At 71.9% G+C, this 115343-nt stretch carries 87 protein-coding genes (1 of these 87 running past the window's edge); 53 read left to right on the top strand and 34 right to left on the bottom strand.

All coding sequences use genetic code 11. The features are described from left to right. Positions 1-265, bottom strand: partial view of a TetR/AcrR family transcriptional regulator gene (locus WMF12_RS31400; protein WP_437851289.1) — the start only. It extends 350 nt beyond the left edge of the window; 265 of the gene's 615 nt are visible here — the first part of the coding sequence; it begins with the start codon at positions 263-265; the stop codon falls past the left edge of the window. Positions 266-338: 73 nt separating this feature from the next. Beyond that, positions 339-1073, bottom strand: coding sequence for a tyrosine-protein phosphatase (locus tag WMF12_RS31395; protein WP_437851287.1), 735 nt, complete (start codon positions 1071-1073; stop codon positions 339-341). A 71-nt stretch (positions 1074-1144) separates the two neighbouring features. Between WMF12_RS31395 and WMF12_RS31390 the strand changes: the two genes are divergently transcribed. Both WMF12_RS31390 and WMF12_RS31385 read left to right on the top strand, forming a co-directional pair. Beyond that, positions 1145-1684 (top strand): hypothetical protein, encoded by a 540-nt coding sequence (locus tag WMF12_RS31390; RefSeq protein WP_437851285.1) that lies wholly within the window; start codon positions 1145-1147, stop codon positions 1682-1684. A 294-nt stretch (positions 1685-1978) separates the two neighbouring features. Then, positions 1979-3103 carry an ArsA family ATPase gene (locus WMF12_RS31385; protein WP_437851283.1) on the top strand — a complete coding sequence of 375 codons (1125 nt, stop codon included), beginning with the start codon at positions 1979-1981 and terminating at the stop codon, positions 3101-3103. Between the two features lie 84 nt (positions 3104-3187). Here the strand turns inward: WMF12_RS31385 and der are convergent, their stop codons facing one another. Continuing rightward, the gene (gene der, locus WMF12_RS31380) at positions 3188-4921 is read right to left on the bottom strand and encodes a ribosome biogenesis GTPase Der (RefSeq protein ID WP_437851281.1); all 1734 of its coding nucleotides are present in this window, start codon (positions 4919-4921) and stop codon (positions 3188-3190) included. Continuing rightward, positions 4918-5850: a GTPase Era gene (gene era / locus WMF12_RS31375; RefSeq protein ID WP_437543025.1), complete on the bottom strand. Its 933-nt coding sequence runs from the start codon at positions 5848-5850 to the stop codon at positions 4918-4920. Before era ends, der begins: the two co-directional genes overlap by 4 nt. An 819-nt stretch (positions 5851-6669) precedes the next feature. Here era and WMF12_RS31370 point away from each other — a divergent pair. Continuing rightward, a complete protein-coding gene (locus WMF12_RS31370) occupies positions 6670-9249 on the top strand; it encodes a glycosyltransferase family 39 protein (RefSeq protein WP_437851278.1) in 2580 nt (859 codons plus the stop codon). A gap of 129 nt (positions 9250-9378) precedes the next feature. After that, positions 9379-9879, top strand: a complete 501-nt coding sequence (locus WMF12_RS31365) for a PilZ domain-containing protein (RefSeq protein ID WP_437851276.1) — start codon at positions 9379-9381, stop codon at positions 9877-9879. Between the two features lie 88 nt (positions 9880-9967). Here the strand turns inward: WMF12_RS31365 and WMF12_RS31360 are convergent, their stop codons facing one another. Both WMF12_RS31360 and WMF12_RS31355 read right to left on the bottom strand, forming a co-directional pair. After that, positions 9968-10960 carry a zf-HC2 domain-containing protein gene (locus tag WMF12_RS31360; protein WP_437851274.1) on the bottom strand — a complete coding sequence of 331 codons (993 nt, stop codon included), beginning with the start codon at positions 10958-10960 and terminating at the stop codon, positions 9968-9970. 19 nt (positions 10961-10979) lie between these two features. Next, on the bottom strand, positions 10980-11600 hold the full coding sequence (locus tag WMF12_RS31355) for an RNA polymerase sigma factor (RefSeq protein ID WP_012238576.1): 621 nt from the start codon (positions 11598-11600) through the stop codon (positions 10980-10982). A gap of 543 nt (positions 11601-12143) precedes the next feature. Here WMF12_RS31355 and WMF12_RS31350 point away from each other — a divergent pair. The 10 genes from WMF12_RS31350 (at position 12144) to WMF12_RS31305 (ending at position 26549) form a co-directional block, all read left to right on the top strand. Further along, complete coding sequence (locus WMF12_RS31350; RefSeq protein WP_437851272.1) at positions 12144-13049, top strand: hypothetical protein; 906 nt, start codon at positions 12144-12146, stop codon at positions 13047-13049. Positions 13050-13075: 26 nt separating this feature from the next. Beyond that, complete coding sequence (locus WMF12_RS31345; protein ID WP_437851270.1) at positions 13076-15484, top strand: tetratricopeptide repeat protein; 2409 nt, start codon at positions 13076-13078, stop codon at positions 15482-15484. A 362-nt stretch (positions 15485-15846) separates the two neighbouring features. Next, positions 15847-19878 carry a tetratricopeptide repeat protein gene (locus WMF12_RS31340; RefSeq protein ID WP_437851268.1) on the top strand — a complete coding sequence of 1344 codons (4032 nt, stop codon included), beginning with the start codon at positions 15847-15849 and terminating at the stop codon, positions 19876-19878. Next, the gene (locus WMF12_RS31335) at positions 19875-21224 is read left to right on the top strand and encodes a tetratricopeptide repeat protein (RefSeq protein WP_437851266.1); all 1350 of its coding nucleotides are present in this window, start codon (positions 19875-19877) and stop codon (positions 21222-21224) included. The genes WMF12_RS31340 and WMF12_RS31335 overlap by 4 nt, the downstream gene beginning before the upstream one ends. A gap of 14 nt (positions 21225-21238) precedes the next feature. Beyond that, the gene (locus tag WMF12_RS31330; RefSeq protein ID WP_012238571.1) at positions 21239-21487 is read left to right on the top strand and encodes a hypothetical protein; all 249 of its coding nucleotides are present in this window, start codon (positions 21239-21241) and stop codon (positions 21485-21487) included. Positions 21488-21496: 9 nt separating this feature from the next. Next, on the top strand, positions 21497-22108 hold the full coding sequence (locus WMF12_RS31325; protein WP_437851264.1) for a hypothetical protein: 612 nt from the start codon (positions 21497-21499) through the stop codon (positions 22106-22108). 190 nt (positions 22109-22298) lie between these two features. Continuing rightward, entirely contained in the window at positions 22299-23744 is a 1446-nt protein-coding gene (locus WMF12_RS31320) for an AgmX/PglI C-terminal domain-containing protein (RefSeq protein ID WP_437851262.1), read from the top strand. 212 nt (positions 23745-23956) lie between these two features. Beyond that, positions 23957-24532, top strand: a complete 576-nt coding sequence (locus tag WMF12_RS31315; protein ID WP_437740323.1) for a hypothetical protein — start codon at positions 23957-23959, stop codon at positions 24530-24532. Between the two features lie 38 nt (positions 24533-24570). Continuing rightward, positions 24571-25956, top strand: coding sequence for a hypothetical protein (locus tag WMF12_RS31310; protein ID WP_437740322.1), 1386 nt, complete (start codon positions 24571-24573; stop codon positions 25954-25956). Then, a complete protein-coding gene (locus WMF12_RS31305) occupies positions 25956-26549 on the top strand; it encodes a polysaccharide biosynthesis/export family protein (RefSeq protein WP_437851260.1) in 594 nt (197 codons plus the stop codon). The genes WMF12_RS31310 and WMF12_RS31305 overlap by 1 nt, the downstream gene beginning before the upstream one ends. Positions 26550-26598: 49 nt before the next feature. Here the strand turns inward: WMF12_RS31305 and WMF12_RS31300 are convergent, their stop codons facing one another. Together WMF12_RS31300 and WMF12_RS31295 are read right to left on the bottom strand one after the other, a co-directional pair. After that, positions 26599-27501 (bottom strand): PPC domain-containing DNA-binding protein, encoded by a 903-nt coding sequence (locus WMF12_RS31300; protein WP_437851258.1) that lies wholly within the window; start codon positions 27499-27501, stop codon positions 26599-26601. Continuing rightward, entirely contained in the window at positions 27498-29519 is a 2022-nt protein-coding gene (locus WMF12_RS31295) for an OmpA family protein (protein ID WP_437851256.1), read from the bottom strand. The genes WMF12_RS31300 and WMF12_RS31295 overlap by 4 nt, the downstream gene beginning before the upstream one ends. Positions 29520-29705: 186 nt before the next feature. On the opposite strand from WMF12_RS31295, the gene WMF12_RS31290 reads away from it, so the two are divergent. The 3 genes from WMF12_RS31290 to WMF12_RS31280 all read left to right on the top strand — a co-directional run bounded on the left by WMF12_RS31290 (position 29706) and on the right by WMF12_RS31280 (position 32251). After that, a complete protein-coding gene (locus WMF12_RS31290; RefSeq protein ID WP_437851255.1) occupies positions 29706-30365 on the top strand; it encodes a Maf family protein in 660 nt (219 codons plus the stop codon). Next, positions 30362-31903, top strand: coding sequence for a hypothetical protein (locus WMF12_RS31285; protein WP_437851253.1), 1542 nt, complete (start codon positions 30362-30364; stop codon positions 31901-31903). The genes WMF12_RS31290 and WMF12_RS31285 overlap by 4 nt, the downstream gene beginning before the upstream one ends. Before the next feature lie 84 nt (positions 31904-31987). Continuing rightward, a complete protein-coding gene (locus WMF12_RS31280) occupies positions 31988-32251 on the top strand; it encodes a hypothetical protein (RefSeq protein ID WP_012238561.1) in 264 nt (87 codons plus the stop codon). On the opposite strand, the gene WMF12_RS31275 is transcribed toward WMF12_RS31280, so the two are convergent. Together WMF12_RS31275 and WMF12_RS31270 are read right to left on the bottom strand one after the other, a co-directional pair. Beyond that, positions 32232-33302 (bottom strand): RluA family pseudouridine synthase, encoded by a 1071-nt coding sequence (locus WMF12_RS31275; RefSeq protein ID WP_437851251.1) that lies wholly within the window; start codon positions 33300-33302, stop codon positions 32232-32234. The two genes, WMF12_RS31280 and WMF12_RS31275, sit on opposite strands and share 20 nt — an antisense overlap. 53 nt (positions 33303-33355) lie before the next feature. Then, on the bottom strand, positions 33356-33916 hold the full coding sequence (locus WMF12_RS31270; RefSeq protein ID WP_157907006.1) for an SMI1/KNR4 family protein: 561 nt from the start codon (positions 33914-33916) through the stop codon (positions 33356-33358). 804 nt (positions 33917-34720) lie between these two features. On the opposite strand from WMF12_RS31270, the gene WMF12_RS31265 reads away from it, so the two are divergent. Together WMF12_RS31265 and sixA are read left to right on the top strand one after the other, a co-directional pair. Continuing rightward, on the top strand, positions 34721-36601 hold the full coding sequence (locus WMF12_RS31265; protein ID WP_437851249.1) for a MopE-related protein: 1881 nt from the start codon (positions 34721-34723) through the stop codon (positions 36599-36601). Between the two features lie 80 nt (positions 36602-36681). Next, positions 36682-37209 carry a phosphohistidine phosphatase SixA gene (gene sixA, locus WMF12_RS31260; protein ID WP_437293838.1) on the top strand — a complete coding sequence of 176 codons (528 nt, stop codon included), beginning with the start codon at positions 36682-36684 and terminating at the stop codon, positions 37207-37209. Between the two features lie 24 nt (positions 37210-37233). Here sixA and WMF12_RS31255 read toward each other — a convergent pair whose 3' ends face one another. Beyond that, the gene (locus WMF12_RS31255) at positions 37234-38268 is read right to left on the bottom strand and encodes an AAA family ATPase (RefSeq protein WP_437851247.1); all 1035 of its coding nucleotides are present in this window, start codon (positions 38266-38268) and stop codon (positions 37234-37236) included. Positions 38269-38398: 130 nt separating this feature from the next. Between WMF12_RS31255 and WMF12_RS31250 the strand changes: the two genes are divergently transcribed. Then, on the top strand, positions 38399-39943 hold the full coding sequence (locus WMF12_RS31250; protein WP_437851245.1) for a flavohemoglobin expression-modulating QEGLA motif protein: 1545 nt from the start codon (positions 38399-38401) through the stop codon (positions 39941-39943). Between the two features lie 60 nt (positions 39944-40003). On the opposite strand, the gene WMF12_RS31245 is transcribed toward WMF12_RS31250, so the two are convergent. Both WMF12_RS31245 and WMF12_RS31240 read right to left on the bottom strand, forming a co-directional pair. After that, positions 40004-40852 carry an RNA polymerase sigma factor gene (locus tag WMF12_RS31245; RefSeq protein ID WP_437851243.1) on the bottom strand — a complete coding sequence of 283 codons (849 nt, stop codon included), beginning with the start codon at positions 40850-40852 and terminating at the stop codon, positions 40004-40006. A gap of 198 nt (positions 40853-41050) precedes the next feature. Continuing rightward, the gene (locus WMF12_RS31240; RefSeq protein WP_437709110.1) at positions 41051-41842 is read right to left on the bottom strand and encodes an enoyl-CoA hydratase/isomerase family protein; all 792 of its coding nucleotides are present in this window, start codon (positions 41840-41842) and stop codon (positions 41051-41053) included. An 84-nt stretch (positions 41843-41926) separates the two neighbouring features. Between WMF12_RS31240 and WMF12_RS31235 the strand changes: the two genes are divergently transcribed. The 5 genes from WMF12_RS31235 to WMF12_RS31215 all read left to right on the top strand — a co-directional run bounded on the left by WMF12_RS31235 (position 41927) and on the right by WMF12_RS31215 (position 47957). Then, the gene (locus WMF12_RS31235; RefSeq protein WP_044969499.1) at positions 41927-42193 is read left to right on the top strand and encodes a phosphopantetheine-binding protein; all 267 of its coding nucleotides are present in this window, start codon (positions 41927-41929) and stop codon (positions 42191-42193) included. A gap of 25 nt (positions 42194-42218) precedes the next feature. Further along, on the top strand, positions 42219-44531 hold the full coding sequence (locus WMF12_RS31230) for a beta-ketoacyl synthase N-terminal-like domain-containing protein (protein ID WP_437851241.1): 2313 nt from the start codon (positions 42219-42221) through the stop codon (positions 44529-44531). Next, entirely contained in the window at positions 44528-45442 is a 915-nt protein-coding gene (locus WMF12_RS31225; protein ID WP_437851239.1) for a hypothetical protein, read from the top strand. The genes WMF12_RS31230 and WMF12_RS31225 overlap by 4 nt, the downstream gene beginning before the upstream one ends. Next, positions 45439-47349, top strand: coding sequence for a beta-ketoacyl synthase N-terminal-like domain-containing protein (locus WMF12_RS31220; RefSeq protein WP_437851236.1), 1911 nt, complete (start codon positions 45439-45441; stop codon positions 47347-47349). Before WMF12_RS31225 ends, WMF12_RS31220 begins: the two co-directional genes overlap by 4 nt. A gap of 218 nt (positions 47350-47567) precedes the next feature. Further along, the gene (locus tag WMF12_RS31215) at positions 47568-47957 is read left to right on the top strand and encodes a hypothetical protein (RefSeq protein WP_437740307.1); all 390 of its coding nucleotides are present in this window, start codon (positions 47568-47570) and stop codon (positions 47955-47957) included. A 62-nt stretch (positions 47958-48019) separates the two neighbouring features. Here the strand turns inward: WMF12_RS31215 and WMF12_RS31210 are convergent, their stop codons facing one another. From WMF12_RS31210 to asnS, 4 genes are all read right to left on the bottom strand, one after another. Beyond that, positions 48020-48934: a patatin-like phospholipase family protein gene (locus WMF12_RS31210; RefSeq protein ID WP_437740306.1), complete on the bottom strand. Its 915-nt coding sequence runs from the start codon at positions 48932-48934 to the stop codon at positions 48020-48022. A 41-nt stretch (positions 48935-48975) separates the two neighbouring features. Beyond that, positions 48976-49602 (bottom strand): hypothetical protein, encoded by a 627-nt coding sequence (locus tag WMF12_RS31205; protein WP_231864319.1) that lies wholly within the window; start codon positions 49600-49602, stop codon positions 48976-48978. Between the two features lie 100 nt (positions 49603-49702). Continuing rightward, positions 49703-50440, bottom strand: a complete 738-nt coding sequence (locus WMF12_RS31200) for a class II glutamine amidotransferase (RefSeq protein WP_231864318.1) — start codon at positions 50438-50440, stop codon at positions 49703-49705. 563 nt (positions 50441-51003) lie between these two features. Continuing rightward, the gene (gene asnS / locus WMF12_RS31195) at positions 51004-52344 is read right to left on the bottom strand and encodes an asparagine--tRNA ligase (protein WP_437740304.1); all 1341 of its coding nucleotides are present in this window, start codon (positions 52342-52344) and stop codon (positions 51004-51006) included. Between the two features lie 64 nt (positions 52345-52408). Here asnS and WMF12_RS31190 point away from each other — a divergent pair, with 64 nt between their 5' ends. Both WMF12_RS31190 and WMF12_RS31185 read left to right on the top strand, forming a co-directional pair. Further along, positions 52409-53251: a PDZ domain-containing protein gene (locus WMF12_RS31190; RefSeq protein ID WP_437740303.1), complete on the top strand. Its 843-nt coding sequence runs from the start codon at positions 52409-52411 to the stop codon at positions 53249-53251. Between the two features lie 15 nt (positions 53252-53266). Beyond that, positions 53267-53794, top strand: a complete 528-nt coding sequence (locus WMF12_RS31185; RefSeq protein ID WP_437542947.1) for a TrmH family RNA methyltransferase — start codon at positions 53267-53269, stop codon at positions 53792-53794. Positions 53795-53834: 40 nt separating this feature from the next. Here the strand turns inward: WMF12_RS31185 and WMF12_RS31180 are convergent, their stop codons facing one another. The 3 genes from WMF12_RS31180 to groES form a co-directional block, all read right to left on the bottom strand. Beyond that, on the bottom strand, positions 53835-54368 hold the full coding sequence (locus WMF12_RS31180) for a GNAT family N-acetyltransferase (RefSeq protein ID WP_437740302.1): 534 nt from the start codon (positions 54366-54368) through the stop codon (positions 53835-53837). Between the two features lie 128 nt (positions 54369-54496). Beyond that, the gene (gene groL / locus WMF12_RS31175) at positions 54497-56125 is read right to left on the bottom strand and encodes a chaperonin GroEL (protein ID WP_437740301.1); all 1629 of its coding nucleotides are present in this window, start codon (positions 56123-56125) and stop codon (positions 54497-54499) included. Positions 56126-56158: 33 nt separating this feature from the next. After that, a complete protein-coding gene (groES, locus tag WMF12_RS31170) occupies positions 56159-56449 on the bottom strand; it encodes a co-chaperone GroES (RefSeq protein WP_012238539.1) in 291 nt (96 codons plus the stop codon). Between the two features lie 452 nt (positions 56450-56901). Here groES and WMF12_RS31165 point away from each other — a divergent pair, with 452 nt between their 5' ends. The 11 genes from WMF12_RS31165 to WMF12_RS31115 all read left to right on the top strand — a co-directional run bounded on the left by WMF12_RS31165 (position 56902) and on the right by WMF12_RS31115 (position 72133). Further along, positions 56902-57507, top strand: coding sequence for a hypothetical protein (locus WMF12_RS31165; RefSeq protein WP_437765560.1), 606 nt, complete (start codon positions 56902-56904; stop codon positions 57505-57507). Beyond that, a complete protein-coding gene (locus tag WMF12_RS31160; RefSeq protein WP_437851235.1) occupies positions 57507-58172 on the top strand; it encodes a hypothetical protein in 666 nt (221 codons plus the stop codon). Before WMF12_RS31165 ends, WMF12_RS31160 begins: the two co-directional genes overlap by 1 nt. A 119-nt stretch (positions 58173-58291) precedes the next feature. Beyond that, positions 58292-59122, top strand: coding sequence for a response regulator transcription factor (locus WMF12_RS31155; RefSeq protein ID WP_437851233.1), 831 nt, complete (start codon positions 58292-58294; stop codon positions 59120-59122). Between the two features lie 358 nt (positions 59123-59480). Continuing rightward, positions 59481-61406 (top strand): hypothetical protein, encoded by a 1926-nt coding sequence (locus WMF12_RS31150; protein ID WP_437851231.1) that lies wholly within the window; start codon positions 59481-59483, stop codon positions 61404-61406. 72 nt (positions 61407-61478) lie between these two features. After that, the gene (locus WMF12_RS31145) at positions 61479-62483 is read left to right on the top strand and encodes an AAA family ATPase (RefSeq protein WP_437740297.1); all 1005 of its coding nucleotides are present in this window, start codon (positions 61479-61481) and stop codon (positions 62481-62483) included. Between the two features lie 18 nt (positions 62484-62501). Then, entirely contained in the window at positions 62502-63455 is a 954-nt protein-coding gene (locus tag WMF12_RS31140) for a DUF58 domain-containing protein (protein WP_437542928.1), read from the top strand. A 2-nt stretch (positions 63456-63457) separates the two neighbouring features. Then, positions 63458-65365 (top strand): vWA domain-containing protein, encoded by a 1908-nt coding sequence (locus WMF12_RS31135; protein WP_437851229.1) that lies wholly within the window; start codon positions 63458-63460, stop codon positions 65363-65365. Then, a complete protein-coding gene (locus tag WMF12_RS31130; protein ID WP_437851227.1) occupies positions 65362-68184 on the top strand; it encodes a VWA domain-containing protein in 2823 nt (940 codons plus the stop codon). Before WMF12_RS31135 ends, WMF12_RS31130 begins: the two co-directional genes overlap by 4 nt. Positions 68185-68508: 324 nt before the next feature. Beyond that, on the top strand, positions 68509-69351 hold the full coding sequence (locus WMF12_RS31125; RefSeq protein ID WP_437851225.1) for a homocysteine S-methyltransferase family protein: 843 nt from the start codon (positions 68509-68511) through the stop codon (positions 69349-69351). A 73-nt stretch (positions 69352-69424) separates the two neighbouring features. Further along, positions 69425-70756, top strand: a complete 1332-nt coding sequence (locus WMF12_RS31120; RefSeq protein WP_437851223.1) for a glutamate--cysteine ligase — start codon at positions 69425-69427, stop codon at positions 70754-70756. Between the two features lie 63 nt (positions 70757-70819). Beyond that, positions 70820-72133: a hemolysin family protein gene (locus WMF12_RS31115; protein WP_437851220.1), complete on the top strand. Its 1314-nt coding sequence runs from the start codon at positions 70820-70822 to the stop codon at positions 72131-72133. Between the two features lie 1721 nt (positions 72134-73854). On the opposite strand, the gene WMF12_RS31110 is transcribed toward WMF12_RS31115, so the two are convergent. Next, the gene (locus WMF12_RS31110; protein WP_437851218.1) at positions 73855-75771 is read right to left on the bottom strand and encodes a HEAT repeat domain-containing protein; all 1917 of its coding nucleotides are present in this window, start codon (positions 75769-75771) and stop codon (positions 73855-73857) included. 189 nt (positions 75772-75960) lie between these two features. On the opposite strand from WMF12_RS31110, the gene WMF12_RS31105 reads away from it, so the two are divergent. The 5 genes from WMF12_RS31105 (at position 75961) to WMF12_RS31085 (ending at position 81382) form a co-directional block, all read left to right on the top strand. Next, positions 75961-76905 (top strand): XdhC family protein, encoded by a 945-nt coding sequence (locus WMF12_RS31105; RefSeq protein ID WP_437851216.1) that lies wholly within the window; start codon positions 75961-75963, stop codon positions 76903-76905. Beyond that, positions 76902-77540, top strand: a complete 639-nt coding sequence (locus WMF12_RS31100; protein WP_437740289.1) for a nucleotidyltransferase family protein — start codon at positions 76902-76904, stop codon at positions 77538-77540. The genes WMF12_RS31105 and WMF12_RS31100 overlap by 4 nt, the downstream gene beginning before the upstream one ends. A 103-nt stretch (positions 77541-77643) precedes the next feature. Further along, complete coding sequence (locus WMF12_RS31095; protein ID WP_437851214.1) at positions 77644-80001, top strand: xanthine dehydrogenase family protein molybdopterin-binding subunit; 2358 nt, start codon at positions 77644-77646, stop codon at positions 79999-80001. Beyond that, positions 79998-80480: a (2Fe-2S)-binding protein gene (locus WMF12_RS31090; RefSeq protein ID WP_012238522.1), complete on the top strand. Its 483-nt coding sequence runs from the start codon at positions 79998-80000 to the stop codon at positions 80478-80480. The genes WMF12_RS31095 and WMF12_RS31090 overlap by 4 nt, the downstream gene beginning before the upstream one ends. Next, on the top strand, positions 80477-81382 hold the full coding sequence (locus WMF12_RS31085; protein ID WP_437851213.1) for an FAD binding domain-containing protein: 906 nt from the start codon (positions 80477-80479) through the stop codon (positions 81380-81382). Before WMF12_RS31090 ends, WMF12_RS31085 begins: the two co-directional genes overlap by 4 nt. Here WMF12_RS31085 and WMF12_RS31080 read toward each other — a convergent pair whose 3' ends face one another. Then, positions 81383-81586: a hypothetical protein gene (locus tag WMF12_RS31080; RefSeq protein ID WP_437740285.1), complete on the bottom strand. Its 204-nt coding sequence runs from the start codon at positions 81584-81586 to the stop codon at positions 81383-81385. 809 nt (positions 81587-82395) lie between these two features. Between WMF12_RS31080 and WMF12_RS31075 the strand changes: the two genes are divergently transcribed. After that, positions 82396-84531, top strand: coding sequence for a TonB-dependent receptor family protein (locus tag WMF12_RS31075; RefSeq protein ID WP_437851211.1), 2136 nt, complete (start codon positions 82396-82398; stop codon positions 84529-84531). Between the two features lie 195 nt (positions 84532-84726). On the opposite strand, the gene WMF12_RS31070 is transcribed toward WMF12_RS31075, so the two are convergent. From WMF12_RS31070 to WMF12_RS31060, 3 genes are all read right to left on the bottom strand, one after another. After that, positions 84727-86214, bottom strand: coding sequence for an HTTM domain-containing protein (locus WMF12_RS31070; RefSeq protein WP_437851209.1), 1488 nt, complete (start codon positions 86212-86214; stop codon positions 84727-84729). Continuing rightward, on the bottom strand, positions 86201-87640 hold the full coding sequence (locus tag WMF12_RS31065) for an imelysin family protein (protein ID WP_437851207.1): 1440 nt from the start codon (positions 87638-87640) through the stop codon (positions 86201-86203). The genes WMF12_RS31070 and WMF12_RS31065 overlap by 14 nt, the downstream gene beginning before the upstream one ends. A 179-nt stretch (positions 87641-87819) precedes the next feature. Further along, positions 87820-89376: a delta-60 repeat domain-containing protein gene (locus WMF12_RS31060; protein ID WP_437851205.1), complete on the bottom strand. Its 1557-nt coding sequence runs from the start codon at positions 89374-89376 to the stop codon at positions 87820-87822. Here WMF12_RS31060 and WMF12_RS31055 point away from each other — a divergent pair. Further along, positions 89375-89617, top strand: a complete 243-nt coding sequence (locus WMF12_RS31055; protein ID WP_437851203.1) for a hypothetical protein — start codon at positions 89375-89377, stop codon at positions 89615-89617. The genes WMF12_RS31060 and WMF12_RS31055 overlap by 2 nt on opposite strands. A gap of 205 nt (positions 89618-89822) precedes the next feature. Here the strand turns inward: WMF12_RS31055 and WMF12_RS31050 are convergent, their stop codons facing one another. Genes WMF12_RS31050 through hisF form a run of 3 tightly spaced genes read right to left on the bottom strand, consistent with a single transcriptional unit; the run spans position 89823 to position 93739 of the window. Then, positions 89823-90206 carry a TerB family tellurite resistance protein gene (locus WMF12_RS31050; RefSeq protein ID WP_437740280.1) on the bottom strand — a complete coding sequence of 128 codons (384 nt, stop codon included), beginning with the start codon at positions 90204-90206 and terminating at the stop codon, positions 89823-89825. Positions 90207-90239: 33 nt separating this feature from the next. Further along, positions 90240-92930, bottom strand: a complete 2691-nt coding sequence (locus WMF12_RS31045; protein ID WP_437851201.1) for a hypothetical protein — start codon at positions 92928-92930, stop codon at positions 90240-90242. Next, positions 92927-93739 (bottom strand): imidazole glycerol phosphate synthase subunit HisF, encoded by an 813-nt coding sequence (hisF, locus tag WMF12_RS31040; protein WP_437851199.1) that lies wholly within the window; start codon positions 93737-93739, stop codon positions 92927-92929. The genes WMF12_RS31045 and hisF overlap by 4 nt, the downstream gene beginning before the upstream one ends. A 192-nt stretch (positions 93740-93931) precedes the next feature. Here hisF and WMF12_RS31035 point away from each other — a divergent pair, with 192 nt between their 5' ends. Both WMF12_RS31035 and WMF12_RS31030 read left to right on the top strand, forming a co-directional pair. Continuing rightward, positions 93932-95929 carry a zinc-ribbon domain-containing protein gene (locus WMF12_RS31035; protein WP_437851197.1) on the top strand — a complete coding sequence of 666 codons (1998 nt, stop codon included), beginning with the start codon at positions 93932-93934 and terminating at the stop codon, positions 95927-95929. Then, a complete protein-coding gene (locus WMF12_RS31030) occupies positions 95926-97194 on the top strand; it encodes a hypothetical protein (RefSeq protein ID WP_437851195.1) in 1269 nt (422 codons plus the stop codon). The genes WMF12_RS31035 and WMF12_RS31030 overlap by 4 nt, the downstream gene beginning before the upstream one ends. 91 nt (positions 97195-97285) lie before the next feature. Here the strand turns inward: WMF12_RS31030 and WMF12_RS31025 are convergent, their stop codons facing one another. Next, a complete protein-coding gene (locus WMF12_RS31025) occupies positions 97286-99541 on the bottom strand; it encodes an alkaline phosphatase D family protein (RefSeq protein WP_437851193.1) in 2256 nt (751 codons plus the stop codon). A gap of 225 nt (positions 99542-99766) precedes the next feature. Between WMF12_RS31025 and WMF12_RS31020 the strand changes: the two genes are divergently transcribed. From WMF12_RS31020 to WMF12_RS31005, 4 genes are all read left to right on the top strand, one after another. Next, positions 99767-101200: a DUF6986 family protein gene (locus WMF12_RS31020; RefSeq protein WP_437851191.1), complete on the top strand. Its 1434-nt coding sequence runs from the start codon at positions 99767-99769 to the stop codon at positions 101198-101200. Positions 101201-101256: 56 nt separating this feature from the next. Then, positions 101257-101598: a hydroxyisourate hydrolase gene (gene uraH / locus WMF12_RS31015; RefSeq protein WP_437740273.1), complete on the top strand. Its 342-nt coding sequence runs from the start codon at positions 101257-101259 to the stop codon at positions 101596-101598. Positions 101599-101839: 241 nt separating this feature from the next. Then, a complete protein-coding gene (locus WMF12_RS31010) occupies positions 101840-103063 on the top strand; it encodes a formylglycine-generating enzyme family protein (protein ID WP_437851189.1) in 1224 nt (407 codons plus the stop codon). A gap of 593 nt (positions 103064-103656) precedes the next feature. Then, positions 103657-104094, top strand: a complete 438-nt coding sequence (locus WMF12_RS31005; RefSeq protein ID WP_437740271.1) for a CHRD domain-containing protein — start codon at positions 103657-103659, stop codon at positions 104092-104094. 97 nt (positions 104095-104191) lie between these two features. Here WMF12_RS31005 and WMF12_RS31000 read toward each other — a convergent pair whose 3' ends face one another. From WMF12_RS31000 to WMF12_RS30990, 3 genes are all read right to left on the bottom strand, one after another. After that, positions 104192-105745, bottom strand: coding sequence for an allantoicase (locus WMF12_RS31000; RefSeq protein WP_437851187.1), 1554 nt, complete (start codon positions 105743-105745; stop codon positions 104192-104194). Next, on the bottom strand, positions 105724-107079 hold the full coding sequence (allB, locus tag WMF12_RS30995; protein ID WP_437851185.1) for an allantoinase AllB: 1356 nt from the start codon (positions 107077-107079) through the stop codon (positions 105724-105726). The genes WMF12_RS31000 and allB overlap by 22 nt, the downstream gene beginning before the upstream one ends. Before the next feature lie 106 nt (positions 107080-107185). After that, positions 107186-108067 carry an MBL fold metallo-hydrolase gene (locus WMF12_RS30990; protein ID WP_437851183.1) on the bottom strand — a complete coding sequence of 294 codons (882 nt, stop codon included), beginning with the start codon at positions 108065-108067 and terminating at the stop codon, positions 107186-107188. Between the two features lie 371 nt (positions 108068-108438). On the opposite strand from WMF12_RS30990, the gene WMF12_RS30985 reads away from it, so the two are divergent. Beyond that, positions 108439-109263 (top strand): DUF3025 domain-containing protein, encoded by an 825-nt coding sequence (locus WMF12_RS30985; protein ID WP_437851181.1) that lies wholly within the window; start codon positions 108439-108441, stop codon positions 109261-109263. Between the two features lie 94 nt (positions 109264-109357). Beyond that, a complete protein-coding gene (locus WMF12_RS30980) occupies positions 109358-110062 on the top strand; it encodes a glutathione S-transferase family protein (RefSeq protein WP_437851179.1) in 705 nt (234 codons plus the stop codon). 13 nt (positions 110063-110075) lie between these two features. Here the strand turns inward: WMF12_RS30980 and WMF12_RS30975 are convergent, their stop codons facing one another. Together WMF12_RS30975 and metH are read right to left on the bottom strand one after the other, a co-directional pair. Continuing rightward, positions 110076-110882 (bottom strand): class I SAM-dependent methyltransferase, encoded by an 807-nt coding sequence (locus WMF12_RS30975; protein WP_437851177.1) that lies wholly within the window; start codon positions 110880-110882, stop codon positions 110076-110078. Positions 110883-110999: 117 nt separating this feature from the next. After that, positions 111000-114767, bottom strand: coding sequence for a methionine synthase (metH, locus tag WMF12_RS30970; protein ID WP_437851175.1), 3768 nt, complete (start codon positions 114765-114767; stop codon positions 111000-111002). Positions 114768-115343 lie beyond the last annotated feature (576 nt).

Below are 115343 nucleotides of genomic sequence, written 5' to 3'. Positions count from 1 at the left end.
GGAGCGCCCGGACGTCCTCCACGCCGTCGAGCGCCTTCACGCGGCGGCGCAGCAGGATCGTGAAGGCGCGGGCGAAGCCGTCGTCGACGAGCCTGTAAAAGAGCGCGTCCTTGTTCGCGAAGTACCGGTAGATGTTGCCCGTCGAGACGCCGGCCGCCCGGGCGATCTCGGCCATGGTCGCGCTCTCGTACCCCTTCCGCGCGAAGATCGTCAGCGCGGCGGAGGTGATGCTCTCCTGGACGTCGTCTTTGAGGTACTGCGCCATGGCGAATAATGAACGCGTCGTTCGCTTATAGCGATGGACGGCGGCCCGTCAAGCGAGCGGGCGGATTGCGGCCTCAGGGGTCGACGGTGCCTTCGAGGATCGCGCGCGGGCCGTTGATGAGCATGAAGCTCGCCTCCTCCTCGCCGACCCTGGCGAAGAGGGCCTTGATGCCGTCGCGCACGTCGGCGACGTCCTTTGCGGCGTGGGCGTCGCTGCACGCGGCGTAGTAGTAGCCGGCCTCGAGCAGCTGCTCGGCGGCCCGGCGGGGAGTACGCCCGTACTTGCCGGTGAGCGCCGCGACGTCGAGGAGGAGCACCGCGCCCGCGTCGAGCAGCGGATCGAGCGAGGAGATGTCGTCGAAGACGGGCTCGTAGCGCTCCGGGTGGGCGATGACGGGGCGGAGCTTGCGGCGGCTGAGATCGAAGATCCGCTCCGCGGCCCGGGCGGGGAAGCTCCGGGTCGGGAACTCGACGAGCGCGGCGCGGCCGCCCGGGAAGGGAAGGGCGCTGCCGTCGAGGAGGCGCTGGAAGACGATGTCGTCGAAGAAGTGCTCCGACGAGAGATCGAGCGCGGGCAGGTCGCGCGCGCCGGCCGCGGCCCGCAGCGCGGCGCAGGTCGCGTCGTAGGCGGCCTGGAGGCCCTGCCGGGTGTTGTCGAACATCCCGGGGCGCATGTGCGGCGTCGCCACGACGGTGTCGAACCCGGCGCCGCGGAGCGCGGTGAGGAGGGCGAGGCTCTCCTCGACGGTGCGGGCGCCGTCGTCGACGCCCGCGACCCAGTGGGAGTGCAGATCGATGAAGCCGCGCATCGTCGCTCCGAACTTAGCAAAGTTGGCCGCCCGCGTGCGCTGCGACCATCCTTCGCGTCGAGGAGGTGTTCGTGTCGCTCTCGTTATCGAACCAGCAGCTTGTGCCTCAGCTCGCGTCGGACGGCTGCGCTGGCGGCCAGCGCGGCGGCAGGCCGGGAGGCCGCGCAGAGCGCCCGGTCGATCCCGGCGCGCCCTCGGTCGATCAGGGCACATCGGCCCTGGATGAGGGGATCCCCACCTCCGAGCGGCGGCGCCGCCGCAGCGACGATCCGGTCACCGCGCTGCACTACCAGCTCTCGACGACCCGCGCCGAGGCGAACCTGGACGTCGTGGTCCTCGTGGACGACAGCGGCTGCCTCGTCGCCGGGGCGGGCGCGTGGCCGGCGTGTGAGGAGCTCGCTGCCTACGCCCCGCTCCTCGCCAACCCGGACGCCGTGCAGAGCGCGGCGGTCGGCTCGCGCATCGCCACGCTCACCGCCGACGTCGAGGTCCAGAGCCTCTCGGTGTCAGGCGGCGAGGTGCTGCTCTGCGGCCGTGGCGGCACGGCGGAGCGTGGCGCCTCCATTGCCCGGGCCGCTGCGGGGTGCTTGCGCATCCTCCGCGCCGCCTGAGCGGCCGCGCCGCCGCAGGCTGAGCGGTCGCTGCGCCACAGGCTGAGCGGTCGCTGCGCCGCAGGCTGAGCGGTCGCTGCGCCACAGGCTGGGCGGCGTCGTGACGCAGCTGGGCGCTCGCGACGCCGCAGGCCGGGCGCTCGCGCCCCCCCGGTTCGTGCTACAAGGGGCCGCGGCCTCAGGTCGCGCGCAATGCCCGGCTCGCTCGCACCCCCTCGGAACAGCCCGCCCGCCGCCGACGCGTCCCTTCAGGCAGACCACGCCGGTCTGGCCCCGTTGCTCGCCTCCCGCAGGGTGATCCTCTGCGTCGGCTGCGGCGGCGTCGGCAAGACGACCACGACTGCAGCGCTCGGCCTGGCCGCTGCCCGCCGCGGCAAGCGCGTCCTTTGCCTGACGATCGATCCGGCGCGCCGGCTATCCCAGAGCCTCGGGCTCGAGGAGATGACGACGGAGGCGCAGACGATCGAGCCCGCCCGCTTCGCCAGGGCGGGGGTCGACGTGCCCGGCTCGATGACGGTCATGATGCTCGACACGAAGTCGACCTTCGACGGCCTCGTCGCGTCGCTCGCCCCCACGCCCGAGCAGCGCGACCGGATCCTCGGCAACGTCCTCTACAAGTACATCTCCACGTCGCTCGCGGGCACGCAGGAGTACATGGCGATGGAGAAGCTCTACGCCGTCAGGAGCGACCCGAGCTACGACCTCGTCCTGCTCGACACGCCGCCCACGGCGAACGCGCTGGATTTCCTCGACGCGCCGGAGCGCCTCGTCGGCGCCATCGACGGCGCGGCGACGCGGTGGTTCGTGCAGGCCTTCCAGAGCTCCGGCAAGCTCTCGCTCAACCTGCTGGCGCGCTCGACCGCCGCGGTGCTGCGGGGCATCGGCAAGCTGACCGGCAGCGGCTTCCTCGAGCAGATCGCGGCGTTCATCAGCGAGATGAACGCGGTCTTCGGCGGCTGGAAGCAGCGGGCGGACGCGGTTGCATCGGCGCTCCGCGGCCCCGACGTGGCCTACGTGCTCGTCACGACGCCCGATCCGCTCTGCGTGCGCGAGGTGCTGTACTTCGCCGATCGCCTGCGCGAGCAGCAGATGCATCGCGACGCGTTCGTCGTGAACCGCGTCCACCCGGTGTACGGCGCGCTCCCCGGCGTCGGCGAGATCGCCGCCGCGCTCGACGGGAGCAGCCTTGGGCTCGCCTCCGGCGCCGCGGCGCGCCTGCTTCAGGCCGCCAAGGACGAGAGCCGCATGGGCAAGCTCGATCAGCTGAACCTGATCGCCCTCGAGGCGGCGCTCGAAGACGAGCAGAGCGCCGGCAGCGTCCGCGTCGACGTCCCGGCGTTCCCGTACGACATCCACGACGTGGCCGGCCTCGCGAGGATCGCCGACGTGCTGGCGCCGCTGCCCGGGGCGGCTGGGTAGCCACAGGGGCAGCTCGTCGGTTCTTCTGGCTGCCCTGGGGTAACTCGGAACGGTCTGTGAGGAGGCAGCTGGGCTGCCCCCGGCCTACCCTCGCCGCCTGCGCTCCTTGTACTTCACACGGACCGGCACGCCCTCCAGCCCGAACGCCTGCCGGAGCTGGTTCGCCACGTAGCGTCGGTAGCTGAAGTGGAGTTTGTCGGGATCGCTCGCGACGACGACGAACAGCGGCGGCGACGTCTCGGCTTGCGTGACGAAGAACAGGCGGGGCGCGCGCCCGCCGTGCGTCGGCGGCGGGTGCGTGAGCAGGATCTGCTCGAAGAAGCGGTTGAGCTCCCCGGTGGGCACGCGCTTCCTGTAGGCGTCGGCCACCTGGGCCACGCTCTCGATGAGCTTCGCCACGCCGCGCCCGCTGCGCGCGCTCACGTGCGCGATCGGCGCCCACGGCACGAACGAGAGCTTGTCGCGGGCGTCCTGCTCCGCCTTCGCGAGCGCCTTGCGATTGAGGAGATCGATCTTGTTGAGGCCGATCACGACGCCGCACCCGCGATCGACCGCGAGGCCGAGGATCTTCGCGTCCTGCTCGGCCACGCCCTCGGCCGCGTCGCAGAGCAGGAGCACGACCTCCGCCCGCTCCATGGCGCGGATCGCGTGGATCACGCTGACCGCCTCGACGGCGCTGTCCTCCTTCGTCACCTTCGCCTTGCGCCGGATGCCGGCCGTGTCGATGAGCAAGAACCGCTTCCCGTCGCGCTCGGCCAGCGTGTCGATCGGATCGCGCGTCGTGCCCGGCTGCGCGTCGACCAGCATGCGCTCCTCGCCCGCGATGCGGTTGACGAGCGACGACTTCCCCGCGTTGGGCCGCCCGATGATGGCGATGCGGAGCGCCCCCTCGGCCGACTCCTCGGGCGCCGGGGGCTCCTCGGGGAGCGCCGCCTCGATGGCCATCTCCAGATCCGAGATGCCGCGGCCATGGAGGGCGCTGATCGGGATGAGCCGATCCATCCCGAGGCGGTACAGCTCCGCCGCCTCCGCCTCGGCCCGCGGCGAGTCCGCCTTGTTGGCGACGTAGATCACGGGCTTGCCCGCGCGGCGCAGCAGGCCGAGCTCGGCGTGCTCGGACGGCGTGACCGGCGTCACGGCGTCGAGCACGCACACGATGACGTCGGCCTCGGCGATGGCGAGGTCGATCTGCCGCTTGATCCCCTGCCGCATGGGATCATCGCTCTCGGGGTCGAACCCGCCCGTGTCGACGAGCGTGAAGCGCCGTCCCCGCGAGGTGACGTCGCCGTAGTGGCGATCGCGGGTCACCCCGGGCTCGTCGTGCACGATCGCGACGCGCTTGCCGATCAGCCGGTTGAACAGCGTGCTCTTGCCGGTGTTGGGCCGCCCGACCAGCGCCACGATTCCGGCCGACGGGGGCGGCGCAGGCGCATCGGCCGCGGCGTCCTCGGCGGCCGCGATGGCCTCTTCGGCCAGGTCCGCCGTGAGCTCCTCCCTGTCCTGCGCCGCCTCGTGGCCGATCGGCTCGGCGAGAGCACGGGCCTTGCTCGGGCCTGTTCTGCTGCCCTTCTTCGATCCGGCGGCGCTCTTGCCGGGCGCCGCCGCGCTCTTTCCGCGAGCAGCAGCGCCCTTGCCGGGGGCCGCTGCGCTCTTTCCGTGAGCGGCAGCGCCCTTCCCGGAGGCGGCAGCGCCCTTCCTGGGAGCGACGCCGCCCCTCTTCTTCTCGGGGGCGTCGCCCTTCTTCGCCGTCCGCCCGCCTCCGGCGGCTCCCTGGCTGCGTTTGTTCGATCTGGAAAGGGCTGGCTTTGCCGCACTCACGAGGTCTCTCCCTTGTTGTAACCGAGCTCGTCCAGCCGCTCCCGCGACTCACGCCACTCCGGCGTCACCCGGACCCAGAGCTTGAGGTTCACCTGCCGGCCGACGAGCTCCTCTATCCGGAGCCGAGCCTCCGTGCCGATGCGCTTCAGCTGCTCCGCGCCGGCGCCGATCAGGATCTTCTTCTGCCCGGGCCGCTCGACGTGGATGGTCGCGTCGATGTGCAGCGCACCCTCGCCTGTCGGCTCGACGTAGCGCTCGATCTGCACGGCGCTCGCGTGGGGCACCTCGGCCTTCGTCGCGCGCAGGATCTGCTCGCGCACGTACTCGGCGGCGAAGAAGCGCGTCGGCCTGTCGGTGAGCTCATCGGGCGCGAAGCCCCAGTCCCCCTCGGGACAGAGCTTCGCCACCTCGTCGAGCACGCGCTGGACGCCGTCCTCGCGCAGCGCCGAGATGGGGACGATCGCCGCGAACTCCCGGAGCTTGGCGAACGCGTCGAGGAGCGGCAAGAGCAGCGCCTTGTCCCGCATCCGGTCGACCTTGTTGAGCACGAACACCACCGGCGCCTCGCTCCCCAGGTCCGCGAGCAACGTCAGATCGCTCGGGTGCGGCGCGAGCGGCGGGCCGTCCTCCCCCTCCTTCACGCGCCGCGGCAGGCGCGCGGGATCCGGCGCTTCGGTCACGAACACGATCACGTCGGCGCCCCGCGCCGCCTCGCGCGCCGCCTGGTTCATCACGCGCCCGAGCTCCGTGCGCGGCCGGTGCAGGCCGGGCGTGTCGAGCAGCGCGATCTCCGCCGGGCCGTGGTGCACGACCCCGAGGATCGCGTCGCGTGTCGTCTGCGGCGTCGGCGAGACGATCGCGAGCGGATGGCCGAGCGCCGCGTTCAGCAGTGTCGATTTGCCCACGTTGGGGCGCCCGACCAGCGCCACCCGCCCGGATCTTTTCGGCAGCGAGGCGTCGGTCTCCTCCGTCCGCCTCGGCTCGGCCGCCTTCCTGCGCTGCTGCGCGGCGCCTCGGCTGGCGGGCCTCCCGTCCGGGAGTGGTCGACCCTCCGCGCCGCTTCCCGCGCGGGGCCCGCGCCCTGCCCGGCCGCGGGCCGCGCCGGAGGAGCGCGCCGCGGAGCCCTTCTGCTTGACCGTCTTCTCCCCCTCGCCCCGCCCGGCAGCGCGCGCCGCGCCGGCCCGCCGCTCCTTCTCCTTGCCCGGCTCGGCAGCGCGCGTCGCGCCGGCCCGCCGCTCCTTCTCCTTGCCCGGCTCGGCAGCGCGCGTCGCGCCGCCTTGCTCGCTCGCGCGTCGCGATCTGTCGTCGGCGTGCGCCTGATTTTCGCGCCGGGGAGGGCGACCTCGCGGGATCGCCGCGTCGCTCGCCCGGGGGGCTTCGCTGGATTGCGCTCCCCGGCGGCTGCCTCGGCTGTCTTTCTTGGCAGGACGGGGGCCGCGGGAGGCCGAGGCGGGCTTCGGCGCCTGCGGGCGCGCTTTCGCGCCCTGGGGCGCGCTCTGGGGACGGGCTTTCACCACGCCGCGCGCGATAGCAGACGCCCAGGGGGGCTACAAACGCTTCCCCACGATCCGTGGTCACGGGCGCGCGAAGGCGGTAAGGGGATGCCCTGCATGTCGAGCGTCCACCGAGGGGACCCACAGCGCGGAGCCCCGCCCGCCGCCCCCGACCCGCACGCGAGCGGAGCCCCACCCCGCGCCGAGGTGCCCCCTCTCGAGGCGCGCTCGGCTGAGATCGGTGACGTGCCGGCCATGGACCGCGACCGCGCGGCCGCCGGGAGCGGGCGCGCCGGCCTCGCGAGGCTCGCGGCCCTCGCGCTCGCGGCCCTCGCGCTGCTGCCGCTCGTCGGCAAGAGCGGCATCTGGGACCCCTACGAGCTCGACCGTGCCGACCTGGCGCGCCGGATCGCCATCCACGTCTTCGGCGCGCGCGGAGTGGATCTCCCCGACGCTCCCGGGCAGCTGCCGACCCTGACCGATCTCGGCATGGGCGAGCTCGGGTTCACCTCCATGGCGCTCGGCTTCCGCGTGTTCGGTCTGCACGACTGGGCCGGGCGCCTCCCGCTCGCGCTGTGGGGGCTCGCCGGCGCGCTCGTGCTCTACGAGTTCCTCGCACGCCTCGTCGATCGAAGGGCCGGCCTGTACGGCGTCGCGGTGCTCGTGACGATGCCGCTCTACGTGATGCAGGCGCGCACCCTGCTCGGCGACATCGTCACGATGGCCGCGCTCACGATGGCGTTCTGCGGGCTGACCGGCGCGCTGCTCGAGGGCGGGCGAGGGGCGCAGCGCGGCGCCCTGCTCGCGTCGGCCGCGTGGCTCGCCGTGGGGATCCTCGGCGTCGTCGCCGGATACCTCAGCCGCGGCCTGCTGATCGGGGTCGCCGTCCCCGCGCTCGGCGCCGGCCTGACCTGGCTCCTGCTCCGGACGTCCGGCGCCTGGCCCGCGCCGGAAGGCCGGGGGCCCACGCTGGGCGACCTCGTGGGCGCCGCCGCGCTGGTGCTCGGCGTCGCGGCGGCGGCGCAGGGCGCCCTCGTGCTCGCGAGCTCGAGCGCCGGCGAGCCGCTGCCTCGCGCCCTCGGCGTGGCGCTCCTCAAGAAGCCGCCGGTCGAGTCCACGTTCGATCTCACGCTGCGCCAGCTCGGCCACGCCCTCTTTCCGTGGAGCGCCTTCCTGCCGTTCGCCGTCGGCCGGCTCTTCCGAGCCCCCGCCGCGGACCGAGCGGGCGAGGTCGTCGCCCCTCTCCTCGATCGCGAGGCCGGCGTCCGGATCGCCCTGATCGTCACGTCTGCGCTCGCCTACGGCGCCTTCGCGGTCCTCGCGCCGCACGCCGGGGCGCTCCCGTTCAGCGGCCCCGCGCTCCTCGCCGCCATCGCCGCGCTCGCCATCCGCGATCTCGAGCGCGGCGCCCCCTCCTCGCGAGCGCTCGCCGTCGGCTGCGCCGTGCTCGCCTTCGTCCTCTACCGCGATCTCGTCACCTCACCGGACAGGGCGCTCAGCGTCTTCTCGGTCGACAAGCCCGTCTTCCCGAAGAGCTTCGAGGGCGAAGCGGCCTCGGCGATGCGCTTCGTCCTGCTCGCGTTCGCCGGCCTCGTCGCGCTCACCTGGTTCGAAGAGCAGCCCCGCGAGCTCGATCGCAGCTTCAGCGCGTGGGCGCGGCGCGTCCTCGACGAGGTGCACGCCGGCGCCGCGGAGCTCGCTCGCATCTGGAACGGCAACCTGCTCTTCCTGCTGATCGTCATCGAGGCGGCGCTCGTCGGCGTCGGCGCGATGCTCTTCGTCGGCAAGCGCATCGGGTGGGGCACCGTGGCGAGGATGCCGAACCACCTCGCCGCATACGGGATGAACGCCTGGTGGGCGCTGCCCATGCTGATGGCGGCGAGCCCCGTGCTGCTCCTCGTGGCGCGCGACGCGTTCCGCCACGCCATCGCGCGCGCCTCCCTCCCGCGCGCCGTCGGCACGCCGCTCGCCGGCCTCGTCGCCGGCTTCGCGCTGAGCTTCTGGTACTATCCGGCGCTCGCGGCCCAGCTCTCGCCGAAGGAGGTCTTCGCGTCCTACGAGTCCCTTCGCAAGCCCGGCGAGCCGCTCGCGACGCTCGGCGTCCGGAGCCGCACGGCGGCCTATTACCAGGGCGGCGAGGTCACCTCGTTCACCGATGTCCTGGAGGCGTTCGACTGGCTCACCGCGGGGAGCTCGGTGGACGGCGCCGCCGCTCCGGTCGATCCCGCCGCTCGCCGCTGGCTCGTCGTGAAGTCCGACGATCTGCCCCGGTTGAACAGCCTTTTTCGCAAGCGCTACCGGCGCAACCTGCCCGTCCTCGACGGCCGCTCCAGCCAGATCCTCCTTGCGTCGAACGAGCTCGGGGGCAGGCCGAACGAGAGCTGGCTCGGCCGTATCGTCCTCGACGAGCCCGCCGCTCCCGAGAACCCGCTCGACGCGATGCTCGAGGATCAGCTGGAGGTGCTCGGCTGGGAGCTCACCGACGGCGACGGCCAGAAGGTCTCGAGCGTCGTCCCTCAGAAGAGCTACCACCTGCGAACTTACTTCCGGGTCCACCGGCCGATCATCGGCAACTGGAAGATGTTCGTTCACATCGACGGGTTCCAGCGTCGATACAACGGCGACCATCCCGTGATCGAGGGGCGCTACCCGCTGAGCCTGTGGCAGCCGGGCGACGTCGTCGTGGACGACCACGAGCTCCAGCTCGAGCCCAACTTCACCCCGGGCGACTATACGCTCTACTTCGGCCTCTTCGCCGGTGAGACGCGCTTTCAGGTGACGCGCGGGCCGGAACACGAGGACCGCATCCGCGGCGGCGTCATCCGCGTGCGGTGAGCTGCCCTCGTGGGCTTCCCGACGCATGCCGCGCTGCGCGGCTCGTCTTGCGCGGCCCGGCGACGCACGCGTGCTCCTCCGCGTCGAGCGCCCTCGACGCGCGTGCGGAAAGCGGCTAGTCGCAGACTCATGACCGGGGGTCGTGGGGACTCGAACCATCCGCCCGACACGCCGGGCGGTACGCCGCCGTCCTGCGCGCAAGCCGGCGCCTACGGCGACGCGCATCGCCCCGGCGAGGACGCCGAGCACGAGGTCCCCGCCCCGGATTCGCTCGACCGACGCTCGTCCGAGCGCCTCGACGTCACCTGGCTCGTGGACTGCGAGGCCGACGACACGTTCCTCTACGCGTCCATCACCAACATCTCGGAGATGGGCATCTTCGTCCGCACGACGCAGCCTCTCTCGATCGGCACGCGGCTCACGCTCCGCTTCTCGCCGCCGGGGGCCGACGGCTCGTACGTGCTCGAGGGGACGGTGCAGTGGATCAACGAGGTGCGCCCCCTCCACGACAACCCGAACCCGGGCATGGGGATCCGCTTCGCCGATCTCACGCCGGACGATCGCGAGCGCATCGTCGGCACGATCAGGACGATCGCCTACATCCGCGATGCGCCGGTGAGATCGAATTGACGCTGGCGCCACCGCGGCGCGCGCGGTGAGGTCGAGGCGCGGCGCCGGGGACGGTCGAAGCGCGGGCCGCGCCGGCGCCCGCAATCCGTCAGCGGGACGTCGCGGCGTCGGCGGGCGCCGCCTGCGAGGGGCCCGCTGCACCTTGCTCCTCGGCGTCGCGCGGCGGCGCCGCGGGCATCGCCGCCTTGGGCGCAGCGCGCCGCGCGGCAGCGGCGGGGGCGGCGGCCGCCGGCGCCGAGTTCTGCGCCTGCGCGCCGGCGGCGTTTGCCTCGAGGTTCGCGAGCTGCTGCTCGGCGCGGTCGCCGTAGCCCTTCGCGGAGCGCAGCGCGAGCAGCAGCTCGCGCGCCTTCGCTGTGTCCCCGGAGGCCTGGTAGCACCGGGCCGCCTCCCACATCGCGGCGTGCGCGGACGGCGTGCCCGGGTACTGCGCACCGACCTCGTCGAGCTTGCCGACGGCGGCCGCGCAGCCCGACTTGCGTTGCAGCGCTTGCGCCTCGTGCAACGCGGCGCTCGCGCCGTCGTCCGGGGACGCGGACGCACGCGCGCTCTTCTCCTTCGCCGCCTCCGCCCTGGGCGCCTCGTTCGCCTTGGCTTCGGCCGAGCGCCGGCCGTCGCCTTCCTCCATCGCGACGGCCGTCGGGGTAGGCGCGGCGGCGCGGGGCGCCTCGTGCTGGTCCGACGACGCGGGCTGGCCCCACTCGGTGACCCGCACCGGCGCCACGCCCGTCTTCGGCCGCAGCAGCAGCAGGCTCGATCCGATGACGAGCACGAACAGCGCCGCCATCGCCAGCTGCGGCCGCATCGCGTGGCTGCCGGCCCAGGCCAGCGCGCGGAGCGCCTTGCGCCGGAACGGCGTCTTCTTCTGCGCGACCTCGACGGCGTCGAGGATCCGCGCCTCGAGCTCCTCGCTCGGCTCCTCGAACGGCAAGGCGCCGACGTCGCGGGCCGCGCGCAGCCCCGCGAACGCCGACGCGCACCGGGCGCAGCCGTCCATGTGCCGCTTCATGGCCGCATACGTCAGCTCGTCGAGCTCGTCGTAGAGCGCGTCCATCACGTGCTGGTCGAACTTCTCGCAGTCCATAGACAGCTCTTCCGGAGCGCTAGCGCAGCGCCCTCGCGTAATCCTCGTACTCCGAGAGGGCCTCCTGGAGCCGCTCCAGGGCGTAGCGCATCCGGCTCTTCACCGTGTTCTCGGGCACCCCCACGATGTGGGCGATGTCCTTGAAGGGCACATGCCCGATCTCCCGGAGCAGGAAGACCTCCCGCTGCTCGTGCGGGAGACCCTCGACCGCGCGGACGATGCGCTGCCCCATCTCGGTCCCGATGGCGACCCGGTCCACCGCGGCCTGGGGCGCCGGGTCCGCGGTCCGCTCGCCGAGCGTCGGGCCGTCGCCGCCCTCCCCGGAGCCCTGGTCGAGCGACGGGTGGCGCCGGAGCGACATCTTGCGCAGGTGATCGATGCAGACGTTGCGCGCGATGGCGAACGCCCAGGTGGTGAACCTGGCCTCGTGCTTGAAGTCGGAGGCGCTCTGCACGATCTTCACGAACACATCCTGCACCAGATCCTCGGCGATCGCAGGCCCGCGGACCTGTCGCAGGATGAAGTTGTAGATGGACGTTTTGTGCCGCCGGACGAGCCCGGCGAACGCCGCGCGGTCGCCGCCCTGGAAGCGCATCATCAGGGCTTCGTCCGTGACCTCCTCTCGAGAAATCGGGACCATCCTAGCTCCCGGAGCGGCCGAGCCTCTGCGGCGCTCCTTGGGCGGCCCGGGCGGCGGGGTGTTCGCGGCGGCGGCCGCGGCGTCGGATCGGACGCGCGGCGCGGCTCGAAGATCTGAGGAGCACTCCTTCCCCTGACACAAGCGCACCTTAGCGGATCCGCCCCCGAGCGAGCGAGCCCCCTTCGCCCGCCGCGCCCGCGGCCGGGGAAGGGCAGGGGGACGGGCGTGCGCTGACCTCTACGCGCGCCGCCGGTGGCGGGAGCTGGTCGCGGTCGCGTGACGTTCTCGGGGCAGCGCCCTGCGGACCGGCCGAGGACGCGGTCCGCGCCCGCCGCGGGAGGGCCCTCACACGATTTCGGCTCCGCCGTGCTGTGCTGTCTTCGCGCCGTGAGCGACGGGAGCCTGCGCCGGAGGAGGAGGCAGGTGTCCAGGTCGTTGCGCTCGGAAGCCCGCCGCCACTAGACTCCCCGGCACCGGGCGTGAGGTCGCCCCCCTCTGCCGACGAGGGTTCAACCACGAGTTCAACCACGAGGTTACCTTTCGATGCGACTTATCAGGATGCTGGCAGTGGGGGTGGGAGCCTCGTTCTTGATGTCGATGCCCGCCTTCGCGCAGGCCCCGGGCGGCGCGACGGGCAAGGCCGCTGCTCCCGCCGCCTCTGTGGCGCCGGCGGCCTCCACAGCGCCGGCTGTCCCCGCAGCGCCCGCGCCTGTCAACGGAGCGCAAGCGGCTCCTGCGCCTGCTTCCGCGACGGTCGCGCCGGCTGCGGGGGCGGCGGCGCCTGCCGCGACGGTCGCCCCCGCTGCGGGCGCGACGGCGGCGACGGCGGCGCCTGCTGCTCCGACGAGCGCCCCGGCTGCGGGCGCGGTCGCCGCTCCGGCGATGGATGGTCCGACCTATGCGGTGCGGCTGCGCGATCTGGAGCAACGCATCGACGAGCTCAAGGAGCAGATCCGCCGCAGCCACACGCGGCTCTCGCTCCTCAGCGACACGATCCTCTCCGGCGGCGGCGCCGGCTCGCGCGCCTCGATCCGGTTCAACAACGAGCTGTCGTCCGCGTTCCGCGTCACGCGCGTGCTGATCGTCCTGGATGGCGCCGTCCAGTACAACAAGACCGATCAGTCGGGCGCCCTTGCCGAGCAGGCCGAGATCCCGATCTTCAACGGCTCCGTTCCTCCGGGCGATCACACGCTCCAGGTGCTCGTGAACCTGCAGGGCAACGGCTACGGGGTGTTCTCCTACCTCCGGGGCTACCGCTTCGAGGTGCGCTCCAGCCATTCCTTCACGGCGGTCGAAGGCAAGACCATCAACCTTCAGGCGGTCGCGTTCGAGAAGGGCGGCGTCACGACCCCGCTCGAAGAGCGGCCAGCCGTCCGATTCGTCGAGAAGATCGTGAGCGGCCTCTCGGATGCTCCCGGGCAGCCGTCCGCCGCCGCGGGTGGGAAGTAGGCTCGAGCTCGTTAGGACAAGCCACCATGACCTGGGACACCGGATCGCGGGTACTCCCTGCCTTGCTTGGCGTGCTCGCGCTCGGCGCGGCGACGACCGCGGCCCCCGCCGAAGCGTGGGCCCTGGACGCTGAGCGCGCCTACACGAGCGCCTCTCAGCAGATCGGCAGCGTCACCTCCGGGCTGGGCGCCATCCAGGCGGCGATCCACAAGTCCCGCGGCGAGCAGCGCACGCCGGCCCAGCGCATCGCGGATGCCCAGCTCCTGATGGGCTCCAGGGATTACGAGCGGGCGGCGAACGTGCTGAACCAGGTGGTCGAGAAGTACCCCGACCATCCGACGGCGTTCCCGGACGCGCTCACGCTGCTCGGGGAGACGTACTTCCGCTCGAAGCAGTACCTCTCGGCCCGCCGGGTCTTCCAGCGGATCGTCGCGAGCGGCGCCGAGCCGCGCTTCGCCACCTACCAGGCGAAGGCGCTCGGCCGGCTCGTGGACATCTGCCTCCGGATCAAGGACTACGACGCGCTCGACGCCATCTTCGCGTCGATGAACAGCGTCCCGGCCTCCACGGCGGGGAGCGCCCTCGCGTACGCGCGCGGCAAGGGCCTCTACGTGAAGAAGGACTTCGGCGGCGCGAAGGCCGCGCTCGGCGCGGTCGACCCGCAGAGCGAGTACTTCCACCAGGCGAGGTACCTGCTCGGCCTGATCGCGGTGAAGGAGGCGACGCCCCTGCCCGAGCCGCTCAAGGAGGGCGAGGCGCCCCCGGCGGTGCCCAAGACCCGCTACGTCGCCGCGATCGATCTGTTCCAGAAGGTGACGCAGCTGCCGGCCGACACCTCGGAGCACCAGCGCGTCATCGACCTCGCGTGGCTCGCGATCGGACGGCTCTTCTACGAGGCCGACCAGTGGTCCCAGGCCGTGCAGGCCTACGGCCACATCGACCGCGTCTCGCCCGAGTTCGGGACGATGCTCTACGAGCTCGCGTGGGTGTATGTCCGCCTGGGCGACGTGGATCGCGCCCAGCGATCGCTCGAGATCCTCGCGATCGCCGAGCCGGACAGCCAGAACATCGCGGACGGCTCGCTGCTCCGCGGCGACCTGATGCTGCGCGCGGGCCGCTTCGAGAAGGCGCTGAAGGTGTACGAGGGGGTCCGCGCCACCTACGACCCGATGCGCGCGCGCGTGGACGCCTTCCTCGGCTCGACGAGCGATCCCGCGGTCTACTACGACAAGCTGAGCCAGGAGCAGCTCGAGGCGCTCGACACGACCACCTCGCTCCCGCCGCTGGCGGTGCAGTGGGCGCGCGAGGCCGAGGACGGCCCGGCCGCGTTCGCGGTGATCGACGACATCAACCACTGCCGCGAGCTGATCAAGCAGTCGAACGAGCTCATCGAGAAGCTGAACGCCGTTCTCAGCTCGCCCAACCGGGTGCGCGCGTTCCCGGAGCTCAAGGCCGGCGAGGAGAAGGCGCTCGCGCTGCTCAACCGGGTCGCGCTGGCGCGCCTCGCGCTCGGCCAGGGCATGGATGACGTGGAGGACGACTCGCTCTCGGGCGAGATCGGCGGCGCGCGCGCGAGGCGTAGGGCGCTGGAGAAGCGCCTCGCGCGGGTGCCTGTCACGGACGCCGACTTCCAGGATCGCGAGGCGCAGGCGCTCAAGCAGTGGAACACCCAGTCGCAGCGCCTGCAGCAGCTCACGCTGCAGATGGACTCGCTGCAGGCGACGGTCAACGGCCTCAGGCGGCTTCTCCGCGATGGCCCGCACGCCGGGGTCGTCCGGGATCCCGCGAGCATCGCCCGGTTCGAGATCGAGCTCGCTCAGAACGAGCGCGACCTCGCGCTCTACCGCCAGCAGGCCGACGTGCTCCGCAAGCAGGTCAGCGCGGGCCGGGTCCAGGTCGGCTTCGGCGATCAGCGCTTCATCGAGGACGCGCAGGTGCGCAAGGCCCACCGCGACGCGTTGACGCGCGAGGTGGAGCTGGCCGCGGCGGGCGCCGGCGGTCCGGAGCTCGCGGCGTACGCGCAGCGCATCACGCCGGTGCTCCGCGCCGGCGACGCGGCGGACGCGAGGGTCGAGGCGGCGCTCCGCGACATCGAGGGGGAGGTCGCGCAGAAGTCCTCGGGGCTCCGGCAGATCGTCGGCCGGGAGACGGCGAACGTCGTTCACTACTCGGTGCAGCTCGATGGGCTCGACCGGGAGGCGCGCCTCGTCGTCGGCGAGGTCGCGATGCGAAATTTCGGCCTCGTCCGCGACCGGCTGAAGAACATCATCCTGCGCGCCGACGTCGGCATCACCGAGGAGGCGTGGGAGGTCCGCGAGGAGCAGATGACGCGCGTTCGCAGCCTGCAGGTCGAGCGCGCCCGTGAGGATCGGGTCCTCAAGGAGGAGCTCAACGAGGTCCTCGACGACAGCGGCGATCCGGAGGACGAGAAGTGAGCAACGAGCGTGGTGGCGCGAGCGCGCCGCAGATCTCTGGCGCGCCGCGAAGAGGGGCAGGGGCGCAGATCCTCGGACCGGCGGTCGCGCGCGCGCCGCTCGGCGCTGTGCGAACGGGGCGCCGTCGCCCGCGCGGCGCGCTCGGGTTTGCCAGCCTTGCCCTGGTGCTGGCGGTCGCGCCGCTCGCGCTCTCTCAGCCGGGCGGCCAGCCAGCGCCGGCGGCGTCTGCCGTTCCCGCGGCTGCGCCGACCACGCCTGCGCCTGGTGGCGCCACGGCTGCGCCGACCACGCCTGCGCCTGGTGGCGCCACGGCTGCGCCGACCGCGGCTGTGCCTGGCGCCACGGCGCCGGCTGCGCCAGCGGTGCAACCCTTCGCGCCGCCGATGTCGGTCGGGCGCAAGCAGGCGCCGCCGCCTCCTCCTCCGACGCCGGCCCAGCTGGCGGCGCTCGCCGCGCTCGAGAAGGAGGCGGCCGCCTACGAGAAGGCGGCGCGCGACTACCGGAGCGCCATCACCCGCATCGTGCAGCACCACTACGAGGACAGGCGCCGCCGCATCCTCTCGTCGCTCGACCGCGAGATCGAGATCGAGAGGAAGGGGCTCCGCGACGCCCGGGAAGAGGCGATCCGCCGGCTCGAGGTGTTCGTCGAGCGCTACAGCGGCCCCAACGCCCACCCCGAGAACACGCCCGACGCGATGTTCCGCCTGGCCGCGCTCTACGAGGAGCGCGCGCGCACCGACACCGACGCGAGCGAGGATCTCAGCGTCGCGCTGCTCCCGGCCATCGCGCTCTACAAGCGCGTCATCCGGGAGTTCCCCCAGTACCGTGAGCTCGCCGGGATCTACTACTACCTCGGCCATGCGCTGAACGATTCGGTCCGGTTCCCCGAGGCGCAGCAGGTGTGGCGCTCGCTCGTGTGCCACACCAAGTATCCCTATCCGGTCGCGCTCGACCCGAAGGATCCGACGCGCGACACCGTCGGCAAGCTCCCGCAGGACCACGACAACGATTACTGGACCGGCTGGGAGGCGCGCCACCCGACGCCCATCGGGTCCACGCCAGGTGGCCGGGCGCTCCAGGCCACGCGCAAGGGCGCGCGGGGGCGGGCGCCCGTCACCGAGGACGAGACGGCGTACGTCGATCCGTATCCGGACGATTGCCAGCCGATCCCGCAGAAGACGGCGCTCGGCGCGGAGCCCCGCTACATCGCCGAGGTCTGGTGGCAGATCGGCGACTACCACTTCAACGAGATCGACCGCGCCGGCGGCCCGTTCAACTACAACAGGGCGGAGTCGGCGTACCGGCAGTCCATCAAGTACAAGAAGCCCCCTGTCCACGGCGTCGCGATGTACAAGCTCGCCTGGACGTACTTCAAGCAGCAGCGTTACGAGACCTCGGTACGCCAGTTCATCGAGCTGCTCCGCTACACCGACGAACAGGAGAAGCTGACGGGCGATCCTGGCGCGGATTTCCGCGCGGAGGCGTACACCTACATCGCCGGCTCGCTCACGTACCTCGACTTCGTCGGCCCCGGACCGGACGAGCCCTACGTCCCGCGGAACGACGTCCTCGACGTCGAGACCGACCCGCGCATGGCCGAGCAGAAGATGCGGATCGCCATCGAGCGCGTCCAGGATCCCAAGCTGATCCCGCAGGATCAGAAGTGGACGGTCGAGATCTACAAGGCGCTCGCGCTGGAGTTCAAGGAGCTCAATCAGTATCGGAACACGATCGAGGTGAGCGAGATCCTCCTCAAGAAGTGGCCGATGCACCGCGACGCGCCCGTGATCCAGAACCAGATCGCGGACATCTACGACACGCTCACCTCGCAGTCGCGCGAGGGGACGGCCGAGCGGGCGATGAACTCGGCGAAGGCGCTCGAGGCGCGCACCAAGCTCGCCCAGTACGTCGGGACGACCCCGTGGGTCGAGGCGAACAAGGACGATCCCGAGGCGATCCAGACCGCCGAGCGGCTCGTGCGCGGCGGGCTGCGCCGTGCTGCCGCCGATCACACCAACGCCGGAAGCGCGCTCGTGCAGCAGGCGCTGACCGTCGGCGACAAGGAGACGCGCGACCCGATCTTCGAGCGGGCGCTCGGCGAGTACCGCCTCGCCGCGCAGGGCTGGGCCGGCTACCTGGCCCAGGACGAGAACGCCCCGGACGCGTACGAGAGCCGGTACTGGCTCGCCGACGCGCACCACATGGTCGTGGTCATCACGGTGGCGATGGATCGCTCGCCCGCGACGCACGAGATCGAGCAGGCGAGGAGCTCGGCGGTCGGCGTGCGGGACTCCAACGAGGACGACAAGTACCTGCAGCCCGCGGCGTACATGGTCGTCGACACCGCCCACCAGGCGCTCCTGGATCGACACAAGCTCTTCCAGCGAACGAGCGGCGCCGAGGGCATCGAGCCGCGCGAGAAGGTCAAGATCGTCGGCGAGGGCGACCAGCAGCGCGTCGTCGCCGAGCCGCTGCCTCCCCAGGTCCAGGCGGCCGTCACCGCGCGGGACGAGTACATCCAGCGGGTCCCTCCCGCGCTCGACGCCCCGAAGAACATCGACCTCTACGCGTTCCAGGCGGCCGACTACTACTTCCTCTACGGCCAGTTCGCCGAGGCGCGCAAGCGGATGGAGCCCATCTACGAAGCGCAGTGCGGCAAGACGGAGTTCGGTTACAAGGCGTGGGAGCGGCTCACGACGATGTCGAACCTCGAGAACAACGTCGAGCAGAGCCGCAAGCTCGCCGAGGCGGCGCTCACGCGGAGCTGCGCCGTCAGCGAGGAGCAGAAGCTGAAGGAGGGCGACATCGCCCGGCCGACGATCTCTCGCGGCTATTACATCGACGCCGCCCGGGCCTTCGAGAAGGCCGAGAAGATGCCGGACGGCCCCGCGCGCGTCGCCGCCTGGCGCGAGGCCGCGGCGCTCTACAAGGTCGCGCTCGAGAAGGCGCCGGCCCGCGACGAGGCGCCGGAGGCCGCCATGAACGGCGCTTACTGCTACAAGCAGGTGGGCGACTACGACCAGGCCATCGCGATGTACTCCCTGTTCATCAAGGAGTACGGCAGCGAGGAGAACCTGTCGAAGCTCGAGAAGGGCGATCCGGGCGCGAACCCTCCGAAGAACCCCGATCCGAAGCGCTACGGCGAGCGGGTGAAGTACCTGAAGCAGGCCTACGACGCGCTCTCCGCCGCGTACGTCCTCTTCTTCAACTACCGCAGCGCGGCCGAGACCTACGACACCATCGCTCGCAACGGCCGGTTCGAGCAGGCGGCGCGCCGGGACGCCGCCAGGAACTCGGTGCTGCTCTACGCGAACATCGGGGAGCGCGACAAGATGACCGCCTCGCGCGCCACCTTCATGAGCCTGAACCCGCCCCCCGAGCAGAAGGCCGACATCGATTTCCTCGTCGCCTCGGCGGACCTGAAGGCCTGGGACGAGCGCGGGGCCGACGAGGGCCCGAACCGCGCCGCCCGGACCAAGGCCACGCAGTCGATGGAGGCCTATTACGCGGCCAACAAGAACAACCCGGCCGCGAGCGGGTATGTCGTCCAGGCGGCGTACCATGCGTCCAAGATGCGCGCCGCCGGCGGCGATCCGAAGGCGCGGGATTGGTGCAAGAACACCATGACGGCGTTCACGTCCTTCCGGAACTCGGCGACCGGCGACAAGGTGAAGGCCCTCGGCTCGGTGCAGGCCGACATGGCGGCGGAGTGCGCCTACAAGGCCATCGACGATCGCATCAAGGCCGAGTTCGACTACGACACCGGCCATCACCGCTACGAGGGGGTCATCGACCAGGTGAAGCGGGCCTTCGAGGCGGATATCGCCAAGGCCAACGACAGGTACTGGAAGGAGCTCCAGGAGGTCATCACCGCCTACGAGTCGCGCCCGTGGTCGGTGGCCGCGCGCGCGCGTCAGGGCTCGCTCTACGATTCCTGCCGCACCGGCCTCTACAACGCCCGCCCGCCGGGGCTGAGGCTGTACACGGACAAGGAAGAGAAGCTGCTCAAGCTCGCCGAGACGAGCGATCGCGAAGATCTCCAGGAGACGGCCGACGCGCTCCGGCAGAACCGGCGCGAGCAGTGGCGCGCGGCGCGCGAGCGGCTCCTCAACGATGCCGACAAGGCGATGGTCAAGTTCTACGTCGAGTCCGTCGTCTGGGCGAAGGCGTGGAAGGTCCGGAATCCAGCGGTCGACCTCGCGATCCAGCGGCTCGCGTTCTTCACGGACATCCTCGGCGACGCCAAGCTCCGCGAGTGGAGCCAGGGGGTCATCGATCCCGAGACGAAGCGCCCGTTCGAGTACAAGGATGGCCTCTTCCTCCGGACGCGGCCCGGCATGACTCCGCCGCTCGCGCCCGACGGCCTCCCCCTGCCCCTGCCGGTCGTCCCATGATGCGCCGCCTCCCTGTCACCCTCTTCGCCAGCCTGCTCGCGGTCATGTCGCCGTTCGCCCTCGCGTCCTGCGGCGAGGAGGCGACGCCGCCGCCCAAGGTGCCCACGGTTCCAGCGGGGCCCGCCGCGACCGCGCCCGCCCAGGCGCCGTACGGCATGAACGACATGCCGAGCTCGGCGCGCCCCTACGATCTGCCCGCCCAGACGGCTGCGCCGATGAACGCCCGGGCGGCGGCGTTCTACCAAAGCGGCCTGCAGGCGTTCGCGACCGGCGATCTCGCCAACGCGAGGGCCCAGTTCGGGCAGGCGACGCAGGCCGATCCGCGCGCGCACCAGGCCTTCTATTCGCTCGGCGTGGTGCAGGAGCGGCTCCGCGACGCGGGCGCCGGCGCGAGCTACCGCCAGGCCTTCACGCTCGTGCCGGATTACGAGCCCGCCATCATCGCGTACGCGATGCTCCTCGCCAGGAAGAACCAGCTCGGCGAGGCCGAGCGGCTCCTGACCGAGAAGCGCGGCCAGATGCCGAAGTCGGCGGCCGTCGCGGCGACGCTCGCGGAGGTCAAGTCGCTCCAGCGGGATACCGGCTCTGCCCAGCGGATCGCGCAGGAGGCGCTGAAGATCAACCCCGACTACCGGCCGGCGATGGTGATCATCGCCCGCGATCACTACAGGAACCGGCGCCTCGATCTCGCGCTGTACGCGCTCCAGGCGATCCTGGACGGGTTCGAGCCGGTCAGCGAGAACCCGCCGCGCGACAGGGACAACGCCGAGGCGCTGCTGCTCCGCGGCCTGATTTACCGGGAGCAGGGGCAGCGCGCCGCGGCGCTCGAGGAGTTCCGCAAGGCGGTGACTCGCCGCCCCGATCTCGTCGAGGCGCGGGTGCAGCTCGCGACCTACCTGCTCGAGGCGGGCAACGCCCAGGAGGCGCTGCCGCTCCTGGAGGGCGCCGTCCGCTTCGATTCCGAGCACGTCGCCGCGCACCTCAACCTCGGGGACGCGTACCGCCTGCTCGAGCGCTACGCCGACGCGAAGCGCGAGTTCGACTGGGTGCTCGCCCGCGACCCGAACCTGGCTCAGGTCCACTACGACCTCGGCCTGCTCTACCTGTTCGCCCCCGCCGTCCCCGGCATGACGCCGAAGCAGCAGGTGGCGGAGGCGATAAAATCGCTGACGAGGTTCCAGGAGCTGCGCAACAAGGGCCAGCGCGACGACTCGGAGGAGCTCCTGAACCGCGCCAAGCTCAAGGAAGGGGAGCTGAACGCGGCTGCTGCCGCGGCTCAGCCCGCGGCTCCTCCTCCTGCCGCCGCGCCGGATGGAGGCGTCGCCGACGCCGCGACCGACACGTGAGGGAGACCATGAGCATGTACAAGGCACTTGCGCTGGGTTCGGTCCTGCTCGCGATCCTCGGCCACGGCGCGCCGGCGAGCGCGCAGGAGAAGGGCAAGCAGCGCGGGGTCATCACGCTCGCGGAGGTGACGATCACGGGCCGCATCCAGAAGCCCATCGCGGCCGTCGACGTCAGCCGGATCCAGCCGAAGCTCACGCTCGCCGAGCTGCGTCAGCCGTTCCTGGACCGCATCGAGCAGGCGATCTTCAAGGAGCCGTTCTAGGCGGCCGGTGTGTCCGCCGTCGCCGTGCTCTTGAGCGCGCTGTCGATCGCGTCGAGCGCCGCCTGCGCCGCGATCTCGTGGAAGCACCCCGCGCAGGTCGCGCGTGCGACCGGCGGCGACCTGATGTCGCTCGCGCGCTCGCTCCGCGCGTTGCCCGGCGAGGCGAGGCTGCCGGAGCTCGCGAGGCGGTCGCTGCCGGAGAGCTGGGAGCGCCGCCTCGCGCTCGAGGTCATGGCCGCCGCTGACCCGCGCGCGAAGATCGTGGCGGCGAACGAGCTCCTCGCCGAGATCGAGCAGCGGCTCGACGCCGGCGCGGGGTGGCCGCGCGCGGCGGCGCGCCTGTCGGCGCTCACGGCGCTGTTCCTCGCCACGCTCTCGTACCTCGCGCAGGCCGGACCCTCGGTGATCGCGCTCGTCCTGGGCGCGGGGGGCGCCGGCGCGATCGCGTCCGCGGCCGCTGGGCGGGCCGGCCGCGCCGCTGCCGCGCGGGGGCGCGAGGCGATCGACGCGCTCGTGCGGGTCGCCCTGGAACCACTCGATAGCGCCGATAACATCGATGACGTCGGGGGCCCCGGGCGCCCTTCCGGATCGCCTCGACGCTCTCGCCGGGCGCCTCGGTGAGCGCGGCGCGCTCTCCTGGACCGCCCCGAGCTGTCCGTGTACCCTCGCAAATTATGGTGCCCTCCGCTGCGCGGCGCGTCGCTCGCGGATCCGGGCCCGGGGCCTGCCGGGCCCCGGAGCGCGGCTCCGTAAGCCGCGCGCGATCGCGATCGGCGCACGCTTCGTCCCCCCTCTCCCGGAGTCCTTTGGAATGACCCAGCAGCACCCGCACCCCACCCCGTCGCGCCCCGGGCAGCCCGGGCAGATGACCGCGGTCATGCGGGCGGTCGCACCGGTGACCGGCCCGAAGGTGCTCAGGATCGGCCTGGTTCAGGGGGGAAAGGTGATCGAGGAGCGCGTCATCAAGCAGCGCACCCACGTCACCATCGGCCCCAGCGAAAAGAGCATGTTCGTCATCCCGAGCAAGAACATCCCGCCGAATTTTCGGGTGTTCGAGCTCGTGGGGGGCGAGTACTTCCTCAATTTCCTGGACGGGATGACCGGTCGGGTCGCCTTCAAGGGCGGCGTCTCCGAGCTCTCCGCGCTCAAGTCGTCGGCCAAGCGCGTGGCGGTCGGCAATGTCCAGGCCTACCAGGTCCAGCTCAGCGAGGAGGCGCGCGGCAAGCTCGTCGTGGGGGAGACGACGTTCCTCTTCCAGTTCGTCGCGCCGCCGCCGGTACAGCCCAAGCCGCAGCTACCCGTCTCGGTGCGGTCGGGGATCGCGAACGACATCGACTGGACGACCACGATCATCGCCGCGTTCTCGTTCCTGTTCCACTTCGGCGCCGTGGGGTCGATCTACTCCGACTGGATGGACCCGGTGGTCGACGATGAGATCGACGTCGCGCAGCTGCTCGAGTCCGTGAAGCAGCTGCCCCCGCCGCCGGTGGAGCAGCCGAAGGAGGACGTCGAGGCGCCGGCCGCCACGGCGGCGCCTGCTGCCGAAGCGCCCAAGGCCGCTGGCGGTGGGAACAAGGGGGCAGCGGCTGCCAGCCCGGGGAAGGGCTCTGGCGGGATGAGCGACGCCCGCGCGTCGGCGCTCACCAACGAGCTCGCGCAGCTCGACATGCAGATGCTGGGCGCGCTCAACTCGAGCGGGAACGCGACCGCCAGCGTCCTGAGCTCGGGCGACGTGCCCACCGGCTTGCTCGAAAACGCGGCCGCCTCGGGGGCCGGCGTCGGCAAGGGCGGTGTGGCGGGATTGAACATGGGCGGCGCCGGGGGTGGCACCGTGCGACCAGGCGCGGCCGGCGGTGGTGGCCTCGCCACGATTGGCAACACCGGGACCAGCGGCCCTGCGACGGCCGGCTCGGCACAGACGGTCAAGGGGCCGGTGGGCAACGCCCAGGTGGGCGGCGCCGCGGTCTCCGGCGGGAGCGTCTCGAACGCGCCCTCCGTCGTGGCCGGGATGACCGCCGGCTTCCGCCGTTGCTACAACAAAGGTCTTCAAGAGGACCCGAGCATGAAGGGGTCGGTCCGGATCACCGCGAAGATCGGCCCCAACGGCGAGGTGCTCTCGGCGACCCCATCCGGCGGCTCCGGCCTGTCCGGCACGGTGGTCTCGTGCGTCGTCGCGCGCGTCCAGAGCGCGCAGTTCGCGCCGCCTGAGGGCGGCGGCGCGACGGTTGTGATTCCTGTCACTTTCGTGAGCCAATAGCCTCCGATGCTTTCCGGGCCCGTGGACAAGACGCAATCCTCTCTCCTCGCTTGCACGTGAATGGCGTGCTGACGTCGCGCATCGAACGGGGAGAGCGCCGTACGGGGGCTCCCGACGGACGCGCACTGCTGGCTGCTCGGCATGTTCATTGCGTTTTGACAATTACGTCTGCCCGCACCTATACTGCGCGGGTCTGACTTCCGGAGGCTTCGATGAAGCGTGAACAGATCCCTGGCTTCGCCGCAGTGGCGCTGATCTCGGTCGTGGTCGGCCACGGGATCGCCGCTGCGCAGGCGCAGACGGCGCCTCCGCCGGACGCCTCCGCCGGCCTCGCGCGGCAGGTGACGCTCTCGCCCGCAGAGCAGCTCGCGCAGAGCGAGACCTACCTCGCCCGGATGGACGGCGCCCGCATGTCGGTTCGTCGCCAGCTGGAGACGGCCCGGTCGCAGCGCGACGTCGTGAAGACGCTCTGTCTTGACGACAAGCTGAATCAGATCGATGTCGCCATCCGCTCCGCCCGCGAGCGGCGGCAGGGCCTGGAGCTCGCCGTGAATCGGCGTGACGTCGATCTCTCCAACCATGAGTTCACGATCCTGACGGTGCTGCGGCAGCGGACCGAGCAGCTGACGGCCGAGGCCAACCAGTGCATCGGACAGGAAGCGGGCTTTATCGGCGACAGCGCCGTGACGGCGACGATCGATCCGAACCTCCCCAAGGACGATCCTTCCGAGTATCCCGTCAGCCAGATCATCATCGAGCCGCCTGCGTGCAGTAGCTGTTTTCGGTAGGCGACCGCCTCTCTCGGATTGCCACTGCCCAATAGGCGATGAAACTTCGTGAAACCATAGCCGCTGCCGCAGTCACACTCACTCTGTCCCCGGCGTTGGCCCTGGCGCAGGATCAGCCGTGGCTCAAGGATCGGCGCTACACCGAGGGCATCGGGATACGCACCGGTGATCTCGAGCTGCATCCCGGAGTCGCTGCGGAGTTCGGCTATGACTCCAACTTCTTCCGCCGAGACGAAAACGATTATGCAGGCCTCGATGATCTCGGGCCTGTTGGCTCGTTACGGCTCCGGATCACGCCGTCGTTTTCGCTCTCGACGCTGAGCCAGCAGCGCTACGAGGTGACGCCGGACGCGCCGCCGCCAGACGTCGAGTTTCGCGCTGGCATCGCCGCGACCTATGACGAGTTCTTCCCTGTATCCGGCAGCGAGGTCGGGCAGGATCGGCTGAGTGAGCAGCGGAACATCGGCGGCCTGCTCGACGCCAAGCTGACGATCCTGCCCCGGCGCCCCTGGTCCGGGATCCTCGATGCGTCGCTTGGCCGGACCATCGCCTCTTCGGATCTCGGGATTTCCAACCAGAGCTTTCGACGCGTCCACGCCGACGCGGGGGCGGAGCTCGTGTGGACGCCGGGCGGGGGGCTGCTCGACTGGCGGCTAGGTTATCGCTTCCTCGGCACGTTCTTCGAGGTCGACGAGTTCGACAGCTTGACGAACTTGCACCACACGATCCGGACGCGGGGACGCTGGCGCTTCTTGCCCCGCACCGCGCTCATCTACGACGCGTCGCTCGGGTTCGTGAGCTACCCGAACCCGGCTGCTCAGCTCTCCTCTCATCCCCTGCGCGCGCAGCTCGGTATCAATGGCCTCGTGACGTCGTCGTTCGGCCTCCTCGCGATGGCCGGCTGGGGCGCGAGCTTCTACACGTCAGACAGCCAGGCCGAGGTGCACGACTTCGACAGCGTCATCGGCCAGCTCGAGCTGAAGTGGTACCTGACGCCGAACCCGTCGGCCGATCCCGAGGCGGCCACGCTCGCGCTGTCGTCGCTGTCGGCCGGCTTCACGCGCGATTTCCACGACAGCTATCTCTCGACCTACTACGAGCGCGATCGCGGTTACCTCAAGCTCTCCTACTTTTTTGGCGGACGCTTTCTGCTGATCGCCGACGGCGGCGTGGCGGCCCATGTGTATCCCGCGATTCCGGGGAACGGGGCAAACTCCACATCTGCGGCTCCCTGGACAGACGTCCGCATCGACGCGTCTCTGTTCGGCGAGTACCGGATAGGGGACTCGCTGGGCATCAACTCGACGCTGCGTTACGGCAACAACATCAGCAGCACATCGCTGACGCCTGCCGGCGGGACGACGCCGAACTACCTCGGATGGCAGCAGTTCGAAGCCTACCTGGGCGTGCGCTGGTTCATGTGATGCGGCGTGCTGGTCGGTGGACCGCCGCCGTGCTCGCGCTGGCGCTCGCTGCGTGCTCATCGCGAACGCCCCAGCCAGCGAACCTGCCTGCGCCGGTGGAGGCGACGACCATCGGGGTCGGCGACGTGTTCGAGCTCCGCATCGTCGGAGAAGACAAGCTGCCCTCGACGTTCACCGTCGCGCCGGATGGCACCGTCGACGTCCCCTACGTGAAGCGGCTCAAGGTGTCGGGCCTCGAGCCTCAGGAAGTCGCGGAGCTCGTGCGCGCGAAGCTCATGGAAGGGCAGGTCCTCACCGATCCCAGCGTGAGCGTGAGCATCAAGGAGTACAACTCGAAGCGGGTCGAGGTGCTCGGCGAGGTGCAGAAGCCTGGGTCCCTGCCGCTCCAGCCCGGCATGACGCTGCTCCGCGCCATCTCGATGGCGGGAGGGTTCAACAGCATCGCGGACAAGGATCGGGTCACGATCCGCAGGAAGTCTCAGGGCAAGACGGTGTTCACCACCGTCTCGGTCGAGGACATCATCGACAACAAGATCCCCGATGTGCCGCTTCAGGCAGGGGACTCGATCCACATCGCCCAGCGCGTCTTCTGAGCGCGCAGGCGCCGTCCGCCACCTCTCGACCGAGGTGGCGCGGTCGCTCTCAGTTCTTCCGCGCGAGGCGGAACTGCTTCCTGCCTGTCGCCGCGTCGACGGTGGGAGGCTCGATGCGGAGCATCGTCAGCGAGACCTCGCGCACGCGGCCGTCGCGCTCCTGGCGGAGGCGGATCCGCTCGCCATCCGAGCTGATCACGGTGCACTCGCCGAAGTGAAAGTGGGTCACGCTGTCGCCCACTTCCGGATAGAGCTCGTCCTCCTGGCGAGGACGGGTCGGGCGCTGCGGTAGCGGCGCGGCGGCGAGCTCCGCGGAGCCCGTTGAGGCCGCGCGCGACGGCTCGATGGCGGGCGCTGGAGGCGCCGCGCGCGGCGGCTCGATGGCGGGCGCCGGGGGCGTCGCGCGCGGCGGCTCGATGGCGGGCGCCGGGGGCGTCGCGCGCGGCAGCTCCGCGGCGTGCGCCGGAGGCGCCAGGCGGGGCGGTTCGCCCGCGAGCGCGGGGATGGCGGACGACTGGGTCGCGAGCTGCATCGCGCCCGTTCGATCGTCGAACACCCGCGCCAGGGGCAGATCGTCGAACGCCGTGACGCGGAGCTCGAGCCCGTAGACACGCGCCCACACGAGCTCGCCGGCGGCGAGCTGGAGGCCGACGCCCGACTCGCGGGCGAGCGTGGCCGACAGCCGAAGCGAGGTCTCTCCCTGCTGGAGCGCGATGTTCCCCGAGAGCGCCACCACGTCGCACGGGCCGTCGAGGACGCGCGTCTTCGCGTAGGTGCGGGAAGCTTGATCGAACAGCGCCACTTCGGCCTTCTCCAGCGAACCTACCCCCTCGATCCAGCCGGCGCGCGCCTCGGCCTCATCAAGCGCGCGCACCAGCGCTGCAGGGAGCTCCTCGCCCCGGTCGAGGCGGATGATCAAATGGCGGGCACGGCGTGCCTCGAGGACATTCATCGCTGTTTCTTCTCTCCGGTCGTCGAGGGGGCTGCGCCCGGAGCACCCGGGGCTCCTTCAGAGCGCCGAGCGCGGGTCGCCGTCACCTCGATCTGGGGCGCGCCAGGCGCGCGCTTGGCTGATGGGTCGCCAGCGGCGGCCGTGATCCGGTCCGCCGGCAAGCCCGCGGTTGCAAGGAGCTCTTTGACGGCGCTCGCGCGCGCGCCCGCGAGCTCGAGGGCGCGCGTGGACTGATCGCCCTGACGATCGGCGTAGGCCTCCACGATGACGATGTCGAGGGGCATGCGCCCGCGCATGAGCTGGGCGATCATGCCGAGCTGCGCCGCGAGGGCCGGCGGCACGCGGGCGCTCGCCGCCGGGAAGCGGGCCAGGCCGTCGAGGACGACCTGATCGCCGGACCACCGCGGCAAGGACCTGCCGGCCGGCTCAGGGCAGCCATCGGCGTCGTTCGTGCCGTCGATCGTCTCGGCGGTGATGGGGCATGCGTCGGCCGCGTCGGCCACGCCGTCCTCGTCGTTGTCGCGCTCGGGGCAGCCGTCGTCGTCCTGGAAGCCGTCGCGATCCTCGGCGTTGCCCGGGCACTGATCGCTGGCGTCAGGGACCTGGTCGATGTCGTTGTCGGGATCGGGGCATCCGTCGTCGTCCTTGAAGCCGTCCACGTCTTCCGCGCCCATGGGGCACGTGTCGCGCGCATCCAGGATCCCGTCGCCATCGTTGTCGGGATCGGGGCATCCGTCGCTGTCCTGGAAGCCGTCGCGGTCCTCGGCGTCGTTCCGGCAGGCGTCGGCGTCGTCCGGGACGCCGTCGCTGTCGTCGTCCGCATCCGGGCAGCCGTCGCCGTCCTGGAAGCCGTCGATCGTCTCGGGCTCGTCCCGGCACCTGTCGCGACCGTCGGGGATCCGATCGCCGTCGTTGTCGGGATCGGGGCATCCGTCGCCGTCCCGGAAGCCGTCGCGATCCTCCGCGACGGGCGGGCACTCGTCGTCGCGATCGAGGACGCCGTCGGCGTCTGCATCGCGCCCCGTCGGCGCATAGCGGAGCCCCAGGTTGAACCGGACGCGCGGCGCGGTGAGCGCGCCGCCGGAGGCGAACGGGATGGCGCCGCCGCCGCCCGCGGACAGCGAGACGTCGCCTGCGAGCAGCGGGGCGCTCGTGGCCGAGAGGATCCACTCCGCCGGCACCAGCGCCGGGGCTCCGGCGGGCTGCTCGGCGAGCGTGTAGAGGGCGAACGCCTCCGCGGACGCCGTGAGCCAGCGGTCCGGGAGCACGTCGACCGAGGCGCCGAGGGCGCCGAGGAGCTGTGGGCCGACCTCGGTATCGATCAGCGTGCTCGAGCCACGGAGCCGGGCCCCTACCTCGGTCGCGAGCAGGAGCTTGCCGAGCCGGTACGCTGCGGCGACGCTCGGCGCGAGCGTCACGGTCCCGGCGCTGGCGAACACCGACCCGTCGCCGGTCGGCACGCCCAGATCGAGGCGCGCTGCCAGCGAGAAGCCATCGAGCGGACCACGCTGGGCCGGCGGCAAGATCGCGAACGCGGCGCCCAGGCGAGCGTCGCGCATCACGCTGCGCTGGAGCTCCGTGTCGGTGCCGAGGACGTCGGAGAAGCCTGCCCCGTCCTGGTACAGGGTGACGGGAGCGGCGACCGTGACCTCCAGGCGATCGGTGAGCCCGAACGACGCCAGGAAGGTCGCGTCGACCATGTTGTCCAGCGCATGGATGACCGTCCCCTCGGGGTCGGGCGAGGCGGTGCGCAGGCCCACTGGCCGCGACAGGTAGCTCGCCACGAGGCCGAACGAGGCCTTCGCGCTCGGAGCCGTCCCTGTGCTCCCCACGGCGAAGAAAGGGCCGCCGCCTGCGTGCGGCCAGAGGTTGTCGGCATCGATACAGCCCGACAGCCCGCTGGCCGGCGCGCACTCGTCCGCGCGCACCGGCGCCGGAAGGAGGGTCGCCATGAAGACCCCGGACGCCACCAGCAGCGGGAGGCTCGATCGTGCAGGCTCCCTCCGGTTGGCGCGCATCGCGCCCGACCCTCTACTACTGCCGGGGGGAGAGTCAAAAGAGCAATCGACGCGTCGCGATCCGCTGGCGTCCGAGGCTCGGGTTTGCGTCGGATTGCGTCGGATTGCGTCGTGCTCCGCGGTCGCGCTGGCGCCGTGCTAGGACCACGCCCGGCCGGGGCCGGCGCCGCCGGCGTCCGCACGACCATGATCGACGACTCACACCCGCTCCTGCTCGGCTCCGGCTCGCCGCGCCGGCGAGAGATCCTGACCACGCTCGGCCTGCCTCTCCGCGTCGCGGCAGCCGAGGTCGACGAGGCGGGGCGCTCCGGCGAGGACGCCGCTGCCTACCTGGAGCGCGTCACCCTGGCGAAGCTCGCGGCCGCGCGGCGCCTGCGCCAGGCGGCCGGGGCGGGCGCGATCCTCGTCGCCGACACGTCGGTCATCCTCGGCGATTCCATCCTCGGCAAGCCGCGGGACGAGGTCGACGCGCGCGCCATGCTCCGCGCCCTCTCGGGCCGCGAGCACCAGGTCTGGACGAGGTTCGCGATCGCCGGCGGCGATCGGGCCAACGTCGCGACGGCATCCGCCCCGGGCCTCGCCGAGGCGCTCCACGCCGAGACGGTCGTGACGCGGGTGCGCTTCCGCGAGCTCGACGACGGCGAGGTGGCGTCGTACGCGGCGACCGGCGAGGGGCTCGACAAGGCCGGCGCCTACGCGATTCAGGGCATCGGCGCGTTCGCCGTCGCGCGCATCGACGGCTCCTATTCGAACGTCGTCGGTCTGCCCGCGTGCGAGGTCGTCGCTGCGCTGCGGGCCACCGGCTTGCTCGCGCGCTTCCCGCTGTCGCTCGCGCGCTCATCATGAGCGACGGCGCCTCGGTCGTCGCGCGTCGGCGCGACGCGGGCGCGATCTTCGCGCTCGCCCTCGCCGCGCGGCTCGCCACGGTCGTCTGGGCGGCCGGGCGCTTCCCGCCTACCGCCGACGGGACGTACTACCAGCGCATCGCCGAGCGGATCGCGGCGGGGCTCGGCTACACGTGGCTATGGCCGGACGGCGTCGTCACGTACGCCGCGCACTACCCGGTGGGCTACCCGGGCGCGGTCGGCGCGCTGTACGCGCTGCTCGGCGCGCACCCCGCGGTCGCGATGCTGCTGAACGCCGTGCTCGGCGCGCTCGCGGCGCTCGCCGTCCATCGCCTGGCGGCCCGCGCCGCGCCGCGCTCGCGCGCCGTGCCGGCGCTCTCCGGTGGGCTCGTCGCCCTCCACCCCGGGCTCGTGGCGTATACCCCGGCGCTCATGACCGAGGGCGTCACCGGTTCGCTCGTCGCCTGCGCGGCGTGGGCGTCCGCGAGGGCGCGCGAGCGCCGCCCCGCGCTGGCCCCGTTCGCCGTCATCGGGCTGCTCATCGGCGCCGCCACCCTCGTCCGCCCGCAGGCGCTCCTGCTCGCGCCCCTGTTCGCCGGCCTCGCCCTCTCGGGCTCTCCGCCTGCAGGCGGTCCCCGGCTCCTCCCCCCGTTTGCCGCGCGCGCGGCGCCCGTCCTGCTGGCCGTCATCGCGGCGCTCCTCGTGTGCGCGCCCTGGACCGCGCGCAACTGCCTGCGGATGAACCAGTGCGCCCTGGTGAGCGTGAACGGCGGATGGAATCTCCTCATCGGAGCGGATCCGGCGTCCACCGGCGCCTGGGCGCCGGTCCAGGTCCCCGAGGCGTGCCGCGAGGTCTTCGACGAAGCCGGCAAGGACGCCTGCTTCGGCCGTGAGGCGCGCCGGTACATCGCGGAGCACCCGGGCGAATGGCTCGGGCTCGTGCCCAGGAAGCTCGCGGCGACGTTCGACTACTGCGGCGCGGCCGGGTGGTACCTCCACGCCTCGAACCCGTCGGCGTTCAGCGAGGCCGACAAGGTCGCGCTCGGCGCCGTCGAGACCGTCTTCGAGCGCGTCGTCCTCCTCGCCGCGCTCGTGTGGGCGGCGCGCAGGCCCGCGCAGGCGCCCGGCGCAGCTCGCCGTCCCTCGCTCGCGCAGCGCGCGCTCGACATCGCTCGGCTCGCGCTGTTCGCGCTGGGGGTCGTCGCCGCGCTGCACGTCCATGCATGGGTTGGCTACCTCGCGCTCCTCGGCCTCGCGCTGCTCAAGGGCCGCGCGCTCCTCCGGGCGCCGGTGCTCGTAGGCGCCGCGCTCGCCGTCCTCGCTGCGACCGCGGCGACGCACGCCGTGTTCTTCGGTGCCGGGCGGTACGCGCTGGTCGCGTTCCCGCTCCTCTCGGGGCTCGCCGCCCTCGCCGCGGCGCGCCAGGAAGCGGATCGGCCTGCCGCCGGCGCGCCCCGCGCGACCACCCACATGCGCGCCGCGCCCCTCGCGCCGCCGCGCGGGTGGGGGGGCGGGTCGTCGGACGACGAGCTACTTTGACAGCGCCGCCTGGGCTGCTGCATCCTAGGCCCCCGTCGGCTCGGGAGCGCGTGCCCCCGGCTGGCGAACCTGGAGGAGAGACGGATGCCCTTGATTGAAACGGAAGAGGCGGCGCGCCGCCTCGCGCGCGCCATCGCGAGCGATCTCTCGCTCTACAACGAGGAGAAGATCGTGCAGGGCATCCAGCAGGATGACCTCTTCACGGTCTTGTCCGAAGAGATCGAGGAAGGGCGCGCCCTCTACAAGAGCCGCGTCTCGCCGGACCTCTACCAGAAGAACTTCTACGACCGCGCCCTCGTCGACATCCTCATCAAGTCCAAGGGCCACATCAAATCGAAGATCTGGTAGCGAGCGCCCGCAGCTGGTCGAGCGCCTTGCGCATGTCCGCTGGCAGCGCGCTCTCCCAGCGGACGGGCTTTTGCGTGGCGGGGTGGATGAACCCGAGCACGCGCGCGTGGAGGGCTTGCCGGCCCAGCTCCTCCGCGATCGCCCGCACGGCCGGCTTCTTCGGCGGCTTGCCGTAGAGGGGGTCTCCGAGGACGGGGGTCCTGCCGCGTTCGGCGAGGTGCACCCGGATCTGGTGGGTGCGGCCCGTCTCCAGCGAGCACGCGACGACGGTCGCCGCGTCGCCGAGCCTCTCGAGCACGCGGACGTGCGTCACGGCGCGGCGCGGCGTGGCAACGCGTGAACCGGGCGCGCCGGCTCCGGAGCCGGGTGCGCCGGCGCCGCCGCGGATCCACGACGTGAACCGGAGCCTGTCGGTCGGGTGCCGGCCGTGGAGCGTGTCGTAGGTGGCGTCTCGCGCCTCGCCGGCGACGATCGCGGCGTACTCGCGCTCGATCGCGTGCCTGGCGAACCGATCTTTCAGCGCCTCGCGGGTGGGCTCGTCCTTCGCCACGACGAGCAGGCCGCTCGTCCCTCGGTCGAGCCTGTGCACGATCCCCGGGCGGACATGGCCCATGGGATCGCGCGGATCGGCAGGCGCCAGGGCGAACCCGGGCAGGGCGAGCAGCCCGTTGACCAGCGTGCCGGACGCGTGGCCGCGGGCCGGATGCACGACGAGCCCGGCAGGTTTGTCGATGACGAGCAGGTGCTCATCCTCGTACACCACCGGGATGGCCACGTCGGGCTCGGCCGCGGTGGGCGAGGGCGACGGCTCTTCGGGGCGGACCTCGACCAGCGCGCTTGCGCGCACCGCCACCGACGCGCGCGCGGGCTCCCCGTCGACGAGGACCCGACCGGCGGCGATCCACCGCTGCACCGCCGCGCGAGAGGCCGCATGGCCGGCGCGGTCGAGCAGGTGGACGACGAGCTTGTCGAGCCGGTCACGAGGGTCGCCGTCGTCCACCCGGAACCGGAAGTGGAGCGCTCCTGCACCGGCAGCCATCGCGTTCGTCACGGACGTCGTTCACGGCCGAGCGGCGCCAGGGTGAGGGCGTCGCGGCCGCGCGATCAATACTCCGTGTCGCCCTCGTCGTCCTCTTCGGCGGTCCCGAGCTCGGGGTTGAGCGCCACGTGCGACTCGAGGTCCTCGAGCCGCTGCGCTTCGCGCAGCTTGATGAGGCCGCACTGCTCGGCAAGGTACAGGTCGAACGCGGTGTAGCGCGGGAAGACCCGGACGTTCGTGTCCTCGTTGTCGAGGCCGAGGATGACGAGCTCGCCGTCCCGCCTGGCCTCCCCGAGGTAGAGCGCGTTCCATGGCTGACCGGGGAGGTTGGGCAGCCTCACGACCTTGGCCCGGAGTCGCGATTCGGTCCAGCCGAGGTCGGTCTTCGCCTCGGCCAGCTTGCGGACCGAGGTGAGCTTCGGTCGAGGCGCCGACGGGTCCTGGCCGAAGCGATGCCGCCCCTTGAACCGCGGGCCCAGACTATCGAGCGTGAAATCGAACTCGAGGAACGCCCGCAGCGTGGGCGGCAGCTCGACCATCAGCCTCGACTCGAGCGCATCGAGAGCGGCCTGGCTCGCTCCCACGGCGGTATGGCTGGAAGGGCGCTTCTTCAGTTGCGCGATCACGCGATGCACAAGCTCAACGCCACGTTCGATCGGTGCCATGTATCCACGGGCCGCGGTTGCGCGGTGTTCTTCAGGACCCAAAGGGCCTCACTGGGGCCGCGTCTCTGGGCCCCGGCTGTTGCAGGCTCGTCGCGCGCTCGGTCGGCTCTCTACATCGGCCGACCGGGTGCGCATCCCTCTATGGTGCCTACCGGTCCGGTCCGCTCGGTGTCAACCTGCGATCGCACTGCGGTTGATCATTCCTCCTCCCTCTGAAGTGATCGCCTGGTTTCCCGTTCCCGTCACCCTCGTCTCGAGGAGCGCGGTCCGCCTCTCCCGCGTGCGCTGAAGGCGCGCCGCGCTCGCCAGATCAGGACGGCGGTTGCGATGAGCACCACCGCGGCGCCGATCCCCAGGATGACCCATTGTGGCGCAGGGTAACGCCCGCGCTGGAGGCCAGGAGGCGGCCGCTCGTACTCGATCTGGAGCTCCGCTCCCACCGGCCCTCGTTACACGCGGATGCTCCGACCCGCAACTGATCCCATGGCGCGAGCTGGCCGGCTCGGCGTGCAGGCCGGCTCGTGAGCAGCCCTGGCAGCTGCTCGGGCTGGCCGTGCAGAGCGAGGAAGCGCGCTCCAGATCAACGCCTCACCGACCGGCCAGAGCCAGCGGATCAAAACTTGCTTTCCTGGAAACTCGGGGTTGTAAAGTGGACCGAAGCGCGGGCACCGTGCGGCCGGTGCGAGAGGGTGAGAGATGAAGCCGGGCTCTTCAGCGTGGGTCGAGGGGGCGCTTCCGCGGCCTTCCCGGATTCGACGGTGCCTCATGGCGCTCGGCGCATGGGCGGTGCTCGGCGTCCTGGCGGGAGCGTGCGGCCGGACGAGCCTCCCCGACCTCTCGAACGCCAGCGCTGGAGGGGGCGGCTTTGGTGGCGCGACGAGCGGCAGCATGTCGACCTCATCGAACGGAGGCGAGGGCGTCGGAGGCTTCGACGCGTGTGGCGGCCCCACGGACTGTGACGATGGCGACGACTGCACGAGCGACGACTGCGCAGACGGGCGCTGCGACCATCGTCCCCGCGACGACGATCGGGACGGCGTCGGCCCGACGTTCTGCGGCGGGAGCGACTGCAACGACCTCAACCCGTCCGTCTTCCCGGGCGCGCCGGAGATCTGCACGGACGCCGCGGACAACGACTGCAACGGCGTCAGCGACTGCTTCGATCCCGCCTGCGCAGCGGGGGAGATCTGCGGCTGTACCCCGAGCCCTGCCGGCGAGCGCTGTCAGAACGGCGCCGACGACGACTGCGACACGATCGTCGACTGCTTCGACGCCGACTGCTCGGGAACGCCGGTCTGCGGCTGCTCCACCTCGGAGGCCGGGAAGTGCGGCAACGGCGCCGATGACGACTGCGATCTCGCCTTCGACTGCGACGACGCCGACTGCGGCTCCGAGCCGCTCTGCGCCTGCAGCTCCCAGCGCGAGCGCTGCGACAACCGCGAGGATGACGACTGCGATCTCCTGGTCGACTGCGGCGATCCGGACTGCCGCGGCATCTTCCCTTGCGCGTGCGAGCCGCCCGGCTCGCCGGAGCGGTGCGAGGACGGCGCTGACAACGACTGCGACGGGCGCGTCGACTGCGCGGATCCGCAGTGCACCTCCGCGCCGGCCTGCGAGCGCTGCGTGCCGGAGATCTGCGACGACGGCGCCGACAACAACTGCGATGAGCGCGTCGACTGCGCGGACAGCGCCTGCGCCTTCGCGCCGAACTGCGAGCCGACGCCGGAGCGCTGCAACAACGACGTCGACGACGACGGCGACGCCCTGGTCGACTGCCAGGACCCGGACTGCGCGAGCAGCTCCGTGTGCGTGCTCGAGCAGGCCAACTGCCTGTCGCCGAAGCGCATCCCCGGGACTGGCACGTACACGGGGGACACCACCGGGCACGTGAGCGAGACCCGGGGTGAGTGCGGCGGCGACGCCGGCGAGGCGGTCTTCTTCTTCGTGCTCACCGCGCCGTCGCGCGTGCGCGTCGACTCGCGCGGGTCGGCCTTCGACACGGCGCTCTACGTCCGCACGGGCGTCTGCAATTCCGGCCGGGAGATCGGCTGCGACGACGACAGCGGCGGGTCGCGGGCCTCGCTGCTCGATTTCGGCATCCTGTACCCCGGCACCTATTTCGTCTTCCTCGACGGCTTCACGATCGATCCCGCGAGCGGACCGAACGAGGGCCCCTTCGTGCTCAACGTCGAGATCGTCCCGAACCCGCGCGAGATCTGTGACGACGACCTCGACAACGACGGCGATCACTACGTCGACTGCGCTGATCCCGGCTGCGCCACCTTCGGCTCATGCCGGAGCTGCGCGAAGGGCGCCGCGCCTGGCCCCGAGTTCGGGACCGCCGCGTGCACCGACGGGATCGACAACGACTGCGACGGCGCGCTGGACTGCGCGGACGAGGACTGCAGCGCGAGCGACGTCTACGTGACCGAGTGCTGCAACGGCCTTGATGAAAACGGGAACGGGTTCCCTGACGATTTCAACTGCCGATGCGCCTCCGATGCCGATTGCGACGAGGGGCAGAGCTGCTACACGCACACTTCATTCACGTGCGGTTTCCCGTGCGAGAACTTCCGCGGGAGCATCTGTCCCTTCGTGGCGCCGGGCTCGCACTGCAACGATGCGACCCATCAGTGCGAGTTCTGATGGGCGTCGAGGTGACGCCGCCGCCTCTTTCGCGCGCGCGGCGCTCCCCGGCTGGCGCTCGTCCGGGCTAAGGTCAGGTCATGGAGATCCTGATCATCCGCCATGGCCATGCCGTGGATGACGCGCCGGACCTCGGCGACGCAGGTCGCTGGTTGACGGGCAAGGGGCGCAAGCTGACCCGGCGCGTCGCCAAATGGCTCGCGAAGCAGAAGGACCGCTGTCCTGGGGTGATCTGGACGAGCCCCCTCGTGCGCGCGGTGCAGACCGCGGAGATCATCGCCGAGGCCGCCGGGCTGACCGACGAGGTGTCGGTGGTCGCCGAGCTCTCTCCGTCGCGCGACACGGCCGAGATCCTTCGCCGGCTCTCGCAGCACCAGGGGGCTCAGCCGCTGGCGCTGGTGGGGCACGAGCCTTCGTTGTCGGCGCTGGTGACGTCGCTGCTCGGCGATGGCGGCTGGGCCGGCCTGAGCCTGAAGAAGAGCGGCGTCGTCGCGGTGAGCTGGGACGGGCGCGGGCCGGGGACGCTGCGCTTCGCGTTGGATCTGAAGGCCATGAAGGCGGTCACGCCGGTGAAGGAAGCGCAGCAACAGGCGCCTCGCGCCCGGTGATGGGCGTCCGCGCCGCGGCGCCGTTCAGCGCACCGATCTCTCCACGGCGCTCAGCACGTCGACGTCGCGGACGCCGTCCGCCTCGGCGCGGTACGACAGCACGATCCGATGCCGCAGCGCCGGGATCAGCAGCGCCCTCACGTCGTCCACGTCTGCGGCTGCTTCGCCGCGGAGCGCAGCGCGCGCCTTGGCCGCGATCACCAGCGCCTGGCTCCCGCGCGGCCCCGCGCCGTAGCGCACGTAGTCCCGGACCTCCTGCGCAGCGCGCTCCGCCCCCGGCCGCGTCGCCCTGGCGAGGCGCACCGCGAGGTCCACGGCCTCGTCGGTCACCGGGATCCTCGGGACGAGGCGCCCGATCGCCAGCACCTCTCTCGCCTTGAGCACCGCCGCGATCGCCGGCGGCTTCCCCGAGGTCGTCCGTCGCGCCACCTCGCGCTCCTCGGCCTCGCTCGGGTAGGTGACGTGAATCTCCAGCAAGAAGCGGTCGAGCTGCGCCTCCGGCAGCGGGTAGGTCCCTTCCTGCTCGATCGGGTTTCGCGTCGCGAACACCTGGAACGGGTCGGGGAGGGCGTGCGTGGTGGTCCCGACGGTCACCTTGCGCTCCTGCATCGCCTCGAGCAGGGCGGCCTGCGTCTTCGGCGGCGTCCTGTTCACCTCGTCCGCGAGGACGAGGTTGTGGAAGATGGGGCCGGGCTGGAAGCGCAGGCTCCGCGACCCGTGCTGCTCGTGCAGCACGTCGGTCCCCGTGATGTCGGCGGGCAGCAGGTCAGGCGTGAACTGGACGCGCCCAAAGCTGAGATCGAGCGCCCTCGCGAGCGACGACACGAGCAGCGTCTTGGCGAGCCCCGGGACGCCGACGAGCAGCGCATGCCCGCGCGCGGCGAGCGTGATCAGCATGGCCTCGACGACATCGTCCTGCCCTACCACCGCCGCCGCGATCGCCGAGCGGAGCCGCCTGGCCCCCTCCGCTGTGCGCTCGAGGAGCGCGGCGTCCGAGAGGGCGGTCGATTCCTCCTCGGCGGTCGTCTCGGCGTCATTCTTGTGCTCGGGATCGCTCATACGGGCAGGGCTCGTACCCCGAGGCCGCGATGCCGACAAGGATCCGGCGAAGCCGGCGCTCCCCGCGGCGCTGGTCCTGGCCCGTGGAGGTTTGCTCGGACAGGTGAGCCAGTGTTAGCAATCGATAGTAATGGCGCAGAGCTCTGAGGCCCGGGAGAGGAGAGGGGCGCACGCGGCGGACGTGGAGGCGCAGCGCGAGCTCAAGGTGAGCGAGCCAGCGGACGAGCCGAGCAGCGGCAGCGCTGGCGCGGCGGAGGACGGCGCGGGAGCGGCCGAGACCGGCGGCCAGGGCGGCCCTGGGGAAGGCGGCGCGGAGAGCGGTGAAGCGCCGTCGGCGCCGCTCGAGTCCCTGAGCTTGAACGACGGACCGATCCCGCACGCGCCGCTCCCGCCGGTCGCGGGGCCGTGGCGTTCCTACAAGGAGATCCTCGCGACGCTGGCTCAGCGCGTGCTCGATGCGCAGCGGCCGATCCGCATCCTCCAGGCGCTCCGCTGGGAGGCGGACGTCGAAGAGCAATTTGTCCGCTCGAAGCAGCGCGAGCTGCCGCAGGTCGCCTACTCGGACGATCTGGGGTTCGACCCGGAGGCCAAGCAGCGCGAGCTCGAGGAGATCCTGCGCGACGCCGAGCGGGAGCTCGGCAAGCGCGATCGGCTCGGCCAGATCCTCCGCGCGACGGCGGACGAGTACCGGAAGGTCGTGCGCATGCTCATCGGACGGGGAACGAAGGCGTTCTACGCGCTGTCCCGCGAGCTCTACGGATCCCCGAAGGACAAGCTGCCAGACGGAAAGACGAGCGTGCGGGACATGGGGTTCGTGCTCTACGACCTCCTGACGGCGATCGGCGGTGAGCGCCTCGGCCCGTCGCAGCAGCGGGAGATCACGGCGGAGATGGCGGCGCTCGATCTGAACGCCCGCTTCGACCGCTTCTTCGGCGGCGCGTCGATCCGCGTGCAGGTGGACGACTCGCTCCTCGCGGACGCCGCCGCCGGCAGCGACTACGTGAAGATCCGGAGCGGCGCGATGTTCGCCAAGAGCGATGTCGACATCCTCGAGGCGCACGAGGGGTGGGTGCACGTGGCGACCAGCTTGAACGGGCAAGCTCAGCCGGTGGCGCGCTGGCTCGCGAAGGGGCCTCCGCGCACCACGGCGGTTCAGGAAGGGCTCGCCGTTCTGGTGGAGATCCTCACCTTCAGGAGCACTCCGCGTCGCGCGAAGAAGCTGAACGACCGCATCCTCGCGGTGGACAAGGCGGAGGACGGGGCGTCGTTCCTCGACGTGTTCGAGTGGTACCGCACCGAAGGTTACGAAGAAGACGAGTGCTTCCAGAATGCCAGGCGCGTCTTCCGCGGCGGCGTGCTCGCGGGCGGGGCGCCGTTCACGAAGGACGCCTGCTACTGCAAGGGGATCGTGCTCAACTACGCCTTCATGCGCGCGGCCATTCAGCACGATCGGGCGATGCTGATTCCCTTCTTGTTCGTGGGGAAGGTCGCGCACGAGGACGTCCCTGTCCTCCATGCGCACGTGACCGACGGGATCATCCGCCCGCCCCCGTATCTCCCGCCGATCTTCGACGACATGAACGGGCTGGCGATCTGGATATGCTATTCTTCCTTCTTCTCCCGCCTGGGAGGGACGGCGCTCGCCGAGCACTACGGCAGGATGCTGGAGCGCTGAGCGCGGCCGACCCCGTGGCCTCGGTTGCGCCGGCCTCCCTTCGGTGCGTGCGGCGGTCGCCTACGGAGCTGGCGCGGCGCAAGCCTTGGGGTTCGGGCCCGCCGCGTGCGCCTCGGCGATCGCGCGCGTGACCGCGAGCCAGATCCTGCGCCGGGTAGCGTCCGGCACCTCGGGGATGAGCCTGGCGGTGCTCATGAGCGACTCTTCGTCCGCCCCGCGGGAGCGCTCGGCGACCTGGAGGCTCAACGGATCGTGGAGTGCGCGCCGGTCCTCGGCGTTCATGCGCTTCACCGCCACGCGGAAGTCTTCGCGGGCCAGCCGGAGGCGGTTGCGCACCGTGTTCTCCTTCACGTCCAGGTCGCGCGCGATGTCGGCGGTCGTCACATCGAGCAGATCGTGCATGATCAAGACCACGCGTCGCTCGGTGTCGATCCCGCCGAGCAGCCTGCCGACGAGCTGGCCGCTTTGCTCGCGTGCGAGCAGCTGTTCCGAGGTCAAGCCGGGGTCGGCGAGCTCGAACGGCCAGCTCGCCCCGGCGCCGACCGCGATCTCTCGGCGGCGGTGGGCGCGCTCGCGATAGTGGCCGACCTGTCGCCAGGCGATGCCGAACAGCCAGCGCCTGAGGGGCTCGCCGAGCGGGCTCGCCGTTTGTGGCGCCCCGCGTTCCAGGCTTGGGGCGTGGCCGCAGGGGGGATGTCTGGTGCGCGCCTCGTCTGAGCAGCGCCTCGGATCGAAGCGATCCAGCGCGTGATACGCAGCGATCATGACGTCTTGCAGGACGTCGTCGACGTCGCGCTCTGCCACCCCGAGCCAGCGGAGCGCTTGTCGGAGGAATGACAGCCCGACAGTGTACACGGTCTCGAAGCTGGGCCGCTCCAGAAGGGGCCCATGCTCAACAAGCTGTTGCATGCCTGAACTTACGTGCAGCAGCCCCCTCTGATTTGAAAATCGTCCAACCCTCCGACGTTACCATCAAAAAGTAATTTTTATTACATTCGAGGCGGCATCAACCTGGTCCGGCTGCCGACGGAGAAGAACGGCGAGGCAGCGCATTGCTCGACGTGCGGCGTGCGCTCAGTTTGCGCTCAGTTTGCGCTCAGTTTGCGCTCATTTGCCTTGGAACACCGGCTTCCGCTTCTCCATGTACGCGGCGAGCCCCTCGCGGGCGTCCTCCGACGTGAACAGCTCGGCCTGGAGCTCTCGCTCGAGGGCGAGCCCCTGTTCGAGCCCTACCTCGAAGCCCGTCTGAACGGCGCGCTTGATGCGCCCGACCGCCAGCGCCGCGCGGTCCGGCAGCGTGAACGTGTGGCTGTACGCGAGGATCCGGTCCATGAACTCGTCATGGGAGGCCGTCTCCCAGACGTCATTGATCAGGCCAACCGCGAGCGCTGTCTCGAAATCGAACGTCTGCCCCTCGCACATCAGCTGGATCGCCCGCGATTTGCCGATGAGCCTGGCCAGGCGCTGGGTGCCTCCGGTGCCTGGCAGGACGCCCAGCGTGACCTCGGGGAGGCCGACCTTGCCGGCGCCTTTGCGGGCGATGCGGAGGTCACAGGCCATCGCGATCTCGAGACCACCGCCTACCGTGTGGCCATTCAGCGCGGCGATGCAGAGCTTCGGCGTGTGCTCGAGGCGGCTCAACGTCTCGTTCGCGTGGAGACAGAAGTAGTATTTGAACGTCGGGTCCGACTCGCGGAGCATGTTGATGTTCGCTCCTGCGCAGAAGAACTTTTCGCCGTGCCCGGTGATGACGATGACATGGACATCGTTGTCGAAGCGGGCCTCGAGGATGGCCGCGTCGAGGTCCTTCATCATCTCGTGGGTGTAGCCGTTGACGGGCGGATCATTGAGCGTAAGCAGCGCGACGCCTGCAGAGGTGGCGTAGTCGACGAGGGCCATGGGCGCTCTTTACCAAACCGTCAGAAAAAGCGCTGCCCCCTGGTGGAAAGGCGCGGAATTGTGCTACCCCGCAGGGACGTGCTCATGAACGCGCAGGACGTGCGGCAGAAGTTAAAAGAACTCATGGTCGAGGAGCTGAACCTCGAGGGGAAGACGCCGGCCGACATCGACGACGCCGCGCCGCTGTTCGGCGCGGGACTGGGCCTCGATTCGCTGGACGCGCTCCAGCTCGCCATGAGCGTGGAGGAGCGCTTCGGCGTCCGCATCCCGGAGGGCGACGAAGCGAGGCCGATCTTCGCATCGGTGGACGCGCTCGTGGCCCACATCGTCAAGTCGACCGCGGCGGCGTGAACGCGCCGCAGAGAGCCGTTCGGGCGTGCGCATCTGGGTGACGGGCATCGGGGTCGTCTCGCCCCTCGCGCGCGGGGCGAGCGAGACGATGGACCGGCTCATCGCAGGAGAACGGGCCTTCGCGCCGCTCTCCTTGTTCGAGATCCCCGGGACGCGCGGGCGCATCGCCGCGGAGGTCCGCGACCTCTCCCCCGAGGAGGTCGCGCCGCCCGGCGAGGCGGAAGGGTGGTCTCGAACCGACGCGATGGCCGTGCTCTCGGCCCGCGAGGCGCTCGGACACGCGGGCATCGACCCGAGGGCCGTTCCAGTCGACCTGGTGGTCGGCGGGACGACCGCCGGGATGTTCGAGACGGAGGACTTGCTCGCCTGGCTGTCGCACGACCCCAGCGCGATCGCCCCCCTGAAGCGGATGCTCTCGCATCCCCTCTCATCGACGGCCGACCACGTCCGCGCCGCCGTCGGTCCGTTCCGTCGGGTGAGGAGCGTCTGCAGCGCCTGCTCGAGCGGCGCGAACGCCGTGTTGCTGGGCGCGGCCTGGCTCCGCGCCGGCCTCTCCACCCGCGTGCTCGCGGGGGGCGCCGACGGCCTGTGCCGGCTGACGTACACCGGCTTCGGCGCGCTCGCGGCCGTCGATCCGGAGCCGTGCCGCCCGTTCGATCGGCGGCGCGCCGGTCTGAACCTCGGCGAAGCGGCGGCGTTCCTGCTCCTCGAGTCCGAGGACGCCGCGCGCGCGCGCGGGGCGGAGCCGATCGTCGAGCTCCGCGGATGGGCGACCGGCGCGGAGGCGCATCACATCACCAACCCCGAACGCGAGGGGCGCACCGCCGCGCGCGTCATGCGCGACGCTCTCCGGTGCGCGGCGCTCACGCCCTCGGATCTCGATTACGTCAACGCGCACGGCACCGCGACGCCGCTGAACGACGTCATGGAGAGCGCCGCCCTGCGCGCCTGCCTCGGCCCCGAGGTGAACCGCATCGCCGTCTCCTCATCGAAGGGGCAGATCGGGCACACGCTCGGCGCAGCGGGCGCGGTCGAGGCCGCGATCACCGCCCTCGCCATCGCGCGCGGCGTGATGCCCCCGACCGGCGGCCTCGAAGAGGTCGATCCGGAGTGCCAGCTCGTGCACCTGAAGGAGGCGCGCGAGGCGCCGATCCGGTCGGCGATGTCGAACTCCTTCGGCTTCGGCGGCACGGACAGCGTGCTCGTGCTCGCGCAGCCAGACCGTTTTCCTCCGCCGCTCGACGCCGGCAGCGCGCCCCGGCGGCGCTCGGTCGTCGTGACGGCGGCCGCGACGATCGGCCCGCTCGGCGTCCTCGCGTCCCGCGGCGGCGCCGCATATCTGGAGCCTGGCCCTCCGCCAGCGGAAGGAGCCATCCCCTTCAACACGGCCGCGCACCTCGATCTCGCGCGGGCGAGGCGGCTCGACCGAGCTGGCCGGCTGACGACGGCCGCGATCCTCACGGCCCTCTCGGAGGCCGGGCTCGGTGGCGCGGTCCAGGCCGAGGCCGGCGCGGGCGATCCGGCGGCCGACGTCGCGCCGAGCCGCACCCTGCCTGGCGCCATCGTCGGCGCGTCCTTTGGCAGCGTCGACGCCTCGACCGCCTACATGCGGCGCATTTACGACAAGGGCGCGAAGTACGCGAGCCCCGCCGATTTTCCGAACCTGGTCCCCTCATCGCCGGTCGGGCATGCCTCCATCTACCTGGGCCTCCGTGGCCCGGTGTTCGCGATGGCCGATCTCGGAGCGACCGCGGAAGCGGCCATGGTCACGGCCATCGAGCTCATCACGGCCGGGGAGGGGGAGGCGCTCGCCGCGGGCAGCGTCGAAGAGACGAGCCCGATGATCGAGCGGTGCCTCGGTCCGATCTGCTCGCAGGTCGTCAGCAGCGGGGTCCGCAGCGAGGGCGCTGCCGTGCTGCTCTTCGAGAGCGCCGCGCGTGTGCGTGAGCGAGGGGCGCGCCCGGTGGCGATGGTGTCCTGGTGGAACTCCTGGCGGGGTGACGGCGTGGGGATGCTCGCGGGAGCGCCAGCGCCGACGCGCCTCGGCGCTTCGGGAGAGGTCGCCCTGCGAGCGCAGGCCACCGTCCCGTCGCCAGCCGCCGTGTTCGTCGGACGGGAGGAGGAGCGCCTCGTCGCCTGCCTGCATGGCTCACCGTGGGCCGAGGTGCGGCGCTCCACGCTCGCGTCGCGCTCAGGCGATCACGAGGGCGCCGGCGGGTTCGCCGCTGCTGCGGCGGTCGCGGCGCTCGCCTGCCGCGACCTCGCGAGCGTGCTCGTCGTGGGCGGCGCACCCGACCGGGGATACGCCATCCTGCTGGTCGCTCCCGGCGACGCGTGACGACATCGCTGCCCGCTCCCCGCCGTCGTGCGCGGCACCTCGTCAGCGCCGGGCGCCTCCTGCTCTTGCTCGCGAGCCTCCCTGCCTGCGCCGCGAGCGCGCCGCGGCGCGGCGGCGCGCTCGACGCCGAGCTAGCGCGCCTCCTGCCTGGCCCACCGGCGGGCACGTCCGCCGCGCGGCTCGACCCCTCCGCGTGGCGAGAGGGGCGCGAGCGCCTCGCAGGTCTCCGCCGCGAGGTCGAGGGGGCTGGCCCGCGCACGCTCCGCGTCCGCCTGGCATTGCGGGAGCCGCGCACAGGCCACCTGCTCGAGGCGCGCGGCGCGATCGCGGTCGCCCCGCCGACGATCGAAGGGCGAGCACGCGCGGCGGGGAGCGACATTCTCGAGCCCGAGGGCGCGCTGCGGATGATCCTCCTCGGCCCGGGCGGCACCACCGCGCTCGACCTGTGGGCGCGCGGCGATCGCTTCCGTTTCGCCGTTCCCGCGCTCGATCTGCTGAGGCGCGGCGACGCCTCGACGCCACGGACTGCACTCCGCGGTCTGCCGGTAGATTTCCTGCGCTGGTGGATGCTCCACCCGGCAGCGGGGACGCTGCTCTGGTACTCGCGCGCCGAGAGCACGGATTCCTTCGTCCTGCGCGACGGCGACGCCGTGATCGATCTGCGGGTCAACGACCGAGGCGTGATCGGCGCGCGCCGCACCACGTGGTCGACGGCGGAGGGCACCCGCCGGCGCCGGCTCGACGAGGAGGTCGTGATCGCCGAGGGCATGGGCTGCGGCAACGTCCGTTACGCGCAGGCCTCGACCGGGCTGCTCATCACGGTGATCTGCGAGGCCGAGGAGCGGGATCGCGCGCCGGATCCGCGCGCGTTCGTCGATCCCGACGCGCTCCGGCCGGGGGGCGGCTCATGAGCGACGCCTGCGTCATCGCCTCGGGCGCTGTCTCGGCGCTCGGCCTCGGCCCTCTCGCCTACCGCGTCCCTCGGGCTGGTGAGCCTGCGCCTGTCGCGATCGCGCGCGACGCGGAGCTGGCTCGCGCCGGCCTGCTGCGGCCCTTCGCCGCGCGCGCGCCGGCGGAGCTCGGCGTCGCTCCAGGCGCCGATCGCGCCACGGACCTGCTGAAGGCGGCGCTCTCACAGACGCTCGCGGCGCTGGAGGGCGTGCGTCCGGGCTTTCGTGGCGAGCGCATCGGCATCGCCCTCGGCACCTCCAGCGGCGGCATGCTCACCGCGGAGCGGTTCTTCGCCGCCCGCGCCGAGGGCGCCGACGCCGGATCGCTCGCCGTGCTGGCCTCGCGCGCGACGTATTTCGCGCCGTTCAACGACGCGCTCGCAGCGTTCGGGCTCGAGCGGACCCCGCTGCGCACGCACCTGCTCGCGGCGTGCGCGGCGAGCACCCTGGCGATCGGCCTCGGTCTCCGCTGGCTCGATCGCGACGCTTGCGATCTCGTGCTCGCCGGTGGCTACGACGCCCTCAGCATCTTCGTCGCCGCCGGCTTCGAGGCGCTCCGCGCGACCACGGCGTCCAGGTCGCGCCCGTTTCGGGTCGGCCGTGACGGCATGGCGCTCGGCGAGGGCGCCGCCGTCGTCGCCCTCGTCCGCGAGGACCGTCTCCGCGGCGCCCCGGTGATCGTCCGCGTCGCCGGCTTCGGCGCCTCCACGGACGCGGTGCACATCACCGCCCCGGATCGAACCGGCTCGGGGCTCGCGCGCGCCGGCGCCGCGGCGCTCGCCGACGCCGGGTGGCCTGCCTCGCGCGTCGGTCTGATCAGCGCCCACGCCACGGCGACGCCTTACAACGACGCGATGGAGTGGCGCGCGATCGCCGCGCTGCTCTCGCCGCGCGGCGCCGTGGAGGGCTCGGACGCGCTGCCGGGCGCGGATGCGCCTCCGCCGGTGGTCCACCCGTTCAAGGCTCAGATAGGGCACACGCTCGGGGCCGCGGGCGTGCTCGAGGCGCTCGCCGCAGCAGCCGCCCTCCAGGCATCCATCGCTCCACCGGCGGCCTCCGAAGGCGAGCTCGACCCCGACGCACCGGCTCACCTGCTCGAGCGCGCCGAGCCCCGCCCGCTCTCTTCGGCGCTCAAGCTCTCGGCAGCGTTCGGCGGCGCCAACGCCGCCCTCTTGCTCACGTCCTCCGCCAGCGGGCGCCGCCCGCGGCGCCCGCGCGCCGTGGTTCTCCGCGCGCACGCGCACGTGACGGGCTCCGATCTCGGGCGCCTCGCCGAGGCGACCGGCATCGCGCGCGACCGCCTCGCGCGCCTCGACGCGCTCTGCCGGCTCGGGCTGACCGCGGTGGCAGCCCTCGCCGCCATCGTCGGCGCCGATCGCTTGCGGGGGGCCGGCATCGTCGCGGGCCACGCGCTCGCCACGATCGACACCAACGAGGTGTACGACGCCCGCCGGCGCGCCCGCGGAGCCCGCTTCGTCGAGCCTCGCCTCTTCCCTGCGACGTCGCCGAACGCGATCGCGGGCGAGTGCGCCATCGCGTACCAGCTCACCGGGCCGAGCTTCGCGGTCGGCGCCGGGCTCGGCGGCGCGCTGGAGGCGCTCCGCGCCGCGGCCGATCTCGTCGCGTCCTCCGACGCCGACCGCATGGTCGTCCTCGCGGCCGACGACGCGGGGCCGGTCGCGCGCGAGCTGCTCGGCCTCACAGGCGCCCAGCACCGCGCGCTCGCCAGCGGCGCCGTCGCGCTCCTCCTGCAGGCGGATCCCGGCGACGAAGAGCGCCTGCGCAAGGTCGATCCGGACCTCCCTGTCGACCACGAGGGGCCGGTTGGCCATCTCGCCCTCCTCCGCTGGCTCAAGGAGCACGCGTAGCGGCGCGCCCGTCCCCGTCATCCTTGGTGGTCGTGATCGCTTCGCTTGCCGATCCGCGCCTCGATCTGGCAAGGTTCCCAGCTGGAATCAGCTGCTTCCCCCGAGCGTTGTCCTGCCCGCGTATGTTCTGCCGCCAAACAAAAGCTGTCGCTTCGCTCCTCGTCGTTGCTTCGGCCGTCCTCGCCGGGTGCGCGACCCACTACATCCCGAACACAGACGTGGAGGACAACGACGACAACCGCAAGATCATCTCGTTCTGCGAGAAGTATCGCAACGCGGTGGAGAGCAAGAACGTGGGCGAGCTGCTCAAGCTCGCGTCGCCCAAGTACTACGAGGACGGCGGCAACATCGATGCGGCGGACGACCTCGATTACGCTGGCCTGCGCTCGTACCTCACCGGCAAGTTCCAGGACGCTCGTGCCATCCGCTACGAGATCCGCTACCGGCGCGTCCTGAAGGGTGATGACGTCATCTACGTCGACTACACCTTCAGCGCGAGCTATCGCATCCCGGGGGGCAAGGGCGAAGAGTGGCGCCGCAAGGTCGACGACAACCGGCTGGAGCTGGTGGAGTACCAGGACGGGTACCGCATCGTCGCGGGGATGTAGCGCTCGGTCGCTGCGCGACGGCGCGGTCGACGTACGCCAGGGCGCCCGCCGGTAGCTCCGCTCTAGTTTAGAGCGCTCTTCGAGGAGGGGGCATCGAACACGCCCTTCTCCTTCGCGGCGGCGAGTATGCGGAGCGCAGTGCGGTAGCCGCGCAGGACGAGCGGCTTGGCGGCGAACCGGTTCATGTAGCTGTACCGGCCGATCGCGGGCGCCACGTCCAGGAAGGTGACGTTCGGGTAGAGCTTGGAGAGGAGCTCGACGCCGCGGCGCTCCTTCTCGGCCAGAAGGATGCTGAGCGACTGCCGGACGACGCTGGGCGCGCCGCTCCTCGCGATCGAGCGCTGCGACTCGTCGCGCTCCTCGGGACGGTAGATGTTGGAGATGATCACGATGTTCGCGCCGGCATTCACGGCCACGTCGGCGGAGAGCGTCCGGATCACCTCGCCGCTCAAGTGATAGCGGCCGTTGATGCGGTAGGGCCGGAACAGGCCGGGCACGCAGCAGCTGGCGGCCACCGCCTGGCTGATCGGCGTGGCCTCGTCGTAGCCAGGGCCGAACACGACGCGCTTGGCGCTGTCCACGTCCACCGCCGTCACGTAGACGGCGTGCGGCAGCTGCCGGAAGTCGTTGATCGGCAGCGTCCGGCGCACGTAGCGCTCGAGCCTGTCGATCGAGAACACCCCCGAGCAGAGGTATCCCGGGTCGAGCAGATCGCGCAGGGCGGGAGCGCCGAAGAAGCTCGACACGTGGAGGCGAGGCCCGCGGTGACGTCGTCTCCAGGGGAGGCGGTAGGCGTCGAGAAGCACATCGAGCGGGATGTCTTGCCCGTACGTCGCGCTGACCAGCGCGCCCGCTCCCGCGCCCACGTAGATCTCTGGATGGATGCCCAGCTCCTCGCAAGCCTTCAGCACGCCGAGGTGCGCAAGGCCTCGCGCCGCTCCCCCGGAGCCCACGAACGCGATCTTGAGGCGGCTCATCGAGCCCCGATCTTGTCGGAGATATGGCACAAGCGCAAAGCCTACTGTAGCTGGAAGTCCTCGAGCAGCCGATAGATCCTGAATCGCGGGCCGTCGCGGCGCAGCCAGACGACGATCTCGTCGCCGAGCAGGCGATCCGTGGCGACCCGCGCGGTCGCGATCGGCACGCGGATCACGACGTCCTGGTCATCGAGCGTCTCGGGCTGGATCGCGGGGTGTTGCGGCGTCGCGAGCACGTCCTCGGCCCGGAAGATCTGGAGCTCCGACTCCCGATAGACCGGCTCTCCGGCGAGCTTTCCGTACTCGAGCCGCCGGAACCGCTGCTCCCACCAGAGCCCGGCGCTCGGCGGCTGCCCCGATCCGCCCGAGCCGGTGTGGATCGCGAGGGCATCGCGCGTCAGCAACTCGCTCAAGGCTTCGCTGTCCTCGGCGACCACCCGCCGGAAGAACTCGTCCACGACGTCCAGCGCGGCGCCGATGCCGAGAGGTGTCCGGAGGGTCACGACGCTGTCCTCGACGTCTGCTTGGTTCGTCGGTGGCGGCGGGGTGCTCGCCGGATCGAGCGCCACGCCGTCGGGGCGGCGGCGCTCGTCAGAGAGCTCGGCGGCGGTGGGAAAGGAGGCCGGTTCTCCGCGGCCGCACCCCAGGAGCGACCAGCCCGCGATCACGGCGACGAGCAGCGATGGACACGCTCGCGACGGCCGAGAGGCGTCCGGAGCGCCGGCCGGCGGTGCATGGGCCCTGGCCTCCTGCGGGCCCTCCGGGCGTTCAGATCGGCTCGATCGCGGGAGCATCGGCGCGGGTGAACGTCACGATCGCACGCTCGCCAACGTGGGTCCACCCTGCGGGGGCCTGGTCGTCATCGAAGTCCGACGCGACGAGCGTCAACCGGCTCGCGGCATAGTCGGGCATGCGCATTCGGCCCAACCCGCCGTCGCTGAGGAGCCGCTCCATGTCGTCGCTGCCCTGGTAGATGCGGTACGCCATCGACGTGCCGCCGTGGGCGGCGAGCAGGTACTCGGGGTTCGTGACCACGATGTTCATCGCGCTCGGCCCCGCCCCTTCCTCCGCGCAGAGCCGGTCCACGAGCGCGATGGAGGACCGGAGGGCCGTCCGCGCGCTCGCCGCGTCCACGTTGGGTCGATCGAGCTGGCCGCTGTCGTGGAGGAAGGACAGGAACAGGTGGAAGAGGAGCTCGCTGTCCGTCTCGCCGCGAACGTCGCGCTGGAGAAACTGCGGCAGCGAGTCGCTCAGCTGGTTCCGCAGGCGGGCGAACCCTTCGACCGTGCCCGTGTGGGCGAACAGCCACTGCCGATAACGGAAGGGGTGCGTGTTCTCGGTGCGCAGGCTGCCGACGGTCGCAGCCCGGACATGCGCCACGAGGATGTCGGCGCGCACGTCCTTGGTCATGTCGGCCAGGCTGATCTCCGGTCGATCATCGATCGGCCGGCGCTTGAGGAGAATCTCTCCTCCCTGGTAGAAGCCGACCCCCCAGCCAGGGATCACGCCCTCCCTTCGGCGAACCGTGAGGGCACGTTCTTCGAGCTCGATCGCACGCGCGCCGAGATCCGGACGGTTACCGATAAAGCCGACGAGACGAGCCATAGCTTTGTCCTCGCGAGTTGGGTCGGGGAGGCGGGGGCAGGGTCCGGCTCGCCGGTAGAGCGCTCCCTCATCTGCAAGCAGGGGTGGCTCCGTCGGTCGGCCGAGTGAGCGTGGGTCGCGGGTTGCGCCCTATGCTTTCTTGATACGACAGAGTCGCCCTGCAAGCGGAGCAAAAACGGATCCCCAGCGGCGAGGCGGGGCGCGGGCACGGCCTGACCACACTGCCCGCCGTTGTCGCGCGTCGCGCGGGCTTGCCGATCGCGTTACCTCTTACTCACGCTCCTCGCACAGCGTCGCGATTCCGACGCGTGGGTGCGCGCGAGGAGCGGCTAGCCTCGTCTGCTCCCACGCTTCCACGCTCCCACGCGTCGGCCCGCCGCGTCGGCGCCGTGGCGCATCGCGCCGTGAACGATGCGATGCCAACCGGCGCCCAGAATTTCCGGCAGGAGCTCTGACGCGCGGCACTAAGGCGAGAGCCGATTCAGCATGCGCGGGAACGGGATCGTCTCGCGCACGTGCGGCAGACCGCAGATCCAGGCGACGCTCCGCTCGACGCCGAGCCCGAAGCCCGCATGCGGGAAGGTGCCATACCGGCGCAGATCCAGGTACCAGCCGAACGCCTCGGGGGGCAGCCGATGCGCCTCGATTGCCCGCTCGAGGATGGCGAGATCATCCTCGCGCTGCCCGCCCCCGATCACCTCTCCATAACCTTCCGGCGCCAGGACATCGACGCAGAGCGCGAGCCGGTCGTCCGTCGGATCGCGCTTCATGTAGAACGCTTTCACCTGAGCCGGATAGCGGTGAATCATGACGGGGCGATCGTACCGGCCGGAGATGATCGTCTCGTCCTCGCCGCCGAAGTCCTCTCCCCAAGGAAAATCCGGAATTTCGGCCTCTCCGGCCATTTTGCGTTTCTCCGCGCGCGCCTCGTTCAGGATGGCGACGGCCTCGTCGTAGCGGATGCGCGGGAACGGTTTCTTGACGGCCTCGAGCTTCCCGACGTCGCGCTCGAGCACCGCGAGCTCGGGGCGGCGCCGCTCGAGGACCCGCTCGACGATGAAGCAGAGGAAGTCTTCCGCGAGGTCCATGTCGCCCGCGAGGTCCATGAACGCCACCTCGGGCTCGACCATCCAGAACTCGGCCAGGTGGCGTCGGGTCTTCGACTTTTCCGCGCGGAACGTGGGCCCGAAGCAGTACGCCTTCCCGAACGCGGCCGCTGCCGCCTCCATGTAAAGCTGCCCCGACTGGGTGAGGTACGCCTTCTCGCCGTGGTAGTCGGTCTGGAACAGCGTGCTCGTCCCCTCGCACGCGTTCGGCGTGAAGACCGGCGCATCGACGAGCGTGAACCCGCGCCCGTCGAAGAAGTCGCGGATGGCCTGGATGATGGTGTGACGAACGCGCAAGATCGCGTGCTGCCGCTTCGATCGCAGCCAGAGGTGGCGGTGATCCATGAGGAAGTCGGTCCCGTGCTCCTTCGGGGAGATCGGGTACTCGCCGGCGGTGGGGCCGAGCACGCGGAAGCCGGACGCGGCGATCTCGTAGACCCCGGCGCGCTTCGGGTGCGCCTTCACCTCGCCGACGACATCGATCACGCTCTCCTGGGTGACCTTGTCGGCGGCCGCGAAGACCTCGTCGCCGACGTCGCTCTTCGCCATCACGCACTGGACGGTGCCGAAGCCGTCGCGCAGCTCGAGGAAGTGGAGCTTGCCGCTCGATCGCTTGTTGTAGAGCCATCCGCGGAGCACGACAGTGCTGCCGACGTGCGCGCTGAGGTCGCTGGTAGCAATGACGGGCTGATCCTGCATGGGCGCCCGAAATAGCACGGTTTAGTTGCGGCTGACGCCGGCTCCGGCCAAAAATGGCGCCATCTTGGTCCTCCAACGGCATCGCGCGCTCTCGCTCTGCTTGCCCGCGTTCATCCTGCTGCTCGCTGCAGGTGGCACGCCGCTCGCCGCTGGCGGCTGCTCGGCGCTCTATCCCGAGCTCTCGACCCGCCTGCACGAGCCTCCTTCAGACCAGGAGCTGCATCCTCCGCCGCCCGAGAACGTCCGATGGCTGCGGGTCGTCCGGGCGAGAATCCCGGAGCGCACTCGGGACGGCCGCGCCTGGGATTCCGGCGCCGGTGACCTCCCGGACCCCTATGTCCGCGTCTTCGTCAACGGCGCGGAGATCTTTCGGACGGCGGAGCAAGCGAACACGCTGGAGCCGACCTGGCCCGAAGGACCCAGCGGAAACTTCCAGATCTTGCCCGAGGACCGGCTCCGGGTGGAGGTCTGGGAATCGGATCCGCTCACCGACAAGCCGATCGGGGTGCGCGACATCGGCCGTCCGAGCGATACGCACCGAGCCGCAGGCGAGATCGAGATCGAGCTCGACGCGGGCGGCTCGCTCACGCTCGCGTTCCAGCCGGCGCACGCCAAGCTCGGCCTCGGCCTCTGGTACCAGCTGCATTCCGGCTCGGCATTCATCTCGCGGACGATGGAGGGCGGACCTGCAGAGCGCGCCGGGCTCCGCAAGGACGACGAGGTGCTGGAGATCGCCGGGCAGCCGCTGCGGCGCATGTCCGTCGCGGCGATCCGGGGCGCGCTCGACGCCGTGCCGCGCGCCGGGCTCGTGCTCCTGGTCAAGCACGCCACGGGCACGACCGAGCGGATCAGGGTCCACGAGGGGCCCATCTATCCGCTGTTCGATCGCTTCGCCGCCGCCGAGTAGGGGAGCCAGCGCGCCGTGAAGATCCCGCCCTTCGGGCTCACCACCCGGGAGATCCGCGAAGAGCTCGCCCCCTTGCGGAACGACTTCTCCATCGCCGTCTGCCGCGCGAAGAACCCGTTCAACATCGGCGCCATCATCCGCGTCGCGCACTCGTTCCTGGTGCGGGAGATCTTCCTGATCGGGACCGAGCCCTACTACGAGCGCGCTTCGATGGGCATGCAGAAGTACGAGACCATCGTCGAGTGCCCCGACGAGGCGAGCTTCCTCGAAGCGGCGCGCGGCCGCCCGCTCATCGGCGTGGAGCGCGATCACGCGCGGCGCACCCTCTGGGAGGCGCCGTTCCCCCGCGGGCTCGTGTTCCTCTTCGGCAGCGAGGATGACGGGCTGCCGCAGGCGCTGCTCGACGCGTGCGAGGACGTGATCGCGATCCCCATGTACGGGATCAACCACTCGTACCCCGTGGCGATCGCGGCGGGCATGACCCTGTGCGAGTGGGCTCGGCGGCGCGACCCGCGCGGCGGCGTGAGCCGCGCAGGAGGGTGAGCGGCGCCGAGGCGGGCCCCCGTCCGTGGACGGAAGCGCGCTACTCGGGGTAGCGCTCGAAGACGAGGAGCTCGCCCAGGAGGTCGTGATCGAGCGTTCCAGCAGGGCGCATCCCGAGCTTCTCGATCACCCGGAGCGACGCGCGGTGCCAGGCCGGCGTGGTCGCGATGACGCGCCTCACGCCCGGCTGCTGCAGCGTCCAGTGCAGGACGGCGCGCGACCCCTCCGTCGCGTAGCCTTGGCCCTGGGACTTGCCCTCGACGCCGTAGCCGATCTCCACCGTGCCGGTCGCGTCGGGCCGGCCGTTCAGCACCACGCTGCCGACGACGACGCGCTCCTCCTGCCCGCGCGTCACCATCAGCCGCGTGCCCCACAGGAACGCCTCTGGATCGTCGCGCAGCCGGTCGAGCGGCGAGCTGAAGGCGCGCTCGACGAGCGCGCGCCCGGGCCAGGCGCCAGGGAAGCGCGCGCCGGACAGGGCCTCGGCCTCGGCGCGATCTCCGCGGATGACCGCCTCGAGCAGGGACAGCGAGACCGGGGTGAGCGCCAGGCGCTCGGTAGTCAGGGTGCTCATCGCGAACCTGCGCCGGATCAGATCATGCGCCGCGGCTCGCCGGAAGTCGAAATGGCGAAGGGCCGACTTCCTGAGGAGGAAGCCGGCCCTCGCCCGCCGGGCTTAGCGGTCAGCGCGGCGCGTCGCGATCAGAAGTCGTGGCCGTGGCCCGCGTGGCCGCCACCAGCCGCCGCCTTCTCCTCCTTCGGCCGCTCAGCGATGAGCGCCTCGGTGGTGAGCATCAGGCTGGCGACGCTGGCCGCGTTCTGGAGCGCCGACCGGACGACCTTGACCGGATCGATGACGCCCATCTCGAGCAGGTTGCCGTAGTCGCCCGACGCGGCGTTGTAGCCGTACGAGTCCTTGCCGTCGCGCACCTTCTGCACGACGATCGAGCCCTCTTCCCCGGCGTTGGCCGAGATCTGGCGGAGGGGCTCCTCGATGGCGCGGCGGATGATGTTCACGCCGAACCGCTGCTCGTCGTTGACCTTGAGCTTCTCGAGCGAGCTCTGCGCGCGGATGAGCGCCACGCCGCCGCCCGGGACGATGCCCTCCTCGACGGCCGCGCGGGTCGCGTGGAGCGCGTCCTCGACGCGGGCCTTCTTCTCCTTCATCTCGGTCTCGGTCGCAGCGCCGACCTTGACGACCGCGACGCCGCCCACGAGCTTCGCGAGCCGCTCCTGGAGCTTCTCGCGGTCGTAGTCGCTCGTCGTGTTCTCGATCTGAGCGCGGATCTCCTGCTGCCGGGCCTTGATCTTGTCCTTCTTGCCCTGGCCGCCGACGATCGTGGTGTTGTCCTTGTCGATGATGACGGTCTTGGCGCGGCCGAGATCGCTGATCGTGACGTTCTCGAGCTTGAGGCCGAGCTCCTCCGCGATCACCTGGCCGTCCGTCAGGGTGGCGATGTCCTTCAGCATCTCCTTGCGGCGATCACCGAAGCCCGGCGCCTTGACGGCCGCGCAGTGCAGCGTGCCGCGGAGCTTGTTCACGACGAGGGTCGCGAGCGCCTCGCCCTCGACGTCCTCGGCGATGATGAGGAGCTGCTTCTGGCTCTTGGCGATCGCCTCGAGCACCGGGAGCAGGTCCTTCATGTTGGAGATCTTCTTCTCCGAGATGAGGATGTAGCAGTCCTCGAGGTTCGCCTTCATGGCCTCGGGATCGGTCACGAAGTACGGGGAGAGGTAGCCGCGGTCGAACTGCATGCCCTCGACCACGTCGAGGGTCGTGTCGGCGCTCTTGGCCTCCTCGACCGTGATCACGCCCTCCTTGCCGACCTTCTCCATGGCGTCGGCGAGGAGCTTGCCGATCGTCTCGTCGCCGTTCGCGCTGATCGTGCCGACCTGCGCGATCTCCTTCGCGTCCTTCGTCTGCTTGGCCGAGCTGTGGAGGTGCGCCACGATCGCCTCGACCGCCTTGTCGATGCCGCGCTTGATCTCCATCGGGTTGTGCCCGGCCGCGACGAGCTTGGAGCCCTCGCGGTAGATCGCCTGGGCGAGCACCGTCGCGGTGGTCGTCCCGTCGCCGGCGATGTCGCTCGTCTTCGAGGCGACCTCGCGGACCATCTGGGCGCCCATGTTCTCGAAGCGGTTCTCGAGCTCGATCTCCTTGGCGACCGTCACGCCGTCCTTGGTGACCGTCGGCGAGCCGAAGCTCTTCTCGATGACGACGTTGCGCCCCTTCGGGCCGAGGGTGACCTTGACCGCGTCGGCGAGGGCGTTGACCCCCGCGAGGATCATGCTGCGGGCGGACTCGTTGTAGATGATTTCCTTGGCTGCCATGGTGTCTCTCCTAAGTTCCTTCTGTCGCCCGCGTCACTTCTCGATCACGCCGAGGATGTCGTCCTCGCGGAGGATGAGGTGCTCCTCGCCGTCGATCTTGACCTCGGTGCCCGAGTACTTGCCGAAGAGGACGCGATCGCCCTCCTTGACGTCGAGCTTCCGCACGGTACCGTCCTCGGCGACCTTGCCGTTGCCGACGGCGACGACGGTCCCCTCGATCGGCTTCTCTTTCGCGGTGTCCGGAATGTAGAGACCTCCCTTGGTCTTCTCTTCTTCCTTCACGCGCTGAACGATCACGCGGTCCTGGAGCGGTCGAATCTTCATCTTTGCAAGTCCTCCGGGGACGAGCGCCGCGTCCCACGAACGGCGAGACCCAGCCGGCGCGACGGAGCGCGCCGGAAGGCCCCCTACGATTGCAGTCTGGGCACTTTGCTAGCACTCACCTGTGGCGAGTGCTAGCGAGCGCGCGGAAGATAGCCACCCCCTGGAGGGTGTCAAGAGTGGCCCCAGGCGGCACTTTGCGCGCTGGCAGCCAGGCGCAGAGGTGGCTGTAAGTCCTGGAGATCGCAGGGGAAGGCGCGCGGCTCAAGGCTGGGCTCGGCGGAGCCTCTCGGCTAAAATGCGCTTATGAGGGCAAAGCTGCGGCAGCACAGTGACGCGATGCCCTCACGGTCTCCAGCCCGAGGGAGGCCGCCAGGACGTGTCTGGTTGACCTGAGCGCGCGGTGGCCCGGGTTACGTCGGTATCCAGGGCACCCGCATAAGTGAGGTGCCGCTGTGAGCCAAGCGATCTCTCTGTCCCCGAGCATGACCCGCTATTTCCAGGAGGTTGTGGACGAGGCGCTCCGAGTTCGGAACGTCGCTGCCACCGAGGCGGCGTCGAGTTACCTCGTCGGTCTGCTCTGTGCTTTTGCTCACCCGGACGAGCATGCCGAGTCTGCCTTCAACCAGCCCCTGACCTTTCTTCTGCGCGACGCGCTGGAAGCCTCCGGAGCCGAGCGTTTCCAGCGGCTGCGTAACCTGGGAGACAGCGTCCTCTACGTGGTCGGTTTCTTCGGCGGCCACATCGAGCTCAAGGGGGTCGATCGCGGCTACGTGGTCGGGGTCGGGTCCACCGCCTACCACCATGCGGCCGCTATGCTGCGCCTCAATGCGCGCGTCGGCCAGGGCCCCGATGTTCTTTCGGAGATGGCCGAGAAATTCGAGCGGTTCGTGAGCGTCCTGAACGATGTGGCCGACGGTACGCTCGCGTCGGGAGCTCGGGACGAGCGCTCGGTGCTCCGGCTGTACGAGCGCTGGGTTCGTACGGGATCGAGCCGCCTCGCGGATGAGCTCGGGGCACGAGGGCTCGTGCCGAGCCGTGGTACGGGCGGGCTCAACTGATGCGGGGGGCGACCTTCCCGTCCCGGATCCAGCAGCACCTGGCGCGCACCTATGCGCTCGATGACGCGCCCGCGGTCGACGATTTCATCCGGTTGACGGACGGCAGCGCACGCGAAGCGCTGCTGATCCGGCACGCCGACGGGGATATCGAGATCGCGCTGCACCTGCCCCGCCGGGCGATCACGCGGGGGCGAGAGCGGACGTTCGACGAGATCTGCCAGATCGTCGAGGGCGTGAGCCACTTCCTCTATGTGGCCGAGCGGGCCCGCAGGGAGCTGCCGGCGACCCAGCTCGAGCTCGAGCTCCAGGCCGAGGTCGACAAATACGTGCTGCTTGTCTATGGCGATCTGGCTGACGAGGTCGAGCCGCCAGGTCCGCCGCTCCGGCGCCGCCACGAGGCGGCCCCACCGGGGGCGGGGCGCTTCGAGCCCGAGCGCGCCGCGCGGATCCGCGCCCATCTCTTCGAGCGGGTCACCTTCATGGATCCACCGGGCACGGAGACCGGCGATCGCTACCGGATCGCGAACGATCTGGCGGCGCGGTTCGCGGGCCGACTCGAGGCCGAGTTTGCCCGCCACGGGCGTCATGCCGAGCTGCTCGCGGCGCTGCGACGCTTCTATGCGGCGGGGCAGACGGAAAAGATCGCCCTCGCGCGCGCCGCGTGAGCGCATCCTCCCGGGCGCTCGGGGTCGCTCGGGAGCCCGGCGCGGAGCGCTCGCCGCGGCCGCGCGCTCTCGTTCTCTCTTGACCGGTTCGCGCGCACGTACTCTCATCCGCATCCACGATGCCTTCCGCGAGCACGATGCCGCCCCGTGTGCTGGTGGCCGAAGACGAACCGGCGATGTTGAGCCTCGTTGCGCGTCACCTGAGGAACCTAGGGTTCTCTGTGATCGAGGCTTCCGAGGGCGATGCCGCCTGGGAGCTCGCGCGTGAGCACCGGCCGGATCTGGTGATCCTGGACGTGATGATGCCCGGCATGAGCGGCTGGGAGATCTGCAAGCGGCTGAAGAGCGACACGTCCGACGGACGTCCGTTCGCGAGCACCGGCGTCATCATGCTCACCGGGATCGGCGAGAACCTGAACGAGATGACCTCGCCGCTCTTCGCCGCGGACGCCTGGTTGAACAAGCCGTTCGATTTCACGGATCTGGACGCGCGGGTGCGCGAGACGCTCGCGCGTTATGCGAAGCAGGTTCCTGATGCGAACGGCGCCAGGGCTACGACGAGCGCGGTTGGCGAGGAGCGTGAAGCCGCGGCGCAGCCATCTTCCAGAGAGCGGGCGACGGGGGCGAAGAAGTCGGCGGCAAACGGTGCCATGGCGAGCAGGGCGGCTGCGAAGCGCTCGGCCGTGACGAAGAAGCCGGCCACCAGGGCGGCGAAGAAGCCGGCTGTGGCAAAGAAGCCGGCCGCCAAGGCGGCGAAGAAGCCGGCAGCGGCGAAGAAGCCGGCCGCCAAGGCGGCGAAGAAGCCGGTCGCGGCGAAGAAGCCGGCCGCCAAGGCGGCGAAGAAGCCGGCAGCGGTGAAGAAGCCGGCCGCCAAGGCGGCGAAGAAGCCGGTCGCGGCGAAGAAGCCGGCCGCCACGAAGGCGGCGTCCAAGAAGAAGTCGATGAAGTGATCCAATCCGAGGCGGGCGCCGTGCGCAGTGGCCCGTCACCTCGTTCCCACGCAACGTACGCGTGCCGCCGCCGAGCCGGGCGCAGAAGAGCCGTCCGATCAGCGCCCCGAGGGAAGACCCCCACCCACCACCGGCAACGTGCATCCATGCCGGCGGCGCGCTGAGCGCAGAGGCTGCCCTGCACGGGAATCATCAGGGCTCGCCGCGCGTCATTCCCTCGTACGTCGCGCGGAGCCTCCTACGTACGTCGCGCGGAGCCTCCCAGGAACTTTCGGGCGCCTGACCCGTCAGCAGGTACAATGCTGCGACGTTTCCCCTTCGAGGGCCCCCGCGGGGGGCGCCCGGAGCGCTGAGCACCGTGAGCGACTCTCGCACGAAGCAACTGGACCGCATTCGCAGCGCCGCGCTCGCGGTTGAGCTGAGGCTGCGGTTCGGGCGCGCGCTGCGCGCGCTGCCGAGCGCGCTGACCCTCGCGCTCGCGCTCGCCGCCGGGACGCTCGCGGTGCACAAGGCGCTCCCGGCGTACCTCGGCGAGCCGCGCGCGCGCCAGCTCCTCCTCGGCGCGGGGCTGCTCGTGCTGGCCACCCTCGTCGTGGCGATGCTGCGCCGCTTGCCTCCCCGCGCCGGCACCATCGCCCTCGATCGGCACCACGGCCTCCACGACCGGCTGACGATCGCGCTCGCCTTCGACGCGCTGCCCGCAGCGCAGCGCACCCCCCTGATGGAGGCGGCGATCGACGACGCCTGCGAGCACGCCGCAGGGCTGCGCCCCGCTGGCGCCGCGCCGCTCGCGCTCCCTCGCGAGCTCTGGACCTCCGCCGCGGTGGGCCTCGGCGTGCTCGCGGTGGCGCTGCTGGAGGTGCGCACCCCGCGGAAGCAAGCGCCCGTCGCGGCGACCATCGACGCGCTCACCATGTCGCCCGACGACATCGAGCTCTTCAAGGACGCGGCGAAGGCGCTCGATCGGCAGGACCAGAGCCCGGAGATGAAGTCCGCGGTCGAGCGGTTCAACCAGCTCATCGAGGATATCGCCAACAAGCGCCTCGATCGCACCGAGGCGTTCCGCCGCATGGAGGCGCTCGAGCGAGAGCTCCTCAAGGGCGCGGAGGCCGACCTGAAGGCGCTCGAAGAGGCGCTGAAGGAGACGGGGCTCGACCTCAAGAAGAGCGACCTGGCGAAGGGCGTGGGGGAGTCCCTCGAGAAGAAGGATCTCGAGAAGGCGAAGAAGGACCTGAAGGAGCTCGCCGAGAAGCTCCGCGACAAGAAGCAGAAGCTCGACAAGGCCGAGATCGAGCGGCTGCGCAAGGCGCTCGCCGAGGCGGCGTCGCGCCGCAAGGAGGTCCTCGCCGCGATCAACGAGAAGCGCGCCGAGGCGCGCGAGCAGCTCCTCAAGCAGAAGCAGAAGGCCTCCGCGAACGATCAGCAGAGATCCGAGCAGGAGAGGCTGCTCAAGAAGAAGGAGCGGGAGCTGGAGCGGCTCGACCGCGAGGCCGAGCAGAAGGAGCGGACCGGGCGCCAGCTCGACCGGCTCGATCGCGAGCTCGCCAAGGCCGCCGAGGATCTGATGCGCGACCTCGGGATGTCAGCGGACGATCTCGAGCAGGCGGCCGAGGACATCAACCGGATGCAGCAGGAGAAGATGTCCGAGCAGGAGAAGGAAGAGCTGCGCCAGCGGCTAGAGGAGCTCCGGGAGCTCGTGCGTCAGCAAGGGCAGGGGGGCAAGCAGCGGATGGCCAGGATGCTCCGCTTCGGAAAGCGCGCGCGCGGCAGCCAGGGCGGCGGTGAGGAGCAGCAGGGGCAGGGCGACGGCGAGCAGGAAGGGCAGGAGGGCCAGCAAGGCCAGGGCGGTCAGGGCAAGGGCGGGCAAGGCCAGGGGCAGGAGCTGGTGATCGGGCCCGGCGGCAAGAAGATCCTGATGCCCGGCGGCGGGCAGGGGCAGGGGCAGGAGGGGCCGGGGAGCGGCCAGGGCAACAGCAACGGCGGCAACCAGCCCGGGGGTGACGGCGTCGGCTCCGGCCGCGGCGGCGAGGTCGCGGGCAAGCGCACCGACCCGAAGATGGGGACCCAGGACGTCCAGGCGCAGGGGCTCGACACGCAGCAAGGGCCCTCGAACAGCGAGGTGATCCTCAGCGCGGCCGAGCGGGGCTTCAAGGGGACCGGCTACAAGAAGGTCTTCACCGACTATCACACGGTCGCAGAGCAGCAGATCAACAAGGATCAGATCCCTGATGGATACCGGTTCTACGTGAACCGGTATTTCCAGCTCATCAGGCCGCGCGAGTGAGTCGAGCCGGCGGCTCGAACGCGACCGCGCCTCTACAGGCGCTCCGCGACAGCGGGCGCGAAGCAGGAAGTCATGGCCGAGAAGACGAAGGAAGCAGCGCGGGCCGAGGTGGACGAGTTCCGCGCGAGCATCGGACAGCTGCGCGAGGAGGTGGGGAAGGTCATCGTCGGCAACCGCGAGGTGGTCGACGGCGTGCTCACGTGCATGCTCGCGGGCTCGCACGCGCTGCTCGAGGGCGTGCCGGGGCTCGGCAAGACGATGCTCGTCCGCACCATGGCCGAGGCGCTCGACCTCCAGTTCTCGCGCATCCAGTTCACGCCCGACATGATGCCCGCGGACATCATCGGCACCACGGTCATCGATGAGAACGCGGGCGGGCAGCGGTCGTTCTCGTTCCGCAAGGGGCCGATCTTCGCGAACATCGTCCTCGCCGACGAGATCAACCGGGCCACGCCGAAGACGCAGAGCGCGCTCCTCGAGGCCATGCAGGAGCACCGGGTCACGGTCTCGCGGCAGAGCTACACGCTGGAAGAGCCGTTCTTCGTCCTGGCGACGCAGAACCCCCTCGAGAGCGAGGGGACGTACCCGCTGCCCGAGGCGCAGCTCGATCGGTTCTTCTTCAAGCTGCACGTGCCGTTCCCCAGCCGCGACGAGCTGAACTCGATCCTCGAGCGGACGACCGGCACCGACGCGATCGAGGTGCGGCCGGTCCTGAACAAGGAGCGGATCATCGCCATGCAGCGGCTCGTCCGCGAGGTGCCCGTGGCGAAGCACGTCCAGGACTACGCGGTGCGGCTCCTCCAGGCCACCCACCCCGCCGAGGGAGGCAGCCTCGACGAGGTGAAGCGGTTCGTGAAGTTCGGCGGGTCGCCGCGCGGGGCGCAGGCGCTGCTGCTCGCCGCGAAGATCCGCGCCCTCTTCGAGGGGCGGTTCGCGGCGTCGGTCGACGACGTGCGCGCGTGCGCGCTCCCCGCCCTCCGGCACCGCGTGCTGCTCAACTTCGAGGGCGAGGCGGAGGGCGTGAAGACCGACGAGGTGCTGCAGGCGATCCTCAAGCACCTTCCGGAGAGCAAATGAGGCGCCGTCGAAGGTAGCATGGGGCTCTTCGACGCGTTCAAGAGGGCCGCCGCGCCGCTGCGCCGCATCTCCGCGCTCTCCGCGAGCGCCCCCGACGAGGAGCTCTTCGACGACGAGTTCCAGCGCAAGCTCGACTACCTCGCGATGGTGAGCCGCCGCGTCTTCTCGGGGGCTATGCGCGCGGAGCGGCGGACCAAGAAGACCGGCTCCGGGGTCGAGTTCGCCGACCATCGCGACTACGCGCCCGGCGACGATTTCCGGTACCTCGACTGGGCCGCGTACCAGCGCTTCGACCGGCTCCTCATCCGGCTCTACGAGGAGGAGGAAGACCTCTCGATCTACTTCATCGTCGACACCTCGGCGTCGATGGCGTTCGGCGACGGCGAGAAGCTGCGGCACGCAAAGCGCCTCGCTGCGGCGCTGGCGTACGTGGGGCTCGCCAACCTTGACCGCATCGCGATCGTCACCGCGACCGACGAGATCAGCGGGCGCATGCAGTCGACCCGCGGCAAGGCTCGCATCTTCAGGATCTTCCGCTTCCTCGGGCAGGCGCGCGCCGAGGGCCCGACCGACCTCGGCGAGGCGATGAAGACCTTCGTGGCGCAGCACAAGCGGCGCGGCCTCGCCGTGATCCTCAGCGATCTCTATGATCCGGCGGGCTTCGAGCGCGGCATCAACGTCCTCCGGTACAACCGGTTCGAGCCGTTCGTGCTCCATGTCGTCGACGCGCGCGAGGCCAGGCCCGCGCTGCGCGGGGACGTGCGCGTCTACGACTGCGAGACTGGCGACGAGCGCGAGGTCACGGTGACCCCCAAGGTGCTCGAGCGCTACGCCGAGGCCTACGAGCAGTACCTCGACGAGATCCGCCGCTTCTGCACGTCGCGGCAGGTGAGCTACTTCCGCGCGGACGTGTCCGTCCCCTTCGATGAGCTGATCCTTCGCGTGTTCCGCAGAGGCGGCTTCCTCCGGTAGCGATGCTGCACTTCACCGGCGTTCCGCTGCAGACACTGCTCCAGATCGGCGCCCTCGGCGGGGCCGTCGTCGTCTTCTTCTACATCCTCAAGCTGCGCCGGCGGCCCGTCGCGGTCCCCTTCTCGAGGATCTGGGAGCGCATCCTCCGGGACAAGGAGGCGACGAGCCTGTTCTCCCAGCTGAAGCGGCTCCTGTCGCTGCTGCTGCAGCTCGCGCTCCTCGCGCTGCTCCTGCTCGCGCTGGGGGATCCGCGCCCTCAGGCGAACCTCGTCGAGGGGCGCAACATCGTCGTCCTCATCGACGCGAGCGCGAGCATGCAGGCCATCGACGTCGCGCCCTCGCGCCTCGAGCTCGCGAAGGAAGAGGTCAGGAAGATGGTCCGCGGCCTCTCCGGCAGCGATCGCATGCTGCTGGCCCAGATGGACGCGGCCATCACGCCCCTGTCGACGCTCACCGGAGAGATCTCGGAGCTCGAGGCGGCCGTCGCGGCGGTGAGGCCGACCGACGCCACCGCCGACTTCGCGCGCGCGCTCCGCTTCGCGAGCGACACCCTGAGCGGGCTCCCATCGCCGGAGGTCATCGTCGTGAGCGACGGCGCGCTCGGCGAGCCGACCGACGCCGGCGGACAGGTGCGCCTCGGCGACATCAAGCTCTCGTACCTGCCGATCGGCAAGGGATCGAGGAACGCCGCCATCACCGAGTTCTCGGTGCGGCGTTACCCGCTCGACAAGAGCCGCTATGAGGTGATGCTCGCGGTCACCAACACGAGCGACGAGCCCCTCGATCTCGAGCTGTCGCTGCTCGGCGACGGCCAGCTCACGGATCTGACGCGCATCCGGCTCAAGCCCAAGGAGAAGCTGCCCCGCTTCTACCCGAACCTCTCCGGCGCGTCGAAGACGCTCGAGGCGAAGCTCGCGCTGGCCGACGGCAGCTCGGACGACCTCCCCGCGGACAACCGCGCCTACGCGCTCCTCCCCGAGCGGCGCCGCGCGCGCGTGCAGGTCGTCTCTGCGGGGAACATGTTCCTCGAAGCGGCGCTGCTCCTCGACGAGTACCTCGATGTGACCTTCGTCGATCCGCAGCGGTACCCGGCGGCCTCGTCGTTCGACGTGACCATCTTCGACGGCGTGGCGCCGAGCGTCGCGCCGGGGAGCGGGAGCCTGCTCTACCTCAACCCGACCGGGACCAGCGTCCCGTTCGAGGTGGGCAAGGAGGTCCTCGATGACGACCCGAACTACCGCCTGGGCTTCGACGAGCTCGACGCGAAGCACCCGCTCCTGCGCTACACGGCGCTCAGCGACGTGAACGTCGCGCGCGCGCACGTGCTCAAGGGCAACAAGGAAGACAGGGTCGTCGGCCGGAGCTACAAGGGTCCGCTGCTGCTCGAGGGGCGGCGCAGCGGCGTGAAATTCGTCGCGCTCGGCTTCGACGTGCGCGAGAGCGATTTCCCGCTCCGCATCGCCTGGCCGCTCTTCCTGCTCAACGCGATCAACAACTTCGTCGAGGAGGACACGAGCTACATCTCCTCGTTCCGCACGGGCTCCGTCTGGCACATCCCGGCGTCCTCGTCCGCGGAGGTGGCCAGCCTGGAGCAGCCCGACGGGACGACGCGCGCGGTCCCCATCCAGGAGGGGCGCGCCGTGTTCCTCGGGCAGCACGCCGGCTTCTACACGCTGCGCGTCGGCGCCGCGGGCGCGCAGGAGGAGAGCATGTTCGCCGCGAACCTCTCGGCCCCGGAGGAGAGCGCGATCGCCCCGGCCGTCGAGCTCAAGGTTGACGGCCGCGGCGCGGGCGCGGTGAGCGAGTTCAAGATCGGCGTTCGCCGTGAGCTCTGGGTCTACCTGCTCGCGGCGGTGCTCCTCGTGACCGCGATCGAGTGGTTCACGTACCACAGGAGGGTGACGGTGTGAGCGCGTTCCGTGGTCGGAGGCTGCGCATCGCCGCGTGGGCCATCACATGCGTCGCCCTCGGCGGGATCCTGTTCTGGGCGTACCGGAGGTATGTCCTCCTGCACCCGGATCCGACGCTGACGTGGGTGCGCGAGGGGGTGAAGTACGAGCTCCTCAACCCGAAGATGCTCGGCGCGATCCTGCTCGCGCCCTGGTTCGTCGGGGTGCTCGCGGGATCCCTCGCCGACCTTCCCCTGCCGCAGCGCGTGCTCTCGGTGCTGCTGCGGGTCGCGTTCGTCGCGCTGATCGCGCTCGGGCTGTCGCGGCTCGCGAGGTCCGCGACCACGGAGAAGGTCGCCACCATCTACCTCATCGACGTCTCCGAGTCGGTCACGGACGAGGCGCTCGACGACGCGCGAGCGACGCTCGACAAGGCGTTCGCCGAGAAGCCCGAGGACGGCGTCATCAAGGTGATCACCTTCGCGCGGCGGCCGCGGCTCGCCGAGCGCGCGGCCGGCGAGGCGGCCGGTCGCGAGGAGGAGCGGCGCGCGCCGCCCATCGGCCGCCACGTCGACGCGAACGGACAGCGCGGCGATCTCGGCGCGGGCTCGAACCTCCAGGCCGCGCTGCAGCTCGCGTACGGGCTGTATCCGCCCGGCTACCTCAAGCGCGCCGTGCTGATGTCGGACGGCGTGCAGACGGACGGCGACGTGCTCGCCGAGGCCAACCGGGCGCGCGACGTCGGGGTGCGGCTGTTCTCCATCCCGTACCGGCGGCCCGCGCCGCCCGAGGTCGCGGTGCGAGAGCTCAGGATGCCCGACCGGGTCAAGGTCGGGGAGACGTTCGAGATCCACGCCGACATCTACGCCAGCCGCGCCACCAAGGCGCGCGCGCGGCTCTTTCAGGGGGAGGCGCTGAACGGCCTCGAGGGCATCCGGGACCTCGAGCTCAAGGCAGGGCCGAACGACGTCGTGTTCAAGAGCGTCGTGCGCATCGCGGGGCAGGTGACCTACGCGCTCGAGCTCGACCAGATCGCGGACGACAAGTTCAAGGAGAACAACCGGTACGCGACCACCATCGACGTGCCAGGGCGCCCGTCGGTGCTCTACGTCGAGGGGACGCCGCAGCACGCCGGCCCGCTCTCGAGCGCGCTCACCGCGCAGCAGTTCGACGTCGACGTCAGGCCGCCGGCAGGATTCCCCGGCTCCCTCAAGGAGATGGAGCGCTACGACTTCCTGATCGTGTCCGACACCCCGAAGGAAGCGCTCAGCCTGCAGGGGCAGGAGATCATCGAGAGCTACGTGCGGGATCTCGGCGGGGGGTTCCTCTTCGCCGGTGGCGAGTCGGGGTACGGCCTCGGTGGTTGGTACCGCACCACCATCGAGCGGATCCTGCCCGTTCGGATGGACAACGAGCGAAAGAAGGACATGCCGAGCGTCGCGATGGCGCTCGTCATGGATCGCTCGGGATCGATGACCGGGCTGCCCCTCGAGATGGCCAAGGCCGCGGCGAAGGCGACCGCGGGGGTGCTGTCGTCGGACGATCTGATCGAGGTGATCGCGTTCGACTCGGCGCCGACGCGCTACGTGAAGATGCAGCCCGCGCGCAACCGCTCGCGGATCGCGGGCGAGATCGCGCGCATCCAGCCGGGCGGCGGGACCGAGATCTTCTCCGCGCTCGACGCCGCCTACCAGGACATGACCGTCACGCAGGCGCGCAAGAAGCACGTCATCCTGCTCACGGACGGCAAGGCGTCGACGGGCGGCATACGGGACCTCGTGTCCGCCATGATCGCCGAGTCGATCACCGTGACCACCGTGGGGCTCGGGAACGACCTCGACGAGCAGCTGCTCAAGATGATCGCCGACGTGGGCGGGGGGCGCTTCCACGCGGTCCCGGATCCGAACAACCTGCCGCGGATCTTCACCAAGGAGACCGAGATGGTGGCGCGCGCCGCCGCCGTCGAGGAGTGGTTTCCGGTGACCCAGGTCGGCGACGCGGCGTTCCTCCGCGGCGTCGACGTCCGCACGGCGCCCAACCTGCACGGCTACGTCTCGACCAAGCTGAAGCCGGCGCCAGCCCAGGAGCTGCTCACGAGCGACACCGAGGAGCCGATCCTCGCGCGCTGGCGCGTCGGCCTCGGGTGGACGCTGGCCTGGACGACCGACGTCAAGGCGCGCTGGGCCGTCGAGTGGCTGAGGTGGCCAGGCTTCGAAAAATTCTGGGGACAGCTCGTCCATGAGCACATGCGCCAGAAGCACCGGCGCGAGCTCGACATGAAGGCCGAGATCGTCGACGGCGAGCTGCGCGCGTCCGTCGACGCGTTCGGGGCCGACGACCGGTTCGAGAACAACCTGACCTCCCGGCTCACCCTCATCGGGCCCGAGCCAGGCGGCGCGACGCGGGTCGTCGACATGCGTCAGACCGCGCCGGGGCGCTACGAGACGGCGCTTGCGCTGGATCGGTACGGCTCGTTCCTCTTGCGGGCGGAGCACCTGCGCGAGGCCGAGGACGGCTCGCTCCGGCCCGTCGCCGTCAGCTACGGCCACGTCTCGAACCCGTACCCGCGCGAGTACGCGAGCTTCGAGCCCGAGCTCGCGATCCTCGAGAAAGCCGCGACGTCGACCGGCGGGGCGGTCGATCCGAACGGCGTGGCGGCCATCTTCGACCCGGCAGGGGAGAAGGTGACGTTCCACGAGGAGCTCTGGCAGCAGTTCATCTACGCTGCGATGGTCGTGTTCCTGCTCGATCTGTTCGTCCGCCGGGTGCGGCTCTTCGACCGGAAGTTCGTCGCGCGCCGGGGCCGAGGGGTAGGGGGCCGGCGCCTCCCGGCCACATGACGGCTCATGGCAAAGCGGAGCCCCTCATGACGGCCGATCCCCCGTTCCTCCCCGGCGCCGCGCCGAGCGCCGGTGCGCGTCCGTCAGGTTGTCCCCGACTCCGCTGCGTGGAACGCTGTGCTCCAGCCCGCTGGCCTGCACCATTTCGCGACGCGGAAGGGCCGTCTTGGGCTAGTTTCCCCTTATAGACCGGTGGTAGAGGAGCCCTGGAAAGCAGCGAAGGACGTGAATGCGCTCGAGGCCTCCACCTCTCGGCCTCCCGTAGGTCGTCCGCTCATCATCAGCGGCGATCCGCTCGCTTCGCTCCGTGGACGAGGCACCGCGGTGTCCTCCAACACCGCCCTCGGCCGGCTGCTCCGCGAGTCGCCGCGGGCGATCGCTGAGCTGCACGAGCAGGAGATCGCGCTGGGGATCGACGTGGTCCGGGCGCTCACGTCCGCGACGACGACGCGCGCCCTGGCGCCCATCGGCATGGCGTTCCGCGCCGCCGCGCTGACCGGAACCGCGGTCGAGCTCGCTACAGAGGCGGCGGGCGCGGCCGCGCGCCGCGTGGCGGTGGCGGGTATCCTGGGCCACACTGCTGCCGCGCCCATGGCCGACCGGATCGCGGAGGATTACGCCGTCCATGCGGCGAGGCTGGCGGCGGCCGGCTGCGAGATCCTCGTCGCGTGCGGCTTCGATCCAGCCCAGGCAGCGTGCGTCGGCCCCACGGTCGCGCGGCTCGCGCGCCGCGCGGCGGTGGTCAGCGCCAGCACGACGCAGCTGGCGACGTGGGCGCTCGTGGAGCTCGACGGCGCCGGGCGCACCGCCGATGGCGAGGGCTTCGAGGAGGTCGCCCGCTCAGCCCTCGACAGCGGCGCGGACGCGTTGCTCTTCGAGGTGCCGTCGGTCGAGCTCGGGCTCAACGTGCTCCGGCGCCTCGAGGGCGTCGCGCATGAGGTTCAGGTCGGCGTGCTGCTCGGCGCGGAATCTGTGCAGGCGGACGGTGCCGACCGCATCGCGCCCGCCGAGATCTGCGATGCTTGGGCGGCGTCGGCGGCGCGGCTCATCGAGGCGGGCGCGCGAATGCTCGGGGGAGGGACGGGGACAACGCTGGCGCACCTGGGCGCGCTCGCGAAGATGCTCCGTACGACGCAGCGCGCGCCCCTTCTCAGGCGCGCGCTCTAAGCGAGAACGAAACCCAACCGGAAACGTGATGATGGCCGATGCAAGCCACGGGAGTGAGTCGAAGTCTCAACCGTTGGAGACGTTTGACGATCTGCTGTTTCCCTTCCACGAAGCCACGAAGCCCGAGGCCCTTCACCGGATCGGCGCCGAGGCGGAGAAGTTCGGTGTCGATGCCAGGACAGGCGCTGCCATCCCGTACGAGGGCGAGCGGAGCGTCCTCAACATCCTTCAGGCGCTCGTCGAGCGGCACGGGTGGACACCCGAGCACGAGACCCTCGGTGGTCCGCTGATCGCGCTCGCCCGGGCTGGCGCCTCGGTGACCCTCGAGCCAGGCGGGCAGCTCGAGCTGTCCGGAGCACCCCTCGAGAACATCCACCAGATCTGTATGGAGATGAGCGGGCACCTCGCGGAGCTGCGCGACATCTCCGCCGAGCTCAAGCTGACCTGGCTCGGCATCGGGTTCCACCCCTTCGCGTCGCAAGCCGATCTCTCCTGGGTGCCCAAGGCGCGCTACGCGATCATGCGGCGCTACCTGCCGACGCGCGGCGCGCACGGCCTCGACATGATGCGCCGCACCGCCACCGTGCAGGCGAACTTCGACTACGCCAGCGAGGAGGCGGCGATGCGCGCGCTCCGCGTGTCGCTCCGGCTCTCCCCGCTCGTGACGGCGATCTTCGCCAACTCCCCGTTCTACGAGGGGGCGCTGTTCGGCGGGCGGAGCTACCGCGCCAAGGTCTGGCTCGACGTCGACGCCGCGCGGCAGGGGCTGATCCGCGACGTGCTCGAGCGCGGGCGCCGCTTCTCGGACTACGTCGCGTGGGCGGTCGACGCGCCGATGTTCCTCTTCAAGCGCGACGGCGAGGTGATCGAGAACACGGGGCAGACCTTCCGCGACTTCCTGAAGCACGGCTTCGAGGGGCACCGGGCCACCCGCGGCGACTGGGAGATGCACCTCAACACCCTCTTCCCGGAGGTCAGGCTGAAGCGGACCCTCGAGGTCCGCGGCGCAGACTCGCTGCCGGCCAACCTCGTCTGCGCGCTCCCGGCGCTCTGGGCGGGCATCCTCTACGACGCGCGCGCGCTCGACGAGGCCGACGCCCTGTCCGAGAGCTTCAGGTTCGACGAGCTCGAGGCCGTGCGCCCGAAGATCGCCGAGCGCGCGCTCCGCGCCACGTTCCGCGGCAAGCCGCTCGCGGCGCTGGCCGAGCGGCTCGTCTCGATCGCCTCGGGCGGCCTCGAGCGGCGCGCGCGCCTGAACAAGAACGGCAAGGACGAGCGCGTCCACCTCGATCGGCTCAGCGCGCTCATCGCCAGGGGGCAATCCCCGGCCGATGCTCTCGTCGATGGACTCAGCAACGACGACCCGGACCTGCGAAGCAAGATCCTCGAACGTGCGAGGATCTAGCCGCGGCTCGTCGCCGAGGAGGCGCGGGGCGGCGGGCGCGCCGGGGGGAGGACGTCGACCGGCATGACGTTCGTCTACCTCCTGGGCACCTTGCTCCTGGTGCTCCTCAACGCGTTCTTCGTCGCGTCCGAGTTCGCCATCGTCAAGATGCGGCCGACGCGGCTGGAGCAGCTCGTGCGCGAGGGGGACGCGCGGGCCCGGCTCGCGCTGCAGATGTCGCAGCGGCTCGACGCGTACCTGTCCGCCAACCAGCTGGGCATCACGCTCGCGTCCCTCGGGCTCGGCTGGATCGGCGAGCCGGCCATCGCCCAGCTCATCGAGCCGTTGCTCGCGCCGCTCGACGCCTGGTCGGGGGTCGGCGCGCACGCCATCTCCGTCGGCATCGCGTTCATCCTGATCACGTCGCTCCACACCGTGATCGGAGAGCTCGCGCCGAAGTCGCTCGCGATCCAGCGGACCGAGAAGGTTACGCTCTGGGCGGCGCGGCCGCTGCACGGGTTCTTCGTCCTGATGTGGCCGGTCATCTGGGTGCTCAACTCGATGGCGAACGGGTTCGTCCGCCTCTTCGGGCTCCGGCCTGTGGGCGAGGAGGAGTTCGCGCACACGTCGGAGGAGCTCCGGCTGCTCTTGACCAAGAGCCCCGCGGGGCTCGATCCGGCGCTGCGCAGCATGCTCGTGCGCATCTTCGATCTGCGCCGGCGCACGGCGAGGCACGTGATGTCGCTCCGCTCCGACGCGGCGACCCTGCGCGCGAACATGACGATCGACGAGGCGGTGCGGATCGTGGCCGACGCCGGGTACTCCCGGTACCCGGTGCTCGACGAGCAGGGCAAGAACGTGCTCGGCTACCTGCACCTGCGCGACCTGTTCGACGTCCTGAGCCACCGCCGCCGCGCGGCGCGCGTCGCCGAGCTGCTCCGCAAGCCGATCTTCGCGCGCGAGAACACCTCGGTCGAGCGCCTCCGCCTCGAGATGCAGGCGCGCCAGGTGCCGGTGGCGATCATCACGTCGGCCTCGGGCGAGTTCATGGGGCTCGTGACGATGGAGGACCTCATCGAGGAGATCGTCGGCGAGATCCGCGACGAGAACGACGAGGAGGTGCCGCCCATCCACCGCCGCGGCGGCGGCATCGTCGACGTCGACGGCCGCGTCCTGCTGACGGACCTGGAGCGCGACGGGCACATCGTGCTGCTGCCCGAGGTGAAGACCGTCGAGACGGTCGGCGGCTACATGCTCGGCCGGCTCGAGCACCCACCCGAGGCGGGCGAGCGCGTCGAGTGCGAGGGCTACACGCTCGTGGCGATGGATGTCGCCGGCCGGCGGGTACGGCGCGTCCGCATCGTCCCGACCGACGCGGCCGGGGGCGAGCGGTCATGACGAGCGCGGCTCCCCGCGCCGCGGATCCGCGCGCCAGCGCCGTCCGTCAGGGGCGCCGCCTCCGAGCGTTCGCGGCGAGGCGCGCACCCTGGAATCGGTCGCCCCGGGGACGAACGGCGCGCGGATCCAGGTACAAACTTCGGCGGACCGGTACTACCCTGGCTTCGTAAGTGGAAACGCTTGCAACTCGGATCTTGCGCGATGGCCCGCTGAACGAGCTCGACGCCGTCGGCTGGGCCATTCGTCTTGCGAAGCGGATCGAGGCGCTTCACGCCCTCGGCGTCGCGCACGGCGCCATCTCGCCGGAGTGCGTGCTCACGACCGCGGTCGATCGCACCTCGAAGGCGATCCTGGCCGACCTGCGCCAGACGCCGAGCCGCATCGCGTACCAGTCGCCCGAGCGGGTCGGGGGCGGGACGCTCTCGGCCGGCGACGACGTGTGGGCCATCGCGGCGACGCTCTACGAGGTGCTGACCGGGGCGAGCGCCTTCGGCGGCGGGAGCGACGCCGAGACGCGGCAACGGATCTCGAGCTCCTCACCGGCGCCGCTCGCCGTCTTCGACGTGGGCGACGACGATCTCCAGCGGGTCCTCGACGATGCGTTCCAGCGCGATCGCTCCGCGCGGACGACGAACGCCGCCGCGTTCCGGCGCGCTCTCGAGGAATGGCACCCCGATCCCGCGGTGCGCACGCTGCTCCCGCTCGACGACGAGGACGCGACGAATGACGAGGACGACGACGAGGTGCGCACGCTGATGCGGGTCTCGCCGTTCAGCTCGAGCCAGCTCGACGAGGTCATCGCGCAGCGCGCGGCGGCAGCGGCGGCTGGGCAACCGGCGCCGCCTCTCCCGGCCGAGCGCGCGCGGCCCCCGGCGGCGCAACCCGGCGCGCCGGCCCCCAGGCAGGGCGCCGCCCCGATCCCCAGGGCGCCCGCCGCGGCTCCGGCCGCGCAAGGGCGCGCTCCGGTCGCGCGAGCGCGCGTCCCGGGCGTGGGGGCGGTCCCGGTGACCCAGACGTCCGGCGACGCCCGTGAGGGCTCGGAGCCCAGGATGGCCGCGCGGGAGGCGACGCCCCTGAACCTCCGCGGGCCCGCTGGGCCAGCGGCCGCAGCGCCCGCGCGCTCCGGAGGAGCGGCGCCCGCCCCGCACCGCGCGCCCGACGCGGGGCGGCCCGCGCCAGGCGCGGCGCCGCCGGCTGGAGGGCCTCGAGAGCCGTCCGCGGTCGCAGCGCCAGCGCCGGCGTTCCCGGGGCGCGAGCGCCCGGACGCAGAGCCCGAAGCTGTCGCGAGACCTCAGCCCCGGAGCGGCGAGCTACCTTTCCTCGGCGATCTCGACGGGGACATGCTCGACGAGTCCACGCTCGATGCGCCCACGGTCGTCGACGACCGCGACGATGACGACGACGACGTCCCCACGCGGACGCGGGAGGCTCCCACGCCGGTCGTGCCGCCCCCGGTCGACGCGACGCCGACGCTCGGCGCGTCCCAGGCGCTCGCCGATGCGGCGGCGACAGGTCGCTCCGCTACGACGCCGCTCGAACGAGCCGCGGGGGCGCCCGCGGCCGCGTCGTTCACGAGGGCCGACGCGGGGGGCGGAGCGCTCCTCGGGCCGACCTCCGCCGCAGCCGGCGCGCTCAGCCCATCGCAGCAAGCCTCGGCGGCCACGCACGGCGCCGTCGCCGCGCAGCAGAGCGCGGCGCCCGCTCAGAGCGCAGCGCAGGGCTCAGCCGCGCCGGAGCCGTCGCCCCTCGGCACGGCCGACGGTTTCGGCCTGATCACCGACGTGCCGCCTGACCGCTCGGGGCGGCTCGGGATCATCATCGCGGTGGTGGTGGCGCTGCTCCTGGCGGGGGGGGCGATGCTGTTCGCCGCGCAGCTCGGCCTGCTGGGGGCCGCGCCCACCGCGCCCGGCAGGGGGGCGGTCGAGCCGGTCCCCGCGCTGGCCGTCGCGTCGATCGTGGCTCGCTCGCGGCCGGAGCGCCTCCTTGTGGAAGCTCTGGATCTGCGCGTCGAAGCCGCCCATGTCCACGCGCAGGAGCGTCTCGGGCCGGAGGCCTGAGCGGCGCGCGACGGCCTCGGTCCGCGCGGGGAACGGCGAGATCCACACCATCCTGCCGCCCGGCGCGAGCGCGCGCGCGGCGCCCTCGACGAAGCGGTCGAGCATGGCGTCGAGATCTCCCGTGCGCTCGACGCGCCGCCCGAGGGGCGGGTTCGTCAGGATCAGCGTGGGCGCCTCGCCCGGGGGCGGCGCGCCGCCCGCGTCGCGCTGGAGGAGCTCCGCGCCCCGCGCGCCCGCGGCGTCGAGGTTCTCGCGCGCGATCTGCAGGGCCCGAGGATCGCGATCCGAGCCCACGAGCCGCCGGTACGGTCCGAGCAGGGCGCGCTCGCAGAGCTCGAGGCCCGAGCCGACGAACGGATCCCAGACGACGTCGTCGCCGCGCGCCCCCGCGATGCGCGCGAGCGCGGCCGCGATCGTCGGGTGCGACGCCGCGGGCACGTCGCCCCGGCGATACGCGAACCGTGGGTCGGGCAGGCGCGGCGCGAGCTCGACCCGCACCCGGCCCGCGCCCTCGTAGACGACCACGTCCCACGTGCTCTGGGTCGGATCGTTCACGAGCTCCGGGGCCTCCGCCTCCACGGCCGCCGCGGCGCGGAACACCGCTGCCCGGCGCTTGCCGCCGCCGGCCCAGTCGATGCGGTAGCGGATCGCGCCCTGGGTGAAGCGGCGCAGGATCTCGCGCGCCTCCCGCGAGAGCAGCCGCTCCGCGACCGCCGCGGCGAGGTCGGCGCCCTGGTCGAGCTTCCGCAGCGGCAGCGGGAACGCGAACGACAGCATCGTGCGCGCCCCGAACAGGACGTCGAGGCGGCCGCTCAGCACCGCCTCGACCCGCGCGCCGCCGCACGGATCGCTCCGGAGCTCGGGGACGAGCGCCCCGCCGGGAGAGTCCGCGTCGAGCGCCGCGAGCTCCTCGGCGAGGATCGCCTCGAGCCCGCGCCGGCAGCGCACCGCCACCCGGAGGGGGCGCTCCGGCGCGCGATCGCCGGCGATCTCGGACGGCTCGCCGCGCGTGAGGGTCCTCCTGGCCAGGAGCTCGGCGCGCGCGCGCACGCCGGCGATGTCGTCGCCGTCGAGCTCGGCCAGCGCCTCGAGCGCGGCGCCGCCGCCCACCTTGCCGAGCGCGTCGATCAGCGCGCGGCGAACGTCGGGCGAGCGCTCGCTGCGCGCCGCCTCGGCGAGCGCCTGCTCGACGAGCGCTCGCCCGGCGTCCGCCGCGGGCGGCTTGCCGAGCGCCACCGCCGCCATGCGGCGCGTGCGGCGATCGTCGTCGCCGAGGCAGGCGAGCAGGTAGTCGCGCGCCCGCTCCGAGACCTCGGGATCGATCGGCCCCGCGGCCATCAGCTTGCCGACGAGCCGGGTGAGCGGCGCGCGTAGCGCCGGCGGCGCGCCGGCCGCGCGCTCGAGCGCGGCGGGCAGCGCCGCAGCGCCAGCGCGCCGCAGCGCCCGCTCCGCCAGCTCGGCGGGCTCATCGGCCGTCTCGAGCAGATCCATCAGGGCGGCGAAGTGGCGGCGGCCCGGCGTGAAGCCCGGATCGGAGAGGGCGCGCTGGAGGTCGGGGTCGAGCGTGGCGGGGGGGGTCATCGTGGCTTGTAACTCCGCGTATTTATGTGGATCCCGGCGGTCACAGCGGGCCGGGATCTCGGGGGACGCCTGCGCCGCTCTCCGAGCGCGCTCGACTTTCGCGACAAGCGCGGCGTTCCAGCAAGCTCTTTCGGCGCCGGGGCTCTCGGCGCTCTCGTTTTCGGTCGCCGGGTCGCTAGAGTCTCAATCATGCCGGATCTGAGCCAGGTCATCCCGAGGACGGCGTTCCCGCACGACGTGCTTCGGGCGGCCCTGGACGCGCTCGAGGCGGGGCGGCGGGTGGTGCTCGCCTCGGTGGTGGCGCGGCACGGCTCGGCGCCGTCGACGCCGGGGCAGAAGCTCTGCCTCTTCGACGATCTCACCGCGATCGGCACGATCGGCGGCGGCGCCGTCGAGCGGGCGGCGCTCGGCATCATGGGGCGCGCGCTCGACGAGCTCGCCAGCGCGCCGAAGCTCGAGACGTTCCGCCTGGGCCCGACGCTGGGCATGTGCTGCGGAGGCTCGGTCGAGGTGCTCATCGAGCCGATGCTGCCCGCTGTGCACGTCCTCGTGATCGGCGCCGGGCACGTGGGCGCGTTCGCCGCGCCGCTCCTCGCGTCGCTGGGCTTCCGCGTGACCCTCTGCGACACGCGCGCCGCCGCCGCCGACCCCGCCCGCGTGCCGGCGGCGGCGCCGCTCGCCCGCGCGCCGTCGGCGTACGACGATGCGCCGCGGGATCTCGCGCCGGCGCCGGGGGAGCAGGTGCGGCTCGTGCTCGCCGAGCACGACGACCCGGAGGTGCTGACGGGCCTGCCGAGGGAGCTCGGCGAGGCGGCGGCGCTCGTGATGACGCACGACCACGCCCTCGATCAGGAGGCGCTCGCGTGGGCGCTCGCGCGCGGCTTCGGGTACGTGGGCGGCGTCGGGAGCCGCGCGAAGGCCGCGCGAACGCGCGCGCGGCTCGAGGCGAAAGGGGTGCCGGAGGGCGACGTCGCGCGGGTCAGGATGCCGGTCGGCCTCGACATCGGGGCGCGCACGCCGGCCGAGATCGGCGTCGCTCTGGCCGCGGAGCTCGTCGCGTGGCGCGCGGGGCGGCAGCGCGCTCGATGGTCATCGGCCGGCACGACGTCCGCCGGAGAGGAGCAGGCTGGATGAATCGAGTGACCACGATCGTGCTCGCCGCGGGCGCGGGCAAGCGGCTCGGGGGGCCGAAGGCGCTCCTGGCCTGGCCGTCATCGACGAAGGGCGGGGCCGAGCGGCCGCTGGCGATCGCGCACGCGGAGGCTCGCCTCTCGGCCGAGAGCGCGCGGGTGCTCGTGGTGGTGCGCAGCTCCGTCTTTCACGCGCTGCTGGCCCATGTGCAGCCGGGCATCGACCTGGTCTCGTGGTCCGCGCCGGACGACCTCGGGCCGGCGGGCTCGCTGGCCGTCGCCGCGCCGCGCATCGGCGACGCCGACGCCGTCATCGTGACGCCGGTCGACGTGCCCCCCGCGCGCGCCGCGACGGTGGCGCGGCTGCTCGCCCGCCTCGAGGCGGGCGCCTCCTCGACGACGCCGCCGCTCGCGGTGCGGCCGCGGCACCTCGGCCGCGGCGGGCACCCGGTGGTGCTGCGCACCGAGGCGCTCCAGCGCTACCTGGAGGCCGATCCACCGCCGCTCCGGGATCACCTGAGGGCGCTCGGCGACAGGTGCGTCGACGAGGAGGTGGACGATCCAGGGGTGCTGCACGACCTGAATGTGCCGGTCGACGTGATCCGCGTGCTCGGGGGCCCGCCGCGCTTTCTCGCCTGAAGGCGGCCGGCGATCGTCCCCCTGCGCGGGTCACGCCGCGCGGCGCGCGCGGGTCGACGCGTCCCGGGGGACCGGGCTATCGTCGGTGAGGAGGAGCATACGAATGGCGACGAGCCCTCCAGCGTCAGCGAGCACCGTGGGGAGCAGCGTGCCCCGTACGGACGGCCCTCCCAAGGTCACGGGGGCGTCGCGCTACGTCGACGACATCCCGGCGATGCCGGGGGAGATCTTCGGGCGCACCGTGCGGAGCCCCGTGCCCCGCGGGATCCTGCGGGGAGTGCGGCTCGACCCCGCGTTCGACTGGAGCGACGTCACCGTCGTGCTCGCCGAGGATGTCCCGGTCAACGTGGTTGCGCTGATCCTGGACGATCAGCCGATCCTCGCGACCGGAAAGGTGAACCACGCCTACGAGCCGATCGTCCTGCTCGGCTGCGCGGACCGGCTGAAGCTCGCGCGGGCGGTCCAGGCCGTCGCGCTCGACATCGATCCGCTGCCGCCGGTGCTCGACGCGCGCGCCGCGCTCGATGGCGGGGAGATCATCTGGGGCGCCGACAACGTCATCAAGCGGTACCTCATCACGAACGGGCGCGCCGACGCCGCGCGGGAGCGCGGCGAGGCGAGCGAGGCCGCGATCGACGCGGCGCTCGCGCGCTGCGAGGTGGTCGTCACCGGGACGTACGCCTCGCACCACCAGGAGCAGCTCTACATCGAGCCGCAGGGGGTCATCGCCTGGTGGGACGAGGCCGGCGCGCACGCGACGGGCTCGATCCAGTGCCCGTTCTACGTTCACAAGGCGTTCCTGAGGGCGTTCGGGCTCCCTCCCGATCGGATCCACATCACCCAGTCGGTGACGGGGGGCGGCTTCGGGGGCAAGGAGGAGTACCCGTCGATCATCGCGCTCCACGCGGCGCTGCTCGCGAGGAAGAGCGGCCGCCCGGTGCGCATGATCTACGACCGGACGGAGGACATCGAGGCGACGACGAAGCGCCACCCGGCGTCCTGCGAGATCACGAGCGGCTGCGATCGCGACGGCGCGCTGCGCGCGCTGAAGGTCCGGATCCTCATGGACGGCGGCGCGTACGCGACGCTGACGCAGGTGGTCCTGTCGCGCGGCACCCTCCACGCCGCGGGCGCCTACCGCTGGGACGACGTGTGGATCGAGGCGACCGCCGTGGCCACGAACACGCCGCCGAACGGCGCCTTCCGCGGCTTCGGCGCGCCGCAGACGATCTGGGCTATCGAGCGGCACCTCGACCGCGTCGCGCGGGAGCTCGGCTGCGATCCGCTCGATCTGAAGGCGAAGAACGTGCTTCGCCCCGGCGACTCGACCGCGACGGGGCAGGTGCTCCGCGTGAGCGTCGCGGGCGAGGAGTGCATCACGCGGGCGATCGCGGCGAGCGGTTACCGGCAAAAGCGCGCGGCCGGGCCGGTCGTCCGCGGGCGCGTGGCGCGCGGGATCGGGCTCTCGGTGTTCATGCACGGCGCGGGCTTCACCGGGTCGGGAGAGCGCTACTACAAGGGAAAGGTCGCGCTGGATCTCGCGCCCGGAGGGCGGCTCCGCATCCGCACGGCGTCGACGGACATCGGCCAGGGGACGGAGACGGTGTTCCGGCAGATTGCCGCGGACGCGGCGGGGCTGCCGCTCGATCGGATCGAGTTCGCGGTGCCGTGCACGACGACGGTGCCCGACTCGGGCCCCACGGTGGCGTCGCGCACGGTGATGGTCGTCGGCTCGATCGTCGAGGCCGCAGCGCGGGAGCTGGCGAGCCGCGTGCGCGCGGAACAGGCATCGGCGCAGGAGCCGCGCGCCGTAGGGGAGGGCGGCGCGGGCGCCGCGGCGGGGCCTCCGGCGCTGAGCTTCGAGGAGGCGGCCGACCGGCTGCTGGCGCGCGAGGGCCAGGTGACGTCGCTCAAGCAGTATGAGCCGCCGAGCTATGTGCGCTGGGACGACGAGGCGTACAAGGGAGACGCGTACCCGTGCTTCGGCTGGGCGTGCGACGTGGTCGAGGTCGAGGTGGACCTCGACACCTTCGAGGTGACGGTCGTCGACTTCTGGTCGGCCACCGACGTGGGCAAGGCGATCCACCCGGTGATGTGCAAGGGGCAGATCGAGGGCGGCAGCCTCCAGGCGATCGGCTGGGCGCTCTCCGAGGAGATCGTCTGGCAGGGCGGCAAGATCAAGAACCCGCGGATGACCAACTACATCATCCCGACGTCGCTCGACGCGCCGCCGTTCCATGTCGTGCTGGTCGAGGAGCCGTTCCCGTTCGGCCCGGGCGGCGGGGCCAAGGGCATCGGCGAGATGCCGATGGATGGCGGCGCGCCCGCCGTGGCCGCGGCGGTCGAGCACGCGACGGGGATCGCCGCGTGCGCGCTGCCGCTCACGCCGGAGCGCCTGCTCGAGGCGGCGCGGGGCGCCGCGGCGCCCCGCCCTTCGGCGGGGGGAGGGGAGCGTCTATGAAGGTATCGCTCGTCGTCAACGGCTCGCCGCGCGAGGTCGATCTGCCGCCGCTCTCGCGGCTGCTCGACGCGCTCAGGGGCCCGCTCGGGCTCACGGGCACGAAGGAGGGGTGCGCGGAGGGCGAGTGCGGCGCGTGCACGGTGCTGCTCGACGGCGACCCCGTGAACGCTTGCCTCGTCGCGATCGGGCAGTGCGAGGGGCGGCACGTGACGACGGTCGAGGGCCTCGCATGCGCCGGACATCTGTCGCCGCTGCAGCGCTGCTTCGTCGAGGAGGGGGGCGCGCAGTGCGGGATCTGCACGCCGGGCATGCTGCTCTCGGCGGAGGCGCTGCTCGCGCGGAGCCCGGATCCGTCGGAGCTCGAGGTGCGCGAGGCGCTCGCTGGCAACCTGTGCCGCTGCACCGGGTACCAGCGGATCGTCGAGAGCGTCCGCGCAGCCGCCGCGCTGCGCCGCGGCGGGGGAGGGGCGGCGCCGTGAGCCTCGCCGATCTGCGCCTGTTCGAGATGCGGCACGTCGCCGGGCTCGGTCCGCTGTGCGAGATCGTGGCGGAGCGGGCCGCGCTCGGCGCGCCGGTCACGCTCCTGGCCGGCGGCACCGACTGGGTCGTCGAGCAGGAGCTCAGGCCTCCGCTCGATGTCGCGGCAGGGAGCCCGGCGGCGCCGCTCGTCGTCGACGTGTCCCGGCTCTCGGAGCTGCGAGGCATCTCGCTCTCCGGCGACACGCTCCGGGTCGGCGCCGCGACGACGTACCTGGAGATGCTCCGGAGCGACGCCATCGCCGCGCGGGCGCCGCTCCTCGCGCGGATGAGCCGCGACGTGGGCGCGGTGCAGATCCAGGCGCGCGGCACGCTCGGCGGCAACCTGGCCACGGCGTCGCCGGCCGCCGATGGCGTCGCCGCGCTCGCCGCCTACGACGCGACCGTCGTGGTGAAGAGCGTCCGCGGGGAGCGGCGCATCCCGATGAGCGCCCTGCAGACAGGCTACAAGCGCACGTCGCGCGCGCCGGACGAGGTGATCGTCGCCGTGGAGATCGCGTTGCCGGCGCCCGGGTCGCCCTGGTACTGGCGCAAGATCGGCGCGCGACGGGCGCAGGCGATCTCGAAGGTCGCGCTCGCGGGCGTGGCCGAGGTGCGATCCGGGCGCGCCGCGCGGCTCGGGCTGGGGATGGCGTCGGTCGCGCCGACGACGGCGCTCCTGCCGAGCGTGCGCGCGCTCAGCATGTCCCGTCCGCTCGCCGAGCTCACCGCGGCGGAGATCGACGCGGCGGTCGCGCAGGACATCTCGCCCATCGACGACGTGCGCTCGACGCGCGCCTACCGGGAGCACTGCGCTTGCGGGGTGGTGCGGGAGCTCCTTCGGCAGCTCGGCGCGCCGGTATGATCATTCCATCCAGTCGAGCTGCGCGGCCTCGGGCCTCCGGCTGCGCCCGCCGGGGAATGTCGGCCGCTCGTACGCTGGCGGCGGGAGCGGAGGTTCCGCGTCCATGTCGTGGCAGCGCGCGCATCGCCGCGGGGTGGTGGTGCCGGCCTGGAAGATGGTGACGCAGCCGCAGGCTGGGCAGATCATGCCGATGTCGTAATTCATGAGCACTCCTCGACGACGAACGCTCCGGGGCGGTCCGAGCGGCGGGAAGATGCGCTGAAGGGGCGACGTGGTTGCGACGGCGCGGCAACATCGCGTGGAAGCTTCGGCCCTGCGGGGCAGCCCATCGGAGGCGCGTCGTCGAGAAGCCCGTCCTCTTCCATTCCCATTCCGAACGCGCTCCTGCGCCTGATTCCATGCCGAACGCGCTCCTGCGCCTGAGAACGAGGCGGCCTCTCTCGGACCGGCGGAGGCCTTCTGTGGCTGCGCGGACGGCGGTGCACGCTCCTTGTCGTCTGCGCTGCCGTCTGGCGTGAGCGCACGTCGGCCTGCGCTGTTCAAGGGCTACTCGATGTTGACTTTCATTTGTAGTAGGCCCCTGATGACCGCGAGTTCGACACGCCGCGAGCCCACCGAGCTCGCGATGCGGTGTGATTCGGTGGATTAGTAATACATATTACATGTCAACGCAGACCCGTCCCTTCCGGGCCCGTCTCGGGCTCGCTGTTCCCGTGCTTCTGATCACCGTGGCCGGGGTCGCTCATGCGCAGTCTCCTGAACCGAGCGCGGAGGCCCCGGGGGATCCAGCGATGCCGGGAGCGCCTCCGGGCACGGGAGCGCCGGCGGCGGGCCGGGACGCACCTGCACCGGCGCCGGCGGCACCTCCCGGCGATGCGCCGGCGGCACTTCCCGGCGATGCGCCGGCGGCACCTCCCGGCGATGCGCCGGCGGGGGACCAGGATGCTGCTGCGCCAGCGCCGGCGGCGGCTCCCAGCGCTGCGCCGGCGGCACCCTCCGGCGATGCGCCGGCGGTGAATCATGAAGGCGCTGCACCGGCGCCGGCGGCGCCTGCCGGCGACGCGCCGGTGGAGGTGACGGTCGCGGGCACGCGCGTGACGCGGACCGCGGGCTCGGCTCATGTGATCAAGAGCCGCCAGCTCGAGCGCTTCGAGCACGACGATCCCCACGCCGTGCTGGTCAGCGTTCCCGGCGTGTACGTGAGGGGCGAAGACGGGCTGGGCCTGCGGCCGAACATCGGTGTTCGCGGCGTCAACCCCGATCGCAGCAAGAAGGTGACGCTCATGGAGGATGGCGTCCCCATCTCTCCTGCGCCGTACTCCGCGCCAGCCGCTTATTACTTCCCGCTCATCACCCGCATGTCGAACCTGCGCGTGATCAAGGGGCCAGGGGCCATCGCCTATGGCCCGCAGACCGTGGGTGGCACCGTGGATCTCGTCACCCGCTCCGCCCCGTCGCTCGCGTCGGGCGCGCTCGATCTCGCGCTGGGCCAGTACGGCTACGGCAAGGCGCACGCCTATGTCGGGACGAGCGACGGTCAGATGGACTTCCTCGTCGAGGGCGTGCACCTGCGGAGCGACGGCTTCAAGGAGCTCCCGAGCGGCGCGGACACAGGGTTTTACCGCAACGAGGTGATGGTCAAGGGCAGTTACCTCGTCGACCCGGCCGCCCGCATCAAGAACGAGCTCCGCCTCAAGCTCACCTACTCGGAAGAGCTCTCCAACGAGACGTACCTCGGCATCACGGACGGGGACTTCGAGGAGGACCCGCTCCGCCGTTACGGGGTGACCGCGCTCGACCGCATGCGCAACCACCGCACCGCGGTCGCCGTGACCCACGTGATCGAGCCGTCGCGCGATCTGTCGGTGACGACGACCGTGTACCGGAACGACTTCTCGCGCGTGTGGCGCAAGGTGAACGGCTTCCGCGGGGCCAACCTGTTCGACGTGCTCGCCGCCCCGGACACGCCGCAGAACGCGGTGTACTACGCCGTGCTGACCGGGCAGCTCGACAGCTCGACGCCGGGCGAGGCGCTGCTCATCGGCCCCAACGAGCGCGACTTCGTGTCGCAAGGCGTGGAGACCCGCGTCCGCTGGAACGTCGCCACGGGGCCCGTCTCGCACCGCGTCGAGTACGGCCTGCGCCTGCACCACGATCGGGTCGAGCGCCGCCACAGCGAGAACGGGTTTCTCGTGCTCGGCGGCGCGCTCGTGCCGGACGGCGGACCGACCGTCGTGACCCAGTTCAACGAGGCATGGACCGAGGCGGTCGCGCTCCACGCGAGCGACGCGATCACCTGGAGAGCGCTCACGGTGACGCCCGGCGTCCGGATCGAGCTCATGCGCTCTGCCCTCGTGGATCGCGCGGCGGGGCGCGAGCAAACGCGGCTCGCGCAGGCGCTCCTGCCCGGCGCCGGCGCCTACCTTGCGCTCACCGAGGCGCTCGGCCTCCTGGCCGGGGCCTACCGAGGATTCAGCCCCCCGGCCCCGGGGAGCGACGAGCACGTCGAGCCCGAGCTCAGCGTGAACTACGAGGGCGGCGCTCGCTTCGCCGACGGGCCGCTGCGCGCGGAGATCATCGGCTACTTCAACGATTACTCGAACATCACGGATGTCTGCACGCTCTCCAGCGGCTGTCTCGACGCGGATCTCGATCGCCAGTACGACGCGGGCGAGGCCCGGATCTACGGAATCGAGGCGTATGCGGAGCACGAGGTCCCGCTCGGCCAGCTCAAGCTGCCGATCACCGGGGCCTACACGCTCACCCGCACCGAGTTCCTCTCGAGCTTCGCCTCGGACGACCCCATCTTCGGCCGCGTCGTGGAGGGAGACGAGATGCCCTATGTCCCGCGGCACCAGGCGAGCCTCTCGGTCGGGGTCGAGCACGAGCGCGCCGGCGTCGCCGTGGGCGCCACCTACATGTCCGCCATGCGGGAGAAGGCCGGCAGCGAGCCCATATCCCGGGCGCTCGCCACCGACGAGCAGCTCCTCTTCGACGCGAGCGCCAAGGTGCGTGTCGTCGGGCCGCTCGTGCTCTACGCGAACGCGCGGAACATCCTCGGCTCCCAGTACATCGTGTCGCGCCGGCCCTTCGGCGCCCGGCCGAACGCGCCGCGCTGGATCCAGGTCGGCGCCAAGGCATCCTTCTAGAGCGGCGGTCACCCGCTTCGGATACGGGCCCACCTCGACGTTTTCGGTGCTCAGCGCACTCGAGTGCGCTTGCGCGCCGAAAACGCCGATCTGGGCCCGTCTCCTGTGCGGGTGACCGCCGCTCTGCGCTGCATGTAGGAGAGGCGGGCGGAAAGCGCTGTAGAGCGGGGCGCCCGACGTGGACGCGCGCGTCGATCAGAGCGGGCGGATGTGGGGGGGAGGCCCCTCTGGAGCTGGAAGGATGTAGGGCGCCGGGCCGAGGCCGTCGCGGACCGCGGCGAGATCGACGCCGGGATCGATGAGGCGCGCGATGCGGCGGCCGTTGAGCGAGACGAGGGCGTCGGCGCGCACCTCCACCGGCCCGCGGCCGCGGCGCTCGAAGTCCTCGCCGATGTGATGGGAGAGCTGCAGGATGAGATCGGGCTGGCCCGCCATCTCGCGCTCCTGCAGGCGCGTCAGGTACTCCCGCGGGCTCACATGCCATGTCCGGCCGGTCTGCCTGCTGCGGACGATGAAGGTGACGCTCCCGTTCTTCTCGCGCACCATCACGCGCCAGGAGAAGCGCATCCCCTGCTCGTGCCAGCGCACGTTGCCGCCGTACGCCAGGAAGCGGAGCGGCATCGCGAGCTGAACCGCGCAGTACGCGGCGCCCAGCGCGAGCCCGAGGGCGCGCAGCGATCGCGAGGGCGGCGCCGCCGGGAGGAGGGCGGGGTCGTCTGTGGGCGCTTGCGGCGCTTGCGGCGCGTGCGGCGCGCCGGCGCCACCGTGGGCGGGGAGCGCGCGCGCTCGGAGCCGGGAGAGGAGCCGCCGGGGCCACTCCGGGGGGAAGAACACGAGCGCGGAGAGGACCATGATCACCGGGAACATCCCGATCGGAAACAGCGAGCGCGTGACGACGTGGAACAGGATCACCGCGGCGTACGCGAAGGGGCGGAGCCTCCGGCAGAGGAGAAACCAGACGACGCTGGTGTCGAACAGGAAGCCCGCCCAGCTCATGAGCGGCGCGGCCCACGGGTGCGTGAAGAGCGGGCCGAGGACCGGCATGTCCGTGCGCGAGCCGAGCCAGATGCGGAGCGGCTGCGCGTGCAGGAGCCAGTCGGCGTGGGCCTTCGCGAGCCCCGCGAACGTGTACACGATGCCGACCTGGAAGCGCAGCAGGTAGAGCCACGCAGCGGAGACGGAGCGCTCGCTGCGCCGCGAGAGCAGCGCGTCGATGGACCAGGCGCGGTGCGCCGGCGACGCCGCGAGCAACAGGCCCAGCAGGCTCGCCAGGTAGTAGTGGTTGAGGTACGTCGTGACGTCGATGACCTGCAGGTAGGTGAAGCCGGCGACGAACAGGGGCGCCGCGACGCGGAACATGAAGCCGAGGGCGAGCGCCAGGGCGAGCGCCGCGAGCGCCCAGAACAGGGCGTGCATCCCGGCCGGCGAGAGCGGCTCGACCCACGCGAGGCCCCAGTACTTGAAGTGAAAGCTGGGCCTGACGAAGAACTCGTCGATCCAGCCATACGCGATGAAGCGCGCCATGCTCACGCACATCGTGAGCCCGAACAGGGCGCGGAACGCCGCGAGCCAGGCGATGTCGATCGGGCGAAACAGCGCTCGATGCAGCGCCGCGGCCGCGCGCGACCACGCCGCCGCGAGCCCCAGGGGGCCCGCGCGGCCAGAGGGCTCAGTCGTTGTCACCTTCCGACGACTGGGGCAGCTCGAGGTTCAGCGCGCTGACGAACTCCGTCTTGAGCAGGTCCGTCAGGGCCTTCACGGCGGTGTAGACCGACTCGACCTTCGCCCGGTCGGTCGAGAGCGCCTGCTCCAGCGGCAGGTCGAGCGCGTCCACGGCCGACTGGGCTCCCGACAGCGCCTGCAGCATGCGATCGGCGAGATCGGCCGAGTCGACCGCGCGCAGCCAGTCGTCGAACCCGACGCCCTCGCCGCCCTCGCCGCAGCCCTGGAACAGGCGCCGGAAGCCGCGCAGGTTGGCCCGGATGTGCGCCGCCGAGGCGAGGGCGAAGCGGGACTCGAGCGCCTCCGGGCAGGTGGGCGTGACGCAGTCCTCGGTGAAGCCGAGCGGGCGCCCGAGCTTCCAGTCCTTCAGCTCCTTCTCGACATAGAACATCGCGTCGCTCACCGCGTTGAGCGCGTCCTGCTCGGTCGCGAAGACGGGGCTCCCTTGGCCGGCCTGGATGAGCTTCTCCCGGAAGCTCCCCGCCTCGGGCGCCCATGCGCGCGCGAGCGCGCCCGCCTGGGCGAGCACGTCCGCGGCCGCCGCGGCGGCGTAATCGGCCTTGCGCTGCGCGAGCTCTCCCGCGCCGAGCGCCGCCCAGGTGCGGTTCGCGTTGATGGGCGAGTACTGCGAGCAGGCGTTGTCGCCGCCGCCGTAGAAGACGAGGTACTCGAGCGCCGCGAGGCCGCGCCCGTTGATGAGCGACGAGGAGAAGCTCGGCTGCGCATAGGCGCGGCTCACGATCTGCTCCTCGATCTTGCACCGGCTCACGAGGGGCCAGGAGTAGATCTGATCCCGGAGGTCCTGTCCTCCGGGCTGCGTGGAGCTCGCCGCGGGGCCGAAGCGGAAGAGCTCCACCTCCTGCCAGACCGCCATGGCGGCGAGCCAGGCGCCGCGCGCGGCGGCGGCGCTCGGCTCGCCCGGGCCGCGGGCGAGGGCCGCGGCGCTCTCGTGCAGCGCGCGCGCCTGCGCCTCGAACTCGCAGGCGCGGTTCAGCGCGCAGTCCGCCGCTGCGGTGATCAGCTTGGCCTTGCTGAAGGGGCCTTCCGCGACGGGGACCGGGGGGCACACGTCGCCGGGGGCCGGCTCGCCGCCCCCCGCGCCCCCTGCGCCCCCCGCGCCAGCGGTCGTGGCGATCGTGGAGGAGGCCGCCGTGGTGCTCGTGGCGCCGCTCCCGGTCGACGGCACGGGTGCGGACCCGCCGCTGCCTGGCGGCTGCGCGACGCCGGGCCCCGCGCCCTGGCCCGTATAGACCACCTCGTCCGGGGGCGGCTTGCGGCACCCGGCGGCCGCGGCGACGCCGACGAGCGACAGCAGGAGCGCTGTCGAGAGGCGGCGGCCCGCCCTCTCGCTCCGGGCGCGGTTCATTGTCGGCCTCACGCTGTTCATGCTGCCTCTCCGAGATACGGGCGCTCGCCCGGGGCCCGCCGGCGTCGCGGCGGCCCCGAGCTCGTTTCGCGCGAGAATCGTCCGTCGTACCCTGCCCGTCAACACGGAGGGAGCGCTCCCCCGCCTGTCAGCGCGGCGCGGCGGGGGGCGCCTCCCGGCGCGCGTCGGTCGTGTGAGCGTCAGTCCCTCTGCGCCGGGACCGGCAGCAGGACCAGCGTCGCGTCGTCGTCCTCGGGACCGTCGCTGTCGGACCGGTACCCGGCGGCCACGAGCCATGCGCCGTTCGGCGACAGCGCGACGCCGTAGAGCGAGTCGTCGGGGCGATCGAAGCTGTAGCGCCGGTATCCGTTCGGATCGAAGCGCGTGTCGAGCGCGCCGTTCTTGTCGAACAGGGCGATCATCCCGTCGACGTTGCCCGTCGCGGGGGTGGCGCTCCCGACCATCACGACGCGATCGTCGGGCAGGGCGAGGAGGTTGCGACCGCGGTCGTTGTCGCCGGCCACGTCGAGCAGGACGCCGCCGCCCACGCCCCAGGAGGGGTCGAATCCGCCCGTGGCCGTGACGCGGAAGGACACGAGATCCACGGCCCCGCTCTCCTCGGAGCGCCCGTATCCGGTGGTCACGTACTTGCCGTCCGACTGGCGAGCCGCGCCGTAGGCCTCGGCCATGCCGAGCGGGAACGGCGCGAGCCTCACGACGCCGTCCGACGAGAAGGTCGTATCCGGGGTGCCGTCCTGGTTCAGCCGCAGCAGCACGATCTGGTTCCTGCCGCCCACGCTCGTGTAGCCGGAAGAGAAGATCTTGCCGTCGGCCTGCACGAACCCGTTGCGCGGGTTGTCGCCCAGGTTCAGCCCGTCGACGTCGAGCGTGTGGACGCCCTCCGTCGCGAACGTGGTGTCCAGGGCGCCGTTCGCGGTGAGCCGCACGATCGCGCGATCCCGATCGGCGCGAGCCGCCGCCTTCCTGCTGGCGAAGAGGACCAGCCGATCGCTCGCGTCGCGGTCGACGCCCCAGAGCAGATCGCCCGTGTTGCCCTCGCCGGCGCCGAGATCGTGGATGGCGATGCCCTCGGTGCCGAAGGTCGTATCCAGCGTGCCGTTGCTGTTGAACCGCACGACCGCGAGATCCGCGTCCGACGGCGTGGCGCTCGGGTCGTGCTCGACCTGGCCGGCGAGCACGATCTTCCCGTCCGACTGCAGGACGATGCCGCGCGCGGTCTCCGTTGTCTTGCCTGCGACCACGTTGACCCTCGCGACCCCGTTCGTGCCGAAGGTCGGGTCGAACGAGCCATCGGTCTTGAAGCGCGCCACCGCCATGTACGTGTCGCCCGCCACGGCCACGTGCCCAGCAGCGTAAGCTCTGGACTCGGCGTCGAACGCGACGGCCCAGAAGCGGTCGTCCGTGGCTTCGTCGAGCGCCACGACCCCTGCGAATCCGGTCGACCAAGGCTCCTCGCCGGTGTCGCTGCCGCCGGTACCGCCGCCCTCGCCAGCGCCGCCGCCGCCTGTGTCGCTGCCGCCCGTGCCGCTGCCGCCGGTGCCGCCGCCCTCGCCGGCGCCGCCGCCGCCGCTGCTGCTCGTCGAGGGAGCGCCGCCAGCGCCGCCGCCCCCGGAGTTCGCTGAGTCGTCGGAGTCGTCTCCGCACGCAGCCACTCCGCCGAGCAGCACGCACCAGGAAAGTCCGAACGTCGCGAGCACGGTCCGCTGCGCGGACAACCAGGTTCTCTTCACAGGCATGGTCGGCAATCCCTTCATGAACATGAAAATGAAAGTCGTTATCTTTATTGGATATAATCTTGCATGCCGTCCACGCTGTCAAGAGATTCTGCTGTCGCTATCCCGCCAAGGCCTTTCCTCGCTGGAAATGCCGCCTGGAGGTGAAGGTGTGGAGATGGTGCGGTGGGTGGGGGAAGCGCGGCGTGTGACGCGCCTTTGCGCCTTTGACGATGCCCGCATTGCGCCGCGCGACGCTGTCTGAGACACCTCGCGCGCGGGCAGCCTGCTCGGCGATCGATGACCGCTCGGCGCGCCGTATCGGCGGAGCGACTTCGCCTGGAGGGTCGGTTTCCTTCCGGAGCACGGAGGATCGCGGCCGGCCGGCCGGAGAGGGCGGCCGGCCGAGGTCGCATCGGGAGTCCCGGCGGCGGCCGGGCCAGCGGCGTTCGGGCGCCGCGCAGGCTGCGTCAGAGCAAGGTCAGGAGGCGTCGGGCGCGGGCCTCGGCCGCCTGGATGATCTCCGCGGACTCCGGCTCGGGGAGCTCGAGCTTCTTGGTCAGCGCGGCGATGTACTGCTTCTCCGCGTCGTGCTGCTCGCCGTCGACGAACGTGAGCAGCACGGCGTGCTGCAGCAGCGCGCGGCGGTCGTCGCCGCCGAGCTCGCCGAGCGGCACGTCGTCCAGGGTCCTTCGCTGGGAGGCGTAGGCGCGGATCTCCTTCGCCTGGTCCTCGTTCGCCTCGAACGCCGCGATCAGCCCCTCCACCATCTCGCGCTCGGCCTCGTGGAACTCGCCGTCCGCCCACGCCACGCTCACGAGCGACTTCACGATCGCCATGCTCTGCTCTTGCATGACGACGAGTGTCGTCGCTCCCCCGGGGCAACGTCAATCGTGAGGGGAGGGCGTCCTCGCCTCGGCGCGCGGGACGATCTGGAGCGCCCCCCGTGCGAGCGGCTCCGTCAGCGAGGCGAAGACCTCCGGCCGCAGCGTTCCAGCGAGCCCGGCGCAGAGCAGGGCGAGCGCGAGGAGCGCAAGCCACAAGGACAGACCTCGCCGGCGCGGGGCCACCAGCGGCACAGGCGGCCTGCTGCCGTCGTCCATCAGGGCGACCGGAGCGGATCCGGGCGTGGCGCGCTCGGATGCAACGGGGCTCAGCGCCCCGGCGAGCGGCGGGCGCGCGCCGGGGATGGCGCGCGCGGAGGTGCCGGAGACAGCAGCGACCGGCGGCGGCGTGAGGGTGAGGTCGAGGCCAGCGAGCGCCTTCATGCTGCGCGCCGCGCGGCGCTGCGCGCTGTGCTCGGACTGCGCGACGAAGCGCGCGACGAGCTCGTCGACCCGGGAAGCGCCTGCACCGACGCCATCCGCGGGAGGGCGCGCGCTCCGGGATCGCCGCGAGGCGTTCCACACGATCGCATCGATGGGACCGAGCTCCGCCGGGCACGGCGTCTCTTGCGGCTCTGCGTCGGCGGGAGGCTGCGCTGATGCTGCATCCGCGGGCGCGAGGTCAGCGGGGGGCTGCTCGGGAGCCAGATCGGCGGGCGGCTGCTCGGGAGCTGCTGCGTCTGCGGGCAGTTCCTCGGGAGCCAGATCGGCGGGCGGCTGCTCGGGAGCTGCGTCTGCGGGCGGCTCCTCCGGAGCCAGAACAGCGGGCGGCTGCTCGGGAGCTGCGTCTGCGGGCGGCTCCTCCGGAGCCAGAACAGCGGGCGGCTGCTCGGGAGCTGCGTCCGCGGGCGGCTCCTCCGGAGCCAGAACAGCGGGCGGCTGCTCGGGAGCTGCGTCTGCGGGCAGTTCCTCGGGAGCCAGAACAGCGGGCGGCTGCTCGGGAGCTGCGTCCGCGGGCGGCTGTTCGGGAGCCAGATCAGCGGGGGGCTGCTCGGGAGCCAGATCGGCGCACGGTTCCTCGGGAGCTGCTGCGTCCGCGGACAGTTCCTGGGGTGCTGCGTCCGCGGGCGGCGCGCCGGCGTGCGCGGTTTCCGGACCGTCGGCCTCCGCCGCCAGCAAGGCCTCGATCGGCGCGGCCGGAGCCGTCGGGGGCGGCGCGGCCGGAGCGTCGTCGTCGCGCTGCGCCGGAAGGGGCCAGGGCAGCGTGTGACGCGCTGCTGGTGTCTCATCGAACGGCGCGACGGCCGGTCGAGGAACCGCGGGCACGGCGAGGTGTGCCCGACGAACGAGCGGCCAGGCGCCATAGGCCGGTGTGACCTGGAGCGCCGCGTCCGCCGCCATGAACTGGATGGCGGGCGCGCGCGACGTCTCGATGAACTCCGGGACCTCGCTCACGCTGGCAGGCGCGTCCGCCAGGTGCGAGAGCACGGCCCCGTCGGCGGCCTCCCTCTCCTCCCAGACGGCCATGGCCACGGTCGGCGTCGGCTCCTGCGAGAGCGGCGCGACCTCGGCGGGATCCGGGGAGAGCTCGACGAGGATCGAATCGGTCGGCGTCGGTTCCCGGGAAGACAGCGCGACGGCGGCGGGAGCAGGGGAGAAGTCGACGAGGAGCACCTCGATCCCCTCGGGGCTCGTGAGCGCTTCGCTGCAGGCAGAGGAGCCGCCGACGACGAGCGATGGCGCGGGCACGGGCCGCGCTTCTTCAGGAGCGATCTCCGCCGCCGCGCGCGCGAGCGGCGCCACCGGCGCGATCGTCCGAGCAGGCTCGATGAGCTCCGGGATGACCGGGATCTCGGCCGGCGCTGCGGCCCCATGGAGCTCAACCACCGCCTGCACGACGGTCGGGGTCGGCTCCGGCAGCGCCTCGACCTGCTCGCCGGCGTGCGCAGGCGCCGACGGGTTCTCGGGACACGGCGCGACAGCTACCGCCCCGGCAGCATCGCCTGCGCTCGCAGGCGCCGGGAGCGCCACCCCGGCGATTGCACACGCGACGAGCCCGGGGCTGAGCGTGAGCTCCACGACCGCAGGTGCGACCGGGCCGGGGCTGAGCGTGAGCTCCACGATGGGATTCGGCAGCGGGGCAGCGGGGGCGTCGCCGCGCGCGGCAGCGGGGGCGTCGCCGCGCGCGGCAGCGGGGGCGTCGCCGCACGCGGCAGCGGCGGTCGCATCGCGCCGCGCTTGCTCCGCTTGCGGCGGCGGCATCTCGTCCGCTTCCGGCGCCGCAGGCTTCGCCTGGACCTCCGGGCGCGGGCGCCTCAGCCGACCGGCCTCCTTGGCGCGCAGCGTCTCACGGGCGAGCCGCGCCAGCGCCCGCCGGGCGGCGTTGCGGTTCACCGGGATCAGCGCGGCCTCGAGCTCCCGCGCGACGGCTTCCGGGTCCTGCTCGTGCGCGGGGCGCGGGCGCGCCGTCGCCGTGAGGTTGGGCATGCTGCCAGCGGACACGGCGAGGAGCCGGGCGAGCAGGTCGCGGAGCAGCCGCGCGGCCTCGGCCGGCGCCACCGCGTCGCCGCGCGTGCGCACCGTGACGGTGCCCTCGGTCGTGAGCAGCACCGCGCGATCGTCGAGCCTGAGGGGCAGGCGCGACGTCGCGTCGCTGACGGCGAGCGCGAGGTAACCCGAGGTCTCCGGCACCAGCGAGGCGCTCCGCGCGTGCGCCGCCGCGACGACCTCCTCCAGCGTGACGCAAGCGCTCACGAGCGCCCCCGGCCCGCCGCGTCGCCCGGCCCGCCCGCGCGCGCCGGCCTGACCGGCACCCCCGCCGCCTCGAGGTACGCCTTCGCTTCGCCGATCGTGTACTCGGCGTCGTGGAAGATCGACGCGGCGAGCGCGGCGTCGGCGCCGCCCTCGACGAGGCCGGCGCGCAGGTGATCCAGCGTCCCGACGCCGCCCGAGGCGATCACCGGGACCGGCACGGCCCGCGCGATGGCGGCGGTCAGCAGGAGGTCGTAGCCGTCCCGCGTGCCGTCGCGGTCCATGCTCGTGACGAGCAGCTCGCCCGCGCCCGCCCGCGCGATCTCCTCGGCCCACGCGACCGCGTCGCGCCCCGTGTCCCGACGGCCGCCGTGGGTCACCACCGTCCAGGCCACGCGCGAGGGATCCGCGATCCGGCGCGCGTCGATCGCCACGACGATCGCCTGCGCACCCCAGCGGTCCGCGGCGCGCCGCACGAGGTCGGGATCGTTGACGGCGGCCGTGTTGATCGCGACCTTGTCCGCCCCCGCGTCGAGGAGCGCCTTGATGTCCTGCTCGGACTTGACGCCGCCTCCGACCGTCAGCGGCGTGAACAGCACCTCCGCCGTGCGCGCCACGACGTCGAGGATGATGCCGCGCTTCTCGTGCGACGCGGTGATGTCGAGGAACGTGATCTCGTCCGCGCCCTCGGCGTCGTAACGGCGGGCGGCCTCGACGGGATCGCCGGCGTCCCGCAGCCCCACAAAGCGGACGCCCTTCACGACGCGGCCGTCCTTGACGTCGAGGCACGGGATGATGCGCTTCGCGAGCATACGTCCCGCGTTAGCCTACCTGCCACGCCAGGGCCAACTGTTGCGCTGTGCGCCCGCTCCGGCGCCGCGGGGGGGCTTCCTCGCGCGCCTCTCGCACGTTTTGCCGGCATTTCCGGCCGCCGGGGAGGCGCCGCGCGCCGGCCGCAGCGCCCGGAGCCTGACCGCGCCGCGGTTCCTCGCTACCATGGCGCCATGCACTGCCCGCACTGCGGGAGACCCGTACCCGAGGGCTCGATCGCGTGCCCGCACTGCGGCGCCGCGCTCGCGCCGCCGGGCGGAGCGGCCGGCTACTACGGCATGAAGCCCGCGGCCCGCACCATGGTCGGCGTCACGCTCCCCGACCTGCTCCGACAGACGCCGTCCGCCCCCGCCGATCCGGGCGGCGCGGGCCCCGGCCAGGCCGCGCTGCCGCCCATGGCCGGCGGGCCGGCCGCCGCCTCGCGCACGATCGTCGGCATGCCCGCCGCGATCTTCGGGGCGGCGCCGGCGCAAGCGCAGGCCGATCCGCGCCTGGCCGGTGGCACGCTCGTCGTCGGGACCCCGGCTTCCGTGGCCCCGGGAGCGCGCCTCGACGCGCCCGCAGCGCCGGCCGCGCCGCTCCACGCTGCGCCGGCCGCGCCGCTCCACGCTGCGCCGGGCGAGCTGCGCCTCGACCACACCGTGCCGATCGCCCCGGGCCTCGCGGCGCCGCGCGCTCCGGTGCCGCTGCCCGCCGTGTCGCGGACGCTGGTCGGCGTCGCCCGGCCGGGCATCGCGCCGCTCGCGCCCGGCGCCCCGGCCGACCCCGAGCCCGATCCCGAGCTCGACGCGCGCTACCAGCCGGCCGGAGAGCTCGGCGCCACGATCACGCCGGCGCGCTTCCGCGCCCCTCCGCTGCAGAACCCGGCGCTCATGCGCCCTCATCGCCTCAAGCAGCGGCTCCCGCCGCCGAAGGGCGAGAGGCGCCCGCGCACGTCGCGTCGGGCCGTCGCCGTCGTCGTCGCGGGCGGCGTGCTCGCGCTCGGCGCGGTCCTGTTCGCGCTCCTCTGGCCGAGCGCGCCCCCGGTGACCGCGCGCGCCCGCGCCGACGCCGGGGGCCGCGAGGTCATCGAGCTCCGGTGCGACAGCTGTCCTGACGGCACCGCGGTCTCCATCGGCGAGGGGCGCGCGATCACCGCCGGCCGCGTCGCGCAGATCCCGCTCGCGAGCCCGCTCTCCGTCGGCGAAAACCGGATGAAGGTCGCCATCGACCGCCCCGGCAGCGGGCGCGACGAGACGGTCGGCGTCTCCATCCACGTCGCCTACCGGATCCGGCCCGACCTCGGCACGCTGCAAGGAGAGCGGCCCTCGATCCAGGTCGTTGTCGAGGCGAGCAAGGGCACGCAGGTGATCCTCGACGGCAAGGAGGTCGCGCTCACGAGCGGCCGGGCCATCGAGTCGATCGACGTCACCGACGCGGTCGCGGGGCCCTCGGACGAGACGAAGACGCTGAGCCGGCAGGTGCCGTACACCGTCACGCCGCCCGACGGCCCGCGCGAGCAGGGCATGGTGAGCGTCGCGGTCGGCATCGTCCCGCTCACCATCGAGTCGCCCGGCCCGAGCGTGGTCATCGACAAGGAGAGCTTCGTCCTCGCCGGGCGCACGGCCCGCGGCGCGCAGATCTTCGCCGGCGCGCACCCGATCGCGGTTCGCCCCGACGGCACCTTCGCGCACGTGATGAACGTCTCGTCCGTGGGCGCGACCCAGTTCGAGGTGCGCGCGAAGATGCAGGGGATGGCGCCGCGCATCGCGAAGCTCGCGGTGCGCCGCGTCGACCGGCTCGACGCCGCCGCGAAGGAGTTCGCCGGCCGCGGTCCGATCGGGTACGCCGAGCTCGCCGCCGGCGGGAAGGACCCCATCGGCAAGCCGATCGCGCTGACCGGCGAGGTCCTCGAGGTGCGCCGGCAGGGATACGCGACGCTGATCCTGCTCTCGATCCCGCCCGCGTCCGGCTGCAAGGAGGGCGGCGCGGCCGCCGCGAGCGCGAGCCCGGGCGCCGCGCCGCGCTCTCCGGAGGCGTGCAAGGTCCGCCTCGTCCATGGCGCCGACAACCCCGCCCAGCGCGGGGACATGCTCACCGCCTACGGCAGCGTCGCGCCGCCGTTCGTCGCGCCGGGCGGCGCCGAGATCCCCGAGGTGCAGGTCGAGTTCACCGTGAAGGGTGGCCGATGAGCGCCGCGCGCACCACGGCGCCCAGCCCGAGAAGGCCGCGTCGCGCCCGGACGGCGGGCCTCGCCGCGGCCGCGCTCCTGCTCTCCGCCGCGGCGCCGCTCGCCTTCGCCGACGCGGTCGACACGAGCCGGCCGCACACGATCGTGGTCGGCGCGCCCCGCGGCTTCGCCCCGAGCGAGCGGCTCGACGCGCGCCGCACGGGCCGCTCCGCCGCGCGGCTGCCCTTCCCGGCGCGCGAGGCGTGGCGAAAGCAGCTCCGCGGCGGGATCGACGCTGCGCCGCTCGCGGACGCCGCGGGCGATCTCCTCCTCACGCTGACGGTCCCCGAGGTCGTCAAGCTCGGCGCGGACGGCCGGGAGCGCTGGCGCGTGCGCATCGGCGACAGCGCGCCGCTCGCGCCCGCCGTGCTCACGAGCGACGGCACCCTCGCGCTGATCACCTCGTCCGGCGTCGCCGTCGGGCTCACGCCCGCGGGGAGCGTGCGCTTCGCCGTCCCCCTCGGCCTCCGGGGGCGCGACGCCGACGTGACGCCCCTCGCGCTCGACGACGGCGGGCTCGTGGCGGCCCTGGGGCGCTCCCTCGTCGAGCTCGCCGCGGACGGGACCGTGCGCGCCCGCGCCGAGATCGCGGATCGCGCGACGGGCGCCTTGCTCGCGGGCCCTGAAGGCACGCTCGTGACCACCGAATCGGGCGCGGTGCTGACCTGGCGTCCACCCGGCGCGCCGAGGCGGCTCGGCTCTCTCGGCGGTGTGCCTCGCCGCGGCGCGGCCCTCGCCGACGCCCGCACGCTGCTCGCGGTCGTCGACGCCCGCCGCCTGGTCGCGCTGGATCTGCCGACAGGGACCGCCGGGGTCCGCGCCGGCGCGGCCTTCAGCGCGCTCGACGGGCCGCCCGCCATCGGCGCCGGGGGCGTGGCCGTGGTCCTGTCGACGACCGGACTGCTCCTCGGGGTCAACGCGTCGGGCGACCTGGCGTTCCGGGTCGCAATCGACAGGCCTCCTCCGGGGTCCCCACCCGCCGACGCCGGGCTCTCCGGCTTCTTCGGCCCGGTGGACGCGAAGCCGAGCCCGCCGGTGGTGATCGATCGCACCGGCCGCGTCGGCTTCGTGCGCGCGGGCGGACGCGCCGGCGTCGTCGAGGCGGACGGCAATGTCTCCATCGCGGCCGAGCGCGTCTGCTCGGCGCCGGTCGCCGTCATCCCTGCCGGCGAGGAGCGGATGGCGATCGCCTGCCGTGACGGCACCGTGGTGATGCTGGCGCGCTAGCGGCAGCCGTCGCTCGCGCCCAGAGCTGCGTGTCGACGGCCGAGCTGGTCGGCGGCGCTGGCCGCCCAGCTCGGCCGATGGATTCTGCGTTCTAGTTCGCGGTGTCCGGGATCCACTGCTTCCAGGTGCCCCCGTCCTCCCAGTACAGCTCGGACTCGGCCGCCCTCGTCTTGTACCGCGCGATCGTGATCTGTTCGTCGAGCGCCGCCGCGCCGGTCTCGTCGTACAGGGGGGCGGCGAGCGCGCCTTCGGGGATCATGTGCATGCTCACGACGAACTCGTCGGCATTCGCCTCGACGATACAGAACCCGTTGCTCGTGGCGTTGCTGAAGGCGAGGTACGGATTGGCCTTCTGCATGCTGTCGTCGATGTCGATGTCCTCCGCCTCCAGGACGTCTTTCAGCGTCGGATGGCTCGCCAGCTGCTTCGTCAGCACCGAGCGGTACGTGGCCGACGAGATCGCGGCGCCGCCGAATTCCACGATCTTGGCCGTGGCGCCCTCCACGGCGGCCGTCCCTGCGAGGAAGGCGCCGAGATCGCCGGTGATCGAAACCACATTGCCCTCGACCGCGGCGAGCATCCCGATGAGCTCGTCCCGTTCCTTGCGGAAGCCGTCCCAGCCGTCACAGCTCAGGTAGAAGTGCCGGGTGAGCGACTCCTGCTCGGGCTCCGCGGGTTGCGTGGTGTGGGCGAGGACGAGCTGTGAAAGGGGGTATTCGTTCCCCCATACCTTCCAGGTGCTCCGGGAGTCCTCCATCGTCTTCTTGAACCAGGCTCTCTGCGCGTCTCCCATGACGACCCCGCGCGCCTCGTCGGCCTTGAGAGCGATCCTCGAGATCGGGTCGAAGGATTCCTTGACGACGAGGTAACGCGATCCGAATGCGCTGTAATAGTCCGTCTTTCCGAGATCGGCGTAGGCGAACCCGACGTCCATGAAGCTCATCTCGCTTGCGCTGATGAGGGGCACCGGCTCGGTCTCGGGCCTCTGCTCGTTCAGCTTCGCGACGATCTCGTTGACGACGCTGGCGCTGATGGGGCGCGGCGACTCGTTCTGAGCGAACCCGAGGAGCGGGTCAAAGCCGAGCAGGGGAGCGGCGATCTCCAGCGCGTCCTTGTATCGAATCAACACGTCGATGTCCTCGATGTAGTGGCTCCTGTAGGGGGCCAACGCCTCGATCTCTGGCTCGTTGAACTCGGCCTCTATGTCCGCCTTCCGCGCGATGACCTTCCCCGGAAAGGCGTCCTCCGGGATCAGGTGATCCGCGCGGTAGGAGCGGAGATCCGTCATCACGAGGTGGACGTGCTTCCCGAACGAGAAGTCCCGGTAGATGGTGATGTCGTCCGGGTACTCGACCGCGCTGTCGTAGCGGAACTCGTCGCCCTTCGGATCATTCGGGTATTCGGCCGGCATGTACTCGAACCAGGCCTGGTTCGCCGCCTTGCGCCGGTACTCGTCCGTCTCCGGCTCTCGGCCGTCCAGATAGGCCGCCGTCGCGCCGTGGCCATCGTCGGAGAACTCGTGATCGCCCCAGACAGCGATCATGGGAAAGAGCTCGTGGACCCGCTGTAGCGCCCGGTCGGACCGGTACGTCTTGTAGAGCTCCCGGTAATTGCTCAGCGACTTGGCCGCGTGGTAGGCCGCGCCCTCCGCCGGCTGGAAGGCGATGGCGCCGTCCACGTCGGAGAAGGAGATGCCGCGCTGCCCCGGGGGGGCCTGGAGGCTCGGGTTCCCGGTCGTCTCGTGGATGTAGCCCCCGAGGTGGACGACGAAGTCGAGCTCCTCTTTCGCCAGGGCCACATAAGCGTTGTAGTAGCGACCGATGTAGTCCTGGCCGGACACGAAGGCGAAGCGCACCGGCACGTCCGCGCCCCGCGCGGGCGCCGTCCGCGTGCGCCCGACGCGCGAGCGGACGCAGCCTTCTCCTGTGATGTAGTAGAAGCGGTAATAGTACGTGGTGCCGGGGCTCAGGCCGTTCACCTTGATCTTGACGCAGTGATCGAACTCCGCCCGGGCGGTCACGCGGAGCTGCGTGCTGCCCGACCCCACCGTGGCCACGTTGTCGGAGCTCGGGTTGAGCACCACGAGCTGCGTGAACCCCTCGTCGAGCGCGACCACGAGCGCCAGGTTGAGATCCGACTGCGGCTGCTTGCTATCGATGAGCCGGGTCCACAGCACGACGCTATCGTGCCGCGGATCGCCGGAGGCCACCGACTGCGGGAAGAACCCGTCATCCTCGTGCGCGTCGCATGCGCCGACGGCGTCACCATCATCGGAGCAGGCAGTCGGCACGACCACCGAACCAGCGGTCACCAGGGTGGCGCGAAGAAAGTCTCGGCGTCTCATCATCGATTCAAGTCCTCCAACGACGGATACACCCCGAGCGCTGCGCGCGCAACGGCGGCGCCGGTGCCCCCGTTGCGCGCGCAGCGCCGCCGCCGCGCGCGGCGCTCCTCGCGTTCGCTCGAGCGGCGCGGGTCGCAGCATGGCGCCTCCTCGCGAGGAGCGCGAGCGCCACTTGACGTGCCGAGTCAGGCGGCATCTCGTGTGCGCCCTACCCGCTGAAGGCACACCATGTTCCAGACGAGCCTCTCCTCCGAAGCGCTGCGCGGCGCGCTCTCGCGCCTCCGCAGCGGGCGTTCTGTCTTCGACCACACGGGCGCGCGCCAGCCGGTCCATATCGTCTACGGCGGCGCCCACCTGTTCAAGGCCGACACGGCCCGGAAGCTCGGGGCGGTGGCCCTCCGCGCCGTCGAGGAGCACGCGCCCGACTTCGCCGTCTTCGCGCGGGCGATCGGCCTGCCGGGGGCCGAGGGGCTCCCGGAGGGGCGCGCCGACGCCCTCGCGCTCGCGGCCGCGATCGAGGCGGGCGGGGGCGCGGCCGAGGGCGCCTCCGGGGCTGCGCGGCTCGCGCACGCGGTGCACGCGCGCGTGCTCGACAAGCTCCGCCGCGAGCCCGTGGAGGACCTGCGCATCGATTTCGAGGACGGTTACGGCGTGCGCCCCGGAAACGAGGAGGACGCGCACGCCGCCGCCGCCGCGCGCGAGGTCGCCCTCGGCATGGCCGCGCGCAGCCTGCCTCCGTTCCTCGGGATCAGGATCAAGCCGCTCGGCGACGGGTGCGCCGAGCGGAGCCTGAGGACGCTCGACGTCTTCTTCTCGGCGCTCATCGCCGCGTCGGGCGGCGCGCTCCCGCACGCCTTCGCGGTGACGCTGCCGAAGGTGGTCGCGCCCGAGCAGGTCGCCGCCCTGGCCGACGCCCTCGACGCGCTCGAGGGCGCGCTGCGGCTGCCGGCCGGCTCGATCCGGATCGAGCTGATGGTCGAGACGCCGGCGTCGATCATCGGCCCGCGCGGGGAGATCGCGCTGCCCGGGCTGGTCGAGGCGGCTCGTGGGCGGTGCGTGGCGGCGCACTTCGGGGCCTATGACTACACCGCGAGCTGCGAGATCACGGCCGCCCATCAGCACCTCGCCCACCCGGCGTGCGACTTCGCGCGGCACGTGATGCAGGTCGCGCTTGCCGGCTCGGGGCTCTGGCTCTCCGACGGCGCGAGCAACCTCCTGCCCGTCGGCCCGCACCGCGCGCGCCCCGGCGGCGCGCCGCTCACGCCGCAGCAGAGCGAGGAGAACCGTCGCGCCGTCGTGGGCGCGTGGCGGCTGAAGTACGGTCAGGTTCGCCGCGCGCTCGAGAGCGGCTACTACCAGGGCTGGGACCTCCACCCCGCGGAGCTGCCGGTCCGCTACGCCGCCACGTACGCGTTCTTCCTGGAGGGCGTCGATGCGGCCGCCGCGCGGCTGCGGAGCTTCGTCGAGCGGGCCGCCCAGGCGACCGTCGCCGGGACGGTGTTCGACGACGCCGCGACGGGGCAGGGCCTCCTGGGCTTCTTCCTGCGCGCGATCGGCGCGGGGGCGATGACGGAGGGCGAGGCGGCGGAGAGGACCGGGCTCACGCCGGACGAGCTCAGGGGCCGATCCTTTCAGGCCATCGTGGCGCGCCGGAGCGCGTGATAGGAGAGCACCGGAATGGCCCGGTTCGCGGAGGGCCCGAGCGGCGAGGAGGACCGATGAGCGCGATCACGACGCATGTGCTGGACACGTCACGGGGCTGCCCGGCGAGCGGCGTGCTCGTGGTGCTGGAGGTCGGCGACGACGGCGCCTACAGGGAGGTCGGACGGGGCACGACCGACGGCGACGGCCGGCAGAAGGGGCTGCTGCCGCCCGGCGAACGGCCCCTCCAGGGCCGCTACCGTCTCACCTTCCACACAGGCGCCTATTACGCGGCGCTCGGATGCGAGAGCTTCTATCCCACGGTGTCGATCCTCTTCGAGATCCGGGACCCGGCGCAGCACCATCACGTCCCGCTGCTGCTCAGCCCTCACGGCTACACCACGTACCGAGGCAGCTGAGCGCGCACCCGCGCGAGAGCGCCGTCCTGCGCGGCGAGCGCGACGCGCGCGCCTGCCGTCCGTGGTGCGCCCGGAGGCGCCGCGAGGTCGACGGTCGGGCGGGGTGAAGGAGGTGTCCCACATGATACGATGGCGGGTGCCCGTCGGTGGGCGACTGTGAGGGTGAACGGTGGGCGCTCTACGGATTCGTTCGGGTGAAGCTCGGGATCGCCGGCGCGGTGCTGGCTGGCTGGCCGTCGCGATGGCCACGCTCGGGCCGGGCTGCGAGCAGAAGGTGCGGAGCTTCGTCGATGGCGACGGCGGCGCTGGCGGCGGAGCAGGTGGTGGGTCGGGCACGGCGGTCGGTGGCGGCGGGGCTGGCAGCGGCGGGGCTGGCAGCAGCGCGACGGGGGGCGGTGCGACCGGCGGCGGTGGCGCGACGGGTGGTGGCGCGACGGGTGGCGGCGAGGCCGGCGGCGCAGCGGCTGGGGGCGGCGAGGCCGGCGGCGGTGACGCAGGCGGGGGCGGGGGGACCCCTGTCGAGTGCTCTCCCGACGAGGCGCGGTGCGCCGGCGATCTCATCGAGGTGTGCGGCAGCGACGGGCGGTGGGGTCTTGCCGGTTGCGCTGGGTGGTGCGGCGCGGGCCGGTGCATCCTGCCGCCGAGCTGCCGCCTGGGCGAGACCGGGGCGGGCGAGACCTGCGGGCCGGATCGGAACCAGCCCTGCTGCGCGAGCCCGCGCGTTCCGGGTGGCCGGTACGACCGGAGCAACGACGCGGCGTATCCGGCGGAGGTGAGCGACCTGCGCCTGGATCGCCACGAGGTCACCGTCGGACGGTTCCGCAAGTTCGTCGAGGCGTATCCCGCGAGCCGACCCGCGGCCGGCGCTGGAGCTCACCCGGCGATCCAGCGGAGCGGCTGGGACGCTGCGTGGGACTCCCGTCTGCCCGCGAGCCAGGCGGCGTTGAGGGATGACCTGAAGTGCAACCCGGGATTGCACTCGTGGACTGACGACGCGGGCGGGAACGAGCTCAAGCCGATCAGCTGCGTGAGCTGGTTCGTCGCGTTCGCCTTCTGCGCCTGGGACGGCGGGCGGCTCCCGACAGAGGCGGAGTGGGACTACGCGTCGGCTGGCGGGAGCGAGCAGCGGGCGTATCCGTGGGGCAACGCGTTTCCGAACTCGACCTACGCCGTGTTCGACATGACGGGCAGCGCCGTCGTCGGATCGAAATCGCCGAGGGGTGATGGTCGGTGGGGGCAGGCCGACCTCGCGGGGAACGTGTGGGAGTGGACCCTGGACTTCGAGGGGACGTACCCCCAGCCGTGCCGTGATTGCGCGAACGTCGAGCGCGGCTCCGCGCGGGTGATCCGCGGCGGCAGCTGGTGGCAGCCTAGACCGGAGGACCTCTCCGCTCGCTTGCGGACCGGCTGGGACCCGACCGATGTGACGGACGCGCTCGGCGTGCGCTGCGCCAGGAAGCTGTAGCGCACGCCGCCCTTCGTGGGGCCGGCGCGCGCCGGGGAACGGGCGAACGGGCGCCGTTCAGGGCGAGATGAGGTAGATGACCGAGAAGGCCACGAGGAGCGTCGTGAACGCGAGCGCGATGAGCTTGGGCATGGTCCAGTCGTCGTTGTCGGTCTTCGAGATCTCTGTGCTCATCGTGTGCCTCCGCCGTGCTCTCCGCGCGCTTCGCGCGCGTCCGTCTCCTGGCAGAAGGCGGACTCGTCGTCAACCCTGAGCCCCCGCCCGCGACGGACCGGGCGTGCTCATGCGGATGCCTCCACCGCTGCTCTGGCCGCGCCCGCGGCCTGTCCGCCCGTGTGGAGCACGGGCCGCCTTGCCACCTCGCGCAGGCGACGCCGATTCCCCGCGTCGTGTGCCGATCCGGGTCCGCTGTCCGCCTCTGTCTCTCTCCAGCGCGCCTCGGCGATCGGGCGAATCGCCGTGTCCGTCGCGGCCTCCTCGCCGCCCCCGCGATCGACCGACGTGCGGGGCGGCTCGCGGCGCGTGGGCGGCGTCGTCTTTGCTCTTCGTGGCGCCCTCGAATCGCACATCCCCGTGATGTGCAGGAGGGAGACATGCAACACCTCACGATGCTCGCGCTGGGCGCCGGCCTCCTCGCGACGGCGCTGGCGCGCGCGGCGTTGCCTGAGCGCCCGGTCCGCTCGCTCACGGCGGCGCTCACGGGGCAAGACGAAGTGCCCGGCCCCGGCGACCCGAAGGGGAGCGGCACGGCCCGCGTCACGCTCGATCTCGACCGCGGCGAGGTCTGCTTCGACCTCGCGGTGGCCGGCATCGCGCCGGCGACCGCGGCGCGCATCCACGAGGGCTCCGCCGGCCGCGCGGGCCGCGGGATCATCACGCTGATGCCGCCGACAGGCGGCAGCTCCAGCGGCTGCGTGAGCGCGGCCCGCGACGATCTGAGCGCGTTGCTCGGTGATCCGGAGAGGTATTATGTCGCCGTGCGCACCGCCGATTTCCCCGACGGCGCGCTGCGAGGCCAGCTCTCGCGCTGAGCGCCCCACGCTCGGACACCCGATCGCCCGGACACCCGACGCGCCGGCGCTCCCCTCGCCCGACGCGCTCCCTCCTCGAGGGCCGCGCCCCGGGGCTCTATCCGCCCCACAGGAGCTTCTTCAGCCGGATCGCCGTGATCTTTCGCTGCTCGTCCGCGGCGATGGGCAGCTCCTGCTCCGGCGTGTGCTCGATCCGCGCGCGCAGCGCCGCCAGCATCTCGTCCGCGCTCTTCCCTGTGGCGCAGACGATGTAGATGAACCCGAACTTCTCGTCATAGACGCGGTTCAAGCGCGCGAGCGCCTCCCGCGTATCCACCGCCGCGGCGCTCATCCCCGCCTGTTCCTGGCTGGAGAAGCGCCTCGCCGTCGCGCTTGCCTCCGCGGCCTCCGCCTGCGGCCTGGTCTCTCCGATGCGGGGGTGCGCGCGGAACGCCTCGAGCCAGTCCTCCGGCGCGAGCCGCGCAAAGGCCTGCGCCGCCGCCGCGGAGAGGTGCTCCTCGTCGCGGAACGGCCGCGCCGCCGCCATCTGCGACGCCCACGCCGACGAGCCGCACGCCACGCGGAGCTCCGCCTCGGCCTCCGGCTCCGTGAGCGCGTTGAGCCAGCGGAGCCGCTGCTCGGCCGCCCCGCTCCGGGTCGCCTTGCCGAAGATCCGGAGCCGGCTCACGCCGCCGTCAGGATAGATGTTCAGGCGCACGTGCGTGAACGGCCCCGTCGCGCGGAGCTCCTCCTCGAAGAGATGGCGCGTGTGCGCCTGGAGCTTCGTCCGCGGCACGATCTCCCGCCACTCGCCCGCGCCGGCGAGCTCCGCCGCGGGGCGCCCCGCCGCGTCGATCCCCTCGATCATGCAGCTGTCGGGGTAATTGCCCTTGAAGTGGTTCGTGTCGACCTCGATCCGCGCGATCTCGCCCTCAGCCGCGAGCGCCACGAGCGCCCAGTCGTACCCGGGCCCCCTCCGGCGCCGCGTCTCCCAGCCGTCTCCCATGTTCGCCGCCCGGCCGGGCATGATGAGGTTGTGGCGCACCCCGAAGAACATGTCGCTGCACGAGAGCACGCGCCCGCCGTTCTCCGCGGCCGCGAGGTCGATCTCCGCGCCCGGGCGGCCCTGCCGGTGGACGTCGGGGAGGGCGTCGCCGTGCACCCGGAGCCGCGCCACGCCGCCATCCGGGTAGATGTTCAGGCGGAGGTGCGTGAACCGCGAAGAGCTGCTCAGCTCGAACGCGTTCTGCGAGTCGCCGGCCAGCGGCGAGCGCGGCAGGATCTCGACCCAGTGCGTCCGTGGGTCGAGCAAGTCCTCGACCCGCGCGTCGGGCCGCGCCGCGCACGCCTCGATGGAGCAGTGCTCGGGGTAATTGCCCCGGAAGAACGCCGTATCGACGATGACCCCGCGGAGGATCCCTGGCAGCCCCAGCCGGACGAGGCACCAGTCGAAGCCGGGAGTCCGGCGCCTGCGCGTCTCCCAGCCATCCATCCACTTCCCGCGATCGGTGTACTCGTGCTCAAGGAACACCGCTTTCCCTGCCTTGAGCAGGTTCTCCTTCGGCGCGAAGAACTCGTCGTTCGCCGCGAGCACCGCGCCGCCCAGGCGCTCCGAGGCCAGATCGAGCGCCTCCGCGAACGCCGGCCCCGTCACCCCTCTCGCTTCAGCCATCGCCCTCTCGCCTCCGCGGGGAAGCTCCCGCGCTCATGGACCTTCTCGCCGCGAAGGTAGGTGGCCTCCACGACGCCGTGGAGCTCCTCCCCGGCGTACGGCGTCACCTTGTGCCGGTGCTGGAGGGTCGGCGGCTCGACCCGGAAGCTGGCGTCGGGATCCCAGAGCACCAGATCGGCGTCGAACCCGCGCGCGATCTCCCCCTTGCGGCGCAATCCGGCGAGCCTCGCGGGCCCGCGGCACAGCCAGTCCGCGAGCCGCTCGAGCGGGATGCCCCGGCGGCGGGCGTCGGTCCAGACGATCGACAGGCCGAGCTGCAGGCTCGAGATCCCGCCCCAGGCGGCGTCGAAGTCGCCGGCTTCGAGCCGCTTGAGCTCGGGGGTGCACGGGGAGTGATCGGAGACGACGAAATCGATGAGGCCTCCCGCGAGCGCGGCCCAGAGCTCCTCGCGGTTCTGCCGCTCCCGGATCGGCGGAGCGCACTTGAAGGGCGTCGCGCCGTCCGGGATCTCCTCGGCGGCGAAGTGCAGGTAGTGCGGCGTCGTCTCGGCCGACAGCGCGGCGCCGCCGTCGCGCGCCCGCCGCAGGATGTCGAGCGCCGTGGCCGACGAGAGGTGGACCACGTGCGCCGCCGCGCCCGTCGCCTGGCAGAGCGACGCGAGCAGGGCGATGGCCTGGTCCTCCGCCTCTCGCGGGCGCGAGCGCAGGTAGGCGGCGTACGTGCGCGGATCCAGGCCGGCGATCGCCGCGCGCGCCGCGTCGATGGGGCCGGGGAGCTCGGCGTGCACGAGCAGCGGCGCCCCCGTGCCCGCGAGCACCTCGAGCGCGGCCCTGAGGTCCGCCTCGGCGACGTGGCCGAACTCCGCCACGCCCGAGTCGACCATGAAGCACTTGAAGCCGAGCGCGCCGGCCTCGAGCAGCGGGACCAGCTCTCCCGCGTTGCCCGGGACGGCGCCGCCCCAGAAGCCCACGTCGACGAGGCACCGGCCCTCCGCCGCGCGCGCCTTCTTCTCGAGGTGCGCGACCGTGGTCGTCGGCGGGATGCTGTTGAGGGGCATGTCGACGAGCGACGTGACGCCGCCCGCGGCCGCGGCGCGCGTCGCCGTCTCGAAGCCCTCCCATTCGGTCCGCCCGGGCTCGTTGATGTGCACGTGTGCATCGACCAGCCCGGGCATCACCACCGCGCCCTGAGCGTCCACGACGGGGCAGCCCTCCGGCAGCTCGTCGTAGCCGGCGACGGAGACGATGGTGCCGCCCTGGATGTGCACCGAGGCTGGCCGCACGGCGCCCCCGGTGACCACCCGCAACCCGCGAACGATGAGGTCCGGCGTCATCAGGGACGCGATCGTACCACGGCGCCCGGCGGACCGAGGCGGGCCGCTCGCCGAAGCGCGCGCCTGCCCGCGCGCACGTCGAGGCGCGCGTGGGCCTGTGCGCGCGTCACGCCATCTTCATGCGATCGATGAGCTCGGCGAGCTCGGCGCGCATGGCGTCCTCGGAGGGAGCGCGGTACCGGCGGAGGTGGCCTGGCAGGACCCACGTGAACCGGTGCTGGAGGAGGCGCTCCATCGAGCGGATCTGCTCCGCCCAGGAATACCAGCAGATGTCGCGCGACGCGTCGAGTCGCCCGAGCTCGCCGGAGAAGAAGAGATGGTCCCCGGTGAAGAGGTACCGGTCCCGGAAGAGGAGCGCGACGCTGCCCCGCGTGTGGCCCGGGACGGGGATCAACGTGAGATCGGGCGCGAGGGCCACGGGGTCGAGCCCCTTGATCTTCGCCTCGGCGAGCGCTGTTCCGTCGTCGATGTCGTCCTCGTGGATCACGCGATCGCACCCGAAGTTGTCGCGGAAGATCCGGTGATCGGCGACGTCGTCGCGGTGGGTGAGCACCAGGGTCCGGACGCCGCCGAGCTCGCGGATGCGCTTCATGAGCGGCCTGGCGGCGCGGGGCGAGTCGACGAGCACGTTGCCCTCGGGTCGCAGGATGAGGTAGCTCGCCGCGCCAAACGAGGACGACGAGGTATAGCCGCAATAATAGACATCCTCGTCGATCGGCTCGGGGAAGGAGAAGGTCGCGGCGGCCATCCCCGCCGCCGGTGCGGAGGTGCCGATGGAGGCGGTCGGACACGACACCAGCGCCATGGCCGCGCGGAGGTGCTCGTCCGGCGTCGCGGGCTGGCGAGCGACGATGCTCTGCTCGACGGCGGGCGCGCGCGCGAACACCGAGGGGGCGAGCTGGCGGCATACGTCGCAGTCGATGCACGACCGGTCGACGAAGTAATCGCCGGGGGCGTTCTCTGGCAGGCGGTCCTCGAGGCGAGCCATCTCGTTATCTCAGGATGACACGCGGGCGGCGGGCGTGGGGGCAGATCCGTCGCAGCCACGTCCACGGCGAACAGCCGTCACTCCAGGCTTGGCACGAGCTCTCGTTGCGTGATGGCTGCATGAGGGCGAGCATGGATATCCAGGGAAGCTGGGTGAGTTGAAACAGGGAGTCTCGGGATACCGGCGCCCTGCTGACCCGCTCTGTGTGCTCGGTCCACCGCGGGCCTGCCGGGCGGCCGGCGGCCCTGGTCCCGCCGCGTGGCCGCCGCCTCGCGCTCAGCGCGTCGCGGCGCCGCCTTGCGCTCAGCGCGTCGCGGCGCCGCCTTGCGCGCAGCTTGAGCTCTCGCCGCGCTGCTCCTACGCTGCGCGGCGTGAGCGCCGCCGGCCGAGCTGCGCCGCACCCGAGCGGCGCGCCAGAGAGCACCTCCGTTCCCTGGGAGCCGCTCTTCCACGGGAAGAGCCGGCTCTACTGGCCGATCCGCCCCCTGGCCGAGGCGTTCGCGGGGTGCGCCGGCTGGCCGTCGGTCGAGGACTACAACCGGGCGCTCGGCGAGGGGTTCCCCGTGCGCTTTGCGGAGCAAAAGCCGCGGCCTCGTCGGCGCGGGCGGCGCGGGCCCGTCGACCCCTCGGCGCTCTACGACGCGCGCATCCACGTCGAGGGCTGCGTGCCGACGCGTCCGAGGAACTGGCACGACTTCCTCAACATGCTGGTGTGGGGCGCCTTCCCGCGCGCGAAGGCGGAGCTCCACGCGCGCCAGCACCGGGCGATCGCCGCGCGCCTCCATCCAGGCGCGGAGGCGCTCCCTCCGGCGCGCACGCGCGAGCTGGACGGGCTCGCGCTCCTCGACGAGGGCGGGCTCCTGCTGCTCCACAACAACGCGCGCGAGGCGCCCCTCCTCGGCGATGCCTCCGATCTGGAGCGCTGCGCCGGCGAGGTGCGGGACGCCGTGCAGCGGGGCGAGGCCGCGGCGCTCGTCTTCGGCCACGCGCTGTACGAGAGCCTCCTCCAGCGCGGACCGATGGTCTACGCGATGGTGCAGTCCATCCCGTGCGACGGACCGCTGCCCGCCGCGCCGGCCGCGCTCGTGGCGCTGGCCGACGCGCGCCTCGGCGACGTGCTGCGGTCACCCGACAGCTTCGCGCGCCCGGAGCGCAGCCCGCGCCTCCCCCTGGACGAGCGCGTCCTGTGCAGGTGATGGTAAGTGACGGCCGCGGCCGGGGGACGACGGCGCCCTGAGCGTGCGAGGGGCTTGCCGCGGCGCGCAGCCCGACCGGAAGATGGCCGCCGCCATGACAGCGATCCGACTCTACGATCTCCAGGTGCGGGACGACCGCCGGCCGAGCCCCTTTTGCTGGCGGATCAAGTACGCGCTGGCCCACAAGGGCCTTTCGTTCGACACCGTGCCGGTCGGGCTCACGGACATCCCAGCGATCGAGGGCGGCGCGCACAAGACCGTGCCGATCATCGACGATGGCGGAAAGACCGTCTCCGACTCCTGGGCGATCGCGGACCACCTCGACAAGGCGTATCCCGACCGGCCGCGTCTCTTCGCCTCGCCGGCCGAGCGCGAGCTCTGCCGCTTCGTCGAGGCCAGCCTGTTCGTGAGCGCCGGCAGGTCGCTTCTGATGAGTTATGTGAAGGACATCCACGACCACGCCCACGAGCGAGATCGCGCCTACTTCCGGCAGACCCGGGAGAAGCTGCTCGGCTCCACGCTGGAGGAGCTGGCCAGCGGGCGCGCGGAGCGGCTCGACGCGGCGCGTGCCGGCTTCGATTCGGTCCGGTTCACGCTCAAGGGGGGCGCGCCGTTCCTCGCGGGGGCGAACCCTGGCTATGCGGACTACATCGTCGCGGGCTTCCTGCTCTGGGTGGGGTCGATCGCCACCGCCCCCTTCCTCAAAGCCGACGATCCCCTCCTCGTGTGGCTCGGCCGCGTCCAGGACCTCTACGGCGGCCTCGGCCGGACGAGCCCGCTGAACGCGATCGCCGCCTGAGGGCGCCCCGCTCTCAGACGCGCCGTCGCGCCGCGAGCGCATAGACGAGCGGCAGTCGGCGCTCGAACTTCTTCATGCGGAACTGCCCTGGCGGTCCTTCCACCATGTCCGGAAAGATGTCGTAGGGGGACCAGTCGAGCTCGCGCAGGCGCTCCAGCGTGAGGCCCGCGTCGAGGAGCGCCGACACCACCGTCCCGATCCCGTGGTTGAAGCCGACCTCCTTCAGCGTCACGGGCGCGCTCCTGTCGGCGTACGTGCCTGTCTCCTCGGTGACGATCGGCTCCCCGTGCCCATCGTAGGCATAGGCGATCTGCTCGAATGCATTGTCGAAGATCCACACGAGGGGGTGGAACTCGACGACGTGCAGGACGCCCCCGGGCTTCAGGCACGCCGCGGCCGCGCGCGCCCAGCGCGTCATGTCCGGGAGCCACCCGAGGACGCCGTACGAGGTGAAGACGATATCGAACGTCTCGCCGCCGAGGGCCTCGGGGGCGTCGTAGACGTTGGCCTCGACGAAGCGCGCGTCCACCGAGAGCTCCTGCGCCAGCGCGCGCGCCGCCGTGATGGCCTCGTCGGAGAGGTCCAGCCCGGTGACGCGGGCGCCCAGCCGCGCCCAGGAGAGCGTGTCCTGCCCGAAATGGCACTGCAGGTGGAGGAGCGTCTTTCCGCGCACATCGCCGACCTGCTCGAGCTCGATCGGCTTGAGAGAGCTCGCGCCGGCCCGGAACGAGGCCAGATCGTAGAATTTGGACGCCAGGTGCACGCGGGTGCGCGCGTTCCAGGCGGCGCGGTTCAGCGCAAACCAGTCGGCCTCGGACATAGGGAACTTGTTATCACAACGTTCGTCGCGCGGTCTGCGTCGGATCGCTGCCGCGCTCGGACGCCGTCCCTGCGCCGCAATGTGCGCCCGTGGGCACATCGCCGCTTCCGTCCGCCGTCACGCCGCCACGACGGCGCTCTCCCCCTCGACAGCCGCCTTCGGGTCATACCCCAGGTTCGGCGACAGCCACCGTTCCACCTCCTCGACCGTCATCCCCTTGCGCTTCGCGTAGTCCGCGACCTGATCCCTGCCGAGGCGCCCCACCATGAAATACCGCGCCTTCGGGTGCGCCAGGTAGATGCCGCTGACGCTCGCCGCCGGCGTCATCGCGCAGCTCTCCGTCAGCTCGATGCCGACCGACGGCGCGTCGAGCAGCGCGAACAGCTTGCGCTTCTCGGTGTGATCCGGGCACGCCGGGTACCCGAACGCCGGCCGGATCCCCCGGTACTTCTCCTCGATGAGATCCTCGCTCGTCAGCGCCTCTCCCGCGCCGTACCCCCAGTCCTTGCGCGCCCGCTCGTGGAGCAGCTCGGCGAACGCCTCCGCGAGCCGGTCCGCCAGCGCCTTCGCGATGATCGCGCTGTAGTCGTCCCTGTCCTTCTCGTACGCGCGCACGATCTCGTCGAGCCCGAGCCCCGCCGTCACCGCGAACGCGCCGACGTGATCGGCGAGCCCGCGCTCCCGCGGCGCCACGAAGTCGGCCAGCGACAGGTGCGGCCTCACCCCGCCCGCGGCCTTGTCGCCGCCGTCTCCGTCCTCCTCGGCGCCGCCCTGCCCCTTCACCTGCTGCTGGCGCAGCATGTTGAACCGGACGAGCTCCCGCTCCCTCGCCTCGTCCGCGTAGAGCACGATGTCCCGCTGCTCGCCGCTCGCCGGCCAGAAGCCATAGACGCCCCGCGCCTCGAGCAGGCGACCCTCGATGATCCGCTGCAGCACCTTCTGCGCGTGATCGAACAGCTCGCGCGCCGCCTCGCCGTACTGCGGGTGCTCCAGGATCTGCGGGAACGGCCCCCTGAGCTCCCACGCGGTGAAGAAGAACGTCCAGTCGATGTACCTCGCGACCTCCGAGAGCGGCACCTCCACCACGCGGCGCCCCGTGAACGACGGCCTCGCGATGTCCTCGGGCCGCCACGCGATCTCGAGCCGCCCCCCGTCCGCCGCGGCGAGCGTCACGAGCGGCTTCGCCCGCTTCCTCGCGAAGAGCTCGCGCAGCCGGCGCTGCTCCTCCCGGTTCTGCGCGTCGAAGGCCGGCCGGTTCGCCCGATCGAGCAGGCTCGACACCACGCCCACGGCCCGCGACGCGTCGAGCACGTGCACCACCGTCCCGCTGAACTCCGGCGCGATCTTCACCGCCGTGTGCTGCCGGCTCGTCGTCGCCCCGCCGATGAGCAGCGGCAGCCGGATTCCGCGCCGCTCCATCTCGCGCGCCACGCTGACCATCTCGTCGAGCGACGGCGTGATGAGGCCGCTCAGCCCGATCATGTCGGCCTCCTCGCGCAGCGCCGCCTCCAGGATCCTGTCCTGGTGCACCATCACGCCGAGGTCGATCACCTCGTAGTTGTTGCACCCGAGCACCACGCCCACGATGTTCTTGCCGATGTCGTGCACGTCGCCCTTCACGGTCGCCATCACGACCTTCCCCTGCGACGACGAGCCCCCGGCGGCCTTCTCGGCCTCCATGAACGGCAGCAGGTGCGCGACGGCGCGCTTCATCACGCGGGCGCTCTTCACCACCTGCGGCAGGAACATCTTCCCGGCGCCGAACAGCTCGCCGACGACCTTCATCCCGTCCATCAGCGGCCCCTCGATGATGGAGAGCGGCCTCTCGTACTTCCTCCGCGCCTCCTCCACGTCCGCCTCGATGAAGTCGACGAGCCCCCTCACGAGCGCGTGCGAGAGCCGCTCCTCGACCGGGCCGTCGCGCCAGGCGAGGTCGAGCTCCTTCTTCTTGCCCTTGCCCTTCACCTGCTCGGCGAGCTCGACGAGCCGCTCGGTCGCGTCCGGGCGCCGGTTGAAGAGGACGTCCTCCACCCGCTCGAGCAGATCCCTCGGGATGTCCTCGTAGACCGCGAGCTGCCCCGCGTTCACGATGCCCATGTCCATTCCGGCCCGGATCGCGTGGAACAGGAAGGCCGAGTGCATCGCCTCGCGGACGACGTTGTTCCCGCGGAACGAGAACGACAGGTTCGACACGCCGCCGCTCACGCGCGCCCCCGGGCAGGTCGCCTTGATGATCCGCGTCGCCTCGATGAAGTTCTTCGCGAAGTCGCTGTGCTCCTCGATGCCGGTCGCGATCGCGAGGATGTTCGGGTCGAAGACGATGTCCTGCGGATCGAAGCCCGCCTCCTCGGTGAGCAGCCTGTACGCGCGCTGGCAGATCGCGACCTTGCGCTCCACCGTCTCGGCCTGGCCGATCTCGTCGAAGGCCATCACCACGACCCCCGCCCCGTAGCGCCGCACGGCGCGCGCCTTCTCGAGGAAGTCTTCGGGCCCCTCCTTGAGGCTTATCGAGTTGACGATCCCCTTGCCCTGGATGCACTTGAGCCCCGCCTCGATGATCGACCACCTCGAGCTGTCGACCATGATCGGGATGCGGGCGATCTCGGGCTCGGTGGCGACGAGATTCAGGAAGGTCGTCATCGCCTGCTCGGAGTCGAGCATGCCCTCGTCCATGTTCACGTCGAGGAGGTTCGCCCCGCCGCGCACCTGATCGAGCGCCACCTCCAGCGCGGTCGTGAAGTCGCCCTTCTTGATGAGCTCCATGAACCGGGCCGAGCCGGTCACGTTGGTCCGCTCGCCGATCATCAGGAAGTTCGTGTCGGGTCGGATGACGAGCGTCTCCAGGCCGGCGAAGCGCCCGAAGCCGTCGCGGTCCGCGGGCACGGACCGCGGCCGGAGCTCCGCCGTCGCCCGGGCGATCGCGCGGATGTGATCCGGCGTCGTCCCGCAGCAGCCGCCGACGATGTTCACGAGCCCGCTCTCCGCGAACTCCGCGAGCAGCCGCGACGTCGTCTCCGGGAGCTCGTCGTACTCGCCGAACGCGTTGGGGAGGCCCGCGTTCGGGTAGCAGCTCACCCGCGCCCGGGCGAGCTTCGCGAGATCCACGAGGTAGGGCCTCATGTCGCTCGCGCCGAGGGCGCAGTTGAGGCCGACGCTGAGCGGGTTCGCGTGCTCCACGCTCGTCCAGAAGGCGTCGATCGTCTGGCCGGAGAGCGTCCTGCCGCTCCTGTCGGTGATCGTCACGCTGAGCAGGATCGGCAGGCGCCGCCCCTTCTCCGCGAAGACCTCCTCCATCGCGACGAGGCACGCCTTCATGTTCAGCGTGTCGAGGAACGTCTCCGCGAGGATCACGTCGACCCCCCCGTCGACGAGCCCGCGCACCTGCTCCGCGAACGCCCGCCGCAGCTCGTCGAAGCCGACGGCGCGGAACGAGGGGTCGTTCACGCTCGGCGAGATCGACAGCGTCTTCGGCGTCGGCCCCATCGCGCCCGCGACGAAGCGCGGCTTGCCGGGCGCGCGCGCCGTCCACGCGTCGGCCGCCTTCCGGGCGATCTGGGCCGCGGTCAGGTTGATCTCGTAGGCGAGCGACTCGAGCCGGTAGTCGGCCTGGGCGATCGAGGTGCCCGTGAAGGTGTTCGTCTCGATGATGTCGGCGCCGGCGTCGAGGTACGCGCCGTGGATCTCGGCGATGACGTCCGGCCGCGTCAGCACGAGGAGATCGCTGTTGCCCTTGAGATCGATCGCGTGGTCGCGGAAGCGCTCGCCGCGGTAGTCGGCCTCGTCCAGGCGGTAGCGCTGGATCATCGTGCCCATCGCGCCGTCGAGGCACAGGATCCGGTGTTCGAGGATCTCCTCGAGGCGCGCGGGGCGTTCGCTTCCGTTCATGGCTCTGCTCATCTCCTGGGCTTCTTTCCCGTGGGCGCTGCGGCCGCAGGGGCAGCCGTTCTGCCGCGAGGGCTGGGCGGCCCGGGGCCCGCCGTCGCCCGGCTTGCGGTCCAGGGGACGGTCGAGGCCCGTCTCACGCGGCGGACATGGACCGAGATATTTAATCTCTCAATCCGGATTAACAGATTGAAGACTGCCGGGCCTGCCTGCCGGTGTCAAGCGTCGGCTGCGAGCGGGCGACGGCGGCGGTCCCTGCCGCGGGCTCATCTGTGCACGCTGCTGTGCACGCTGCGCGATGCTGCTGGATGGCCGACCGGGTGGTCGCGTCTGGGCGCACTGGCAGCAGGGCGCGCGCCGGGCGAACGGCGAGCTGGTGGTCATCCATGGACGAACGGGCGGCCAGGGCGCCGCCTGACGCCGCTCCGGCTGAGGCACTGGCGGACATCGCTGAAGGTGCGTATCTTTGGCGAGCCCTGAGCACCCCACCCCAGGGCACGGCCGGCCGGGCTCACCGCACGGTTCGCCTTGCTGCGGGGCGAGCGCCCCCCGAGACAGGACCTGCCGTCCCCCGCCGAC

Source organism: Sorangium sp. So ce363 (assembly GCF_051520435.1).
Taxonomy (GTDB): domain Bacteria; phylum Myxococcota_A; class Polyangia; order Polyangiales; family Polyangiaceae; genus Sorangium; species Sorangium cellulosum_B.
The sequence above is the reverse complement of the archived record's forward strand: the minus strand, read 5'-3'. Positions and strand labels throughout refer to the sequence as shown.

Excerpts from the sequence above, each read along its gene's own strand:
- WMF12_RS31395 (WP_437851287.1), bottom strand. The coding sequence starts at position 1,073 with ATGCGCGGCTTCATCGATCTGCACTCCCACTGGGTCGCGGGCGTCGAC.
- WMF12_RS31370 (WP_437851278.1), top strand. The coding sequence starts at position 6,670 with ATGGACCGCGACCGCGCGGCCGCCGGGAGCGGGCGCGCCGGCCTCGCG.
- WMF12_RS31365 (WP_437851276.1), top strand. The coding sequence starts at position 9,379 with ATGACCGGGGGTCGTGGGGACTCGAACCATCCGCCCGACACGCCGGGC.
- WMF12_RS31360 (WP_437851274.1), bottom strand. The coding sequence starts at position 10,960 with ATGGACTGCGAGAAGTTCGACCAGCACGTGATGGACGCGCTCTACGAC.
- WMF12_RS31355 (WP_012238576.1), bottom strand. The coding sequence starts at position 11,600 with ATGGTCCCGATTTCTCGAGAGGAGGTCACGGACGAAGCCCTGATGATG.
- WMF12_RS31350 (WP_437851272.1), top strand. The coding sequence starts at position 12,144 with ATGCGACTTATCAGGATGCTGGCAGTGGGGGTGGGAGCCTCGTTCTTG.
- WMF12_RS31345 (WP_437851270.1), top strand. The coding sequence starts at position 13,076 with ATGACCTGGGACACCGGATCGCGGGTACTCCCTGCCTTGCTTGGCGTG.
- WMF12_RS31335 (WP_437851266.1), top strand. The coding sequence starts at position 19,875 with ATGATGCGCCGCCTCCCTGTCACCCTCTTCGCCAGCCTGCTCGCGGTC.
- WMF12_RS31330 (WP_012238571.1), top strand. The coding sequence starts at position 21,239 with ATGTACAAGGCACTTGCGCTGGGTTCGGTCCTGCTCGCGATCCTCGGC.
- WMF12_RS31320 (WP_437851262.1), top strand. The coding sequence starts at position 22,299 with ATGACCCAGCAGCACCCGCACCCCACCCCGTCGCGCCCCGGGCAGCCC.
- WMF12_RS31315 (WP_437740323.1), top strand. The coding sequence starts at position 23,957 with ATGAAGCGTGAACAGATCCCTGGCTTCGCCGCAGTGGCGCTGATCTCG.
- WMF12_RS31310 (WP_437740322.1), top strand. The coding sequence starts at position 24,571 with ATGAAACTTCGTGAAACCATAGCCGCTGCCGCAGTCACACTCACTCTG.
- WMF12_RS31305 (WP_437851260.1), top strand. The coding sequence starts at position 25,956 with ATGCGGCGTGCTGGTCGGTGGACCGCCGCCGTGCTCGCGCTGGCGCTC.
- WMF12_RS31300 (WP_437851258.1), bottom strand. The coding sequence starts at position 27,501 with ATGAATGTCCTCGAGGCACGCCGTGCCCGCCATTTGATCATCCGCCTC.
- WMF12_RS31295 (WP_437851256.1), bottom strand. The coding sequence starts at position 29,519 with ATGCGCGCCAACCGGAGGGAGCCTGCACGATCGAGCCTCCCGCTGCTG.
- WMF12_RS31290 (WP_437851255.1), top strand. The coding sequence starts at position 29,706 with ATGATCGACGACTCACACCCGCTCCTGCTCGGCTCCGGCTCGCCGCGC.
- WMF12_RS31285 (WP_437851253.1), top strand. The coding sequence starts at position 30,362 with ATGAGCGACGGCGCCTCGGTCGTCGCGCGTCGGCGCGACGCGGGCGCG.
- WMF12_RS31280 (WP_012238561.1), top strand. The coding sequence starts at position 31,988 with ATGCCCTTGATTGAAACGGAAGAGGCGGCGCGCCGCCTCGCGCGCGCC.
- WMF12_RS31265 (WP_437851249.1), top strand. The coding sequence starts at position 34,721 with ATGGCGCTCGGCGCATGGGCGGTGCTCGGCGTCCTGGCGGGAGCGTGC.
- sixA (WP_437293838.1), top strand. The coding sequence starts at position 36,682 with ATGGAGATCCTGATCATCCGCCATGGCCATGCCGTGGATGACGCGCCG.
- WMF12_RS31255 (WP_437851247.1), bottom strand. The coding sequence starts at position 38,268 with ATGAGCGATCCCGAGCACAAGAATGACGCCGAGACGACCGCCGAGGAG.
- WMF12_RS31250 (WP_437851245.1), top strand. The coding sequence starts at position 38,399 with ATGGCGCAGAGCTCTGAGGCCCGGGAGAGGAGAGGGGCGCACGCGGCG.
- WMF12_RS31245 (WP_437851243.1), bottom strand. The coding sequence starts at position 40,852 with ATGCAACAGCTTGTTGAGCATGGGCCCCTTCTGGAGCGGCCCAGCTTC.
- WMF12_RS31240 (WP_437709110.1), bottom strand. The coding sequence starts at position 41,842 with ATGGCCCTCGTCGACTACGCCACCTCTGCAGGCGTCGCGCTGCTTACG.
- WMF12_RS31235 (WP_044969499.1), top strand. The coding sequence starts at position 41,927 with ATGAACGCGCAGGACGTGCGGCAGAAGTTAAAAGAACTCATGGTCGAG.
- WMF12_RS31220 (WP_437851236.1), top strand. The coding sequence starts at position 45,439 with ATGAGCGACGCCTGCGTCATCGCCTCGGGCGCTGTCTCGGCGCTCGGC.
- WMF12_RS31210 (WP_437740306.1), bottom strand. The coding sequence starts at position 48,934 with ATGAGCCGCCTCAAGATCGCGTTCGTGGGCTCCGGGGGAGCGGCGCGA.
- asnS (WP_437740304.1), bottom strand. The coding sequence starts at position 52,344 with ATGCAGGATCAGCCCGTCATTGCTACCAGCGACCTCAGCGCGCACGTC.
- WMF12_RS31180 (WP_437740302.1), bottom strand. The coding sequence starts at position 54,368 with ATGAGCACCCTGACTACCGAGCGCCTGGCGCTCACCCCGGTCTCGCTG.
- groL (WP_437740301.1), bottom strand. The coding sequence starts at position 56,125 with ATGGCAGCCAAGGAAATCATCTACAACGAGTCCGCCCGCAGCATGATC.
- groES (WP_012238539.1), bottom strand. The coding sequence starts at position 56,449 with ATGAAGATTCGACCGCTCCAGGACCGCGTGATCGTTCAGCGCGTGAAG.
- WMF12_RS31160 (WP_437851235.1), top strand. The coding sequence starts at position 57,507 with ATGCGGGGGGCGACCTTCCCGTCCCGGATCCAGCAGCACCTGGCGCGC.
- WMF12_RS31155 (WP_437851233.1), top strand. The coding sequence starts at position 58,292 with ATGCCTTCCGCGAGCACGATGCCGCCCCGTGTGCTGGTGGCCGAAGAC.
- WMF12_RS31145 (WP_437740297.1), top strand. The coding sequence starts at position 61,479 with ATGGCCGAGAAGACGAAGGAAGCAGCGCGGGCCGAGGTGGACGAGTTC.
- WMF12_RS31140 (WP_437542928.1), top strand. The coding sequence starts at position 62,502 with ATGGGGCTCTTCGACGCGTTCAAGAGGGCCGCCGCGCCGCTGCGCCGC.
- WMF12_RS31135 (WP_437851229.1), top strand. The coding sequence starts at position 63,458 with ATGCTGCACTTCACCGGCGTTCCGCTGCAGACACTGCTCCAGATCGGC.
- WMF12_RS31115 (WP_437851220.1), top strand. The coding sequence starts at position 70,820 with ATGACGTTCGTCTACCTCCTGGGCACCTTGCTCCTGGTGCTCCTCAAC.
- WMF12_RS31110 (WP_437851218.1), bottom strand. The coding sequence starts at position 75,771 with ATGACCCCCCCCGCCACGCTCGACCCCGACCTCCAGCGCGCCCTCTCC.
- WMF12_RS31105 (WP_437851216.1), top strand. The coding sequence starts at position 75,961 with ATGCCGGATCTGAGCCAGGTCATCCCGAGGACGGCGTTCCCGCACGAC.
- WMF12_RS31100 (WP_437740289.1), top strand. The coding sequence starts at position 76,902 with ATGAATCGAGTGACCACGATCGTGCTCGCCGCGGGCGCGGGCAAGCGG.
- WMF12_RS31095 (WP_437851214.1), top strand. The coding sequence starts at position 77,644 with ATGGCGACGAGCCCTCCAGCGTCAGCGAGCACCGTGGGGAGCAGCGTG.
- WMF12_RS31090 (WP_012238522.1), top strand. The coding sequence starts at position 79,998 with ATGAAGGTATCGCTCGTCGTCAACGGCTCGCCGCGCGAGGTCGATCTG.
- WMF12_RS31080 (WP_437740285.1), bottom strand. The coding sequence starts at position 81,586 with ATGAATTACGACATCGGCATGATCTGCCCAGCCTGCGGCTGCGTCACC.
- WMF12_RS31065 (WP_437851207.1), bottom strand. The coding sequence starts at position 87,640 with ATGAACAGCGTGAGGCCGACAATGAACCGCGCCCGGAGCGAGAGGGCG.
- WMF12_RS31055 (WP_437851203.1), top strand. The coding sequence starts at position 89,375 with ATGGTCGGCAATCCCTTCATGAACATGAAAATGAAAGTCGTTATCTTT.
- WMF12_RS31060 (WP_437851205.1), bottom strand. The coding sequence starts at position 89,376 with ATGCCTGTGAAGAGAACCTGGTTGTCCGCGCAGCGGACCGTGCTCGCG.
- WMF12_RS31050 (WP_437740280.1), bottom strand. The coding sequence starts at position 90,206 with ATGCAAGAGCAGAGCATGGCGATCGTGAAGTCGCTCGTGAGCGTGGCG.
- hisF (WP_437851199.1), bottom strand. The coding sequence starts at position 93,739 with ATGCTCGCGAAGCGCATCATCCCGTGCCTCGACGTCAAGGACGGCCGC.
- WMF12_RS31035 (WP_437851197.1), top strand. The coding sequence starts at position 93,932 with ATGCACTGCCCGCACTGCGGGAGACCCGTACCCGAGGGCTCGATCGCG.
- WMF12_RS31030 (WP_437851195.1), top strand. The coding sequence starts at position 95,926 with ATGAGCGCCGCGCGCACCACGGCGCCCAGCCCGAGAAGGCCGCGTCGC.
- WMF12_RS31025 (WP_437851193.1), bottom strand. The coding sequence starts at position 99,541 with ATGATGAGACGCCGAGACTTTCTTCGCGCCACCCTGGTGACCGCTGGT.
- WMF12_RS31020 (WP_437851191.1), top strand. The coding sequence starts at position 99,767 with ATGTTCCAGACGAGCCTCTCCTCCGAAGCGCTGCGCGGCGCGCTCTCG.
- uraH (WP_437740273.1), top strand. The coding sequence starts at position 101,257 with ATGAGCGCGATCACGACGCATGTGCTGGACACGTCACGGGGCTGCCCG.
- WMF12_RS31010 (WP_437851189.1), top strand. The coding sequence starts at position 101,840 with ATGGCCACGCTCGGGCCGGGCTGCGAGCAGAAGGTGCGGAGCTTCGTC.
- WMF12_RS31005 (WP_437740271.1), top strand. The coding sequence starts at position 103,657 with ATGCAACACCTCACGATGCTCGCGCTGGGCGCCGGCCTCCTCGCGACG.
- WMF12_RS31000 (WP_437851187.1), bottom strand. The coding sequence starts at position 105,745 with ATGGCTGAAGCGAGAGGGGTGACGGGGCCGGCGTTCGCGGAGGCGCTC.
- allB (WP_437851185.1), bottom strand. The coding sequence starts at position 107,079 with ATGACGCCGGACCTCATCGTTCGCGGGTTGCGGGTGGTCACCGGGGGC.
- WMF12_RS30990 (WP_437851183.1), bottom strand. The coding sequence starts at position 108,067 with ATGGCTCGCCTCGAGGACCGCCTGCCAGAGAACGCCCCCGGCGATTAC.
- WMF12_RS30980 (WP_437851179.1), top strand. The coding sequence starts at position 109,358 with ATGACAGCGATCCGACTCTACGATCTCCAGGTGCGGGACGACCGCCGG.
- WMF12_RS30975 (WP_437851177.1), bottom strand. The coding sequence starts at position 110,882 with ATGTCCGAGGCCGACTGGTTTGCGCTGAACCGCGCCGCCTGGAACGCG.
- metH (WP_437851175.1), bottom strand. The coding sequence starts at position 114,767 with ATGAACGGAAGCGAACGCCCCGCGCGCCTCGAGGAGATCCTCGAACAC.